Origin of the sequence: Corynebacterium sp. HMSC065H09, assembly GCF_001812845.1 — a bacterium.
Classification (GTDB): domain Bacteria; phylum Actinomycetota; class Actinomycetes; order Mycobacteriales; family Mycobacteriaceae; genus Corynebacterium; species Corynebacterium jeikeium_D.
Genome location: NZ_KV810573.1, coordinates 57,672 through 172,235 on the forward strand (window position 1 = coordinate 57,672; position 114,564 = coordinate 172,235).

Genomic DNA, 114,564 nt, shown 5'->3' on the forward strand with positions numbered 1-114,564 from the left:
CAGAGTGGGGTCAGTCCATACCTGATTCGCAACGCCGCTAATCGCGGTGATCTCTCGGTGGAGTACATTGCAAGTTTGCCGCACGGTTGGGAAGACGGGCAGGTTGCACTAAATGGCGGCCGCTGTAACGGCTGGATCGAGGCCAAGGGTAAGGGCACGATGGCCTGTTATGACCGCCAGGACATCGCGTTCCAATTCGCTCTCGCAGAGACGTTCACTATCTGCGATGGTTACTTTTCCTCGATGCCTACGTCGACAAGCCCGAACCGCAACTACCTGTTTTCAGGTGATACCCGAAGGGAACCGTGGGGGACTGGAGCGGTTGGCAATGCGGCGTACGAGCCGACGCACCCGGGGTACAGGTGGCGCACGTATGCCGAGGATCTCTCGGCGGCTGGGGTGCCATGGCGCGTTTACCAGGAGTGGGATAACTACACGGACAACAACCTGGATTTCTTCGCCGCGTTTCGAAATATTGGCCGCAAGGTCATTCGTGAGGCCGGGCTGCCTGGGCTCGACATGACGGGTTTCCACGAGAAGCTGCTGGAACTGGGCGATGGGATGCCGCCAACTGCAGAGCAGCAGGAGATGGTCGACCGCCTGAATGCCGCTGTGGAGAAGCTGCCTGAGGCGGAACGGGATCTCTATGATCGCGCGCTGGACCGCCGCCAGCCGGGCACGCTAACCGACGCTTTCCGACGGGATGTTGAATCCGGGCAGCTGCCAAAGGTGTCCTGGATTGTGCCTTCGTCTGCGGAAAGCGAGCACCCGGGAGCGTCCTCGCCGATTCAGTCGGCGAATATCACTTACCGCCTGTTGGATGCGTTGGCCTCCAACCCGGAGGTGTGGGCCAAGACCGTCTTCCTGATTAACTTTGACGAGTTTGATGGTTACTTCGACCATGTGGTGCCGCCGTTGCCGCCGAAGAATGAGCCGGGGGAGTGGTACCTGGGCAAGCCGAAGGGGCTCGGTTTCCGCGTCCCGATGACTGTCATTTCACCGTGGTCGGTGGGTGGTTTGGTGTCCTCAGAGGTCTTCGATCACACTTCGGTGATCCGTTTCCTGGAGCAAGTCACCGGCGTGAGCTGCGGAAATATCACTGATTGGCGTCGTCGGGTATGTGGTGATTTGGTATCCACACTGGACTTCTCGGCGTCTACGGGAATGCAGCTTCCAGAGCAGCCGGGACCAGCGCCGGAGTTTGTGAAGCGCTGGGAGGCGGAGCCGGCCGGTGACTATCCTGTGCAGGAGTCCGAGCAGGCGACCGCGCTGCCGACACCGTACCGGCTGCACGCCTACCTCAAAGACGGCAATCTTGTACTGGTCAATGACGGTTCCCGTGAGGCTGTTTTTGCTGTTTACAGTGGCAATAGGGTGGAGCATCACACGGTGCTCGGTACGTTAGAGCTGCGAATTGGACTCCTGGAGCGCGAACTTACCGTGTGCGGCCCGGACCGCTTCCTGCGTGTATTCAGCAAGACGGCGAAGGCGTTGCCGGAAGTCACTTTGGAGCACGCGGCGGGACGTGTTCTGGTTGGCGGGCAAGACCGGACGGCTGATTATGTCCGTGATGGCTGGTACGAGGTCGAGCTGACTGAAGGTGAGGCCACGGCGTATTACACGGGCCGGCTGGAGTCCGGCAATCGCATTCCGACGAGCCCGTTTACCCGAAAGGGTGACTAGGCCCTGTCCCCGGCTAAGTGCCACCTTTGACTAGCTCCCACGTCTCTGCGAATGACAGCTCTTCGCCGTTGGTGGTGAGGAGTATGTGTGCAAGTAGTGCGCCCAGTGCGGTGTTGCCAAAACTTAGTGGTTTCACGTGAAACGTTGCGTAAGCGACCGCCTGCGCTGCCGCAGAAATCGCGGGAAAGCTACGGTGACCAGCAATGACTCCTGAGCTGGCGGCGACAATAGCGCTGATTGTCCACGGCCTCGCAAGTGTAGCGTCGGCCAATTCCGGCACTGTGGCCACCAGTTCATCGGTAGCCGCCAGGATAGCGGCCTCGCTGAGAGGCTGAATCTGGGGCGCGCTCATTCTTGTACTCCGCGGGGCCTTGGGGAGCTCAACTTTCGCAGCAGCGCCATGTCGGTATCAATTACGCTTGCCGTAATTTCCCGGGCCTGACCTTGTTGAAGGGCTCTCGTGGCGGCGGATTCGATGGCGCGAATGACGGCCTCGTGTTTAGACACGCCCTCCATGTGCGCCAGCAGAGCCAAGGCGGTGTCCTGTTCTTTCGTGAGCCTCAAGGTCATCGCCATCGCATTTGCTCCCTGCTATCTAACTGCGCTTCTTAACTGCGCTAGTTTGTTTCTCGCTATCAGGCCTAAAACCCAGATTTGATACCACAATGGTATCGAAAAGTTGCACACGGCGTCGTAAAGCGGGCTCTAAAGCCCTGTAGAATGGATGCGAACCTCTTTTAAGTAAAGGAAGCAGTCATTGAGCGACGATAACAACAACGACGGCTCATCTTTCGGAAGTGGAGTATTGGGCCACCAGGTTCGCCCGATCGACATCAATGAAGAGATGCAGTCGAGCTATATCGACTACGCCATGAGCGTGATTGTTGGCCGTGCGCTGCCGGAGATCCGTGATGGTCTCAAGCCGGTGCACCGCCGCATTCTCTACGCCATGTTCGACAACGGCTACCGCCCGGAGCGCGGCTATGTGAAGTCCGCAAAGCCGGTTTCGGACACGATGGGTAACTACCACCCGCACGGCGACATCGCTATTTACGGCACCATGGTGCGCATGGCGCAGCCGTGGTCCATGCGCTATCCGCTTGTCGACGGTCAGGGTAACTTCGGCTCCCGCGGTGACGACGGCCCCGCAGCTATGCGTTACACCGAGGCCCGTCTGACGCCGTTGGCCATGGAAATGGTGCGCGACATTCGCGAAAACACCGTCGATTTCCAGCCGAACTACGACGGTCGTACGACAGAGCCGGTTATTCTGCCGTCGCGTGTCCCGCAGCTGTTGATGAACGGCTCTGGCGGTATTGCCGTCGGTATGGCCACCAATATCCCACCGCACAACCTGCGTGAGGTCGCGGATGCCATCAACTGGTGCCTGGACAACCCGGAAGCGGATGAAAAGACCACGCTGGATGCGGTCATGGAGCGCATCAAGGGCCCGGATTTCCCAACTGCCGCCCAAATTGTCGGCGACAAGGGCATCAAGGAGGCCTACACCACCGGCCGTGGTTCGATTCGCATGCGCGGTGTGACCTCGATTGAGCAGGAGGGCACCCGTCAGTCGATTGTCATCACTGAGCTGCCGTACCAGGTCAACCCGGACCGCATGATTGCCAACATCGCGGATCAGGTCAAGGATGGTCGTCTGCAGGGCATTGCCTCGATTGATGATGAATCCGACCTGAAGTGGGGCATGCGTATCGTCGTCAAGCTCAAGCGCGACGCCGTACCGCGTGTGGTGCTGAACAACCTGTACAAGCACTCCCAGCTGCAGACCAGATTCGGTGCGAACATGCTCGCCATCGTCGACGGTGTGCCGCGTACGCTGCGCATTGACCAGATGGTGACGCTGTATGTCGCCCACCAGATTGAGGTCATCGTTCGACGGACCCAGTTCCGCCTGGACGAGAAGGAAAAGCGCGCCCATATCCTGCGTGGCCTGGTCAAGGCCCTGGATATGTTGGACGAGGTCATCGCCCTGATTCGCCGGTCTGCCACGGTTGATACCGCGCGCACGGGCCTGATGGGTCTGCTCGAAATCGACGAGATTCAGGCTGACGCCATTTTGGCGATGCAGCTGCGTCGTCTGGCTGCTCTGGAGCGCCAGAAGATCATTGACGAGTTGGCTGAGATCGAGCTCGAGATCGCCGACCTGAAGGACATCCTGGCCAAGCCGGAGCGTCAGCGCGCCATCGTTAAGGAAGAGCTGGGCGAGGTAGTGGAGAAGTACGGCGATGACCGTCGTACCCAGATTGTGGCCGCTGAGGGCGACGTCACCGAAGAGGACCTCATCGCCCGCGAAAACGTGGTTGTGACCATTACTTCCACGGGCTACGCCAAGCGCACCAAGGTCGATGCCTACAAGGCCCAGCGCCGTGGTGGCAAGGGCGTGCGCGGTGCGGACCTGAAGCAGGACGACATTGTCCGCCACTTCTTCGTCTGCTCCACGCACGACTGGATTCTGTTCTTCACCAACAAGGGTCGCGTCTACCGTCTCAAGGCTTACGAACTGCCGGAGGCCACTCGTGCCGCCCGCGGCCAGCATGTCGCCAATCTGCTGGAGTTCCAGCCGGAGGAGCGCATCGCCGAGGTGCTGCAGATTCAGAGCTACCAGGACAGCCCGTACCTGGTGCTGGCCACCAGCGAGGGCAAGGTCAAGAAGTCTCGCCTGGAGGACTACGAGTCCGCTCGTTCCGCTGGCCTGATTGCCATCAACCTGCGCGAAGGCGACTCCCTCATCGGTGCCCGTCTGTGCTCTGCTGACGATGACCTGCTGCTCGTCTCCGAGCGCGGCCAGGCTATCCGCTTCACCGCCTCCGACGACGCGCTGCGCCCGATGGGCCGCGCCACTGCCGGTGTCCAGGGCATGCGCTTCAAGGGCGACGACAAGCTGCTCAGCATGGTCGTGGTCGAGGAAGAGCACAACCTGCTGGTCGCAACGACCGGCGGCTTCGGCAAGAAGACCAAGCTCAGCGAGTACACCCCGCAGAACCGCGGCGGTATGGGCGTGCTGACGCTCAAGTACGACCCGAAGCGTGGTCCGCTGATGGGCGCCCTGGTGGTCGACAACGACGACGAAATCTTCGCTGTCACCTCCGCCGGCGACATCATCCGCACCAACGTCAACGAGATTCGCGCCACCTCGCGTGCCACCAAGGGCGTGCGCCTGGTCAACCTCGCTGACGGTGTGGAACTGCTGGCTATCGACCGCAACGTCGAAGATGAGGGCGAGGAGACCGCTTCTAAGGTCTCTGAGGCCGGAACGCTGGACGTAGTCCCGAAGCGCACCGGCGCCACCAAGAGCACCGGTGCTGCCGAGTCCGGTGACTCGGAGGCGGAGAAGGAGTAAGCGCATGGCCGAAACTAACTTGGTAGTCGACAAGGTGAGCCCCTGGTCCGCCATGCGCATTACGGCGGCCACTGGTTTCATTTGCTTCCTCGTCTGGCTTGCCGCGGTTGGCCTGCTCTACCTCTTGCTCTCCGGGATGGGATTGCTCGCTCCGATTAGTGAAATGGTCGGCGGGGAGGATTCCATCAGCGCGGGTCTCGTCCTTGGCCTGGCGGCCGCTGTAGGAGCGCTGTGGTGGGTGCTGTCGATTGGGCTCATGGCTCTCGGCGCGGTCATCTACAACGCTTGCGGCGGTCTCGTCGGAGGTCTCAAAATTTCGCTTGCCGACGACGACTAGGCTGCCTAGCCTCCCGCTGGCCCCGGTGTCACCCCCGTTCGGTGGCTCCGGGGTCGCGTTGGTTCAGAGGTGTTTTCAGTGATCTGGTTATGGAGTAGCCGTAATGACTACTTAATGACTACTTTTTAACTCAATATTTAGGCCTCTGACCAGGCGATTTGTGAAGTGTCATGGTTACGGGTTAAGTTATATCTCGTTCCACGGGGCCTATAGCTCAGGCGGTTAGAGCACTTCGCTGATAACGAAGGGGTCGGAGGTTCAAGTCCTCCTAGGCCCACTGCCGAACAAGGTATAATTGCTCGGTGTACGGGGCTTTAGCTCAATTGGTAGAGCACCTGCTTTGCAAGCAGGAGGTCAGGGGTTCGATTCCCCTAAGCTCCACAAGGAACAAAATCCCCCGGTCGTAAGGCCGGGGGATTTTTGCGTTTTGGGGATGTAGAAGGGGAGGGGGCAAGAACGCCGAGTTACTGACTGCGTTTATGACAAAAATGGCGTGAAAAATGGCTTGAAACTGTCATAAACTTGCACAGTTTCACATTTGCAGCCCGTCTTTCTGAAGTTGTCAGGTTTGCTGCTTAACCAAAAACGCCCGACCGCCTGCGCATCAACTGCACAGAACAATCGGGCGTGAAAAGGCTTTTGGCTATCTAGCTGTACTGACCGGGGACGTTAGTTGACTTGCGTGGCATCGCCCGGGCTCTGTATCCTCGGCCGCATGTACTCAGGCATCGCCTCGATGAAGCTGCGTTCCGTCCGCTGACGGCGGCGGGACCCCTTATGACCTCTCGTCTGCCGTCCTGGCCATCTGCCGGGCGGCCGCTTCGTGGTGCCCGGCTCCATGACGAGCTGAAAGTACGCAATGCCAACCACAGAACCTTTACGATCATGTGCCTGGATCGGGACATCCCAAGGGCCCGCTGCACACATCCGCGCTGAATCACTCCACCTGACACTCGGCGACAGGCCGCTGCTGAGTGGGACTGACGTCACCGTCTCCACCGGGTCGCGACTGGCGATCGTCGGCGACAACGGCCGGGGCAAGACCACCTTGCTCCATATACTGGCGGGGATCTTGAAACCCGACTCGGGAGTGGTGACCCGGGTGGGTTCCCTCGTCCTGGTCAAGCAGGACATGGCCACCGAGGGCGATCGCACGGTCGGTGACCTCATTGCCGAGGCGACCGCCCCATCCAGGGCCGCTCTGCAGGCCCTCGACGTGGCTACCGCGGCGCTGGCCGCGGGCGATGACGCGGCCGACGCTTATTCCGCCGCACTCGAGGCGGCCACGCGGCTGGACGCCTGGGATGCAGACCGCCGTGTTGACATCGCCCTGGCGGGCCTGAACGCCTGTAGCGACCGCGATCGGGTCCTGTCGACCTTGTCGGTCGGCCAGCGGTACCGGGTACGGCTGGCGGTCGCCCTCGGATCGACCCCTGACCTGTTGCTGCTGGACGAGCCCACCAACCACCTGGACGCTGCAGGGCTGTCCTTCCTGACTGAGCGCCTGCGGGACCACCCCGGTGGCCTGGCCTTAGTCAGCCACGACCGCGCCCTGCTGCGCGACGTGGCGACCAGCTTCCTGGACCTCGACCCGACCCGCGATGGCCTTCCGCGCACCTACGCGGGCGGTTACGAGGGCTGGATCGAAGGGCGGCAACGAGAACGGGCCGCCTGGGAGCAAGACCATGCCGCCCAGGTCGCCCGGCATCAGGAACTGACCCGCGCCGCCGCCGACGCACGCTCCCGCCTGTCCCAGGGTGGATGGAGACCTGAAAAGGGCACAGGCAAGCACCAACGTGCCACACGCGCTGCTGGAGTGGTCCAAGCCTTCAACCGACGTATCGAAGACCTGAAAAGTCATGAAATCGGCGTCCCGGCGCCGCCACTGCGTCTTGCGTGGCCCGCCTCGGCAACCCGTGCCGGACAGAGCATCATGAACGCCACCCAGGTTACTGTGAAGGGCCGATTGGACGCTCCGGTTTCGGTCGACGTGAACGGCGGTGACCGGTTGGTGGTCACCGGACCGAACGGCGCGGGAAAATCCACCCTGTTGGCACTTCTCGCAGGGCGGCTGGCCCCCACCACGGGACATGTGCGAGTTAATCCGAGAGCGCGCATCGCTCTGCTGTCCCAAGAGGTCCCCGACTGGGACCGCTCCAGCCCCGCACACGAGGTCTATGAGGCCTACCTGGCGAAGCTAGGCCGTCGAGCTCAGGCGCCGTCCCTCGGCTCGCTCGGGCTGCTCGAAGCCTCCGCAACCGGCACGCCGGTGGGGCGCTTGTCGCAAGGACAGCAACGCCGTCTCCACCTGGCCATGTGTCTGGCCCAGGATCCAGACCTGCTGCTCCTGGACGAGCCCACCAACCATCTGTCATCGAGCCTCGTCGACGACATCACCACCGAGCTGCTGCAGACCTCCTGCGCGGTGATCGTTGCCACGCATGACCGTCAGATGCTCCACGACCTGGCCGACTGGCCCCACCTGAACCTTGACCTGAAGGACATGCCATGAACCCGCTTCACCCCTTGACCATCCCCACGTACCGTCAGCTGTTCGCAGCGATGGTGCTGACCATCTTCGCCCAGGGTGCCTGGGCCCTCTACCTTGCCATGCAGACCCTCGACCTGGGCGCCACGCCAGCCGCCCTGTCGGGTGTCGTAGTCTGGAGCGGCATTGGCCTGCTTGCAGGATCCCTCCCAGCTGGCGTAATCGCAGACCGGTTCCCCAATAAGTCCGTCATCGTGAGCGTGCTCACCCTGAACCTCACCATCGCGACCGCGACGTCCACGGCAGCAATCCTCGACATTGTCACCTTCTGGATGCTCGCGGTCTCCGCGTTCATCATTGGCACTTCAACCGCATTCTTCTTCCCCGCCTACACGGCGCTGGTGCCAGTCCTGGTGGACGGCGACGACTTAATGGCCGTCAACGGCCTCGAAGGCGCCGCCCGCCCGTTGGTCGGACAGGCAATTGCGCCCGCCGCCGTCGGAGCGGTCATCGGTGCCAGCATGCCCGCCGCGGGCGGGTACCTCATCGCCGGCGCGCTCGGACTCGCCCTGATCGCCGCCCTGCGGCTTCCTGCCCCTTGCTCAGCCGAGACCGACGCCGAAGCTCCGGCCACCTCTGCGCTGCGGGACCTGCTCGACGGGTTCGGCTACGTCGCCCGCACGCGCTGGGTTCGCTCCAGCGTGCTGTTGGCGGCCGCCATGGGCCTGGCCGTGACCGGTCCGCTGGAAGTTCTCCTGCCCGCGGTCATACGCTCGACCCATGACAACGGTCCGGCTGTGTACGGAGTCGTCCTCGGAGTTCTGGGCGTCGGCGGCCTGGTGGGTTCCCTCGTCGCCGGCTCATGGCCCACCCCCTCACACTTCCTGCCCGTAATGGTCGGCGCATGGGTACTCGGCTGCCTTCCACTGGCCATCCCCGCACTCACCAACAATCCGTGGATCATCAGCGCCGGACTGGCGGTCTACGGTGCGTCGATCGGAGTCGGGATGGTCATCTGGGGCACGGTCCTGCAGGAACACGTACCGCTGGAGATGCTCGGCCGAGTCGCCAGCCTCGACTTCTTCATCTCCATCGCCTTCATGCCACTGTCCATCGCACTCACCGGACTCCTCAGCCGACACATCGCCGCTGCCAGCTTGTTCATCGCCGCCGGACTCGTGCCGCTCGCCACGACGATCCTCCTTGCAGTCCTGGGGCAACTCCGAACGCCGCGGACGACGCCCGTCGCAGCAGGTGAGGAGTGATGCACGCCAACGCCACCCTGACACCTCGCCACCGGCTCAAGGTGGCCCAGCTCGTCGTCGACGACGGTTGGCCCATCAGCGAAGTCGCCGCCCGCTTCCAGGTCTCCTGGCCGACCGTGAAGAGGTGGGTCGACCGCTATCGCGCCGGCGAGTCGATGCAGGATCGCTCGTCCCGGCCGAAGACCTCACCGAACAAGACGGACAAGGCGACGACGAAGCGGTGCGTCAGCCTGCGGATACGGCTGCGTGAGGGCCCCGTGCAGCTCGCCGCCCGACTCGGCATCGCGCCCTCGACCGTCCACCGCATCTTGGCCGGTGCCCGACTGAACCGGCTCTCCTACATGGACCGCGAGACTGGCGAACCGATCCGCCGGTACGAACACCCCCACCCCGGCTCCCTGGTCCACGTGGACGTGAAGAAGCTCGGGAACATCCCCGACGGCGGCGGCTGGCGCTACGTCGGCCGCCGCCAGGGCGACCACAACCGAACGGCGACACCGGGTAAGCCGAAGAGCAAGTGGCACAACCCCAGGCTCGGGTACGCGTTCGTGCACACCGTCATTGACGACCACTCCCGCGTCGCGTACACCGAGGTCCACGACGACGAGACCGCCGTCACCGCGGTCGGGGTCCTGCATCGGGCTGTGGCGTGGTTTGCCGATCGCGGCGTCGCCGTGGAGCGGGTGCTGTCCGACAACGGTGGCGCCTATCGCTCGCACCTGTGGCGGGACACCTGCGAGGCCCTCTCGATCACCCCGAAGCGGACGCGTCCGTACCGGCCGCAGACCAACGGCAAGGTAGAGCGCTTCCACCGGACCATGGCCGACGGGTGGGCCTACGCCCGCTGCTACACCAGCGAGCAAGAACGACGCGACGCCCTGCCGGATTGGCTGCACCAGTACAACCAGCACCGCCCGCACACGGCCTGCGACAACCAGCCGCCGTTCTCACGATTGATCAACGTCCCCGAGCAGTACATCTAGCCGCCTATTTACTTCTTGCGAGCCTGACCCGGCTTCGGAGCCGGCTTGGACGGCTTGGAAGAGATCTTCTTAGCGTCGTCAGCGTTCTTCTTCTCGGTCTTGACCTCGTCGACCTTGATTTGAGCCTGCTTGGAAGCCTCTGCGGCCTTCTCCTCAGTGGTCTCCTTGGCCTCAGCAGCCTTGTCCTTGGCCTCGTCGGCCTTGTCGGCTGCCTTGCCCTTTACCTCTTCAGCCTTTTCCTTAGCCTCGGAAGCCTTCTCTTCAACGGTCTCCTTGACCTCTGCGGCCTTCTCTTCGACCTTGTGCTTAACTTCCTGGGCCTTCTGCTGGTACGGAGCTGGGTCAACCGGGAGCTTGTCGTCCTTGCGCAGCTTCCAAACAATGACACCGACGATTGCTGCAACAACAGCGAAGACCAGGGAAGCGGTTGCGATGCGACCGTTCTTGGCGCGCTGCTCTTCCTTACCGGTTACCTTGTCGATAGCCTTCTGGGTACGCACCTCGAGGTCCTTGCGAGCCTTCTTGGCCTTCTTTTCAGCCTTCTTAGCCTCGCAGCGAGCCTTGCAACGGGTCTTCTTGCCCTTGCGCTTAGCGTCCTTCTCGGCCTGCTTCGCAGCCTTCTTAGCCTGCTTCTTGGTCTCCTTGGACTTCGTCTCAACCTTGCCGGTCAGTTCTTCGGCCTGCTCAGCGAGCTGATCGCGGGCGTCGGAAACCTTTTCCTTAACGTCTTCCGCCCAATTGGTTGCTGCGTCCTTTGCTGCCTCGTTCTGTGCAGCTGCCACCTTCTTAGCCTCCTGCATCGTGTCGTAGAGCTCTGCAGCCTTCTTGTCCCGGTAATCCGAGTAGCTGTCGTAAGCGGACTTCAGTCCCTTGACAGCCAGCGAGATTGCGTTGGGGTTCATGACTCTCCTTTATTAGTGCGTCGCCAACAGGCATCGCCTTTAATTCTCAATCAATGATTAATACTGCTGCGGCGCCAGTGCCTCTGAGACCAAGATGCTTCTAAGTCCAAGAGCTAGGGCCCAGATAGGCCTAGCGCCGAAATATTTGCAGCAGGCTCACATTCCAGCTTAGGCACTATTTGGCCTCCATGGGGGTCAACGAAGAACTCTTTTCCTTATCTTGAGAAACGTTTTCGCTGGTTTCTGCCACGGAGAAACTCACCAGTAGGAGCAATTGGCCACCAAGGTCGGTATCCTAAGGAATGTGACTATTAAGACTGCTACTGCAACTGTGCACACCAACCATGGCGATATCGTGATTGACCTGTTCGGCAACCACGCGCCGAATACCGTCGACAACTTCATCGGCCTGGCAGAAGGCACCAAGGAGTACAAGGGGCAGAACGCCTCTGGCACCGAGTCCGGCCCGTTCTACGATGAGGCCATCTTCCACCGCATCATCGCTGGATTCATGATTCAGGGTGGTGACCCGCTGGGCACCGGCACCGGCGGCCCGGGCTACATGTTCGACGATGAGATCCACCCGGAGCTCCAGTTCGATCGTCCGTACCTGCTCGCTATGGCAAACGCCGGCAAGCGCGGCGGTCGTGGCACCAACGGTTCCCAGTTCTTCATCACCGTTGTTCCGACCCCGCACCTCAATGGCGCTCACACCATCTTCGGTGAGGTCGCTGATGACGCCTCGAAGAAGGTTGTCGACGAGATCGCTCGTGTGGCTACGGATCACTGGGATCGCCCGCTGGAGCCGGTCGTGATTACCTCCATCGACATCGAGAAGTAATCCGCTAGCTTCTACGCTCTTTAACCCGTCCGGTTGTTCCGGGCGGGTTTTTTCATGCCCATTTTCGCTTTACGACGGCCCGTAACTTCAATGTTGTGTTTAGGGGTAGTGGGGGTAGTAGCACATCGTGTTAATTCTCCACATGTCCACAGCCCTGTGGACAAAATACTCCACTGTTCACCTAGGTGAACACGGGCCAAGAAGCACGTTACGGGTCCCAATTTTCACAAATTACAACAATTCACAGTTGTCCACAGACTTGTGCACATGTGTGGATAATTCCATTCTTGTAATTTACGAACCAGCGTTCGAAAGTGGTCGAACTCCGCAGAATATTGGAGTTACGCATAACTTGACTTGCAACTATGTTACTTGTTCACAGAGTTATCCACAGGCTGTGGATACTGTGGACACAGGGGATAGAACCAAAGTTGTCATGCTTTACGGTTTCTGTCACGTAACCCGTGAGAAATTTGGGACGAAATCTCTCCACAGTTATCCACAAATTACATGATTGTTACACAGGTTTCTGTGGATAACTTTTTTGCGTGATCAGTAGGAGGGAAATCCTCATTCGCCGAAAAACGTGTGGGAAACGGGGGTATTGACGGGGGTGAATTGACCTGGGTTTTTAGGCATGAAAAAGGCGCATCCAATAATGGATGCGCCTGAGGAGTGCGGTGTATTAGAGCTGACTAACGCCAACCCATAGTCATCAGCAGACCAACAATGAAAAGACCAAAGCCGATGACGTAGTTCCATGCGTTCAAAGTCACCATGAACGGAATATGCGGACCCGCGATGTAGTTGACCAGCAGCCAGCCCAAACCAATCAGCATGAACCCGAACATCAGCACCTTGTACCACACCGGTGTCTGAGTGCTATTGATTTTGACCGGGGTACGGCTGACAGAGGAGCCACCGGATTGTGGTGAATTAGTGCTTTCAATCTTTGCCTTAGGCATAGCGCTTTAAACTCCTTAGGTTGTGGTCAGCAGGTTGCGATCAGCGCGGTATCTACACTCCCGCGGTATATGCATAATTGTAAACTTTGCATCCGAACTTACCAGTGAAGTTCGCAGGCAGTAGAATCCCCAGTTATGCAGATTCTCGTCGTCGATAACTATGACAGCTTCGTATTCAATCTGGTCCAGTACATAGGCCAGCTCGGCGAAACGGTTACTGTCTGGCGCAATGATGATGCGCGTCTCCGCGATGTTGACGACGTCGTAAAGCAATTTGATGCAATCCTACTGTCGCCCGGTCCCGGTGAGCCGTCCAATGCGGGATGGACAGAGGACATTATTCGCGCGGTGAGCAGGCAGGACGAGCCGACACCGGTGCTGGGTGTGTGCTTGGGTCACCAGGCGATTGGTGAGGTTTTTGGTGCGCAGGTTGTGCGTGCCGACGAGCTGTTGCACGGCAAGACCTCCCCGGTCACCCATGACGGCACGGGTGTTCTGGCCGATGTGCCCAGTCCTTTTATTGCCACGCGCTACCACTCGTTGACGGTGGATCCGAAGACGTTGCCGGAGGAACTCATTGCCACGGCATTCACGGATTCGGGCATGCTGATGGCGATGCGCCACCGCGACCTGCCGATTCACGGCGTGCAGTACCACCCGGAGTCGGTACTCACCCAGTACGGGCACCGCATGCTGGTCAATTGGCTGCGGCTGGCCGGCGGTGAGTACACCGAGGAACTCCTGGCGGAGTTGGAAGAGCAGCAGGCCGTGTACCAGCGCGCCTTCTCAGACGTGCTGGCACACTAGCCGCTAGTTAGGCAGCAGATCCGGCAGCCTTATGGGAGGTTCAGGAGCAGGCCGTTCCTCTGAAGAGCTCTCCGGGGCGACCCCCAGCCGGTAGACACGCAGGGTGACCTCGCCGTCCTTGTTGAGCTTGGAGCCGGCTGACGGGTCGGCCTTCTCCACGTGGTCGACCTTGGACAGATCCAACGTGGTGACTTCCTCGGTGCGGATAGTTCCCTCGAAGCCGGCATCGGTGAGTGCCTTCTCCGCATCGCGGAGAGTCTGGCTCTCAACTCGTGGCATCTTAATTTGGTTGCCGCGCGAAACGTGCAGCTCGACAGTCGTTCCGACGGTGAGCTCCGTGCCCTTCTGGGGAACCTCAACAACGGTTCCCTGTTCCTCAGTGGAGTCAACCTCCACCACCTCGACAACGAAACCAGCGGACTCGAGGGTCGTGCGGGCGGAATCCAACCTCTGACCAGTGACATCCGGAACAGTCTTGGTCTCGATACCGGAGGAGACAGTCAAAGTTACACGGGTTCCCTTCGACACCTGAGAACCGGCAGCTGGAGACTGCTCGATGACATTGCCGCGCGGAACGTCCTCACTCGGTTCCTCTTGCAGCTTCGGATTGACGACAAGCCCCGCCTCCTCGAGTAGGCGGCGAGCTTCCTCGGCCTGTTTGTCGCGTACATCCGGCACATTGGTCAACTCTGGGCCCGAAGATACGCGCAGCTTGATACGAGATCCCTGCGGCAACCCCGATCCGACGCCCGGTTCGGTGGCAATCACCGTGTCTCGGGGCACATCTGGGTTCGGCTCGTCGACGCGGTTGACCACGAAACCAGCCTGCTCGAGAACCTGCGTCGCCTCATTGACATTTAGGCCCTCGACCTGCGGAATGGCAACGGTCTCGACCTCGGTGGACGAGTTGAAAAGCTGGTAGGCGCCGTAGCCGACACCGCCAAGAGCGACCAGCGCAGCAGCCGCCAGTGCGACAGTCTTTCCTGCGCCACCCTTCTTTTTCTCAGGCTCGTCAGTGTTAGCAATCTGAGCAGGGGCTTCCGGTTGGGCAGCTGCTCTCTCCGGTTCCGGAGCAGGGACAGGGGCCGGGGCCGGAGTTGCCTGCTGTGCAGGGGTCACCCGGGTCTCAGCATCCGATGGAGCTGCCGGAAGGAATTCGGTGGTCTTCGCATCGTCGTCATGCGCGCCGTGGTGCGCCAGCGCCAACGGATCCTCGCCGCGTGCAAGACGACGCAAATCCTGGGCGAAGTCCTCTGCAGAGTCGTAGCGCTCCATCGGATCCTTGGCCATCGCGGTCAGAAGCACCGCGTCGAGGGCCTGAGCCGTGTTTGGGTCGGTGTTGAGCTTCCCCGAAGGCCGCGGCGGCTGGTCCTGAACGTGCTGGTAAGCGACAGAAAGAGGGGTTTCGCCGGTGAACGGCGGGGCGCCCGTGACGGCCTCGAAAAGTACGCAGCCGACAGCGTAGATATCGGAACGGGCGTCGGCGGTCTTACCGCGCGCCTGCTCCGGCGAGAGGTATTGCGCGGTACCCAGCACCGCCGCAGTCTGCGTCATCGTGGTGGAATCACCGAGCGCGCGAGCGATGCCGAAGTCCATCACCTTCACCTTGCCGGTGTTGGTCAGCATGATGTTCGCCGGCTTGATGTCACGGTGAATAATGCCCGCATGGTGGGATGCCGTCAGCGCATCACACACCGATGCCATGATCGATGCGGCTTTCTTCGGGTCGAGCCGCCCCTCACGACGAACAAGATCACGCAGGGTCTCGCCCTGAATCAGCTCCATGACAATGAAAGGCACGCGCCCCATCGGGCTATCCGTCTCGCCGGTGTCGTACACCGACACGATCGACGGGTGATTCAGCAGCGCTGAGTTTTTCGCTTCACGACGGAACCTTGCGAGGAAGTTCTCATCCCTGGCAAGGTCGGCCCTCATCATCTTGACCGCGACAGAGCGACCGAGAACAGTATCTTCAGCGCGGTAGACATCGGACATGCCGCCAACGCCAATGAGCTCGCCGAGCCGATAACGGCCGGAGAGGAGATCGTCATTGCCAGACATTGTTCGTCAGTCCCTTCGGAAGGATTTCCACCAAAACATCTTGTACCTGAATATTACTGTGCATCTGGAGTCCCCAAGGTATTACCGGAGTCATTTCCCAAGGGCAATTGAATACCGGGTAGACCACCGCCACTGGAGTCGTCGCCACTGTCGTTGCCCGAATCCTGAGTCGGTTCGGACGTATCCGGAGCGGTCTCGCTGGTGTCCTGCTCAGTGGAGCTGTCAGAGGCACCGTCATTGTTGCCGCCGTAGTTTTCACCAGAGTTGCCGCCGTCGTTATTTCCCCAGTTACCGGAATTGTCTCCCGACCAACCGTAACCAGAACCGTCGTTGGGGTCGGTGTTTTCCTCTGTGGTTTGCTGCTGTGACTGGTTCGGAATGTACTGCTCCAAGTTCGGAATGGTTGGCAGTGAACCGGTAGTCGACAGCGAATAGACGACTGCGATAGCACCGGCCAGCAACACTAGCAGCACCAACAGCGCAATGCTGCCGCAGCCACAACCGCAGCCGCTGCGCTTCTTTGCCGGCTTACGCTGTCGGGCGGGTCGCTGCGGTGGCCGCTGCGGTTGCTGCTGTGGCTGCGACACCGGCATGGGCGGTCGCGTCATGGCACCGAGTTCGGTGGTCGCCGGGTTGGCAGCGTTGGATTGACGGTGCACCGTTGGGGTCACACCACGCGGCTGCGGTGGGCGGTGCCCCGCGCGCACTCGCAAAACAGCCTGTGCCAGCTCACGGCCATCGGCATAGCGACGCTGCGGATCCTTGCGCAGCATAATGCCGATAAGTTCGCGGATATGCGGATTGACCGTCGGCGCCAACGCAGGCGGAGCCTCGTTGATGTGTGCCACGGCAACCGCGACGGTGGAGTCGCCCTGGAAGGGCCGGGCGCCGGCCACCATTTCGTAGGCGACACAGCCAAGCGAGTAGATGTCAGTCGCCGGACTCACCTGTTTGCCCTGCGCCTGCTCCGGTGAGACATACTGCGCGGTACCGACGACCATGCCGGTACGCGTCAGAGGCACCGCTTCAGCGGCTTTGGCAATGCCAAAGTCGGTAATCTTCACGGTGCCCTCCGGCGTCACCAGGAGGTTGCCCGGCTTAATGTCGCGGTGGACAAGGTTCGCAGCGTGAATTGCCGACAGGCCGTGTGCAGTCTGCTCCAGCACGTCGAGCATCAGGTGCTCTGGCAGGGTGCGACGTCGCTGCAGCACCTGCGACAGAGATTCGCCACGGATGTACTCCATGACGATGTAATACGCGCCGTGGCTGCCGATGTCGCCTTCCTCGTAGGTGACAATCTTCACCACGTTTGGGCTGTTGACGCTGCGCGCAGCGGCGGCTTCGTTCTGGAAACGCTGCCGGAACTCGTAGTTGTCCGAGTACTCCTGGTTCAGAAGTTTGATTGCAACCAGTTCGCCGCTGGTGGCGTCGTCGGCAAGCCAGACGGTGGACATGCCGCCACGGCCGAGCAGACGGCGAACGTGATATCGGTCGCCAACGATGTCTTGAACTTGGTGGGCATCCATGCTTATCGACCCGCCTGTTCGACCGCGTCAATGAGTGCACGGCCAATCGGGGCAGCAACGGAGGCGCCGGTAGCGCCCTGGCCCTGGCCGCCACCGTTTTCCACGACGACAGCCACGGCGACATCGGAGTCCGGCGCGAAGGCGATGTACCAGACGTGCGGCGCGTACTCGCCGCGGACAGCACCGTGTTCCGCGGTACCGGTCTTGGAGGCAATACGCGAACCGTTACCGCCCGAGTGCGACTCGGAGCCGCGCATCAGCTCAGTTACGGTCTCCGCGACCTCCGGCGAAATCGCCTCGCCGGCTTCAATCGGCTTAAAGGACTTGATTTCGGAGAGGTCGGCACCGCGCACCGATTTGATGATCTGGGGTTCCATGCGCACGCCGCCGTTGGCAATCGTGGCGGCGATGATGGCGTTGTCCAGCGGCGTGAAAGACACGTCGCGCTGACCAATGGAGGTCTGACCCAGCGAGGACTGATCCGGAATATCACCGACAGCGGAGGGCTGAATCGGCAGGCCCGCGTCATCGTGGGTCTCACCGATGCCGAATCGCTTAGCGACGTCCTTGAGCGCATCGGCCCCGTACTGCATACCGAGCTCAGCGAATGCCGTATTACAGGACTGCGCGAAAGCCTGGCGGAGAGTTGTAGTAGCCCCACCACAGGTCGAGCCACCGTAGTTCTCCAACGTAGTGGTGGTATCCGGCAGCGTAATCTGCGGTGCGCCAGTGACCGAGGTGTCCGGGGAAGCGCCTTGCTCCAGTGCCGTGACCGTGGTCAACACCTTGAAAGTGGAACCCGGCGGCAGCGGACGCTGAGTGGCGTGGTTGAGCAGCGGTGCGCCCTCATTGTTGTTGAGGGACTGCCAGGTACTCTCGTCGCCGGCGGTGATGTCATTCGGGTTGAACGACGGTGTGGAGGCCATCGCGAGAATTTCACCCGTCGATGGGCGAATGGCGACGGCGGAGCCGACGTAGCCGCGTTCAGCGAGTTGTTGGTACGCAGTCCGCTGAGCGTTCGGCAACAGCGTCAGCTCCGTGGAGGCCCCAGAGGGTTCCTTGCCCGTGACCATGTCGAGGGCGCGGGAGGTAAACAGCGAAGGGTCGCTGCCGTTCAAGATCTCGTTCTGAGAGCGTTCGATACCGGCGGAGCCGTAGATGTCCGACAGGTATCCGACCACCGCGGCATATGCCTCCGGGTCGGTGTCGTAGCTGCGGTCATAGAAGCCGCTCTCGCCCTTGACCGAGTGGGCCAGAATGTCGCCGTCAGTGGTGATTTGGCCGCGAGGTTTGGACTTTTCCTCCAGGAACTGACGGCTATTCAGCGGATTGTGGGCGTACTTATCCTGCTGGAAGCCCTGGATGTAGGTCAGGTTCGCCAGTAGAAGAACGAAGAGTCCGAGAACGACAACAAAGATTTGGCGAATGGTCTTATTCATCTACTGGTTCACCTCCTGAGATGCGTTGACATTGTCGTTGAGGCCCGAAGGGTTGCTTGGAATACCCCAGGGGCGGTTGGCCTCGTCAGAGACGCGCAACACGATGGCCAACATGATGTAGCTGGCCAACAGTGAGGAACCACCGGCTGACATGAACGGAGTAGTCAGACCGGTCAGCGGCATCAGCTTGGAAACACCGGCTGCAACCACGAACAGCTGAATGGCCATCGAGAATGCGACACCGGCCGCCAGCAGCTTGCCAAAGGAATCACGTACCGCCAAGCTCGCCGAAATACCGCGGGAAATCAGAATCGCGAACAGCAGGATGATGGCACTCAGGCCGGTAAAACCGAGCTCCTCACCAAAGGCCGAGAGGATGAAGTCAGAGTGTGCCACCGGAATGTTCTGTGGGTAGCCCTGGCCCAGACCGGTGCCACCGATGCCACCCCAGCTCATGCCGAACAGACCCTGGGAGAGCTGGTAGCCGCCCTCGTCGTAGGAGCCCAACGGATCCAGGAAATGCGTGACTCGCGCCTGAATCTTGTCCGAAACCATGTAGACACCGACAACGCCGACGGTCACCAGCACCATGCCGATGATCAGCCAGGAACCGCGACCGGTGGCAGCGTAGAGCATTGCCAGCACAGTGCCGAAGAGCACCAGCGCCGGGCCAAAGTCATTCTGCAGAGCCATGATGACGGTAGCGATGCCCCAGATCAGCAGAATCGGACCCAGGTCGCGAACACGCGGGAAATCAATGCCCAGGAAACGCTTGCCCGCCACATTGAACAGCGAGCGCTTATTCACCAGCAGCTGAGCAAAGAAGATCAGCAGCATGACCTTGGCAAACTCACCCGGCTGCATGGAGAACGGGCCGATGGAAATCCAGATGCGGGCATCAGCATTAATCGACGACGGCCACACCAGCGGTAGCGCCAACAGAATCAAGCCGCCGAGACCCAGCAGATACGAGTACTGCGACAGCGAGTGGTGGTTGCGCAGCAGGACAATCACGCCGATAAACAGTGCGACACTGAGTACGGTCCACATGATCTGATTGCGCACCAACGAGGTGTCATTGGCCAGGTCGAGGCGGTGAATCATCACCAGCCCCAAGGCATTGAGCGTTGCTGCAACCGGCAGCATCACCTGATCGGCGTTGGGCGCCACAAAGGTCAGTGCGATATGCGCCACTGCAAAGATCACAAAGAATCCGCCAATGATGTAAAAGACATCGGCGGTCAGAGAGTTGCCCTGAGCCAGTTCCAGCGAAATAAGTGCCAAAAGCAACAATCCTGCCGACAGCAGCAGCAGGAGCATTTCCTTCATCCGAAGCTGTCGCTTCGTGGTAGTTTCACTCATTTTCGCACCTGCCTACAGTTGACTCCTGGCTTCGAACCCAGCTTTTCATCCTTCTTGTCGGCGGAAGTTGCGTCCTTGTCGTCGTCGGACACGGACAGACATACCGGCAGTGCCGACTCCGCCAAACGGCCAATCTGGTCGCTGACACCGTCGTAGGAATCAGCCGGCAGACCTTCCAGCGAATTGCGTGCCGCCGGCGAGAGATCTTCCGGCGTCATGATGTGGCAGTCGACCTTCTCCTTCGGCGTCCCGGCCGGAGGCAACTGAACTTTGTTGTCATCGGTCAAACAGATGAACTGATGCGGCTCTTGCAGATCGAAGCCCAGCAAACTACCGGGCACGCCATGCATCAACTGCACCTGCCCGTCGACCACCGCGAGATGGTACATCGACTCCTTCTTCTGCCAGCCCCAAATACCAAGGCCGACCAAACCGGCCACCAGCACCAGCACCACAGAAACAACTAGCCACTTGCCCTTGGAAGCCTTCTTCTCCGGCGCCGAAGTCACTGCAATTTCCTGCGACTTCCGCGGGCGGAGTGCCGCCGCGCGACCCGCTGCAGTATTGGGGCGGGGGAGTTCCTCCTCCGCACTCTGCAGGGCACCGGCCAGGGCGGGCTCGTAAGGCGTGCGTGCCGACGAATCGACAACATCGGCAACCACCACGGTGATGTTATCCGGACCACCGGACTTCAACGCGTAGTCAATGAGCTTGGTAGCGGCCTCGTCCGGAGTCCCCTCCGAGAGCACATCCTTGATGGTGTCCGCAGACACCGGATCGGACAGGCCATCCGAGCACAGCAGGTAGCGATCGCCCTCGTGGACATCACGATAAGACAAAGTAGGCTCCACCGGGCGACCGGTGAGAGCCTTCAAAATCAGTGAGCGCTGAGGGTGAATTGCCGCCTCTTCTTCGGTGAGATTGCCCTCGTCCACCAGCGACTGCACATAAGTGTCATCCCGGGTAATGCGGATGAGCTCCCCGTCGCGCAGCAGATAGCCACGCGAGTCACCGACATGGCACATGCCCAGGCGGGTGCCGTCGAAAAGCAGAGCAGTCAGCGTAGTGCCCATGCCTTGCGTAGAGGGGTTCTGCTCAATTTCATCCGCAATGGAGTTATTGCCCTCTATGCAGGCGCTGCGCAGGGACTCGAGCAAATCGGGGCCGGGCTGATCATTGTCCAACCGAGAGACAGCCGCGATCATCAGCTGGGATGCGATTTCCCCGGCGGCGTGGCCACCCATGCCGTCGGCAAGCGCGAGCAGACGCGAACCCGCATAGGCGGAGTCCTCGTTGTTCTGTCGGATGAGGCCGCGGTCAGAGCGGGCCGTGTAATTCAGAGCAAGACTCATGGTTGCAACCTCAAAGTTGTACGGCCAATACGAAATTCCATACCCGAAGCCAGTCGTTCCGGCTGTTCCACGCGCTGACCATTGAGGAATGTGCCATTGCGGGAGTCCAGGTCTTCCAGGTACCAGATGCCGTCGCGGTTGATGACGCGAGCGTGCTGGCCCGAGGCGAAGTCATCGTTGAGGACGAAGGCATTCGACTCTGAACGGCCAATAGTGATGTCGCGTTGGTTGTTTAGGTTCATGCGCGAACCCGCCAGCGGCCCGGAGGTGACAAGGAGCTGATGTGGAGTCTGCGAGCGCTGGAAACGCTTGGCCGGAGCACTGCTGGCCTGCCGAAGTGGGCGCAGCGGAGCCGAGCCTGTTGTTTCTGTACGCAGGGTGCGAAGCGTCATCCAAATGAAAAACCACAGGACGACCAGCACGCCGATGCGCGAAAGCAGAAAAACGATAGCTTCCACGTCCGAGGAACCTCCTTATGTAGAGCTGGTGGGTCCGCAAACCGAACACACGGACGTAATTATTCCAGGAATGTGTCGGCAAACCTAGGGCAGTGGCATGTGAACCTGGTGAACCTCACTACTTAGCGGATCTGAATCAGCGAATCTGAACTTCGAGAACAGAATGTCCCAACGAGATTTCGTCGCCGTCGGCCAGCAGCCAGTTCTCAATGGGTTCGCCATTGACAATGGTGCCGTTGGTCGAATGCAAATCGACGAGCACAGCGTCCTGGCCGTCCCACGTGATCTCGGCATGCTGGCGGGAAACACCAGTATCCGGGAGACGGAAGTCGGAAGCGGTGCCGCGGCCGATGATGTTCGAACCATGGCGCACCTCAAATACGCGCGAGGAGCCGTCCTGCAACAGCAGGGTGACGGTCTTTTCCTGGGACTGGTCTTCGCCCACGGTCGCGCTGCTCAGCTCAGTTGCAGCCTCTGGGTCGACCGCGGGGATGGGGCGGGAAGCGGTGGGGAACTGCTCAGCTTCAGGCTGCGGGTGGTAGGCGGCAGAGGTCTCTGCAGCTTGGGGTTCATCATCGCTTTGCGACGGGGCTGCGTCAGTGTTGGCATCATCGGCACTGTCCTCGAATGGGGCGAACTCCGAGGTGCCCACGGTGTCCTCGGTGAAAGTGCTGGCCGTCTTCAACTGGCCGGTGTGGAGAGACTCCACTGCCTGCAGGTGGACGCTAATGGAACCGGTGAAGCCCCAGCCGTTGTTGCGGCAGTAGCGTGTCATGCGGTCAGCCAACTGATTCGGCAGGTTGGGCTCGGACGCAGAAAGGTTCTTGTAGTCGGCAGCGCTGATGCCAATGCGGAAATCATTGGGTGCCAAGTACTGACCGTTGGCGTCCTGCATCAGGAAGTCTTCAATTTCCTGCTTCAGGCATTCTTCTAACTCATTCGGGACAACCTTGCCGCCGAACACGCGCGCAAAGCTGTTATCGAGCCCGCGCTGAAGCGAGCTATCGAGCTTGCGGATGCGTCCTAGGAAATCCATCTGACTAAAGAAATTCGCCTTCTCCCGCCAAACCGCGGCGGGTTACGTGAAAAAAATGTGCACAAAAATTATCGATACTTAAGCAACAGTATAGAGCCCTACACCTTCAGTTAAGGGCTAGGAACTACTGAGGTTTATCAAATAGTGACGACGGTTGTGGGGGAAGTTGCTATTGCTAAGTGCTGAAAAGTGGTGGAAAACGCGCGCTGGCCTGGGGATTTGGTGGTGTATTAGCGCGGGGTGTTATAGTTCTATTCGTTCCCACGGGCGAGTGGCGGAATGGCAGACGCGCTGGCTTCAGGTGCCAGTGTCCTTTACGGACGTGGGGGTTCAAGTCCCCCTTCGCCCACAGCGAAGATCCTCGGAAGTGTAAAAGCTTCCGAGGATTTTTTGTTTCTAGGGTTGGGGTTTGGGGTGGGGCTTGGGTTGAAGCAGAGGCAGATGCTGAGCTGAGGTTGTTGGCTTGTCCTTTAACTCTCCTTTAACCCTGTCCGGCACTTATGGTCAGGTTTCGGGGACTTGTCGATGGATTCTCCTGACTTATCGATGGTTTTTCGGCACTTATGCGCACGCTGTGGGCCAGGCTCTCTCACTTGTCGATGCGCTATTCACTTGTGGACACGCTGTAGCGCATCGATAGGTGAATAGCGTGGCCATAAGTCGTCGGATGCGTGGGCCAGCGAGCATTGCAGCCAGCTCGCGAGAAGAAATGTAGAAATCTCAAAACTCATTTTGTATTGAAAGTAGAAGAAAACTTGAATAGTTTTGAGATGAGCATGAGGGCGGTCGGCCCCCATCTGCGACATTGGTATAGCGGTGTTCAGTCATGAATTTGGCTCACGGCCATATTTTAACGATTGTTTGGTACCTGTTTATATCGTGAAAAATCAACTCAAGAATGTGTAAGAAATATTAAGAGAGAGCTTGCATGGTGAGGAATCTTCTTCCGAGGAAAGCCTGCCAATTCATAGTCGGAAGGCAAACATGAAAATTGTATTTAGAGCAATGCTGGGTGCCGCAATTATTTTTGAAGGAGTTCTTTTCCTTCTTATGAATGTGGTATCTGGTTTGCCGGGTTGGGTATTCCTGTTACCACTTGCCGTGGTGGTTGCGGCTTTTCTCTTACTGTTTGGAGGTATGTGGCAAGACTATCTCAGAAATGGCAGGTCATGGGCTTCTTCGCTGTCCGAGACGTCAAAGAAATTTGGCGTACCTCGAAAAATACTAGCGTTACTCGTTTCGGAAGTTGGTTCGCTGCTAGCTGCTTTCACCTTTTTTAAGCCTCAGAGAAATGTCGACAGTGAAGTCAGATCCTTCACAGCATATAGAAACCTTCGAACTGTTGTTTTTATGATACTGGCGCTGAGCGTTGCAGAAATAAGCATAGTGCATTTTGCTATTTCTAATGCGTTTTGGCGATATTTATTGCTGGTAATTAGTGTTTATGCCGTAGTTCTTTTATCTGGATTTTACGTAACTGTTCGGGATCATCCACATCTAATGACACCGCAAGGACTCGTACTGCGAAATGGGCGAAGGCTTATTTGTGAAATTCCGTGGTCACACTTACGTCATGCGAGCTCCGTAACGGCAGGTGAAGGAGGGGACGTAGCAATTGACGAGCACGGCAATCTCAGGGTGCCTGTTTTGAGTGAAGTGAACGTCAGGTTAGAAGTCGATTCGCAGGTCGTGGCAGAAGATCTTTACAAGGGACCAATGATGGTTTCCTCGATTGAGATTTACTGCGACGACAAAGACACATTCCTGCGCGATCTCGCTGAGAAAAGGAATGCTCATTAAGTGCTTGGTAGCTTCCAGGGCTGGTAATCGACCCCGACCTATCGCCAAAACTTGGTCATCCCGCGCTTGTCCTCGATGTTGAACTCAATCATCTTGGCCAGCAGGTCCAGCGGCATGGACTCGGCTTTGCCATCTTTTGGCCAGGGGAAACGGACCATCATTTTGCCATAGGAGAGGCCGCGGTCATCGAACTCGTCGGAGAACTTCACAATGCCGTCGCGCTCTGGGGCGATGGACATGTGTTTCTTGGCGTAGGAAAAACCGATGATAAAAGTGCCATCGAGCGTGAACATCGGCTGATTCCAGGCAATGCGAACGCCGAGTTCCGGGTACTTTTCATGAACCCATTCCAACACCTCGAGAGCGACAGCGCGCTGCGTGTCATCATCTACCCGCGAGAGGTGATTGGCGAAGAACTCGGCGATGGTTTCATCGGTCATATGCTGAACAGCCATAGCCTGGATTTTACTGTGCCATCAACTAACACCCGAGCCATCAACTAACATAACTCCGAGTGGCTACAGATTTGAATACTCAGTTTGATCCCAAAAAGGCGTGGCCAGCGCTATGGACCGTGTTACTCGGCTTCTTCATGATCCTGGTCGACGCCACCATTGTCACCGTTGGTATCAACACCATCCAGCATGAACTGGGCGGTGAGCTCAACCAGGTCATGTGGGTGACCAGTGGTTATCTGCTGGCCTATGCCGTGCCGTTGCTCATTACTGGCAGGCTCGGTGACCTCTGGGGAGTCAAGCACACCTATGTAGCGGGCCTGGTTATCTTCGTGTTGGCGTCGCTGGCGTGTGGGTTGGCGCCGTCGTTAAGCATGCTGATCATTGCCCGCGTGGTGCAGGGACTGGGGGCCGCGCTGCTGACGCCGCAGACGATGGCGCTGATTACGCAGATGTTTCCGCCGGCGCATCGCGGTGCGGCGATGGGCCTGTGGGGTGCGGCGGCCGGAATTGCCTCGCTGACGGGGCCGCTGGCCGGTGGCGTGTTGATTGAGCTGCTGAGTTGGCGCTGGATTTTCCTCATTAATGTGCCGATTGGGCTGATCGGGCTCGTTTTTGCGTTCCGCTATCTGCCGACCTTTGAGACGCACCGCAACAAGATTGATTATCTCGGTGTTGTACTCAGCGCGATTGGTATGTTCCTGCTGGTCTTCGGCATTCAGGAGGGGGAGAGTGCCGGCTGGTCCGGTTGGATCTGGGCACTGATTGCCGGTGGCGTGGTGGTTCTTGGACTATTCACCGCGTGGGAGGCCAAGACGACGGCCGAACCGCTGATGCCGCTGTCCCTTTTTAAGGATCGCAACTTCACCATCTCCTCGCTGGCGATTGCTGTGACGGGGGCGCTGGTGGTCGCGGTTGGTTTCCCAATCATCCTCTTCGCCCAGAATGCTCGCGACCTATCGACCATCCAGGCCTCACTACTGCTCGTGCCGCAGGCGGTCATTTCCGGTGTCATGGCACCGTGGACTGGGCGAATGCTGGACCGGCTGAAGTTCCGCGAGTTCGCGCTGATCGGTTTTGGGTCCTCGCTGGTGGGCATGCTCGGGTTCCACTACCTCATCCACGAGGACCTCTCCGTGCTGTGGCTGCTACTGCCGGGCGCCGCATTCGGTGTGGCAAACGCGTTTATTTGGGGCACGCTGTCGACGGCTGCTACTCGCAACATCGACCCGTCCCTCGCCGGTGCCGCCTCCGGTGTGTACAACACCATCCGCCAGATTGGCAGTGTGCTGGGCAGCGCGCTGATTGCTACCGTCATGGCCGCAGCTCTCAGCAGCAACCGTGGCGACTTCACCACCGCCATGAGTGACGCGATGTGGTTGCCGGTGGCACTGTCGGCCCTGGGTGTCGTGGCGGCGCTGGGGCTTAAGAATCCGAAGTAAAACGCTCCACCATGTAGTCCGCGATGCCGACGGGATCGGCTAGGAAATCCCTGGTTGCCCGTACCGCGAGGGTGTCTTCGAAGTGGGTGGTGTCGGCGTCGTCAAGCGAAATGATTGTTGCTTCCGGTGCGGCGAGCAGGATGGGGGAATGCGTCGCCATGATGATCTGTGCGCCGGCTTCCGCGAGCGCGCCGAGGCGGCCGAGGAGCTCCAGTTGGCGTAGGACCGACAGTCCGGCCTCGGGTTCGTCGAGGAAGATCAGTGATTCGGCGCTGAAGCGGCGTTCGGCCAGCGTCATGATGGATTGGCCGTGGCTCATCTGGGTGAGGTCTGCCATTTCTCTGCCACCTGGTAGCTGCCCAAGCGACTCGTAATAGCGCGCGAGGTTCAGGTGCGCGTCGCCGCGAAAGAAAAACGTATCCGGGGGATTGCGCCTGGTCAGCGCCAGTGGGACCGGGGAGGTGCGCTCTTGCGTCTTGTATCGCGAGCCGCCGTCTGTATCGACCCCCATCGCCGATGCCAACGCCTCCAGCACCGTCGACTTTCCCTTGCCGTTTTCGCCGGTCAGGATGGTAATCGGCGTGGTGAAGGTCATGGGGAAGGGCAGCGCGAGCTTTACGACGTACGCCGGGAGCTCGGCATCATCGTGAATACGGGCATGACGGAGATAGATCATGGTTGCGGCAGCTGGTCAATCTGTTTGAGCAGTTCATAGCCGTCGGCGCCCTCGATGAACGGGACCTCCTTGTTCTCCAACTTTTCAATTGGCACCGCCGTGCCGTGAGAGAGCACGTGCTCGCTGGGAGTGAGGTTGCGGATTGCGATTGCCGCGACCTTGTCCGGATGCTCCGCCGCGGCCGTGCCGTAGATGAGCGGGTCGTACTGGCCATCATCGCCGACGAGAATCCAGTTGATCTCGGGGAAGTCAATAAACAGGTCCCGCAGCCGCACCTTCTTGTGTTCCTTGCCGGAGCGGAACAGGCCGGTGGGCGTTGGCCCCCAATCGGTGAGAAGCAGTGGGCCCTTCGGCAAGTTGTTGCGGTGCAGGAACTTTTTTAGTGTGCTGAAGGTGTTCCACGCTCCGGTGGAAAGGTAGATGACGGGGACGTCCGTGTCCTCGTCCGTTTTGCTCGCGTAACGACGGCGAAGTTGCGCATAGAACTCGCCGAAGCCAGCGACGGCCTTGCGCTCATCTGTCTCCTTGACCCAGGAGTTGTAGGCGGCGATGAGGGCGCGCGGCAGCATAGTGACCAAAACGGTGTCATCAATATCGGAGACGATGCCGTATTTGGTCTCCGGGGAGAGGATGAGGACCTCTGCAGGAGTGTCGTTGATGGTAATTTCGTGCCAGCCGGGTTCGAGGCCGTGATTCCTGATTAGTACCTCGATATAGCCGTTGCTATCCGTGGTGGTTTCCACCGTGCGATTGCCAGCAGTGATGGTGACAGGAAAGTCCGCGAGTTCGACGGTAAAGAACTGCCAAAAACCGCGTTTTTTGTTTCGTTCTTCGTCTCGTTTTTTGGCCGGATCCTTCAGGAGGACACGGCCGAATACGCGCACGCGCTCTGCATTTCCGTACCCGGTGAAACCGATAATTTCCGGTTCCCAACCAGCGTTTTTGGAACGCTTGGCGGCCAGCGCGTTGATCCTTCTCTCGGTCTTGCGGACGACATCTGCCACGGACATGCTTTCCAGGATACGGGTTGACAGGACGGGGGAGGGGGCGCGTAGGTTGGTCGCCCAAGAGAAAAGTCAACCCTTTAGGAGTGTTCTCTTTTTATGCGTTTTTCCGGTAAGTTCATCGCATCCGCCGCTGTGGCAGCAGGCATGATTGCTGCCCCGACCGCGGCCGCTAACGCTGCATCAGTCAGCGCCTGGGATCAGGTTGCGGCTTGTGAGTCCGGCGGAAATTGGCAGACCAATACCGGTAACGGCTACTACGGCGGACTGCAGTTCTCGCAGCAGACCTGGAGTGGCCACGGCGGTGACCAGTACGCACCGACGGCTGACCAGGCCACTAAGGAGCAGCAGATTGAGATTGGCGAGCGCGTGCTTGCCTCCCAGGGTGCTGGCGCATGGCCGAACTGCGGTGGTCCGCTGGGTTAATCCTCCCCATCATCAAAGACCAGATCTGGCACAGCCGCGAATGACAGCCACCACTTCATGTAGTGGTCATGGCGTGCTTTCGTCTTCTGAGTAGCGCGTTTGTCAAATGTCTGTCGCCCGAACCCGGCTAATGGTCCGGCCGGGACGGTCGCCGCGGTAACGCCGTCGGCAGAGGACCACACCTCTGAGCCGTCCTCATAAGCGGTGATATCCCAGAGCTTGTGGGTTTTCAGGTTGTGGTGCTTCCTGCATAGGCAGTGCAGATTCTGTGTGTCGGTGGGGCCACCGGCTTCGGGGTCTTCCTGGTTGTACGGCGCGATATGGTCAATATCGCACTTGTACGCTGGGACTTCGCAGCCGGGGAAGCGACATGTTCCATCGCGACCGTGGACGCGGGCGACCTGCGCTGGAGTTGGACGGTAACCATTGGTGGCGCTGTCTGCTGAGAGGCGGACATTCGTCACCTTTTGCATCCACTCCTCCGTGACCAGCGCGCCTAGCCAGCCGGCACCGTCCAGCCAGGCGTCATCACTGTGGGGCTCGCGGAAAACATTGAGCACAACTTCCGCATTGGTGCGCTGGTGGATGAGTTCCACAAATGCATCCGCCTGCGTCATTTCCTCATTCGCGCGGAAGACCGTTTCAATTGCGCACATGGCAAAATAGGCGCGGTCCGGCCGCAGGGTGAGAATGATTTGGGAGTAGCTGTCGGGACGTTCCACCAGAGTCACCGATTCCGTATCGGTGATGGTGGGAATTGTGCCGTCGGCACGAGCGCGGTCATCCAAATCCGCAGCAATATCACCAATTTTGGTGGTGAGCGTGCGAGGACCAATCATTGCTTGACGACGCTTCCGTGGCGTAACCAATGCCAGAATCTTCTTCTCTGCATCGGGTATTTGATCAGGCTCGATGCCGACTACGCCATGTGCAATGATGCCGAGTTGCCGCATGGATAATGCGCAGCTTTCCCGGGCATATTCCGCCAACTGTGGCATTTTCTCCAGCAACAGGCCAATGTCACAGATACGTAGTGCCTCACTGCGAGTGATTCCCAACCGAACGCTGATGCGAGCGGCATGGTTTTCAACGTCATCATCACCTGCAGGGCAGCAGGCTTTAATTAACTCAAGTTGGGCGCGGTTGGTAGCCCGCGCGAGTGCTGAGAGCTCATCTTCAGGATTTTCGTGAGCCCAATATGGTTCGGGTACTTGTTCGGACTTCATTGGATCCCCCTGGTGCTCCAATGGTTGTCGGTTTTCTTTCGAACTTACTTGCTATCTTACAGGCGCTTTTCTGGCTTGTAAAGAGAAATGAAAGAGAATTTTGAGGAGTTTTCGAAGATGGTTAGCCGACTATAAAGGCACCGTTTAGCTGGGCATTTGCAGGGCGTACGCTAGGTCCTGGTCCAAAAACATAAATAAAACACCCGTTCGAAAACGAAAGCTTGGTAATCTCGCTTTCATAAAAGCAGAGCGCAGATAAACAGCGCAGAAACAGCGCAGACAGCGGGGAGTAAAACCATGATCATCCGGCACGCAACGCGGGACGATGCCGCGGCAATCGCGGAGATCTACAACGAAGCCGTAATCAACACCGTCGCCATCTGGAATGATGACACTGTCAGTGCGGAGGATCGCATCGCATGGATGGAGGCGCACTGTTAAGCGCGACCATCGATGCTGCTCGTGAGGCGAGAAAGCACGTCTTGGTTGCGGCGATAGAAGGCAGCAACGAGGGGTCGATTGCGCTGCACAAAAAGTATGGCTTCCAGCGCGTTGGACTATTGCCGCAGGTGGGGGCGAAGAACGGGCGCTGGTTGGACATGCTGTTGATGCAGGTCATGCTGACAGACGGGCAGCCACCCGCTCGGCCGCGCGCTTAGCAAAGGGGCCAACACCCATGATCGTGGCGGCACCGGGGCCAACCCAGTCGCCGTAGCCGACGAACTCGATGAGGTCAGAGTCGATGCTGCGGAAAGGGTCGAGCGCTGGGCGGAAACCGGTGCACCAGATGAGGTGGTCCGCGTGGACGTCGTCAAGCGAAGAAAACATGGGTGTCCAGGTGAGTGCGCCGGAGTCGCGGGCTTTGCGGACGGGCGGTAGGGCAACGATGTCGCCAATGCTGTCGGTGGCGCCCTGGCGGTAGCGTTTGAACAGGACGCGGCCGTCGACGTCGTCGGGCATCCAGCGTGGTTCGTGGCGGGGGAACCAGGTGGTGTCGATGCCGGAAAGCACCAGTTCAGAGGCTATTTGGGCGCCGGAGTTCGCCGCGCCGACAACGGCAACGCGGGAGCCTTCGAATGGCTCGGGACCTGGGTAGTTGGCCGAATGCCACTGTTTCGCGGAGGTCGTGCCGGGGTAATACGGGACGAAGGGCCGGTTGCCGGTGGCGGCGATGAGCTGTCGGGATTCGAAGTCGCCGGCATCGCTGGTGAGCTGGAAGGTGCCGTCATGGGAGACGTGCGTGACGGTGACCGGGCGCTGGACGCGCAGTTCGTAGCGCTTTTCGTAGGAGCTGAGGTAGTCAATCACGTGGGAAGCGGGCGGGAAACCGTCATAATCGGGCATCTGGATGCCCGGAAGGTTGGAAAAGTCCGGGGTGGAAAAGAGCGTCAGTGAGGGCCAGACATTGCGCCAGGAGCCGCCGGGAGCGGGCTGATTGTCCAGAATGAGCGGATCAATGCCGCGTTTGTGCAAGTAATAGGCGGTAGCGAGGGCAGCTTGGCCGCCACCGACGATGATGACATCCTCAAGCATGCTCCCAGCTTAACGACGAGTGCCGCACCTCGAGCTGTACTACCGTGGAGCACCATGAGCTCGCTGTTTGATCTTTCGGACAAGCCTATCGACGAACTACCCGGTTACCAGCGCACATTCGCGCCGGGCCGACTCACGGTAGGGCTGAGTCTGCCCATCGAGCAGGACGCCGAAGCCGAGCCCAGGGACGCGCTGAGCAACCAGATTCGGCTGATTCAGAAAGTCGAACGCGCAGGCATCGCGGCGGTCTGGGCACGCGACATCCCGCTGCGCGTGGAAACATTTGGCGACGTCGGCCAGGTCTACGACCCCTGGATGTACCTCAGCTACATCGCCGCACACACCACCGATATCGCGCTCGGCACCGGTGCAGTCGTCGTGCCCTTCCAGCATCCGCTGGTGATGGCCAAGCGCGCTGCCACACTGGACAGGCTTTCCGACGGCCGTTTCCTCTTTGGCGTTGCCACCGGTGACCGACCCGAGGAGTTCCCCGCCTTTAACCAGGACAAAGGCAAGCGCGGTGAGCGCTTCCGCGAGCATATCGAGGTCTATGAAAAGGCCCTCAGTACTAGCTACCGGCCCATCCGCTGGTCCGAGGGCAAGATGGGCGGATCCGATGTGGTGCCCAAGCCACTGGCACGCCGAGTTCCGCTGTTGGCCACTGGCTCCTGTCAGCAGAGCCTGGAGTGGAAGGCCGCGCATACCGACGGGTGGTTCATGTACCACAAGGGCCTGGAGATGCAGAAGAAAAACATCGCCAACTGGCAGGAGGCTGTGGCTCAGGAGTGCGGTGAGGACGTGTTCAAACCATTCCTGGAATCACTGTGGATTGACCTGCATGAAGATCCCGACGCCCCCGCGCAGGGCGGCCACTTCGGGTACCGCCTTGGTCGCAACAAGCTCATTGAACTGCTGCAATCCCAGCGACAGCTCGGCATCAATCACGTCAGCATCAACTTCCGCACCTCGAAGCGGGATGCGGAAGAACAGATTGATGAGCTGATCGAGTATGTGCTGCCGGCGCTCGATGAGCTCCCTACACAGACTCCGTAGCGCCCTGCCACTGATTAATCCCGCGGTCGACAGCCCACTTGTCGATTTCCGCGAGTTCTTCATCGCTAAACGGTGCAGCGTCCAGGGCGCCGAGGCTGTTCTTCAGCTGCTTCACCGAGGATGCACCGATCAGGGCTGAGGTCACTTCGTCACGGCGGAGCACCCACGAGATGGCCATCTGTGCCAGGGACTGGCCTCGTCGTGAAGCAATGGCGTTGAGCTCGCGGATGGCGGTGAGCGTGTCGTCGTTGAGGAACCCCGAGTTCATCTTGTGCGCCCCGAGACGCGAGGACTCCGGCACGCCATCCAAGTAGCGGTCGGTGAGAAGCCCCTGCGCAAGCGCGGAAAAGGCGATGACGCCCATGCCTTCGTCGGCGCAGGTTGCCAGCAGCTCGTCCTCGATCCAGCGGTTGAACATGGAGTAGCTCGGCTGGTGAATGGTCAGCGGTGTGCCCAGCTCACGGGCAATTTTCTGCGCGCGGCGAGTGAGCTCGGGGGAGTAGGAGCTAACGCCGACGTAGAGCGCGCGACCCGACCGGACGAGGAAATCGAGGGCGGCGACGGTTTCCTCGATAGGCGTATCCGGGTCGGGGCGGTGGTGGTAGAAAATGTCCACATAATCCAGGCCCATGCGCTTCAGCGAGGCATCGCAGCTGGCCACGAGGTACTTCCGCGAGCCGCCGAAGCCGTAGGGACCATCCTGCATGTACCAACCGGCTTTGGAGGAAATGATCATTTCATCGCGGTAGGGAGCGAAATCCTTGGCCATGATGCGACCGAAATTCGCCTCCGCAGAGCCCTGCGGTGGGCCGTAATTGTTGGCGAGGTCGAAGTGCGTGACGCCGTGGTCGAACGCGGTGCGCAGGATTTCACGCTGCGTCTCGAGCGGTCGGTCATCACCAAAGTTATGCCAAAGTCCCAGCGTAATGGCTGGAAGCTTCAGCCCCGTGCTGCCGGAGCGGTTGTACGGCATTGTCTCATAGCGGTTGTCATCGGCGTGGTACACGTCTGGATAAGCCATGTCTACGAGGGTACGCGTGCTTAACGACGGGTAGTTGCGCACAAGGTGGCCGACAACGAGGTGCGTGGCCGAATGGCTACCCCTGGAAGTAATAAAAGTGAGCTTGCTGGGGAACAACTGGGGCAGTTCGTCCGACTAATGAGGCATGACTTCAATAGCCACAGGCGATGCCGCTGGAACGCCAGCCGCAAACCCCGTCGCACAGACTCAGAAAAATGGTGGGCCACGAGCATTACTGCACCGAATCCATGTCGTTGCAGGCATCCTCGTTGCGCCACTACTCGTTATTGCAGCTATCACAGGCGTGGCGTATGCCCTCGCCCCGAGCATAGAAAAGGTGGTTTACCACGAAGAGCTAACCGCAACATCAAGCCTTCCCGCACAACCGCTGGAAAAGCAGGTTGAGGTCGCGCAGCGCGTGCACCCTGACCTGCCGGTGACCGCGGTGCAGGTCCCGGAAAAGCCGGGGCAGACAACGCGAGTCATGTTCAATGATGAGCAGCTGAAGTCGGAGTCCTACCGACATGCGGTGTTCGTCGACCCAGGCGACCTGAGCATCAAGGGTGACCTGGTGCAATACGGTTCCTCGGCGGCGCTGCCACTGCGGGCGTGGATCTCTGAAGGGCACCGCAGACTCTGGATTGATAGCAACTTCGGTCGCCTCTACTCCGAGACGGCAGCATCCTGGATGGGCGCACTGGCTATTGGTGGCCTCTGGCTCTGGTGGGATCGTTCGCGTCGCAAGCGGACACAGGGAACAAGTAAGAGGGCGCATCATATGCGTCGTCACGCGAATGTTGGCGTGGCGGTCAGTGTTGGACTTTTGTTCCTGACCGTCACCGGCCTGACGTGGTCGTGGGTGGCTGGAACGGGCATCGCAAAGCTGCGCGAGACGATGGACTGGTACGCACCGAAACCAGCCATGACTGCGACTGCACCAGCGAATTATGACTGGTCAGAGGCAGATAGTGTTATGAACCTCGCACGTGCCGAGGGCCTGTCCGGGAAAGTCGAACTGACACCACCGGAGGCTGGCACGGTGTGGATGGCCAAGGAAGCCCGCGAGGAATGGCGGATGGGCATTGAGACCGTCACCGTTGACGGTTCGACCGGAGCGATGGTCGATCGGATTCATTTTGCGGACTGGCCGCTGCCGGCGAAGCTGACCGAATGGCTGATTAACGCGCACATGGGCATCCTGTTCGGGTGGGTGAATCAGCTGGTCCTGGCACTGATTGGTGTCGCTCTGTTGGCGATGATTGTGCGCGGGTACGCCATGTGGTTTGGGCGCGGTCGAGGTGGCCGACCTGGCAGGCTCCCGGCGCCGACGCGTTGGCGGGACATTCGCCCGGGTGTTGCAGCAGCTGTTGTGGCGCTGTTGATTGCCTACTCGGTGGTTGCACCACTGTTTGGTGTGACGCTTGTTGGCTTCGTGATTGTTGATTGGGTCTGGCGGAAGCTGCGGAGAGGTTAGTGTAGGTTCTGTCGCCTTCGGGTTCCCTGTACCTAACGGCGTAGTCACACCCATGAAAAACACTCAGGAGGGTAAACGCATGACAAGGTATTGGGATCACAGCGGCAGTATCTACAAAGATGACGGTCAGGAAGACTGGTGCGTTTACAATCCGTCTTTGCGTGATTGGGAGCGCACCCCGCGCGCTAAGGAAGCCTACGACAAGGCAGGACAAGACTCGTTCGACCCCATCACCGAGCAGCAGGCACTCGCTGAGATTGCAGAGCAGCAGGAACAGCATGACGAAAGGGCGAAGAACAAAGTCAAGGAACTGCGCGCAAGAATGAAAGCTGTCGGCGCGCAGGCCAGGCAGACCACCGAACAGCCGTATCCAACCTTTTCTCAGCAATCCGCCGCATACCGTGAGGGCGCGCAGGCCTACAACGAGGGCAAATCTTGGCGCGATAACCCGCATGCCCCCGAGTCAGGTCTAGCCGCCCCGTGGCGCATGGGTTTCAATACCCGCAAGCAGCAGGTAGCGGAGATTAGGGCACAGCGAGCCGCCGCTGCGAGACAGGAAAACTAGGCCCTGGCCGCAAAAACGCTTAACCAAAGCTCTAAATTCCGTGCAAATTCCCGGTTCCAGCCCCGCGCAATCTGTTACACTTAGCAAAACGAAACTCAGGAGCTTGGTGTGCAGTACTTTTTCACGGTCCATGGCCGCAGAGATATCAACGCGTATGACTCTGATGAGGAAATGCACGCTGCCTTTGAACGGATTGGGCGCTTCAATCAGAAGCTTCAGGACGAAGGCCACTGGGTTATGTCCGGCGGGCTGGTACCGCCGGAGGATGCCATGACGGTGCTGCCGGATGGTTCACACAGCGATCTGCCGTACTACAACGCGATGACGTTCCCGTCAGCTTTTTGGATCGTCCAAGTCGCAGACGAGCAAGAGGCCATCAACCTAGCCCACGAAGCCGCGGAGGCGTGTGCGCAGGCCGTTGAAATGCGCGCCGTCGCCGATTAACTCACCGCAGCCCGTGCACCCGGCGCATGATGGTCAACATCGCTTGCGTCGGGATTCGGCGCATGAAGGGCACCGCAACGCTTGCCGACGACCCCCGCGCCACTAGAGCCAAAGGTCGCTCGGCAGCCACTTCGCGCATAACCACCTCAGCAATCTCAGAAGCGGGAATGCCACCTTTCTCATTGGCATTCAACTTCGTCAGCATGCGGTGGACATCAGCAGCGTAAACGGAGCCCTCATCGCCATACGTCGTCCGACGTGTAGAAATCCCCGTGTTGATGGCACCCGGCTCGACAACCGTCACCCCAATACCGAACTGCGCGACTTCACCGCGCAACGAAAGCCCGAAGCCGCGGATAGCGGCCTTCGTCGCCACGTAAGAAGAACGGTAGGACAGCGGCAACCCGCCGAGCATCGAGCCAACCAGCACAATTCGGCCACGACCGGCCTCGCGCATGCCGGGCAGCAGCTGCTGTAACAGCTCCACCTGTCCCAGAACATTGACTTGGAAGAGACGCTCAATCGCCTCGCGGGGTAGCTCCTCGAAAGCGCCCGACTGGCTCTCACCGGCGTTGGCGGCGACGACGTCGTAAGGCCCGTGGGCGACCACAGCAGCGATGTCGTCGGCGCTGGACATGTCGAGCGCCACCATCTGCACGCCCTCGGGGTGCGGCGCCTCGGCGCCCCTGCGGGACGTACCAACGACCTCGAAACCGGCCTCGGCCAGTGCCTCCGCGCATGCCCAGCCGATGCCGGAGGAAGCGCCGGTCACTAACGCACGGCCGCCACCTACACTCGGCAGTTTCGGTCCGCGGGTGAGATTCGCAAAAGCACCGGTCAGGCCGCCAATCATCGAGCCTGCACCGCCTCAATGGTCATGCCGCCCGCGCGGAGACGGCGGGACAGGGCGTCGCCAAGCGCGACAGTAGGAGTGAGCACGCCGGTAGCGTCCGGCAGATCGTCGTGGACGAGTGCGAGGGCGGCGCTGGAAATCATAATCGCGGTGCCTGCGTACCCCGGGTCTTCCTCGAGAGACACCTTGGAACGCCAGTGAATGCCGGAAGTATCGACAGTGTAGGCCTCGATGGTGAAGCGACCCTCGGCCTGTTCTTCAGCGCTCGGGCCCTCACCCGGCTTCGGCAGCTTCTTATCAATGAGCTTGGCCGTCGGCCCGAACGCCATCGCCGCCAGCGCCAACCTGCAGACAGCCGCAAAAATATTTGCGCGCACGAAAGCCCTCGGACCACGGCCGACATTGAGTAGCTCGCGGTAGCGGAAGGAATCACCGTAATCCGCCAGCATCGCCGAGCGCTGAACAATGCGGGTGTTGAACGGCGACATGAAGAAGGGCGCTCGCCAGTGGCGGCGGAAGCGCGCCGGGCGCAGGTCGACGCCGAACTTACCCTGGTCGGGACCCGGCTCAGCCAGGGCGTACTGATCGGCGATGATGCGACGCAGCTTGGGGTCCTTCTTGGCCTGTGCAAGCTGGACGCGGACCGAATCGATAGTGCCGCCGGAGACCCCGCCCTTGACGTGCTTGAACAACAGGGTTGTCTCACCGAGCTTGGTGTGGGCCGCCTCGTGGAGCTCGCGGACAGCGACGTCGGAAGGAATCGAGTCGAAGCCGCAGGAGTGGACAATCTTCGCTCCGGTCTGCTGCGCCACCTCGTGGTTATTCGCAATGGAGTCGTGGACGAACAGCACCTCGCCACAAAGGTCGACGTAGTGAGTACCGGCCTTGGCGCACTCGGCCACCAGGGTGCGACCGTACTTCGCATACGGCCCCACAACGGTCAGCACCACCTTTGTACTGGCCGCAAGCTCAGCCACCGCCGGCTGGTCGGCAGCATCCGCAACAATGACCGGCCAGTCCGATACGCCTGCGTTCTCCGCGACGTCGGCAAGCTTCTGGGCGTTCCTGCCTGCGAGCGCCACCTTCGTCTGACCGGCGTGTTTAGCCAGATAGTCCACAATCAAGCGGCCCACGAAACCCGTGGCACCGTAGACGACGATGTCGTACTCGCGGTCGTGGTTGCGACTCTGTGGCTGTGCGGAAGAAGTAGTCATGCCTACGAAACTAATAAAACGAAAGCGATACCGCGGGCGAATTAAAAAGGTTTTCTGAATCCGTGTATTCAGCGAGGGGTTTGGAGGGAGGGCTAACGTAGGACAAGTGACTAGCGCTAACGAAAACCCCGAACAGATCGAAGGACTGCGGCCAGAAGATCCCGGATTCCGTCGCGCGCTTATTGCTGTGCTTTTCGCTGGCCTGGCATCGTTCCAAGCGCTCTACGCAACGCAGGCGCTACTGCCCACGCTTTCCGACGAGCTATCGGTCGACCCCGCCACCGCCGCGCTGACGGTATCCGCCACCACCGGTGGCTTGGCCTGTGCGATTATCCCGGTGTCCATTTTGTCGGAACGCTTTGGGCGCAGGCGCGTCATCGTCATCAGCGCATTTGTGGCAACGCTACTGGGGCTCGTGGTGTCAATCGCGCCGGGCATCGGTTCGATGATTGCGCTGCGCCTGTTGCAGGGCATTGTCATTGCCGGTGTGCCCGCAGTGGCTATGGCGTATGTCAGTGAGGAAGTCCACGCCGACCACGTCAGTCGCGTGATGGGGCTGTATATCTCGGGCACGACGGTCGGTGGCCTGCTCGGCCGTATCATTCCGTCCATTGTGCTGGAGTTCGCCTCCTGGCGGGTGGCGATTGCGGTCTCGGCGACGGTGGCGTTCATCTTCGCCATTCTGACCTGGTACTTCCTGCCGCAACAGCGCAGGTTTAAGCCGAAGAAACTGTCGTTTGCAGGGGAGGGGCAGGCCATTGCGCGACATTTGCGCGACCCGCGCATCCTGGCGCTGTGCGCCCTGGCGTTCCTGTTTATGGGAGCTTTTGTCTCCCTGTACAACTACCTGGGCTTCCGACTGGGCGATAAGTTCGGGCTCTCCCCGGCACTGGCAGGGTTCGTATTTATTCTCTACCTGTCGGGCACGTGGTCGTCGGCACGCGCGGGTGTGTGGGCGAAGACGGTGAGCCGCCGTCGCCTCATCGCCATTGCGACTCTGGCGGCGTGCATGGGCCTGGGGCTGGCGCTGCTGCCGTGGTTGTCCGCGCTGATCGTGGGCGTGCTCGTGTTCACGGCATCGTTCTTCGTGGCGCACTCGCTGTCCTCGTCTGGCGTGGGCCTGGTGGCACAGCGCGACCGCGCCGAGGCGTCATCGATGTATCTGTTCAGCTACTACGCGGGCTCGTCCATTGTCGGTTGGGTATCCGGCATGGTGTTCAGTCGCTTCGAGTGGGCAGGGCTGATTCCGTGGCTGGTGGCGCTGTCCTTCATCGCTGGTGCGTGTGCTGTGGCGGGGTTGAAGCCGCGGCGGTAAGGGTAACGCGGTAGGGGGAAAATCGCCAGCAAGGTACATTTAGACACCAAGAAACGAACCCTTAATGTAAAAAACGGTGATTTTTTACATTAAGGGTTCGTTTTTAGGGCACTATATGTAGAAAGCATCATGTAAAAAGCATTGGAAACAGAAGGGGAGACTCGCCGTGAAGCACTATCCGCTTAAGAGGATCTTCCACATGTCTGCACACGATGCGGAACAGGCAGTGGAGAGCGAGTACCAGTCACGCAAAGACTCCCCGTCGACGATTCAGTGGCACTTTCCGCTGGGGCAGTGGCCACTCTTTTGCTGCATTACAAGCGATCTCGCAGCCAAGGTTGAAAAGATTCTGTCTCTAGAGCTGCAGATTTCACAGTTGTGGAATCGTCTGCCGGGTGCAGCGCGGACTCACTATCTCTTCAGTCTGCTCCTGGCCGAGGTGGTAGCCACCAATGAGATTGAGGGAATCCACTCCACACGGCGAGAAGTCGCCGAAGCGTTGGACAACACTTCGGGAACCCAGCACAAGCGCTTTCATGAGTTCAGTCAGCTCTATTTCCGGCTGGCAAACGATGAGCGGATTGAGTTTCCGACAACGCTCACAGGGATCCGGCAGCAGTACGATCAACTTCTCGGCGATGAAATTGGCGCCGAGGACGAGTTAGACGGTGAACTCTTTAGAGCATCAACGGTCACAATTACCGATGGGCAGCGACAGATTCATCGCGGTGTTGAAAGTGAAGCTGCCATTCACCAACTTCTCAATGAGTTCCTGGAAACGGTGAATTCCTCAGAGGACAATCGGCTTATTCGAATCCTGGCAAGCCATTTCATGTTCGAGTTCGTTCACCCGTTTTATGACGGCAATGGTCGGATGGGGCGTTTTCTGCTGTCAGTGGCTTTGCGGGAGACACTCTCACCTGCCACAGCGCTGACTATTTCTCGCCAACTCGCTGAGGATAAAGCGAAGTATTACAAGGCTTTTACCACTACGGAAGACCCAATGAACCGGGGCGAAGTCACGTTCTTCGTCGAGGTGATGGCTGATGTCATTCTGAATGCTCAGCAGTATTTGCTGGAAGAGCTGCAGATGAAGTCCCACCAGTGCGAGAAGCTTGAACAGCGGGTAGCTGAGCTAACCAACTCGCCCGAGCAGGCACTATCCGTGTCGCTGACAGACAACGAGATCGGGACGCTGTTTGTCCTGGCACAGGCTCGGTTGTTCGGACCTGATTATGGGATCAAGCTCGAACACGTCGCCGACACCATCGGCAAGGAGAAGCGGACAGCGCGAAAGTATCTCGCCGAGTTAGAGGCTCAAGGACTGGCAACGCCGACGAGCCGCCGTCCGCTGCGATTCCAGCTGGCGCCGGCTGGCGTAGATCTTCTAGGCCTTGAACCCACCGACCACTAATCTGCTTCCGGAACCTACTTCTGGCCCACAATCAGCTCAGTGCCTTCGGCTGAAAGCGATGCCTGACCAGCGGGCTTACGCGAGGGGCCAGAAACAACCTCACCAGTAGCAATATCAAAGTGGGAGTTGTGGTTCGGGCAAATCATCACACCATTGCTGACCTCAGTGATACGACCATTCTGGTGCGGGCAGGAGCTGGAGAAAGCGGCGAACTTGCCTTCCTCCGGCTGCGTGACGACGTAATTGCCGATCACCACACCGCCGCCAACCGGAATGTCGGCAGCGTCAACCTTCTCCACCGCAGACTTTGGTGCACAAGCGGCTACGAGTGCGCCAGCTGCAGTGGCGGCAGTTCCCAGGAGGAAACGACGACGGGAGCACGGGGAGACATCAGAACTCATGGCATTGAGATTACCTCTATTTCGCGACCTTTATTTCTGATAGGAGCGCTCACCGAAGATGGCGCGTCCCACACGCACGGTGGTCGCCCCCTCGGCGATGGCTTCGCGGTAGTCGCCGGACATACCCATTGACAGTTCGTTGAGGCTGACACCGTCCCGCAAATCCCCGAGCAGACTGTCCCGCAGCTCCCGCAGCTCCGCGAAGGTCTCGCGCACATTCGGATCATTCTGGGCCGCGATGGTCATAAACCCGCGCAGACGCAGGTTCGGGTATTCGCCATCGGGGCCAAACATGCGGACAAACTCCGCCGCGTGGCTCGGCGCCAGACCCGACTTCTGCGGCTCGCGGGAGGCATTGACCTGAATCAAGACATCGAGCGTGCGCTCGGAATCGGCCAAGCGACGCTGCAGTGCTCCGGCCACCTTCGGGCGGTCCAGAGCCTGAAACTCATCAGCACAACTGACCAAGTGGCCGGCCTTATTCGTCTGCAGTGGACCAATGATGGCCATATGTGGTGCCTTGTCGCCGAAGGCCTCCCGGAATGCCTCCGCCTTGGCCACCGCTTCCTGGACGCGGTTTTCCGCCAGGCCAGCGCAGCCGGCTGCTGCGAGCTCCGGCCAGGATTCCACCAGGGCGTCGACAGGCACAGTCTTGCTGACGGGCAGCAGGCGGACCTCGGAGGGCTGGCGCCCAGCTCGTCGGCAAGCGTCGTCGATCTCGGAGCGAACCTTGCGATAGTTTTCCACGAACATACCTCCCACTCTAAGGCCTGAGTAGGAAGAACTGTGCGGTAGTGTCGAATCATGCTCATGGACAGACTCTCGACGCTTTCCGTCATGCAGAGACGGATCTTGGCAATTGTATTTGGGCTGGTGTCGCTGGTCGTTGTCATCGACTTCATCTATCTTGCGGCAACTGCCTACATGATGGACCTCGAGGTCTTCCAAGACGCCGGCTGGGCACTACGACGAGACCAGGATCTCTACTCACCAGAGTTTCCCACCAGATCGGGTTTCCGCTTCATCTACCCACCGTTTGCGGCGCTGCTGTTTTACCCGCTGACCTGGGCGGGGCCGGTGACCCTGCAGATCATCTGGACGTTCGCCACGCTGGCGGCGGTGTGGGCGATGCTGTGGATGGTCTTCACTCGTCTCGGCTCTGAGCGTCCGAAGCTGATGGCTACCTGCGTGCTCGGTGTTGTGATGCTGCTCGACCCGCTGCGCGCCAACGTGCTCTTCGGGCAGATCAACGTCTTCCTCGCGCTGCTGGTGGTCTCCGATGTGCTGGGCTTTTTGCCCAAGAAACTGCGTGGACTGGGCGTGGGTATCGCGGCGGGAATTAAGATCACCCCCGCGGCATATGCGCTGGTGTTCCTCATGCGCCGTGACTTTGCGGCCGTGGCCAAGAGCTTCTGCTGGTTCCTGGTGACCGTCGCTATTGGTTTCGCCGTGCGCTTTAAGGAGTCCATCTACTTCTGGACCGATGAGTTCTTCGCCGGCAACCGCGGTGGCGCCCCGACCTATGAGGCCAACCAGGCGTTCAGTGGTCTGCTCGCCCGCGCCGGGGTGGAGGGTACCGCGCTCGATATTGGCATCTACGGTTTCTTCCTCATCGGTGCCATCGCTGCTGCTTTCGTGGCGTGGATCTACCACCGCAACGGCTATGATGTCGCAGCCCTTGGTTTCGTTGCGCTGGCGGTCAGCTTCGCCGGGCCATACGCGGTCAGCCACCACTGGTCGATCGTCATGGTCTTCGTGCCGCTGGTGCTCTTCGTCCGCGAGATTGGGCACATTATTGTCGGTGTCCTGTTCATGATCGCCCACTGGTGGGCACCGTACAAGGTGTTCGTGGGCAATGACTTCGGCCACGCTGCCAATGTGGGGCAGTGGTTCTACGGCAACATGCAGGGAATCATGGGGGGCGTGCTCTTCTTCACCTGCCTGGGCTACGCAATCTACCTCTGGCGCAAGCCCAGTCGCGTGCGGGCACAGGCAGCTGCTTAACGACGGGCTTGCTTAACGACGACGCTTCGTCCTCGCAGTAGCCTGCTCCTCCCACGGGTTCTCCGGCCACGGGTGCTTGGGGGTAACGGCCCCGCATCTCGGAGCGAACCTGTGCGTAGGCGCCATTCCAGAAACTTTCCAAGTCCTGAGTGACCGCGAGTGGTCGCTGAGCCGGTGACAGCAAATGCATTGTCACCGGCTTTTCCAATACCTGCGGGGTCTCCGCCAGGCCGAAGCACTCCTGCAACTTCACGGCGAGCACAATCTTTGCCTCAGGGTTCGTGGGGTCCTCCGGGTACTCCAGGCGAATCTTCGAACCGGAGGGGACCTCTAGGCGTTCGGGCACCAGCCGGTCGAAGTCCGAAGCCTCCGGCCAGGGCAGCAGGCGGCGGAGGTGCTCGGCATCTAGCTTGGGTGGGGTCGGGCGGTCCAGCTCGCCAGCAAAGAGGAGCTCGGCCTGGGCCGCGAGCCCTGCGGGGGAGACATCCGGCCATGGGGCACCGCGATGAGTGTGGAGAAAGGCCATGCGGCGGCGGAGTTGTTCGGTGTCGCGGTCGAGGCTGGGGGAGGCGTCGGCAAGCGCTTTGGCAAGCCAGGCGGAGTTGGCGGCAATGCACTGCTCGGGCGTCGGGGAGACCTGGCGGGAGGACAGCTCGATGGCGCCGAGCAGGTCGCGCTCGCGGGCGCGAACGCGGCCCTGTTCGACGCGCGCCGTGGTTTCCGTGTGGGCGAGGTGGCCGGCGGCGAGCATGGCGATTTCCAGTTCGATCGCCTCGCCGGTGCGGATGAGCGCACGACCGTGGGAGAGCCGCGAGATGTCGGCGGCCGCGATCCATTCGTGGCCGCGCAGGTCAGAACCACGGGTGAGTTCCGCAGCGGTGCCGCCGGTAAAGAGGTATTCGTCGGAGTTCGCACTGCGGCGTCGCCCGATGAAATCCGGCCAGGCCAGGGCCGTGACCAGCGCGGGGATGTCCGAGGGCAGCAGGTTGGCGGGGGCCTCAGTATCCAGCTCAATGCGGCGCACCTGCTTGGCCAAGCCGCGGGCGTCGGTGAGTTTCTCCACCGCGCGTGCGACCGCGTCGGCGTGCTGCGGCATCATGGCCGTGGCGGTCAGCAGCGCGCGTCCCATGCGCGGATGCACCGGCAGGGTAGCCAGGGTGCGGCCGAGTTCCGTGATGTCACCGGCCTCATCAACAGCGCCCAGGCCAGCGAGAATGCGGTTTGCAGCCTCGGCGTGGTGGGGTGGTGGGGCGTCGAGAAGCTTCAGTCCCTGCATCCCCGGCGTGCCCCACGCGGCGGCGTCGAGGAGCGCTTGGGTCAGGTCGGCGACCTCGATTTCCGGCGCGGGCCAGGCGGGAAAGGACGCGAATTCCGACTGGGAGACGCAGCGCACCACGATGCCCGGGCCCTCACGTCCCGCTCGGCCAGCGCGCTGGTTCGCGGAGGACTGCGCACACGAGCTGGTGACCAGGCCGGAGAAGCCACGCGCAATGTCGAGTCGCGGTCCGCGCGCGAGGCAGGCGTCGACAACGGCGCGCACGCCCGGCACAGTCACGGATGATTCCGCAATCGCGGTGGACACAATTACGCGTCTACCATCCGCTTGCCGACGGAACACGCGGTCCTGCTCCTCGGAGCTCTGCTGGCCGTGCAGCGTCAGCACCGCCACCTCCGAGGAATCCGCGATATAACCCGCGCAGCGTTCCACCTCGCGGATGCCGGGGAGGAAAACCAGCACATCACCGGCGGCTTCTTCCGTGAGTGTGCTGGCCTGGGCGGCAACGTGCTGCAGGAAGTCGTCGGTCACACCGCGTGCATCCAGCCGTTGCGGAAAGGGCGCGTAGCGGATGTCCAGCGGGAAGATCTCCGCCTCCGCCGCCACAATGGGGGCCGGGGTGGAGCCGCCGAGCAAGGCCGCGAACTTCGGCGCGTCCACCGTTGCCGACATAGCGGCAATGCGCAGGTCATCGCGGATATCCCGCAAGTCGCGCACCATCGCCAACACCAGGTCGGTGTCCAAGCCGCGCTCGTGCAGCTCATCGATGAGCACCGCGCTGGCATCCACGTCGCCGTCGCGCAGCAGTCGGCGCAGCAGCACACCGGGAGTGACAAACTCAACGCGGGTGGTGCGGGAAACTTTTGCGTCGCCACGCACCGAGTAGCCAACTTCCTCACCGAGCTTCGTGCCCGACAACTGCGCCAACCGCCGCGCCGCCGAGCGCACCGCCACGCGCCGGGGAGCCGTGACCACAATGCGGCCACCCAGGGTGTTGGCCACCGCCGGTGGAACCAACGTGGTTTTGCCGGTGCCCGGTGGGGCCTGGACTACTACGTCGTGGTCGCGCACGGCGTCGGCAAGCGAGGCGAGCTGCGACGCGAACGGCAGGCCTGCAGAAATGTTCTGCAAATTGAACTGGAAATCGGTGCTCATAGAACTGGTAGTAACTCCGGAAAGGCGGGTAAAGTGCCCGCATATGCAGGACTTATCTCGTTTTGGTTGGCTTTCAGTGGGGGCGGCGGTCGTCACCATCGCGCTGAAGTTTTGGGGCTACACTCTAACCGGATCGGTGGGCCTGCTTTCCGACGCGACGGAGTCGATTGTCAATCTGGTTGCGGCAGTTGTCGCAATTATCGTGCTCAAGGTTATCGCGCGGCCCGCAGACCGCGACCATGAGTTCGGCCATTCCAAGGCAGAGTACTTCTCGGCCGGGCTGGAAGGTGCCATGATCTTCGTGGCGGCGGCGGCCATTATTTATGTCTCCATCGAGCGGTTGGTGAACCCGCAGCCGATTGAGCAGATTGGCCAGGGCCTCGTCGTGACCGTAATTGCCTCGGTGATCAATGGTGCGGTGGCGCTGATTCTGCTTAAGGCCGGGCGCCAACACAACTCCCTGGCGCTGACCGCCGACGGCAAGCATCTGATGACCGACGTGTGGACCTCCGCCGGAGTGCTCGTAGGTGTGGCGCTGGTGTGGGTTACCGGCCTGTGGTGGCTTGACCCGATCATCGCGCTGGCCGTGGCCGTAAACATCCTGGTCACCGGCTACAAGCTGCTGCGCGATTCCGGTAACGGCCTGATGGACAAGGCCATGGAGGGCGACGACCGCGTGGCGGTGGATGAGATTTTGGCCTCGCACCGTGACCGGAGTCGTGGCATTGACGTCCACGAAATCCGCACTCGCGAGTCGGGGCATCAGCAATTCATTGAGTTCCATGTGCTGGTGCCGGGCGCGTGGAGCGTCGAGCGCGGCCACGATGTGCTCACCGCGATGGAGGATGAGCTGCGGGAGCGCTTCCCAGGTGTGCATATTTCCTCGCATCTGGAGCCAATTGAGGACGAACGCGCCTATGGGGATGTGCAGTTGTAACGCGCGTGAGGCAAATTCCACGAAAGCGCTGAAAGTGATGAGCCTTACACTTTAAGATTGTGTATACAAAATCATGCACTGTTTAAGTCCACTCGAAGGAACTGCATAAATGACCTCCGAAGCCTCAACCACTTCCACTGGGGATAGCCGTTTTTCCGCGAAGAGCCCGAAGTTGCCGGAGCCGTGCCCTCGGCAGGACATCATTATTCCGGCTAATGACCGCGTCCTGCTGCGCGGAACCATGTTCCGCCCGAAGGAGAACCCAGAGAACATTCCCAACGGCATCATCACCGTTCACTCCGGTACCGGTGTGCCGCAGGGTTTCTACCACCGTTTCGCTGAGACCGTGGCAGAAAAGGGCTACGGCGTTATCACCTATGATTACCGCGGAATTGGCCAGTCCGCTCTGAAGACTGACCAGAACAACGAAGACATCCGGATGTCGGACTGGATCACCAAGGATATTCCGGGTGTGATCGAGTGGGCCAAGGAGACCTACCCGGACGTACCGCACTTCGCTGTCGGCCACGCGGTTGGCGGTCACGGCATCGTCTACGCCGGCTCCGAGGGCACCTATGACGCAGCGGCGTTGGTCAACTGCCGCGGTATGCGTATTTCCAAGGTGCCGTCCGTGGCGGGCAAGGTCCGCGCATTCTTCATCTTCAATATTCTCGGCCCGATTAGCGGTTTCATTACCGGCCACATTCCGGCGTCGGCGTGGCGTCTGGCTGTTGAGCCGCCGAATGGTGTCATGCGTCAGTGGGCTCGCTGGGCTCGCAAGGAAGGCTACTTCTTCGACGATTCCGAGTTCGACTTCGCTAACCGCTTCTCCAAGGCTCCGCAGCCGTTCCTGTCCATCCGCGTTCCGGATGATTACTGGACTGAGGAGTCCTCGGCAGACCTGATCACCAATGTGATGAGCTCTGCGGAAAAGATTGAAAAGCGCCAGGCTCAGCCGGCTGGTGGTAAGGGCGTGGGCTACGGTGGGTACTTCCGCTCCGGTCACGAGAAGGAGTGGGACGAGCTGCTGGCCTGGTTCCAGGCCAACAAGGGCTAAGTAGGAGGTTTTATGGCGATTTCCCAGGTAGAAACGCCTTTCGGCGTGCTTGGAATCGCCACCTCCGCTCGCGGGGTCGTCGAAGTCAATCTCTTAGGCCCCGTGCTTGACGACGACCCCAGCGCCGCCGACCCCGAAGCGCAAGCGGTGGCGGAACAGGCAGCGCAGCAGTTCCGCGAGTACTTTGCCGGGCAGCGCCGCGAGTTTGCGCTGCCGCTGGACTGCGACATATTCACCCAGGATTCTTTCCGCGCTCGTGCGCTGACCGCACTGCGCGACGTGCCGTATGGCCAGGTTGTGACCTACGGTGAGCTCGCTGAAATGGCCGGATCGCCTCGTGCCGCCAGAGCTGCCGGATCGGCCTGTGCCACCAATCCGCTGGGCATTCTGATTCCCTGTCACCGCGTGGTGCCCGCCAGTGGGGGAGCGGGGTCTTTCGGATCCTATGCCGGCGGCCGCGAAATGAAGCGCTGGCTGCTCGAACTCGAAGGTTGGCAAACAGTTATTCTTTAATGCATGACTTCGCATTCTCCGCGCGACCAGTTCGCCACCGAATTTGAGAACATCATCCGCAACCGCCGTGCCACGCGCGTCTATGCTGACGAACCGCTTGACGACGCTGACGTGCGCCGCCTCCTGGAGCTATCTCTGGAAGCTCCCAGCGCCTTTAACATTCAGTCTCGGGCTATCGTGCGCATCGAGGACCCTGAGGTGCGCCAGCAGGTAGTGGAAGCTGCCGGTGGTCAGAAGCAGGTTGCCAATGCGCCGCTGCTGCTCGCCTTCATTGGTGAGCCGACCGGCTGGAAGCGCGGTATTCCACGCCTGGTTGAGGCCAACAAGGCGACTGGCCTGTGGGACGAAGTTGCCGCTGCCGAGCGGGAAGCCTCGATGACCTCCTTCCATAAGGCCCGCGAGGAAAAGGGTCTCTCCCGCGAGTTCGCAATCCGCGACGCCATGATTGCCGCTTCTTTCGCTATGGTCACTGCCAGCGCCTTTGGTTGGGCTAGCTCCCCGATGACGGGCTTTAGTGAGCAGAAGGTCAAGGAAGCTATCGGTGCCGGTGACACCGATGTGGCAGTAGCGCTGTTGCTGGCCATCGGTGTCCCGGGTGAGTTCCCGGCTCACCCGGGCCGTTTCGAGTTCGAGCAGCGCGCCTACACCGACCGCTACGAGGCGTAGCAGCCCTAGCCCTACAGCGCGAGCGCTACCTCAACGGCCTGGCGGATGGCACGCTTTGCGTCCAGCTCAGCGGCCACGTCCGCGCCGCCGATGATGGTGACATTGGAGTTATCGCCGGTGACGCTCTCGCGATCCTTTCCGCCCAGGCAGTCCAGATTGGATACCTGACCAGTACAGACAATCACGTTGTCAACCGCGATGACCTGTGGCTTTTCATCGATGGTGATGTGCAGGCCCTCGTCATCGATACGGTTGTAGGTGACGCCGGTGTACTGCTTGACACCGGCCTTCTTGATTTCCGCACGGTGAACCCAACCAGTGGTCTTGCCCAGGCCCTTACCGATGCGGGAGGTCTTGCGCTGCAGCAGGTGCACCTCGCGCTCAACCTCAAACTCCTCAGCTGCGCCAGAGACCGTGCCCGGCTTGGTCAGACCCGCGCGGAACTCCGCAGGGTCACCGACGCCCCAGGCGTCCTTCCAGGCTTCGATGGTCTGGTTCGGCTTGCGAGTGAGGTACTCACACACGTCCACACCGATACCACCAGCACCGATGACGGCCACCTTGTTGCCGGCCTGCTTCGCACCCGAGAGCAGTTCGTCGTAACGAATGACCTTCTCGTGGTCGATACCGTCAATGCCCGGGATACGCGGGGTAACACCCGTGGCCACAATCACGTGGTCGAACTTGGCCTTGAGCTCGTCGACGTCGGCACGCGTGTTCAGGTGAACCGGAACTTCGAGTACCTCCAGACGGCGGGAGAAGTACTTCAGCGTCTCGCCGTAGTCCTCCTTGCCCGGAATCTTTGCGGCGAGGTTGAACTGGCCACCAATCTGGTCGGCGGCCTCGAAAATCTCCGGGTGGTGGCCGCGCTGAGCTGCGGCTTCCGCGAAAGCGAGTCCAGCCACACCAGCGCCGATGACGGCGACGCGCTTGGCCTTGTCCTTCGATACCGGCACGGATACCAACTCGGTTTCGTAAGCAGCCTTCGGGTTGACCAAACAGGTGGAGCGCTTGGCCGCGAAGGTGTGGTCCAAGCAGGCCTGGTTACAGGCGATACAGGTGTTGATCTGGTCAGCTCGACCATCGCCCGCCTTGATGGCGAAGTCCGGGTCAGCCAGCAGTGGGCGGGCCATGGAAATCAAGTCCGCATTGCCGTCAGCGAGGATCTTCTCCGCAACCTCGGGGCGGTTGATTCGGTTGGAGGCTGCCACCGGGACGTCGACAAGCGAACGGAGACGACCCGTCAGGTCCGTGAATGCGGCGCGCGGCACGGACGTAACGATGGTGGGGACGCGTGCTTCGTGCCAGCCGATACCGGTGTTGAAGACATCGACGCCAGCCTCGACCAGACGCTGCGCGAGTTCAGTGGTCTCGGACCAGGTCTGGCCGTCTTCCACCAGGTCAAGAAGCGAAATGCGGTACTGCAGTAAGAAGTCCTCGCCCACTTCGGCGCGAATGCGACGGACAATTTCGATGGGCAGGCGCATGCGAGCCTCGGCGCTGCCACCCCAGTTGTCCGAGCGGTGGTTGGTGCGCTCGGCCAGGAACTGGTTGAGCAGGTAACCCTCGGAGCCCATAACCTCGATGCCGTCGTAACCGGCGCGCTTTGCGAGCTTCGCGGCGCGGACGTAGGCGCCAATGGTGCGCGAGACATCAAAGCCGGTGAGGCGGTGAGCCTTAAACGGGCTAATCGGCGACTGACCGGTATTGGCGGAGCGGGCCAGCGGGCTGTAGCTGTAACGACCGGCGTGCAGCACCTGCAGCACGATGTGGCTGCCGTGGGAGTGCACGAGGTCAGTAACGCGGCGGTGATTGTCCGCCATGCGCTTCGACGCCATCATCGAACCGGCCGGAGTCAGCCAACCTTCGATGTTGGGAGCATAACCGCCGGTGACGATGAGCCCCACGCCACCTTCGGCGCGCCGCCCCAGGTAGGCAGCCAGCTTGGGGATATCACGGGTGCGATCTTCCAGGCCGGAGTGCATTGAGCCCATGATGATGCGATTGCGCAGAGTTAGAGGACCGACGTCGAGAGGGGAGAGAAGATGTGGGAAGTGAGGCTGGTCAGACATGCAACCAGTATCGCGGTTTTAGCAGCTGCGTATGAGGTGAATCGGGAAAATTCCTGCACAGTTTTATATACGTTTCACGTGGAACATCAGGTGTAAAGCACGCGCAGTCTTCGGCGCAGGAGGGTGTCGTATGACTACAGTCGGGAATATCAGTAGACGCATGTAGCAAGGAGTTAAGCCCCCATGACCTCTGAAACTTCAACTAATGGCAAGAAAGTAGCTGTAGTTACCGGTGCTTCTTCCGGTATTGGTGCAGCCACTGCCAAGCAGTTCGCAGCTGAAGGTTTCCGCGTCGTGCTGGGAGCCCGCCGCGAGGACAAGCTTGAGGCTGTCGCGGAGGAGATTCGTGCTGCCGGTGGTGAAGCGACGGTCTACAAGGTTGACGTCACCTCTGACGCCGATGTGGCGGCGCTGGCTAAGGCCGAACCGCGCGTCGACGTGCTGGTTAACAACGCCGGTGGCGCCTGGGGCATGGAATCGGTTGAAGGCGCTGTCGAGGAAAAGTGGCGCTGGATGTACGAGGTCAACGTGCTGGGCACCCTGCGCGTCACCCGCGCGCTGCTGCCCGCATTGAAGTCCACCAGCGGCATTGTGCTCACCGTCGGCTCGATTGCCGGCCGTCAGGTCTACACCGGCGGCGCCGGTTACAACGCAGCCAAGCACGCTGAGCGCGCGCTGGTGGAAGTCCTGCGTCAAGAGGTTGCTGCCGATGGCGTGCGCGTCACCGAAATCGATCCGGGGCGCGTCCACACCGATTTCTCACTCGTGCGTTTCGACGGCGACGAGACCAAGGCCGCAGCGGTCTACGATGGCGTTGAGTCGCTGACCGCCGATGATGTTGCCGACATCATCGTGTTCGCGGACACCCGTCCGAAGCGCGTCAACATTGACTTCCTGCAGGTGACCCCCATCGACCAGGTGGGCGGCGCGAAGCCGAAGAAGTAAACCGACTACATAGAGGAGCCGTACATGAGCATCGATATTGCCGCTGACACCAAGATTGCCCTGGTCACGGGTGCAAGCCGTGGCATCGGCCTGGCGGTTGCCAAGGATCTCTCCCGTGATCACCACGTCATTGTGGGCGCTACCAGTGCTGAGTCTGCTGAGAAGGTGGCGTCGCAGTTGCCGTCGGCAAGCGTATTCGTTGCTGACCTGGGTGATGTCGACGCCGTAAACGCGGAAGTGGAAAAGCTGTTGGAGGCGCTCGGTGGGCGCGGGCTGGATGTGCTCGTGCACTCGGCGGGTGTGTACGTCGATGGGGACGTGGCGGAGGTTTCGCGTGCGGACTGGTCGCGGATTATGGACATCAACGTCGTCGCCGTCGCCGACCTGACCCGCCAGCTGCTGCCGGCGCTGCGCAAGGCGGAGGGCACGCTGGTGACCATCAACTCGGGCTCGGGATTCCGCGCTTCAGCTGGTACTTCGCCGTATGCAGCATCGAAGTTCGCGCTGCGGGCGTTCACCGATGCGCTGCGCGAGGAAGAGCGTGGCGCGGTACGAGTCAGCTCCGTGCACCCCGGACGCGTCGATACCGATATGCAGGTTCAGCTGCAGTCGAATTGGCACCGCGATGATGCGGATTGGCGTTACGACGGCACGAAGTTCATGCGGCCTGAATCGATCGCAGCCGCAGTACGTCTGGCCGTTGATACCGGAGCGGACGCCAACGTGGATGAAATCCAGGTGCGCCCGCGCGGATAGCCGCGCAAAAGGTAGCGAAGATACACAAAAAGTGTGCCCACGCGGCGGATAGCCGGTGGGCACACTTTCGTGTACACGCTTCTTACTGAGCGTCCAGGTTCAGGCGCTCGTGCATTGCCTTGACCTCGCGCGGAACAACCTTGCCGATGGCGTTGCGCGGCAGGGAGTCGACGAAGAAGACGCGGTCTGGAGTGGAGTGCTCGGCCAGAGTTTCGCGGACGTACTCGCGCAGCATGTCCTCGGTGAGGTTCTTGCCGGCCTCATTGTCCTCGCGGACAACGTAGAGGAACAGGTCAGCGAAAATCTCGTCGTTTTCGTTGCTGCCGTGGCAGAAGACGTCGGCGATACCCGGCACCGGGCCGAGAATTTCTTCGACCTCGCGTGGGAAGACGTTCTCGCCGCCCTTGATCACCATGTCGTCGGAGCGACCACAGATGTACAGGTAGCCGTCCTGGTCGATACGGCCGAGGTCACCGATCTGGAACAGGCCATCGACGGTGGTGAACTTGTCCTTCTTGTTCAGGTAACCGATGAAGGAGAGCTCCTGAGCGGTGTGGATCATGCCAACCTCACCCGGCTCGACTTCCTTGCCGTCGTCACCCAGGATGCGAACCTTGGCGCCAATTGCCGGGCGACCTGCGGAGTCCGGGCGGGCTGCGAGGTCCGCGCCGGATGCGATGGAGCACAGGCCGGCCTCGGTGGAGCCGTAGAAGTTACAGATAACCGGACCGAAGCGGTGAGTCAGCGCGGAGACGAGCCAGCCCGGGATGGCGTTACCAGAGGAGACAATGAAGCGGAACGGGCCAATCTTGCGGTTCGGCTCCTCATCCAGAACATCCTTGATCTGGCGCAGGAAGAAGGCCGCGGAAATCATGCCGTTACAGCCGTACTGTTCACACTGGTCAACAGCCTTCTTCGGGTCGAAGACACGCATGGTGACAATGGTGGAGCCGGTAGCCATGCCAATCAGCACATTTGCCCAGCCCCAGGCGTGGAACATGGATGCGGACTGGTGAATGACCATGTTGCGGCGCCACGGAATACGATCGGCGATTGCACCCACAGTTGCCGGTGTCTTCGGCTCATTGCGCAGGACACCCTTCGGGATGCCGGTGGTGCCGGAGGACATGATGATGATGCGTCCCTGCTCCGGCTTCGGATCTAGCTTGGCGTTCGATGTACGACCTTCTTCAATGAGGTCTTCCATGAACACGAAGTTCTTGCCCGCGTTCTTGCGGGTCTCCGGCTTGGTCACGGAGGTAATAACGACGGTGACATCGTCGAGGTCTTCTGGCAGGTTGCCCAGGAACTCGTCATCGACGAACAGGAACTTGGCCTTATTCTGGTCAACGACACCGCGAATCTGAGTCGGGCCGGAGCCGATGTTCATCAGCATAATTTCGGAGCCGATGAATCCCTTGATGGCCATCGGCAGGATGATGCCGCGGCCGTTGCGTGCGATAACGCCGAAGCTGGACTTCTGGGTCATGCCACGGTCCATCAAGGCGCGAGCCAGGGCGTGGGCGTTGTCAAGCAGCTGAGAATAGGTGAGTTCACCGTCATCGTCGACAAGGGCGAGGCGATCCGGGTAGCGCAGCGCACTCATGGAAATCAGGCTGGCGACGGAGAACTTCAGGCGACGCAGGTAATCGAGAATCTTCGGCGCCGTCTTCGGAGTCATGTACAGGGCACCAGTACGCAGGAGTGGTGGAATCGACTGGGCAAAAGCCTTGATTTGGAGCCCAAGTGGTACTTCCGGAGCCTTCATTTCAGCTGCCATGGGTGAGAATCCTCCAAGATGATGGACAAGCGATTAATAGCGCCAAGCGACTCTTTAGTCACACTGACACCATCAGTCACGGTAGTGCGATTTTGTAACAACCAGACTTTAACAAACCTGTGCCGCGTCAAAAAGTAGTTTCCACGAAGAAAAGTAAAAAATACGCAGTCGGCGTGCGCAATGCTTTACGACGGATACCTTTTCGCGTACGGGCTCGAGGATACAGTGTTATCAAACAGTTATAAACCGACAGGAAGCAGTGAATATAACGAAAGGATAACACTGCGGTAACGAATTCAATTCTGATATTGACGTATATAACTCTATGAACCCAGGGGTTTTCGGTTGGTTTGTTTGACGGGGCGGGCAGTAGCTGAATGGCGGTCGCCCCCAGAAATTAGGGGGCTAGGAATCTTCTGAAAAATAGAAATGTTCGAGACTAGGAGGGGCGGAGGTTGCGAGTGCGTAGCTGAATAGGTGGCATATTCGCTGGCTTGAGCCTCGGTGTGCGGCATCGGTGAGCGTCGGAGGAAGTTGCCCTAATTCAGGGTTAGGGCGGCAAGTGTGGGCTCATCCTCTGGTGTGCAGGTAGAGAGCCAACGGTCGATGGCATCGTACTCCGCCTGTGTGAGCCACAGGTGGTATTTCTGTTTTACTGCCACCTGGCGAGCGACATACTGGCAGCGAAATGGCTTATTGGCGGGTACCCAGGATGCGGCATCGCTATCCCGCTTCTGTTGATTGGCGGGGCCATCGACGGCCAAGAGGTTGAGGGGGTCATTGGCAAAGTCCTGCCGAACCTCGGGCGGGAGTTGCTGTGCCCCCTTTTGCCAGGCGTCGCTTAAGGCTACGACATGGTCGATTTGAACGGCAGAAGAGGTATCGCGGCCACGCTGGAACTCAATCATCGTGCCGGTATAGGGATCCAGTAATTGCCCTGAAAGCACGACGCAATCGTGGCTATTTGGTTTGTACTCCTTATTAATAAGGTCACGATTCAAAACATCGTTTCGCGTGTCGCATCCGTTGTGCCCAAACTCGGCAGAGACGTCATCGCTCCAACGTTGCCCGAACTCATCGCGCGCATAGCCGGTTTTCGGTGCGCGCCCTTTTATCTCCAGCTGGTTGAGGGCGCTACGGATGCCGTCGATAGGCGATGTGCCGGGCGCTGGGGTGCCGGGGGAGTCTGGGGTGTGGGGCGCTTCAGGAATCTCGGGCGCGGGTTCCGCTGGCTCGGGCGTAAAAGCGGGTGCCGGGGCCGGGCTATGCGACTGGCTCTCTGGAGTGGGGTCTATGGGATCCGTGCAGCCGCTGAGGATTGTCGCTGCGCCGATAAGGAGGGCGAGGCCCTGTAATGGCGAGCGGAAACGACGGTTGGCGAGCATGGAGCTAACCATAGCGGTAGGAGGGGATTGGGTATGGAGGGGGTTTGCTAAAGAATCGAACAACTGTGCGTGGATAGTGGGGGTGGTAGCTCGATTAGGGGGTTATGAGATTAAAACGGGTAGTAAAAGCCTGGTTTTATTCGGGCTGGCAGGCTGGTCCAGCTCCTTCGGGGGTGGGCAAATACAGTTAATTCCCTAAATACGTATTGCAATACGCCTAGATGAAAGTGCATTGTTAAAACAGTTGGAAATATAGATAACCCGTGTCCCCCAATTGGCACATTGCACCTATAAGGGGAAAACAGCCATGACAGCTAAGACAGCCATGACTCTGACCGAAACAGCGACCACATTGCCTCGTGGTCCTCAGAGGGAAGGTCTCTACCACCCGTCGAACGAACACGATGCGTGTGGCGTGGCCTTTGTTGCCGACATTTACGGTCGCCAGACCCATGACATTGTGGAAAAGGGCATTCAGGCACTGGTCAATCTCGACCACCGCGGTGCCGCCGGTGCAGAGAAGACCACCGGCGACGGTGCCGGCATTCTCATTCAGGTTCCGGATGCCTACTACCGCGCTGAGCTGAGCAAGGAAGGCGTTATTTTGCCGCCGGCGGGAACCTACGCCACTGGTATCGCCTTCCTGCCGCAGGCGCGGATGGCTACTCTCGATGCCATTCGGGCTATTGAAGACATCTGCGCTGAAGAGGGCATCGAGATCCTGGCATGGCGCGATGTACCAATCGACGCTGAAGGGCTCGGCCAGATGGCCCGTCAGGCTATGCCAGTGCTCCGTCAGCTCTTCGTTACCGCGAAGAACTACGAGGGGCGCCAGCTCAGCGATATTGATCTCGACCGCAAGATGTTCTTCCTGCGTAAGCGCTGCGAGCGTGAGCTGGGCGAACGGGGCGCCGGCGAGGGCTCTGGCGGCGACACCGTGTACTTCCCGTCGCTGTCCAGCCGCACAATTGTCTACAAGGGTATGCTCACTACCCCGCAGCTGAAGGATTTCTACCTTGACCTGCAGCAGAAGGAAGTTACTTCCGCGCTGGCCATCGTGCACTCGCGCTTTTCCACGAACACTTTCCCGTCCTGGCCGCTGGCACACCCGTACCGCTACGTCGCTCACAATGGTGAGATCAACACCGTGCGCGGCAACGAAAACTGGATGCGCGCCCGCGAGTCGCTGATTCGCTCTGGCAAGCTGGGCAATATCGACCGCGCGCTGCCGGTGTGCGACCCCAACGGTTCTGACACTGCGCGTTTCGACGAGGCCCTGGAGCTCCTGCATCTCGGTGGTCGCAGTCTCCCGCATGCGGTCATGATGATGGTTCCGCAGGCCTGGGAGCACGATGACAACCTCAGCCCGCAGGTTCGCGCGTTCTACGAGTACCACGCCTGCCTGATGGAGCCGTGGGACGGCCCCGCCGCTATCTGCTTTACCGACGGCCAGGTCATCGGTGCCACCTTGGATCGCAATGGCCTGCGGCCGGGACGCATTTGGGTGACTGACGAGGGCCTGGTGGTGATGGCCTCCGAAGCTGGTGTCTTGGATATCCCGCCGGAGCAGATTGTGCAGCGCACGCGCGTACAGCCGGGGCGTATGTTCCTGGTGGACATGAAGGCCGGTCGCATTATTGAGGACAAGGAGATTAAGTCCACGCTGGCCGCCACTGGGCCCTACGAGGAATGGATCAAAGAAGGCCTGGTCGACATCGCCGATTTGCCACGAGAGCGCTACCAGTACATGCCGCATGCCCGCGCGGTGTTACGACAGCGCGTCTTCGGCATCACCGAAGAAGACGTTGACCTAATCATCCGCCCGATGGCACTCACCGGCGCGGAGGGCCTGGGTTCGATGGGCTCGGACACGCCGATTGCGGCGCTGTCCAACCGACCTCGCATGCTGTTCGACTTCTTCTCGCAGCGGTTTGCACAGGTGACCAACCCGCCGCTGGACTCGCTGCGCGAAAAGTCCATCACCAGCATGAATACGTTGCTGGGGGCAGAGACCAACATCTTGGAGCCCACTGCCGATGCCGCCCGTCGTATCCGGCTAGAGCATCCAATCCTGGACAACCACGACTTTGTCACCCTGTGTCAGGCGGGCAAGAACGAGGAGTACTCCGAGTTCCGCGCCGAGGTCATCTCCGGCCTGTACCCGGTCGCCCGCGGTGGCCGTGGCCTGCGCAACGCTATTCGTCGTGTCCGCCGTGAGGTCTCCGAGGCCATTGACCGCGGTGCTCGACTGATTGTGCTGTCTGACCGTGAGTCCAACGAGCGCTTTGCGCCCATCCCGTCGCTGCTGCTGACCTCCGCGGTCCACCACCACCTGGTGGAGGAGCGCACTCGCACGCGCGCCAGCCTCATCATTGAGGCTGGCGACGCCCGCGAGGTGCACCACATGGCCATGCTGCTGGGCTTTGGTGCCGATGCCATTAATCCGTACATGGCTTTCGAAACCATCGATGAGCTGCGCATGAAGGATCAGCTTGGTGATCTGACGCTGGATCAGGCCTGCTCGAACTACTGCAAGGCCGCCTCTAAGGGCGTGCTGAAGGTCATGTCCAAGATGGGTATCGCCTCACTGCAGTCCTACCGTGGCGCTCAGCTGGCCGACACCGTCGGTCTGTCGCAGGAGTTCCTGGACGAGTACTTCACCGGAGCTGTTTCTCCGCTGGAAGGTATCGGTCTCGATGAGGTCGCAGAAGATGTTGCGGCTCGTCACCGCAGCGCATTCCTGCCGCGTCCGGAAGAGCAGGCCCACCGCGAGCTGGATCTCGGCGGCGAGTACAAGTGGCGTCGCGAAGGCGAGTACCACCTGTTCAACCCGGAGACCATCTACACACTGCAGCATGCCACCCGCACTGGTCAGTACGCGGTCTTCCGCGACTACACCAACAAGGTCGATGAGCAGACCAAGCAGCTGGCAACTCTGCGCGGCATGCTCGAGTTCGCCTCGGACCGCGAGCCAATCGACATTGATGAGGTCGAACCGGTCTCCAGCATCGTCAAGCGTTTCTCCACCGGCGCGATGAGCTACGGCTCCATCTCTGCGGAGGCACATGAGACGCTGGCCATCGCTATGAATCGCCTGGGTGCGATGTCCAACTCCGGCGAGGGCGGCGAAGATCCAGACCGCTTCGAAATGGAGGCCAACGGCGACTGGAAGCGCTCTGCCATCAAGCAGGTCGCATCGGGCCGCTTCGGTGTGACCAGCCACTACCTGTCCAACTGCACCGACATCCAGATCAAGATGGCCCAGGGCGCAAAGCCCGGGGAAGGTGGCCAGCTGCCACCGAACAAGGTCTACCCGTGGATCGCGGAAGTCCGCATCACCACCCCGGGCGTGGGTCTGATCTCGCCGCCACCGCACCACGACATCTACTCAATCGAGGATTTGGCGCAGCTCATTTACGACCTCAAGAACGCCAATCCGCGCGCCCGCATTCACGTCAAGCTCGTCTCCGAGCAGGGCGTGGGTACCGTCGCCGCTGGCGTGTCGAAGGCGCATGCCGACGTCGTGCTGATCTCCGGCCACGATGGCGGCACTGGTGCCTCGCCACTGACCAGTCTCAAGCATGCTGGCGGTCCGTGGGAGCTGGGGCTCGCTGAAACCCAGCAGACCCTGATGCTCAACGGGCTGCGCGACCGCATCCGCGTGCAGTGCGATGGCCAGCTCAAGACCGGTCGTGATGTCGTGGTCGCGATGTTGCTGGGCGCTGAGGAGTTTGGTTTTGCCACCGCTCCGCTGGTGGTTGAGGGCTGCATCATGATGCGCGTCTGCCACCTGGACACCTGCCCAGTCGGTATTGCCACCCAGAATCCGAAGTTGCGGAGCAAGTTCACCGGCCGTGCCGAGCACGTGGTCAACTTCTTCACCTTCATCGCCCAGCAGGTCCGTGAATACCTCGCTGAGCTGGGATTCCGTACCATCGATGAAGCGGTCGGACATGCCGAGTGCCTGCGTCTGCGCAAGGATCTGGGCAACCTTCCGCGCGTCGCAAAGCTTGACCTGGAGCGAATCCTGCACGTTGCCGAGAGCCCCTTCTTTGCGGACCAGGATTCCTACTGCACGAAGGCGCAGGACCACGGGCTCGAGGGTGCGTTGGACGAGCGCCTCATCGATGAAGCGCAGCCAGCGCTGCGTACGGCGCGCGCGAATGGGCTGGCGCCGACACCGGTATCGCTGCACCACGCCATCAGCAATGTGAACCGTTCCGTGGGCACGCGCCTGGGGTACGAAGTCACCAAGGTCGCAGGTAAGCAGGGGCTTGCCGACGACTCCATCGTCGTCAACCTGCTCGGTTCCGCCGGTAACTCGCTGGGCGCGTTCCTGCCGGCCGGTGTGACCATCAAGCTGGAGGGCGATGCCAACGACTTCGTCGGCAAGGGCCTGTGCGGCGGCAAGATTGTGGTCCGACCTTCACGTTCGGCCCCGCCGACCGCGGATGTGGCTACCGACACCATTGCCGGCAACGTCATTGGTTTCGGCGCCACCAGCGGTGAAATCTTCGTTCGCGGCACTGTCGGTGAGCGCTTCTGCGTGCGTAACTCCGGTGCTACGGCCGTGGTCGAGGGCATCGGTAATCACGGTTGTGAGTACATGACCGGTGGCCGCGTCGTAGTGGCGGGCCCGGTCGGTCACAACTTCGGCGCCGGTATGAGTGGCGGTATCGCTTACCTGCTGGATAACGAGGCGACGCGGGCGAACATCAACACCGAGTTGGTCGATATTGTGCCGCTCGATGATGAGGACATCAGCTGGTTGGAGGCCACGCTGTCGAAGCACCGCAAGCTCACGGGTTCTAAGACTCGGTTCCCGGCTGCACAGTTCATCAAAATCATGCCGCGTGATTACGCCCGAATTCTCGACGTAGTCGCGAAGGCAAAGGACAACGACGCTGACATCAACGAGGCAATCATGGAGGCAGTAACCAATGGCTGATCCGAAGGGTTTCATGAAATTCCAGCGCGAAGAGCCTGCTCATCGCCCGGTTCCGCTGCGTCTGATGGACTGGAAAGAGGTCTATGAGGAGGCTAGCAACGAGCAGGTGCAACAGCAGGCGACCCGCTGTATGGACTGTGGCGTGCCGTTTTGTCACTCGGCCTGCCCGCTGGGCAACATCATTCCGGAGTGGAATGACCTGGTTCGTCAGAACCGCTGGCACGAGGCTTTCGAGCGCTTGCACGCCACCAACAACTTCCCCGAGTGGACCGGTCGCCTGTGCCCGGCTCCGTGCGAGGGCGGTTGTGTGCTCGGCATCAACGACGATGCCGTGACCATTAAGAACATCGAGCTGGCCATCGTTGAACGCGGCTTCGATGAGGGCTGGGTTCAGCCAATTGTGCCGACTTTCGACACCGGCCAGCACATCGCTGTCATCGGCTCCGGGCCAGCGGGCCTTGCTGCAGCACAGCAGCTGACTCGCGCCGGGCATGATGTCACGGTCTTCGAGCGCGACGACAAGATTGGTGGTCTGATGCGCTACGGCGTGCCGGACTACAAGATGGAGCAGCGTTTCCTCGACCGTCGTCTCGAGCAGATGGAGATCGAGGGTACCGAGTTCCGCACCAACGTCTCACCGACAGCCGCTGACCTGGCAGAATTTGACGCAGTGGTTCTAGCTACTGGCGCGTCGCTGGCCCGCGACCTGCCCGTCGATGGCCGTGATCTGGAGGGTATTCACCAGGCTATGGAGTACCTGCCGGGAGCAAACCGCGTTGCCGCAGGCGAGCTCGACATCCCGCCGATTGATGCCAAAGGTAAGAAGGTTGTCGTCATCGGTGGTGGCGACACCGGCATTGACTGCTTCGGTACCGCGCTGCGCCAGGGAGCGGCGTCCGTCACGCAGTTCGATATTCGCCCCCGTGCACCGAAGTCCCGTGCGGCGTCGACTCCGTGGCCGATGTACCCGCTGGTCTGGCGCGTGGCGACTGCTCACGAAGAAGGTGAGTACACCATCACCGGTTCCGAACCGCCAGAGGTTACCGAGGCGCTCGGCCTTAACGCTCGCGTCACCGGCGAGACCCTGGGCAAGCGCGTCTTCAACGTCAACACCGTCTCCTTCCACGGCGAGGACGGTCACGTGACCGGCCTGTCCGCCAACGAGGTCGAGGTCATCGATGGCAAGCGTGTGCCTATGGAGGATACGGATTTCGAACTCGATGCCGACCTAGTTCTCATCGCGCTGGGCTTCTCCGGTCCGGAGCGCGGTGGTCTGTCGCATGAGCTGGGGATTCAGTTCAACGATCGCGGTGTGATGATGCGTGACGACGACTACCTCGCCGTGCGCAGCGACATCGAGCAGAACTTCGACGGTCCGGTGTTCGTGGCCGGTGACAATGGCCGCGGGGCCAGTTTGATTGTGTGGGCTATCGCCGAAGGTCGCGCCTGCGCCGAGGCCGTGGACCAGTACTTGATGGGCGAGTCCAATCTGCCGCGCGCTGTCGAGCCGGAGGATGCTCCAATTAAGTTGTAAACCCTGGTTTAGTTCACCACTATGTTGCCGCGTGCCCCCATTTCGGCATGCACCATCTGGTGGTCGACAAAGCGGTACGTGCCAGGCTCCGGGAATTCGGCCTCAACATAACCACCCTGCGCGGCACCGAGGTCAAGGGCTTGGGCACCGCCCACGCCGTCGTCAAGCAAAAGCGCGCCCTCCTTGTACACGCGATGGAACTGCGTGCCGACGATATGGAAGCTCGTGCCCTTGTTGGGGCCGGCGGCAAGTACCCAGAAACGTACCGTCTCACCTGCGCGAATGCGAATTGGGTGGGTGAGATACTGGTCGGGGTAGCCGTTGAACTTGTAGATATCGGGGTCCTCGGCCATGGTCTTGTCGGCGTCGGGGCCGTCCTCGCCCCAGTAGCTTTCCGACTGCACCAGAAGAACCTCGTGGTCAACATCAGTGAGATTCGGTGGGTCGATGATGACGGCACCGTGCATACCGGCAGCGATGTGCATGGACATGGGCATGGTTGCGCAGTGGTACATCCAGATGCCCGCGCGGTCAGCACGGAAGCGGTACTCAAGCTTCTCACCAGGGGCGATGTCGCGCATTGGCTCGTCCGGCGAAACAATGCCGGCGTGAAAGTCGATGGAGTGACTCATGGTGCCGTCATTAATGAGCGTGACGACGAACTCGTCGCCCACCTTGCCGCGCAAAGTTGGCCCCAGCGGTTTGCCGTTGAATACCCAATGCTGCTGCTCGACGCCAGGGGCAGCGTAGCCGGTGAACTCGCTGGCTCGCAGCGTGACGTGGTGAACCGTGGCGTCCTCGGCGGGCGTCAACATTGGATTGATGGTGGGGGAATCCGGGCCGGGTAGCTCGCCGACATTCCCGAGTGCGCCTGGCGTTGCGAGGTCGGAGTGGCTGCTGTTCCCAGTGTGGTGTGAATGATTCGAACCACCTGCATTGACCGTGAGCGTCATGCCCATCTGGCGGTGGCCAGCAATGGTGCACCAACCGTCAATGTCGCCAGGGACGACCGGCACTTCGATGGTGGCGGAGTCGCCGGGGGAGACTCGGCCGGTGTCCTCGCCGGTGGCCAAGCGCAGATCGTGGACTTGGGAATCCGCGTTGACCATGGTGATGACCAGGCGGTCGCCGGGGTTCGCCTCAATGACGTTCGGGGTATAGGTCATATCGTTGGCAGTAACCGTGACCTCGACGGTTTCTCCGGTGGGCGCAACATCACCGGTGGTTTCCATGCTGCTCGTACCACCACCGCTACCGCTCAGCGCAACGCCGACGGATACTACCAGGCCTAATACAGCCAGAGCAGCGGTAGTTTGAGCACCGAGACGACGCGCGGTTGCTTGCAGCTCGACCGGCTTCGGCGATGCTTCCTTGTTAGCTCGTGCCTTCTGGCGTTCCTTCAGCGCACCAATCTGTGCCTTTGCGGCCCGGCCGACAAGTGGCAGATAAGACACCAAGGCAAGGGAGACCATTGCGGAGACCGCCACTTTGGTCCAGGAAGGCAGCGGCATTAGCCACAGTGCCAGACCAATATTGATGGTCGACCAGCGGAATGCGCCCGCGCGGTCAAGTTCCTTCATACCGGCAGAGACTGGACCAGCACCTCCGCCGATGGTTGCGGGCAGGAGTTGGCTCATCATGCCGATAAGCAACTGAGCGCCGAAACCGATTACCAGCGGCAGCGTGAGGGTTGAGATTACGAAGCCGTCGTCAAGCGCCTTGACTGTGGCGACTGCGAGTGTGCCGATTAGCCATACGATGGCGGCCGCGACAGACAGCGCCGGGTAGCTGAGACGGTCGCGCGGGTCTTTAGCGACAGTCATGACGTTGTGTGCCCACGGGATGGCGGCTATGACCCAGCCGATAGTGATAATGCCAAGGCCGACCGAGGCGATCCAGTTGAAGCTGGTCAGTGCACCGATCGCGGTAACTGCGATACCTATGAGCTGTACTGCTAGTGCCAGCTTCGGGCGGGAATGCGGCGACATCTGGGTTCGCCACAGCGCTGGGAACATGGTGATGAGCGTGCCGCAGGCCGCGAGCCCGAGGAAGCCAATGAGGTTGACGGCTTCGTGTGCCAATAGGAGGTCGTCGTGAAGCGCTTTGCCCTTCGGAGATGCGAGGATGGCGCCGAGTGCAGCGCCGATGGGCAGTAGGCATGCCGACGCGACGTAGTGCGCAACGGAGATGGCGAATGGCCGATCGCGCTTCGCTACCAGGTCGCGTCCGAGGGAAATCGCATGCCATGCGACGGCGACGCCGATGACCGCCGCGCCGACGGTGGTCACTGGCCACCAGTCACCGAGCTTGCCGACGACCGTTGCGACAATACCTACGTTGAGCAGGTAAATATTTGCCAACTGAATCTTCCGATTGCCAACGGGCACGTCGATTTTCAGTAGCTTTTCGGTGAAGTGGCGGCCCCAGATGAGGATGGAGTTGGTGACGGCGCCGAGGGTAAAGAGATGCACCAACAGCCAACGGCCATCGGTGACGAAAGGGTGAATGAGTGCTGCCACAATGATGGAGGCGAACCACCAGCGCACTGGCATACCGGCCTTGCGATGCCAGGACATGCGGCGCTTCTTGCCAGGCTTAGTAGGCGGTTTGGTTGTGGGGGATTGGGGTTCTGGTGTGGCGTGCGACGACATATATCAATAATACGCATACTGGGTGCGCATTTAATATGGGCGCATGTAAGAGTGCTTTTATTTGGTCGGGTCTTCGCCGTTTTTGTGGGCCTGCCAGAACTGTGTGGTCTTCTGTGTCTGACCCATCCGGTTTTGAATCAGCATCAGGGCAGCAAGGAAGGGCTTCCGGGTGATGAAAGCGCGTGCCCGACGCATTGATGATGTGCTCACGGGGAAGTGTAACCCTTTTGTCAAAAACGATTGTTTGAGTATTCACGCAAATACTTCCTTGAATAAATATCTCAATAAAGAGGTGATTGTGCATTAATTGCAATCGTCAGGAAGTGGTTACGTTAGAAGCTAGTTTGTACAGCTAGTTAGATGAATGTAAACAGATTGAAGCTTCAGTAAACAGTTGGTGAAACGTTGTTTTACCAGGGAGAATGATGAGTGGTAAAGGTGGCTTTTTGGCTACCCGAACGATGGGGTAGCCCTTTGTAGTAGGGGGCTGTAAATGTAGTTCATATCGCATAGTATGCCAAGCCTGTGGAACGCATTGTGCGTAAGAAAATTTAACCAGCAGTAAAAGGCATAAGAATGTTTATCCGAGACTGGAAGCAGCTCGCCTGGTGCATATTTGACGTACTCGCCTGGCTGATTGCGCTGTCCGCCGCTAACGGAATCGTCCGCGGTGAATTGGTATCTTTCTCTGAAATATCAGGCACTAATTTTTTGGTTGTCGCTGTCACCGTGGCCGTCATCGTCCTGCTCGGCCTGCTGCTCGGGGAGTACACCAACCCGCAACGCGTATGGCCCGGCAGTCGAACTGAAGATATTGTTCTGCTGAGCATCAGCATGGGCGGCGCTACCGCAGCCACTGGGTTGGCTCAAATCCTGAAGACCTTCCCGGAAATTGCGTGGTACGTTCCGTTCGCCGGTGGCTGTGTCGCAACTTTGGCAAGTATCTATACCCGCACTCTCGCTCGCTGGATTACCAACAACTTTGGCTCCCGTCAGACGGATGATCGCTTGATTGTTCTCGGTGCAGGCCGTCGCGCCAAGTTCTTTATTAACAGTCTTACGGATTCCGGTATCTCCCGTGAGAACCGCTTCCACCTGGTTGGAATCGTCGATCCCAAAGAAAGCAGCGAGAGCCATATTTCTCGTATCCATGGTCTCCGCGTGATTCGTGGAATTGATCAGCTGGGTGAGCTCGCATCGCGCACTTCGGCGCAGTCGGTCATCATTGCTGCTGATGAGCCACTGTCCACTGAGTGCATCAACGTCCTCAACCACATTTGTGAGGAATCGTCCCTGCGCCTGCTCATTCTGCCGCCGGTGGAAGAGTACTCGCGCCACCGTGGTGCTGTCGCTACCTCGCAGGTGCGCGAAATTAACATCGCCGACCTCATTGGCCGTCAGCCTCTGCACCTGGATGAATCCAAGGTCGCTTCCATAATCCGCGGTAAGAAGGTGCTGGTCACCGGCGCTGGAGGTTCTATCGGTTCCGAAATCTGCCGACAGGTTCACCGCTTTGAGCCGGCAGAACTGATCATGCTGGATCGCGATGAGGGCGGCTTGCATGCCACGCAGCTGTCGCTGACGGGTTCGGCGCTTCTCGACGGCTCCGATACCGTCCTGGCTGATATCCGTGACGCGGAAATGCTGACGCAGATCTTCACCGAGCGCAAGCCCGATGTTGTCTACCATGCTGCAGCTCTCAAGCACCTGCCGCTGCTGGAGAGCTATCCCGCAGAAGCAGTGCAAACCAATGTCATCGGAACTCAGAACGTCCTGGATGCAGCGGCTGCGGCCAACGTTTCAACCGTTATTAATATTTCCACGGACAAGGCTGCGAACCCGGCCTCGATTCTGGGTGAATCCAAGCGCGCTGCGGAACGTCTGACTGCGCACATGGGGAAAACTCACGAAGGTGTCTGGGCATCTGTCCGCTTCGGTAACGTGTTTGGCTCGCGCGGCTCGGTCATTACGACTTTCCAGCGTCAGATTGAAGAGGGCGGCCCGGTGACGGTGACGCATCCTGACGTTCAGCGCTACTTCATGACCATTCCGGAGGCATCGCAGCTGGTGCTGCAGGCTACCGTTATTGCAGAATCCGGTGAGACTCTGGTGCTGGAGATGGGTAAGCCGGTCAAGATTGCTGAGCTGGCGGAGAACCTGATCAGGCTCCATGACGCAGACGTAGAGATTGTCTACACGGGTCTTCGTGACGGTGAGAAGATCTCCGAGGATTTGGTTGATGACCGCGAGGTTCCCAAGATCGGTGATCGTCATCCGCTAATCACTGAGGTACGTGTTGAGCCGGAACGGCTGAATTCGCGGATTCTCCCGTGCACACATAATCACGATGCTGCACGTCGTTGGCTTGCAGAGCACGGTGGGGCGCAAAGCAGTATTGAGGCGCATCCCACCGGTGCACAATCACTTGCAACCGTTAGTGCGAAAGCAAAAAAGTTAGGATGACTCCCCACCGTGACAACTACCAGCTCCTCTAACTCCGGGCAGCTGGCGCAAAGAGTTCGAACAGTTGCGACGATTTCGGCAGCTTCAGCGCTCGCCGCAGTCGTCGCCTTTGTGGTCAGTATTCTTTCCGCGCGAGTGCTGGGGCCCGCCGGTCGAGGCGAGGTCGCTACCGTTTTGCAGTTCGCCTATATTGTGGCGCCATTCGTCGGCTTTGGGGCCGATCGGCTTTTGCTGCGCCGCGATGATTACGACCACGGTCTCATTCCGAGTGGTTACGCCATGACCGTGGTCGCTCTGATTGCCTGCGCCATCGCAGGAGTCGTCTACGGACCGTGGACGGCAATGGCCGGCGTCGTCGCCTTGGTTACCGTGTCATTTTCCATGGTTCGTGCGATGGCTATCAGCCGCCATCGAGTGTCCTTCTTCGTCGCAGTATTCGTCGGCTTCCAGGGCTCAGTACTGCTGATTAGCGCTGCACTATATGTCGCCGGAGTCGAAGACTGGCGCTGGTGGGCTGCGGCCTATATCTTCCCGGCACTGCCACTGGCAATCTGGTCGCTAGCGAAGTCACGCAAACACACCGATTCTCGTGTTGGCGGAGTGGTAGAGACGGCTCGAACAAATGCCCCATTCATCGCATCGGGGCTGGGGCCGCTGACGACGACACGCTTGGGGCGCGTTTTACTGCCGGCGCTGGCCTCGCCGGCGTCGTTAGGTCTTTTCGTAGTCGTGGCGACGGCGACGGAACCGCTGTATTGGATCGCGCAGTCAGTCGCCGATCAGCGCACCAGCGACCAGAGGGGGCGCGAACTCACCCCGTCTCGTGTGCTCCGACACCTTGGCATAGTCACTGCAGCGTACGGCGCGCTTGGTGCGCTCGGTGGTATGGCACTCTACTTCCTCATCGTGCCGGTATTCGGCCATGAGTTTGAGCCTGCTCGGGAGTTGGTGCTGCCACTGACTATCGCGGCCGTGGTGCTCGGCTGCTACCGACACCTGTGCGGTGAAATTCTCGGCAGCGACAATCCCCGTCGAATTGGCCGAGTGGAGCTCATTTCCGCCGTTATCGCTGTCATTTGTTACCCGATTGGCATTCTTCTCGGAGACGCCCTCGGTCTCGCGTGGACCAGCGCAGTTGTCTACTTTGCAGCAGCCGTTGTTGCCGCAGTGGCGTTGATGCAGCCGAGCAGAGGCCCGAAAAATCCATCAACCACCAACGAAGAACTTCCCGTCGACGTAATCGAGGAAAGCTAAACAATGCGAATCACTTATATCCACCAGCACTTTGTTCTCCCCGGTGAGCCGGGTGGTTCCCGACCCTACGAGTTTGCCCGCCGAATGGCCGCTGCAGGCCACGAGGTGACAATGATCTGTGGTCGCGATGAGGCCATGGATAAAACGGTCGATGGCATCCACGTGCGTCGTTTAGCGATTCCGTACCGCAATGAAATGTCGAAGCGCGAGCGCATCGTCAGTTTCTTCAACTTCCTGGTGCGCGCCTCCGCGGTTGCTGCCCGTGTGCCTGCCGACGTGATTTACGCGTCCTCGACTCCGCTGACTGTGGCGGTTCCGGGAATTGTGGCGAAGTTTACCCAGCGTGCGCCGTTGGTGGCGGAGATCCGTGACCTGTGGCCAGAGGTGCCAATCAAGTTGGGCTACCTCAATAATCCGGTGGCGATTTTCCTGGCCAAGCAACTGGAGAAGGCATTTTATGCGGCATCGAGCGAGGTCGTGGCGCTGTCGCCGTCGATGGCCGATGGCGTCAAAGAGGTAGCTCCGAAGAAGTGCGTGACTGTCATTCCGAATGCGTCGGACTTTGAGCGTTTTGATGTCCCGGTCGAGCAGCGTGCAGCTTTCCGTAAGGAGCAGGGCTGGGGCGATGACGTGGTGGCGGTCTACGCTGGTGGTTTTGGCATGTCCTACCAGCTGGAGTGGCTTGTGGATTTGGCGGCGCAGCTGCGTCGTGATGGCGTGGAGAATGTGCGCTTTGTCCTGCTGGGGCAGGGAAGCGACTCGGATGCGTTGTACCAGCGCGCTGAGAACGCTGGCCTCGATGCCGATGCGATGTTCCTCGGCCGTCAGCCGAAGGAAGATGTCGCCAAGTACGTGTCTGCCGCCGATATCGCGCTATCGCCGCTGCGTGATGACCCCTGCCTGGAGGGCAATTCCCTGAACAAGGTCTTCGATGCCATGGCCGCATCGCGTCCGGTGGTGTTCAACCACGGTGGCTGGCTGGAGGAAGCCGCAACCGAGCACGATGCCGGCTGGCGTCTCTCGCGCGATATTCCGACTGCGGCCAAGCGATTCGCTGAGATCATCTCCGACCGCGATGAGATGCGCGCAGCGGGACAGCGAAACCGCGAACTGGGTGAGAAGCGTTTTGCTCGTGACAGCCTGTACTCCCAGCTCATCGAGGTACTCAACCGCGTCCGAAAGGTGCAGAAGTAATGACTAACGCTGACGCTAACAAGCCCAATGAGCGGATCTTTCTTTCGCTCGCGACAGTCACCGAAGCAGAAGAACAGGCTGTCGTTCGCGCACTCCACTCTGGTTGGGTGGCTCCGTTGGGACCCGAGGTAGACGCGTTTGAAGCGGAGATTGCCAAGCGCTGCGGTGTTGAGCACGCGCTCGCGCTGTCTTCCGGCACCGCTGGCCTGCACTTGGCGCTGCTCGCGCTGGGGATCGGTGAAGGTGACTACATTCCGGTTTCCACCATGACCTTCGCGGCCACGACCAACGCCATCGCTTACGTTGGCGCTACGCCGGTGTTTGTCGATGCGGCAGAGGACGGAAACATCGACCCTGAGCTGCTGCTCCGCACCGTCGATGAGCTGCTCACCGAGGGCAAGAGCGTTCCCGCCGTGATGATTGTGGACCTCTTTGGCCGCTGCGCCGATTACCCGGCCTTCGCGCCACGCCTGGAAGAACTCGGCATCGCGCTCATCGAGGACGCCGCCGAGGCGCTCGGTGCCAGTGTCGATGGTCAGCCGGCCGGCAGTTTCGGCCGTGCCGCCGCGCTGTCTTTCAACGGCAACAAAATCATGACCACCTCCGGCGGTGGCATGCTGCTGTCCGATGATGCCGATCTCATCGCTCGCGCGCGCTACCTGTCCACCCAGGCGCGTCAGCCCGTCGCTTGGTACGAACACACCGAAATCGGCTACAACTACCGACTTTCCAATCTCCTTGCCGCACTGGGGCGGGCGCAGCACTCGCGTCTGGACGGCATGATTGCTCGCCGCCGCCAGATTCGCGATGCGTACATCGATCTGCTCGCCTCGCTTGACGACGATGCCCCTGGTAAAGGTACCCGCTTGCTCTCTGACTCCGACGAGCGTTTCACCGAGAACTGCTGGCTGACCTCAATTGTGCTGCCGCAGGAGGCCGTCGATAAGGGCGTGCTGACCCCGGACAGCGTGATTGCAGCACTTGGTGAGGCCAGCATTGAGGCTCGTCACCTGTGGAAGCCGATGCACCTGCAGCCGGTATACGAGGACGCACGAGCCAGCATCAACGGCACCGCTGAGAATCTTTTCTCCCGTGGCATTACTCTTCCTAGTGGTCCGGCGCTGGATGATGATGACGTCGCGCGGGTGATAGGTGTTTTGAAGGAAGTGCTGGGATGACTTCTACAGAGGTAGCAGGAGAAACTGTAAAACAGCGAAAACCAATACTGCAGTCGCTGTTTATTGTGGTGGCCGCGGGAATGTTTGCTGGTGTCCTCTACGTTGGCGACACGACGATGAAGGACGTCTCTTCGGCGCTTCCTAATCTCTCTCTTGCATTGCCGATTTTGGTAATCGTTGCAATCCTTACAGCCATCGGCACCCCAGAAGCGCAGCGCCAGAGTTGGCTGAATGCGATGAAAGGCGCTGGCAATGTAAAGCAGTGGCCGATGGCCGTGTGGGCATTAGTGGCTTTCTATGCCTGGTTGTTCTGGATGATGCTGTCCGGACTGTGGGCCCCCGAAGCTGCCGAAGTTGCTCCTGTCGTTACTGCGTTGATAACGCTTGGGCTCATCGCCACGATGTCAGCAATACTGTTCTATTTGCATCCTCAGGCACTGGTATGGCTGTGGTTAGCAGTAGCCATTTGCTCGCTTATTTTTCTCTACGGTGGCATTACTGGTCCGAAATATGTCGGGCGCATGACGGCGTTCGGCGGTGGACCGAATGTCTTTGCCCGTTTCATGCTGTACGGCATCGCGGCAGCTGTGTTTTTCATGCTGTGGCGTAAGTTCATGTGGGCAGTTCTCTTGTTTGCTGCACCATTTGCTTACGGTCTCGTTGCGTCGGGAAGCCGCGGTGTACTGGTTGCTACCACCATGGTAGTCCTCTTTACCGCAATAGCTGTGTTTTTTCACTGGGGTTGGAAGTGGGCGACTGTTTTTTACGTCGCAGTCGCCGCAGCGGTCGCGTATGGATACTCGCGGTTCATCGCAGGTACCGAGATTGAAGAATACTTTAAGACGCGCTTTATCCAGTTGACCTTCGAAAAAGAACATGATTCCGGACGCGGTTATCTCCATGATGAAGCTTTCCGAATCATGGGTGAACACCGCATCTTTGGTGGAGGCCTGCATAGCTTCGTTGTGCTGTCGACACCGAGGTCTTCACGTCCACTGGAGCATCCGCACAATATCTTCTACACAGTCGGGTCTGAAGCGGGTGTCATAGGTATCGGCCTGTTTGTGATTGTGCTGGTTGTGCTGGCAATCGCCTGTCGCCACCTATTCAAGTTTCTTCAAGCTGGTCTGACCGCAGCTGTGGCGTTAGCGGTTCTTGTGGCACAGGTTTTTTCCGGCTACTACTACGATTCCCGTTCGCTATGGCTATTTGGCTTTGCAGCAGCATTTACAATGCTGAGCCTACGGCGCAAGGACGCAGCATCGGCAGAACCAGAGCTGGATGAGCAGCCGCAACCAGAACCCGCAGCCGAGCCCGAACCAGTCATGGTCACCGATACCGCGGGGCCGGTTGTGCCGGAGCCGGAGCCAGCGGTGGCCGTCGTCAAGCAAAGTGCGCCTGACAACAAGAATGACAACAGGAAGCTGCGCGTTGCGGCAGCGTCGTTTGCCGCGGCCGGTGTAGTGGGTGCGGTTGGTTGGCTGGTCAGGAACCGTTCTAATGCGGAAGTCGATGCGCGTGCCGAAAATATTCTGCGCGAAATGTTCAACGAAAAGTAGGAGATGACCAATGGATTCACCGAGCATCCGCGCGCAACGCGTAATTAAGCGTGGCGTCGACATCGCGGCATCTGCAGCAGGTCTGATTGTGCTGTCGCCAGTTATGGGCGCTACGGCGCTGGCAGTGCGACTTTCCATGGGGAAGCCAGTCCTATTCCGCCAGGAACGCCCGGGCCAGGATGGTGAGCCGTTTAATATCCTCAAGTTTCGGACGATGCACCACGTCAATCCGGCAAAGGGGCTTGTCGACGATGCGTCCCGCCTCACCGAGGTGGGAAAATTCCTGCGTTCGACAAGCTTGGACGAGCTCCCGGAGCTCTTTAACGTCCTGCGTGGAGACATGAGCCTCGTTGGCCCACGTCCGCTGCGCATGAAGTACCTAGAGCGCTATTCGCCGCGCCAAGCACGCCGCCATGAGGTGCCACCGGGGATTACGGGGCTTGCCCAGGTCTCGGGCCGCAATGGCATCACCTGGGAAGAACGTTTCGAGTACGACGTGCAGTACGTGGATAATTGGTCGCTACTGCTCGATGCAAAGATTCTGCTTGACACGATCTTGGTGGTGCTCAAGCGTGAAGGGATCTCGGAAGAGGGGCAAGTGACTATGACCGAGTTCACCGGTTCGTCGGAGAAGGACGTCTCGGCTAGCGCAGGTTCTTAATCACACTTGCAGGAACACCGGCGACAACGGTGTAGTCATCGACATCGCTAGTAACTGCGGCTCCGGATCCGATGTACGCTCCCTCGCCAACGGTGAGGCCGGGGTTGATTACGGAGTTGGCGCCTAGGGTGCAGGCTTCGCCAAGCGTGACAAAGCCCGACACGGCATTGAGCGGGAAGATTGTGCAGTAGTCCCGCAGCACCGCATCGTGGCCAATCGTGACATTCATATTGATTTGGGCGTGCTTGCCTACCTCAATATTGCAGGTCAGGCGCGCTCCGGGGCAGATGACGGTGCCCTCGCCGAGCGTGACCAGCGCGCCGATGCTGGTGTCTGGGTGGACCAGAGTCGCAGGCACGAGCCCTTCGGTATCTGCGCGTTGCGCAATCGAACGTCGAGCTGCGCCGCTGCCGATTGCGACTGTGTAGTAGACCCCCTCGGGCAAGTCCGCGAGGATTTCGGTTTTGCCCAAGAGTTGCACGCCCATTTTGTGGAAAAAGGTCATATCTGGGGTGCCATCATCAATAATGCCTAGGATTTCCCACTGCGGTGGTAGGCCGTTGGCTGCTGCGTAGTCGTTGATGTCCTTGATGAAGCTGACCACGTTTCGGCCAAAACCACCAGCGCCGACGATGACAATCTTTTCGGTCGTCGTGTTGTTAATCCACTGCTTTGGCATGAGTGTCATTATCCCACTGATAGCCGTATTTAGCCGGAGTGCGTGACTGCGAATTCACCTACCACCAGTAGGTGGGATACCGAAGGCCGCGCAGTCGATTTGCGAGGATGCCAAGCACCACGATCATGATTGACGAAGCGAAAATGAAGCCTATGAAGCGGAAGTCGTTGGCAAGCCCATGGCCGTGTGGCATCAGCACGGTGACCATAGCGGTAGCGGTGGCAGGGGAGTGAGCCGCGCGAGCAAGAAGCATGAGCGCGAAGGCAACGCCGGCGGCAACCGCTGCAGCAATGATGGTCGAACCCAACATGTGCAGAGTTGCGATGCCAGTCGTGCAGCCGATGAGGTGTCCGACCACGACATTTCGTGGCTGAGCCAGGGGTAAGTTCGGTGCGCCGACGATAAGTGCCATGGCAGCGCCAATAGGAGGCAAAAATAGCAGGTCAGAGACAGAAGTTGAGATGAGTGCCAGGGTCATCAGCGGCAGGCTCACGGCTACCGAGGCGGCGATAACATGGCGCAGCGGCGGGCGGGGTGGCGCTTCGCTGGCGATTCGGGGCCACTTCGGAGACCGTGAATTAGACATGAGAACGATGTTAGGGTGTGCAGCCTCATCTGCGTCGCGGTTCGAGGTTTTTATTGAAATAGAAGTTTAAATGGGGTGGCGCCCAGGTCTCCCAAGCCTCCAAACCCGAACCAGACCCGAACCAACCCCCGACCATTTTCACCGGATATGACACACTTAAGGGCATGGAGCCTATCGATGTCGCAATCCGGGATGAGTCCATCCGTCTCGGGCAATTCCTGAAGTTGGCAAACCTGGTGGAAACGGGCGGTCTGGCCAAGGAACTCATTGCCGAGGGCCAGGTCAGCGTGAACGGTGAGGTCGACACTCGCCGTGGCAAGGTGCTGCGTCCAGGGGACGTCGTCTCTGTTGCCGGTATGTCGGCACGCGTGGCCACCGCCGATGAAGTCGATGATGACTACTTTGATGAGGCCACCGCCGACGATGACTTTGATCCTGAAAAGTGGAGGAACTTGTAACTCATGCCCGCATTTCCCGCCGAATTTGGCATGCCCCTGCGCGTAGATTTGCTCTCCGCCGCACCGCGTAAGACCGAGCGCTTCTACCGCGGCGTTCTTGGGTGGGCTTATCGCAATACCGCGCCAATCCATGAGGATGCCCGCGAGGCATCCGCTGGTCGCCGCGTTGCCATGCTGTCCGGAATGCCGGTGTCGGTGCTGCTTGAGGCCGATAAGGACGCTGAGGATGCCTTCGTCAACCAGTGGCGCGTGAATTTCCATGTCGACTCCGCCGCTGGTGCCGTCGAGAAGGCGCGTGAGCTCGGCGCCGAGGTCTTCCAGGAACCGACCCCGCTTGTCGACGGATCCACGATGGCCGTCGTTTCCGACCCCGCCGGTGGCCTCATTGGACTTTTGGAACAGCCGGGTGAGCAGGCCTTCATTGCAGCGGGCGAGCCCGGCACCCCGGTGTGGTTCGAGCTGGTCGCAGGCCCAGAGGAGACCTTTGAGCAGGTCGCGGACTTCTACCACAACTTCTTTGGCTGGGAAATCGCAGTGCGCAACAAGAACGAGCACGGCACTTTCGCAGTTGCGATGGAAGACGGGGCGCCGTTCGCTGGCTTGGTAGCCAGCTCGGTTGCTGCACAGACCGATGCGGCAGATAAGAGCTTCGTTGGCTGGCTGGCCTACCTTGGCGTGGAGAACATCGACACCGCTGTCGCCAAGGCTGAGGAACTGGGCGGTTCCGTGCTCGTTGCCCCGCAGGCCACCGAGTTCGGCCCGCTGGCAACTGTGCAGGATCCGTGTGGTGCGGCAGTTGTACTCTGCGAGGTGCCGCTGCCACCGGAGGAGGACATCCGCGAGTCCGACCCGCTGGAAGGCATTGACCTCAGCCAGTTCCAGTAGGAGCTAGAGCTCTTCTTCGTCGTCCTCAGGGTCCTGTTTTCCGGTGTAGTTAACGTGTAAAGGATCGTCTTCGTTTTTGGGTGGTTTGCTTACGCACTCGCGAATGCCATCAATGTGTTCGCTAAGGCTATCGGTAATCGGGGCCCACATCGGGTCGAGAATGAAATCTATCCCAGATCTGCGGGCATGTTTGGCTGCAGGGACGAAATCACTGTCGCCCGAAATCATGATGATTTGATTTACATGTCGTTGTTCAGCAAGAGAAGCGATGTCGAGACCGATTCGCATGTCCACTCCTTTCTGAGAAATATCAAGGGTGAAATCATTTTCGGTCAGCTGTGAAACATCGATAGTGCCACGGCAAAGCTTCTTGAGCGGAGCCTCTTTTAGGGTGTACCCACCTTGAGTTTCAAGAGGCTCTCCTCTTCTAATCGCAACCTTTCGTTTTTTAGCCAATGCAGCGAAGAAGTCATTGGTCCAGGTAAAAAGTTCACTTTTACCAAGGTTGACTTGCTGCTGGAGCAATGGGTGATAAACAACCCGCTGTGACGGTGGGCAGTCGTAGTAAAAGATTCGGTACAGTCCAGCGCGCGATTCACGTATATGGCGATGGCAGTACTTGACCAGTTCATCAGCGCGATCCTCTGCGGTCTTATGACCAAACAGTGTTGCCGCACGTTTGCGGTAAAAGCCACCATCAACAAGCACTGCTGTAGTGATCTCGCGTAAAGGCACAGCTCGCGCAGCACTATATCTGTTTCTACTCATATTTCTTGGCCCTCCCCCTATGAGTAATCCCAGTCATCGGCGCTCTCCTTATCGGCGGAGGGTCAACGGCTGGGATTGATAGCAACCACTTTAATTGCGCTTCGTAATCGAGTCAATGCCTACAACCCCAGCTCCGCCCGCACTGCAGTCACAAACTCGCTGGTAGTCGCGGTGCCGCCGAGGTCTGGCGTCGGCGCGGTGCACTTGGCGGCGAAGACGGCCTCGCGCAGCTTGGCTGCGGGCGCAAGTTCCGAGGTCGGATGCCCAAGGTGCTCCGCGCACATTGCCGCAGAGAGCAAAAACGCAGCCGGGTTGGCGATGCCGCGCCCGGCAATGTCCGGTGCCGAACCGTGCACCGGCTCGAAAACCGCAAAGTCGTCGCCAACATTCGCCGATGCCGCCAGCCCCAGCCCGCCAATCAAACCGGCACCGATGTCACTGAGAATGTCGCCGATGAGGTTTTCCGCGATGATGACATCAAAGCGCGCCGGGTCGGTCACCAGCTGCATTGCCACGGCATCCGCATTGGCAAAATCGAATGCGACCTGCGAATACTCCTCCGCCACTTCTTCAACTGCCCCGCGAATCACACGCGCAGAGTCCCGCAGGATATTCGGCTTGTCCGCCACCGTCACCGTCGGCGTGGCCTCCGAATCGGGGTTTGCCGCCTGGCGCGCGAGAGCCAACTTGGCCGCCTGTCGCGCAAGGCGGTGCCACGCAAAGGACGTCGTCACGCGCAAAGAAATCGCAACGTCGCCACGCTTATCGACGGCGCGAGCCACCGTCGAGTCCTCCGCCACCTCTGCCCACAGGTGGTGGTGCGGGGAGTCGGTCGGGGTGTCGTAAGGCGGGAGGAGATAGTCGTGACTGTAGAGACCCTCGGTGTTTTCGCGGACAATGGTGAAGTCGACAGCCGCGCCGGGCAGGGTGACCGGGCGGATGTTGGCGAAGAGGTCGAGGCGCTGGCGCAGCTGGAGAACAGGGGAGCGGTAGGTCAGGCCGGTATCGCGCAGATGCGGTGCTAGTTCTTCCTCAGCCTCGCGAGCGGGCTTGGAGGTAATCGCCGCGAGCAGAGCGGCGTCGCTGCGTCCGAGTGTTTCCCAAGTTTCCTGCGGGACGGGATTGCCGTGCGCGCACCACTGGGACCAGCCAATTTGTGCCTCTGTCAGCTCCCAGTGCGGGAAGACATCGGCGATGAGTCCTCGGCAGGCATCGGTGATTTCGGGGCCGATGCCGTCGCCGGGCAGGAGTGTGATGCGGCGCGGTGCCGCTTCTAAAGCAGTCGCAGGCTGGTCGGTTTCCATGGCTCTTAGCCTAGGACTGCGACGCCTGCGCGTGTGCGGTTTGGCTACTTTGCGAAAGTAACCGGGATCTCGGTGATGTCCTCGAAGCCCTCGCTGTGGTCACCGAAGAGCTTCAGCACGCAGTCCTGCTGGGTGCAGTCCACGGCCTCGCCGGTGGGGACGACGCTGAGCTCGAAGTGTGCGGTGTTGTCGTCGGCGATGGTGGTGGTGCCGCCGGACTTCTTGGTAATCCACTGCTGCGACTGGGTGCCGGCACTGCGGTCACCGGTGCAGTCCGGGACGGGGTTGCCTGGAGCCTTCTCGGCGGCGCAGAGTGCGGCGTAGTAGCCGTAGTCGGGGTCGAGACCAGACAGGTCGACGGAGATGACATCGCCCTCGGAGAGGTCGTTGACCGGCTCGGCCTCCATGGTTACTTCGCCGGCGCTGGCGTCGGTGTCGGTTTCTTGATCTGCAGCCGAGCTGGTGGTTTCCGAGGCGTTGGCAGCATCCTGCGCGGCATCGGACGCGTCATCTGCGCCACAGGCGGCGAGAAGTGGAAGTGCGGCGACGGCCGGAATAGCCAGGAAAGCCGCGCGACGCTGGAGTGTACGAGTAGTCATAGGAGGTAACGTCCTTCCGAAAAACTGTAGAAATTACTATCTTTATTTAAGGGTAGGCTAACCTAGAACTAAAAGATAGCCTAAGATTCTTTGGGTGAGTAGAGCAAAGTCCTTTCTAAGCTCTTTGTTACTAGTGTTAGTCGTTATTTAGTCATTCTTTTTGTCGTCTATCTCCGTGCAGCGTCAGCTCACAGAGGGGGAATATGTTCACCGTGCCTGCCTGTCGCGTTCGCAGTCTTGCCGGAACACTGCTGAGTGTTGTCCTAGTCGCAGGACTAGTCGCCTGTGGTTCCGATGATGCCGCGAGGGAGGGGGCATCGTCGTCAAGCGCTGGCGTGACGACGGTTCCGCGCGCCGACAACATTTCCGCTCACGGTGCCGCGCATGCGAACCTGCCTTCGGAAAACCCCGAAGTGCTGCTGAAAGACCCGAAACCGGCGGCGGACAAGGACTACCAGCGTATTCTCACGCTTGACCGGGCGGGAGCACTCAGTCGTGCGGTCTACACGCTTGGCCTCGGAGACCGTCTGGTGGGGCGCGACTCCACCTCCGATTTCCCGGCGGTAAAGGATTTGCCGAACCTCACCATCGGCGGGCATGCAGTCAATGCTGAGTCGGTGATGAAGCTAAAGCCGGAGCTCATCATTACCGATGGCACGATTGGCCCTAGCCGTGTCTTCGACACGTTTGAAAAAGCGGGGATCACCGTCGTCCATGTGTCGGACGAGCGCACTCCCGAGACGATCAACACGCTTATCGACGAAGTCGCGGGCGCAGTCGGCCTGGCTGACCAAGTTGGCCCGGTGAAGGAGCACCTGGACAAGGAGCTGGCGGCTGCGACCGAGTACGCGCAGGCCAAGGCCGATGGCCGCAAGATGATGATTCTGTATGTGCGCGGAACCGGTGTGGCCATGATTGCGGGACCGGATTCTGGTGGGCGTTCTCTGATCACTCGTCTCGGCGGTGTTGATGCCGGTGAGGGCGTGGGTATTGAGGGTGCGTTCACGCCGATTACTCCGGAGTCCCTGATTGCTGCGGCTCCAGACACCATCCTGGTTATGTCTGGTGGCCTGGAGTCCGTCGGCGGGATTGAAGGCTTGAAGGAAATCCCGGGTATCGCACAGACCCCGGCGGGCCAGAATGAGTCCGTTGTGGACGTGCCCGATTCGCAGCTGCTGTCCTTTGACTCGCAGTCGCCGCGTGCGATTCGCGCCATTGCGGATGCTCTCTACGGTGCTGACAAGACTGCGGGGAAGTGACTGGCTGAGCAATGCAGACAACCGCGAACAAAACTAGTCCGTTCAGACAGGTGGCCGTTTTCATTGGACTCGCCCTAGCGCTGGTGCTGGCAATAGGTTGGTCGGCCTCCGTGGGGCAGTTCGGCGCCACCATCGGCGAATCACTGAGCTCAATGGTGAGGCTAGTGTTCAATGGCGGTCTCGGTGACACGCCAGAGCCCATCGATACTGTGCTGTGGCAAGTGCGATTGCCGCGCATCGCGCTGGCCTGCCTCGTTGGTGCGGGACTAGCCCTCGCGGGTGTGGCGCTGCAAGCGGTGTTCGGCAACCCGCTTGCCGAACCCGGCCTCATCGGCGTTTCCTCCGGCGCCGCCGTCGGTGCTGCCACCGCCACAGTTTTGGGCACCGCCGCCGGGCTTTTCGGAGTGCTCGGCGGAGTGTTGAGTGTCTTCGCCAGCAGCTGGGCCATTGCGGTCTCAGCTTTTATCGGTGGTGCGGTGGCCACGGCTATTGTGGCCGCCAATGCGCACGGTGGCCGCGATATCGCCCGAATCATTCTGGTCGGTGTGGCTGTGAACTCTATCTGCGGTGGTCTGGTGTCGCTCCTGACATTCGTAGCCTCCACGGCTGCCCGCGACCGCATTGTGTTCTGGCAGATGGGCTCGTTTGCCAGTGCCACCTGGACGCAGGTTGTCATTATTACGTTGGTGACAGTTCCGGCCGTGATTGCCATGTGGGTCAGCTACCGCAAGCTGGACATTCTGAGTCTTGGTGAAGCGCAAGCCCGCCACCTGGGTATTAACGTCGTCACGCTGCGTCGCGCCATCATTTTTGGCACGTCCCTGGTCGTGGCGGCTGGAGTGGCATTTTCCGGCATCATCGTCTTCATCGGCCTGGTCGTGCCGCACGCTGCACGACTGCTGCTGGGACCAGCGCATCGCACGCTGATTCCCGCATGCATCCTCGGCGGCGCGCTGGCCACAACGCTGGCCGACCTCGCGGCCCGCACCATGATCACCGGTGCGGACCTGCCGCTGGGAATGCTCACCTCGATTGTCGGTGGCCCACTGTTCTTCTGGCTGCTCCTGCGTTCGAAGAGGGCGGTGCACTAATGGAAATTCACTCTGGCCTGGGTATTTCTGCCGAAAATGTCAGCATCACCCTGGGTGGTCACCGCATCCTCAACGATATTTCCGTGGTCGCCGAGCCCGGAAAAGTCACCGCGCTGGTCGGCCCGAATGGTGCTGGAAAGTCGACACTGCTCGCAGCGCTTTCTGGCGACCATGAGCTCAGCGGCGGCAACGTCCGGATTGGCGAGCACTCCATTGCCGAGCTCTCCATCGCCGACCTGGCCCGCTACCGCGCCGTCCTGGTACAGAGCCAAGAACTGTCCGTGCCATTCACCAGCCGTGAAGTCATCGACTTCGGACGCAACCCCTGGGGCTGCCCGAACGAGGAGCTGCTCGCGGAAGTGATCACTGAATGCGACGTCGCGCACCTCCTTGACCGGGAAGTCCCGACCCTCTCCGGCGGCGAGCGCGCCCGCGTCCACAGCGCCCGCGTGTTCTACCAGGACACTCCCGTCGTGCTTCTCGACGAACCGACCGCGGCCCTGGACCTCCACCACGCCGAAAAAATCATGGGAATGATGCGCGCCCGCGCGGCGGCGGGCAAAGCCGTGGTCGTGGTCCTGCACGATTTGTCCGCCGCAGCGGCGTATGCCGATCACGTTGTGGTGGTGGCGCAGGGGCGCGTCGTAAAGCAAGGCCCGCCTGCGGAAACCCTGGATGCACAGACCGTCAGCGAAGTCTACGGCATCGGTGTGGAAGTGCTTCAGGACTCCGCGGGCAACCCCGTGCTGGTGCCTCAGCGTGCGGGCCACAATCTCTCACCCCAGTCTCCGAACCTCACAGAGAAAGAAGAAAATCATGGTTGAAAACACGATTAAAGAAGGTGACAAGCAGGCTGCTCAGCCCCTGGCAGAGCGACTCAAAGTGGAGACTGCGGGTGTCCACAGTGAAGCGGAAAACTCCGACTTCATGTCGAGACTGCTGGCGGGTGAACTGGACGCGCAGGCGGCCATCGATTTAACTGGTCAGCTCTACTTTGTTTACGAAGCGTTGGAGCAGGCAGTGCGGTCCACTGCGGAGTCGCCGCAGGTCAGCGCGGTCTACGATGCGCAGCTGGAGCGCCTGGAGGCTCTGGAGGCCGACCTTGAGCATTTGGTGGGGCCTGGATGGCGGGAAAAGATCTCGCCTGTGGAGGCGACAAAGAACTACGTGGCCGAGCTTCGTGAAATCGAAAGCAACGGCAACGCCAACGCCGCATTGGCGCACCATTACGTTCGCTACTTGGGTGATCTTTCTGGTGGTCAGGTAATTGCGTCCATGCTGGCCAAGCACTACGGCATCGGTGCGGAGGGAACCCGATTCTATGACTTCTCCGCTATCGGAAAAATTAAGCCCTACCGCGACGGCTACCGACGGAGTCTGTCTGAGCTGGGCATTTCGGATGCCGATAAAGATGCCGTGGTCGACGAGGCGAAGAAGGCATTTCGTCTCAACCGAGCGATCTTCCATGACCTAGCTGGTGGTCTGGACGACGCAGTGGCGTAGGTTGCGGCGGAGGGCGCGGACTGGAGTGTTGCGACTGTGGCTGTGGGGGTGTGCATTAGCCGATGTACACCACTGCGTTACGGCCGCCCGTGCACTTGATGTTGCCGCCAGCAGGACGGCACCACATGTTGTAGGTCAGGCCAGTCGTTGGGCTGTAGGCCGTGATGGTGCCGGATTCCGCACCAGTGGAATTGCGGTAGCGGACGTAGGCGCTGTGTACATTTCGAACGAACGGATCGCTCGTTGAGGACGTGCCCTTCCATGCGCTGGAGAGGTTGCCGCCAGCCAGGCCCGATGAGCGAGACGAGCCCGAATTACCGGATGAGCCACTCGAATCTTGAACAACCACGGTCTCAGTCTGTGTGACCGGTGGGTTGGGCTGGCTCGAAGCATCGGCAGCGGCCTGTGTAGTGGCAGCCGTCTGTGTGTCGGCCGCAGTTACCGAGTCATCTTTACTCAGGGTGACATAAAGTACCGCGCCAACCAGGCCCAGCAGGACCACGACCAGCACTGAAATGAGCGCAATCATTGCGCCGGAAGTACCTGATCTTTGCTGCGGATACGCCGGGGCTGTGTAAGCGAAAGTTGGTGCCGGCTGCGCAGCGAATTGGGGCTGCGGCTGTGGTTGGGGTTGAGGTGCCTGGTTCGGGTACACGGGGCCGAAAGAACCGGTGGAAGGATTCGAATTGTAGTTGGGGTCTGAGCTGGGGAACTCGTTATGCGACATGCTGGACGTACCAATCACGAGGAGGAAGTGTTCCCCCTGTGATGAGCCCAACCCGCGTAGCGAATGGTGTTCCATCCCCTGGGGACACGGTTAACGGCTTTTATTGTATTACTGGGAAAACTGTAAAGCATGTTAGGAGACGCATGTTGTCCGCAAAATGCGGCAAGGACGGGTTTAGCTAGACCCGAAATGAGGTGGTGAGCTTCAAATGAGGTTGTGACCATCGAGAAACTGCCTAAGTTTATGTCAGTTTCGGCACTAATTTCTGCTTGTTTTTGTCATAAACCTAGTCAGTAACTTGTGAGCCGGCCCAAGACTCCGGGCTGCATATGTGAAACTGGGGCGCGCGTGAAACCCCACGGCCATTTTTCGGCCGTTTCGTTCATGCGCACCCCAGTTTGTTGCGAGGTGTAGCTGGTAGCTGCCTATTGGTTAGCTGCTTAGTGGCTACATCCCCAGGATTTCCTTGAGTTCGGCCTTAATCTGGTCGAGCCGCTCGGCCGCGGCCACGTGCGGAATCGCGGCCGAAGCGACCGGCAGCACGACTTCCAGGTAGCACTTCAGCTTCGGTTCCGTGCCGGAAGGCCGGGCAATGACGCGGTCGTTGGCCTCGGTGAGGATGAGAATGCCGTCAGTAGGCGGGATGTGATAGCTCTCGCCCTTGGCGTCGACCATGTCTAGGCCATCATTCATGTCCGTGACCTGCGTGACCTTCGCTCCGGCCAGCTGTGCAGGCGGGTTGGCGCGCAGAGTGTCCATGCCCTTGGTAATCAGCGACCGGTCCTCGACACGGAAGGTCAACGGGGCGGTCTTGTAGAGACCGTGGGCACGGGCAACATCATCCAGCAGGTCCTGGATGCCAAGACCCTGGCCCTTCAGTCGCGCCACCGCGTCGGCGACACGCACCGCCGCAGATACGCCGTCTTTGTCTCGCACGACTGCCGGGTCAGTGCAGTAGCCAATGGCCTCCTCGTAGCCGAAGACGAGCCCGTCCACACCAGCAATCCACTTAAAGCCGGTCAGTGTAGCGCGATAATTCAGTCCGTGACCTGCGGCAATCTTGCCCAGCAGGCGCGAGGACACAATCGAGTTAGCCATTGTGGCCGGAAACTCTGCGCCCTCATCATTGGTCACGGTCGCAATCCCACGGGCCTCGGCATCCGCAGCGATGACTTCACCCAGAAACGCACCGATGTCATCGCCGGAGAGCTGTCGCCAGCCGCCATCGACGCCGCTGTCCGGAATAGCTACCGAGCAGCGGTCCGCATCCGGATCAGCCGCGATGATGACATCCGCGTCTTCAGCACGTGCCAGCTCAAACGCAAGATCCAGCGCCCCGGCTTCCTCCGGGTTCGGGAACGATACCGTCGGGAACTCCGGATCCGGCGCGAACTGCTTCTCAACCACGCTGACATTCGAGAAACCTGCCGCGTTCAGTGTGCGCACGATGGTCTCGCCACCGACACCATGCATCGGGGTGAGAACAATCTTCGCTGCCTGCTTCTCTTCGCTTGACGACGTCGTTGCGAGCGCAGCCGCCCGTTTCACATAGGCGTCCAGTAGTTCAGGACCAACCTGCTCGACGGCATCGAAGTCACGCGGAACCTCATCAGCTGGTGGAGCAGCGGCAATGGCGTCCGCAATTTGCTTGTCATGGGGCGCGATAATCTGGACGCCTCGGCGGGAATCAGACTCCACCGCGCGGCCACCGAGGTAAACCTTGTAACCGTTGTCCTTCGGCGGATTGTGGCTGGCTGTGACCATAATGCCGGCATCGGCATTGAGGTGGCGTACGGCAAAGGCGGTCACCGGTGTGGGCAGCTGCTGCGGCAGGGCCAGGGCCTTGCCACCGGCTGCGGCGACAACCGCGGCGGCATCGCGGTGAAAATCAGCGGAGCCGTGGCGGGCATCGCAACCAATGACCACGGTGAAGTCATCGCCGACAATGTTCTTCAGATGCGCAACCAGGCCAGCGGTGGCACGGATGACCGTGGCACGGTTCATGCGAGACTGACCAGCGGCAACGACACCGCGAAGACCTGCAGTGCCGAATTCGAGTGGCCCGGCGAAACGGCTTTCCAGCTCGGCAATCGCATCGGGGTTGGCGGCCTTGGCTTCGTCGTAAAGCGAGGAGAGCTCAGCGGCGGTGGCCGAGTCCGGATCGTGGGCGATCCAATCGGTGATGGTGGCTTGTAGCTGTTCGGAGAGCATCGGGGTTAGCCTACTTCAGACCGTCGAGGACAGCGGCGGAGGAAGAAAGGCCCAGGCGAGAGGCGCCAGCGGCGATCATTTCCTCAGCGGCAGCGGCATCGCGGATACCGCCAGAGGCTTTGACTCCAAGGCGGTCGCCCACGGTTTCGCGCATGAGTTTCACGGCGTGAGCGGAAGCGCCACCAGCTGGGTGGAAACCTGTGGAGGTCTTGACGAAGTCTGCGCCTGCGGACTCGGAGGCCTTGCAAGCTGCGATGATTTCCTCATCGGTCAGGGCGGCCGACTCGATGATGACCTTCAGAACCTTGCCCGGAATGGCATCGCGAACAGTCTTGATTTCGGCCTCAAGGTCGTCGAAGCGGTGCTCCTTGGCGAAGGCGATGTTGATGACCATGTCAATCTCTTCGGCACCATCGACCACGGCGCGGGCGGCCTCGGTGGCTTTGACCTCGGCCTTCACCGCACCGGAGGGGAAGCCTACGACAGTGGCGATGTGCAGGCCCTCAGGCACCTCGACTGGGAGCTGCGAGGGGGAGATGCAGATGGAGTAGGTGCCGAGCTTGGCGGCCTCGGCGATAAGAGCCTTGACCTGGTCAGAGGTGGCTTCTGGCTTGAGCAGGGTGTGGTCAATCATCTTGGCAACATCAGCGCGGGAAGTCATGGGAGAAATCAAGTCCTTTCGGAAATTTGGGAGAGAGCGTCAAAGTAGGGAGATGGCGGGCTCGGGGCGGGGAAGTGGCGCCGGCGCGAGCCCGTCAGAAATTTTCTAGGACACGCGATCGAGGATAATCTCGCGCTCGGCTGTCGGCGCGGTGTCGCCGATTTCAATGCCCGGCTCGATGGACTCGAGAGCGCGCTCGAACTTATCCGGAGTTTCAGTGTGCAGCGTGAGCAGCTTCTGACCCTTGACCACCTTGTCTCCCGGCTTGGCGAAAATCTCAATACCGGCAGTGGCCTGCACCGGATCATCCTTACGAGCACGTCCTGCGCCCAAGCGCCAGGAACCAACGCCGAGAGCCAGTGCATCCAGCTTGGTCAGGTAACCGTCAGCCTGCGCAACCACATCGTGCGTGTGAGGTGCCACCGGCAACGCGGCATCCGGATCGCCGCCCTGAGCGCGGATCATCTTCTTCCACGAATCCATTGCGCGGCCGTCCTTCAGAGCCTGCTCCACGTCAGCATCGTGTACGCCGGCCAGCTCCAGCATGTTTCGGGCCAGCTCACAGGTCAGCTCCACGACGTCCGTGGGGCCACCGCCAGCGAGAACCTCCACCGATTCGCGGACCTCGAGGGCGTTGCCGATGGTCAGGCCCAGCGGAGTGGACATGTCCGTTAACAGTGCGCGGGTATTCACGCCCGCGTCGTTGCCCAGGTCAACCATGGTGCGGGCCAGTTCGCGGGCCTGATTCAGATCCTTCATGAAAGCGCCTGAACCGACCTTGACATCCAGCACCAAGCTGGAGGTGCCCTCCGCAATCTTCTTGGACATGATCGACGAGGCAATCAGCGGAATGCAGTCCACCGTCGAGGTGATGTCACGCAGCGCGTAAATCTTCTTATCCGCAGGTGCCAGACCCGCACCGGCTGCTGCGACGACCGCGCCGGAATCCTCCAGGATCTGCATCAAGCGGTCATTCGGAACATCAGCCTGCCAGCCAGGAATGGATTCCAGCTTGTCCAGGGTGCCGCCGGTGTGGCCGAGGCCGCGGCCGGACAGCTGCGGGACGGCCACGCCGTAGGAGGACACCAGTGGGCCCAGCGGCAGCGTGATCTTGTCACCGACACCACCGGTGGAGTGCTTGTCCGTGGTGGGCTTGCTCAGCGATGCGAAGCTCATGGTCTCGCCCGAGTCAATCATCGCCTGAGTCCAATCCACAATTTCGCGACGGTTCATGCCGCGGATAAAGATGGCCATGTTCAGCGCCGCCATCTGTTCATCGCCCACGACGCCGCGAGTGTAGGCGTCAATGACCCAGGAAATCTCTTCCGGACTGAGTTCACCGCCATCACGCTTTACCTTGATGACGTCAACTACATCGAACTTTTCAGCCATTGTTCGCTCCTTTTATAGGCGATTGTGCTTAGCGATATTGGTCTTGTGAACTCTGCTGATTCCGATTATCATCAGCACTAGAACAAATGTCAATAGTTAACTTTCCATTTGTACCCACATAAGTATGTTTGCATAAACACCTCGCACAGGCTCGGGGAGGGAGAGCACAATGTCCCACATCTCAGACGAAGAACTACTGGCTAAGGCCTACGCAGCCACGGAAAACTCGTACGTCCCCTATTCAGGTTTTCCGGTCGGTGCCGCACTTCTGCTTGACGACGGCACGGTGGTCACAGGCTGCAACGTGGAAAATGCGTCCTATGGGTTGACCAACTGCGCAGAGCGCACAGCCGTGTTCCGCATGGTCGCGGAGCACGGCGGCAACCATAAGATTGCGGCCTGTGCCATTGTCGGGCGAAAGGCGGCACCGTGCCACCCCTGTGGTGCCTGTCGGCAGGTCCTGCACGAATTTGGGTGCAAGCGTGTCATTGTGGAATCCGAGCGCCCGGAAAATGGTGGTTTAGGCGCTCCGGCCAGCATCGACTTCGAAAAAATTCTCCCTTACGCCTTTGGTCCCGAGGACCTGTAGGCATCATCACCACAGCCTCTTTTATCAAGAAAGAAGACCTTAGTCATGGATAGACTGCAAGGCTTACTGGGCATCATCCTCGTCATCGGATTTGCCATTGCTATCTCAAAGAACAGGAAAGCCATTAACTGGCGCACGCTCGGCGTTGGCCTGCTGCTGCAAGCGGTGTTCGCGCTGGTAGTGCTGAAGTGGGAACCCGGCTTCCAGGCGTTGAAGAGCGTCGCCGGTGCCATTGAGAAGATGATCGACTTTACAAATGAGGGCACCTCATTTGTCTTCGGTAATCTTTTCGACGGCACGGGGAAAAACTTCGTCTTCGTGCTCAACGTGCTGCCAGTGATCATCTTCCTGGGCGCAGTCCTCGGTGCCCTCTACTACCTGCGGGTAGTGCAGTACTTCGTTGAGTATGTCGGGTCCGCACTGAAGTTCATTATGGGAACCTCGAAGGTAGAGTCCGTCTTCGCTTCCACGGTGATTTTCCTCGGGCAGTCGGAGGCTCCGCTCGTCGTTAAGCCGTATATTCCGAAACTGACCAAGTCGGAGCTGTTCGCATGTATGTCGGGCGGTTTTGCTTCGGTGGCCGGATCGACGTTGATTGGTTACTCCCTGCTCGGTGCGCCATTGGAGTACCTGCTGGCGGCATCGGTAATGAACGCGCCGGGCTCGCTGCTGATTGCGAAGACTTTCTGGCCGGAGACGGAGGAATCCGATCTGGATGCGTCGGTGAAGGATGTCCGCGACACTGAGTCGAAGAACGTCATTGACGCGCTAGGATCGGGTGCGTTGGCCGGCGGTCGTATCGCTGTGGTTGTGGCATGTCTGTTGATTGCGTTCATCGCTGTGATTGCGATGCTGTCGGCCATGATTGGCGGCATCGGCGGCTGGTTCGGTCAGGAAAACTGGTCACTGGAGGGGCTGTTCGGCCTAATCTTCGCGCCGATTGCCTGGTTGATTGGTGTGCCGTGGGAGAACGCAGGGCTGGTCGGTAGCTTCATTGGTGAGAAGACGATTCTGAACGAGTTCGTCGGCTACACCTCGTTCTCGGAGCACGTCGACTCGCTGGATCCGAAGTCCATCATGTTGGCGACCTTCGCCCTGGCTGGCTTCGCCAACCTGTCTTCCATTGCAATTCAGATCGGTTCCTTCGGTGCGCTATCGCCGGAGCGTCGCGGTGAGATTGCCAAGAACGGTCCGCTGGCGCTGATTGCGGGTCTGTGCACCAACCTGCTCAACGCTGCAATTGTGGGTGTGATTGCGCTATAGCTCTTCCTCAGTTCGGAATTCGGCCGCCTGCTTTTCTAGATTCTGATGGATTTTCTGCTCGCCCTCGGCGGCCGCGGTAGCTCGGGGTGGAAGCTGGATGTATCGCTCTGCGGGCAGGCCGGCGCGCAGTTGGCGCATCCTCTCAACCTCGGCATCCAGCTTGAAGCCGAAGACCACGACGACATTAATGCCCCAAAGTGCAGTCATGAGAGCAATGACGGCACCCATGGCGCCGTAGGGGTTTGAAGCCGCAAAGTTGAACAGGTAAAGCTGCAATGCCTTGCCAATACCCAGCGAGCTGATAATTGCCAGTGCCGAACCGGTACTGAGCCAGCGGAATTTGCGCATGCGCACATTCGGTGTGAAGTAGTACAGCGAGCCAATCAGAATCATCGACATGACGATAATGACCGGCCAGCGCAGCCAACTCCAGACGGAGATGCAGAAGTCAATGACCTGTCGCGTGGTCGATTCAATACCCAACGGGCGGGCAACCGGTTCGACGATGGTGATAACTAGCTGGTCATTGACAACAATCGCAATGAGCAGTACCACCGTGCCAATGAGCAGCAATAGCGTAATGGCGACCATGAGCAGGTGGTAGCGAATAAGCGTGCGGCCTTCGGATACGCCATAGATGGAGTTACCCGTGCGCGAAAATGCGCGCGTGTAGGCCGACGACGAAATCAGCGCAAAGACAATACCGATAGTCAGTGCGACGAGACCGCCCGTGGCGGAGCCGATAATCGTTGAGATGACATTGCGAATCGGTTCGGCATACTCAGCTGGAATGTAGCTGCGGATGAAATCCTCGGTCAGTCGGTTGAGGTCATCGGTGTAACCGGACAACATCAGCGTGGCAATTGAGTAAATCGCAAGCAGTGCGGGTGCGAAGGTTAGCACCGTGTAGTAAGTCAACTTCGCGGCGGCGTCGAAACCGAGCTCCAAGAAAAACTCGATACCCGCACGCTTGAGAGCGTAGAGCGCTCCTTTCCACCCCACGGGTGGCAACTTCTTCGCGGACTGAGCAAAAGATGCGTCCGCCGACTCGTAGGCCTGGAGTGTGTGCTTGATCTGCTGTGCTGGTGACACCTAAAGAATCGTCCTCTCCGACCGGACAGCGGCTGCAACATATATGCGGACATCTGCGCTCGCTTAAGTCTATCGGTCGAAGAGGGCAGAGACGCTTCTCGGGCCCGGGTGTCAGTTCTTTGTACTGATGCGTCCCGAGACAGCTAATCCGTGGCAGAGGGAGGGGTGGAGCTAGTGGGTGAGTCTGGCGAGCCCGGTGAGTCCGATGAGTCGAGCGAAAGTAGGCGCTCGGCGGTGGCATCGTCAATGACCAAGTGAGTGGCCAACTTTGTTCGAAGGGCCACATCGATAGCCTCGGCCTTGTGTGCGCCACCGGCCACAAGTACCCGAGTGGGGATCCGGCGCAGGTCAGAGAGGCTGATACCTACCGTGCGGGCATCGACCTCTGGCAGCGCAATGCCACCGTCCGGGCGGTAGAAGCGTGAGCAGGCATCGCCCACTGCGCGCTCCACGAGTAAGTCCTTTTCGGTTGCCGACAGCTGCCCCAAGTTCAAGGCCAGTGAATCATGGTCGACTGCGCCGACAGTGAAAACGGCAATGTCCACCGTCCGGCCAAGCGCCAATACGCTGGCGATGAACCGATCCTGTTCCACGATGCGCTTGGTCTCGACCGAATCGAAAATCACCGGCAGCGGCAATGTGCGGGCATAGGCATGGAAAGCGTGGCAGAACCCGCCAATAGTGCGGATGTCATTCGTCGACTTATCGGAATGACTCATTCCGCCCTTGAGCTGCACAATTTCCACGCCCGAGACATCCTTGGACTTCAGTTGCGTGGATACGGAGTACATGGTCTTACCCCACGAAACACCGAGAAGGGTACCGTCGACCACCAGCTCGTCGAGAAGCTCGGCGCCCACACGCCCCAACTCGCGGAGCAAGACCGCGTTGCCAGCGCGTGCCGGTTGCGCCAGGCGCACATCGTTGAGCTGGTAGCGATCCCGCATCTGCGTCGCGGTCTCTGAGGCTTCCTCGCGCGGGTCGTGGATTTCAATGCGCACGTAACCGCGCTCACGGCCAAGGTTGAGCAGTTTAGAGACCGTTGGGCGGGAAACCCCGAGTTCGGTTGCAACCTGAGACTGTGTGAGCCCCTCGCCGTAATAGAGCTTGACGGCGGTGAGTGCTTGGATGTCGCGGGTGTCCACAGCGGCCTCCTCCAGCAAGAGCACTTAGTAAGCGCACTTGTAACAGGAACCTCGCTTGATTGGGACCCTGCCCGACTTGGTCATCGGGAAAGCGTGCGCCTCACCTGTGATTTTAGTTCTACGTTTGCAAAAACAAAAAGTCAGCTTTTGCATTTGTAGTAAACGGTGAGGCGTTTGCTGTCCCCGGAGGCTGCGGAAGGCATCGGAGAGCCCGGAAAGCATCGGAGGATAAGGCAGCGCAGGTTGGGTTCCCGCAGAATTACCAGATATTCACGCGCTCATTCGGCTCACGCCACATGCCGTCCCCCGCTGAAGTGCCGAAGGCCTCATGGAACTCATCGATGTTGCTGGCAATGACGTTGCAGCGGAACTCCGCCGGCGAGTGCGGGTCAATGGCAAGCAGCTGACGTGCAAACTCCGGACGAATCTTGGAACGCCAGACCAGTGCCCACTGCTTGAACAGGTCACGGTAGGTCTCGGGGGTGTCCTCCAACCCGAGTTCCTTTCCGCGGGCAGCGAGGAAACGGCGGAAAGCGACGACAGCAATACCAAGCCCGCCCAAGTCACCGATGTTCTCTCCCAGGGTGAAGCGACCGTTGACACCGGGCAGGTCAGCGCCCTCCTCGGCCTGCTCGCGCAGAGCCTGCGGAACCAGGCCCTCGTACTGGTCCACCAGTGCGGAGGTCAGCTTCTCAAAAGCTGCGCGATCCTCATCGGTCCACCACTGGTGAAGGTTGCCGTGACCGTCATACTGCGAGCCCTGGTCATCAAAACCATGACCAATCTCGTGACCAATAACCGCACCGATGCCACCGAAGTTCTCCGCCGGGGAAGCGTCCGGTGAGAAGAACGGCGACTGCAAAATCGCAGCCGGGAACGTGATGTCATTGACCACCGGATTGTAGAAGGCATTGACCGTCTGCGGAGTGCCATGCCACTCATCACGATTGGCCGGGGTTCCCAGCTTTGCCACCTCATAATCATGCGCAAAAGCGCTGGCAGCGCGAGCATTGTCCATCAGTGAATCCCCGAGCTCCATCGCCGAGTAATCACGCCAACGCTCCGGGTAGCCAATCTTGGCCTTAAACAGCGACAGCTTCTCCAGCGCCCGCTCCTGTGTCGCCTTCGTCATCCACGGCAGCTTCGAAATTCGCTCCCGGTACGCCGCCAGCAGGTAGTCCACCAGTTCCAGGACCTGCTCCTTGTACTCCGGAGGGAAGTGCTTTTCCGCATACAGCTTGCCGACGTCATGTCCAACCGCCCCGTCCGCAAAGGCAACACCACGCTTCCAGCGTGCACGCTGCTCGGTCGAACCCTGCAGGGTGCGGCCGTAGAAGTTAAAGCTCTCCGCAGAGAAGTCATCCGACAGGTAGGCGGCGCGCTGGTGGAGGACGCGCCACAGTGCCCACAGGCGCAGATCTGCCAGGTCAGTGTCCTGCCACAACTTGCTCAAGTGCTCGAAGTACGACGGCATCATCACCACGATGGTGTCGATGGCAGTCTGGTTCGTCTCATTGACACCGGTGGCCGCGAGCCACTCCGCGACCGGGAAGCCGGTGGGGAGGTCAGAAATGGCCGTCTTGTTATAGGTCTTCAGTGCATCGCGGGTATCGACCACATTCCAGTGACCAGCGGCAATACGCTTTTCAAAAGCCACGATGCGCGCCGCCGCAGCGGCCGGGTCCACCAACTCGAATGCAGCAAGCGCGGTGGAGAGGTTCCCCGCGCCGTCGTCATGCGAGGAGAGAAGCTTCAACATAGCGGCAACATGCTGCTCATAGGCAGCGAGGGTGTCGGCGTGACCAGGCTCGCGGTAGTAAGCCTCATCCGGGAGGCCGAGGCCCGACTGCAACAGATAGAGAGCATCCAGGTCCGAGCCGGAATCCTTCTCTACCCAGTACCCGAGCGCACCACCGACACCGAGGCGGTCGAGGCGGCCGAGCGCCAACGCCAGCTCATGCGCGTTCTCGGCGGAGGCAATCATTTCTAGATCCTGCGCGAGAGGAGCTGCGCCGGCGTTATTAATAGCGGCTTCGTCCATAAAAGAGTTGTACAAGCGAGCGACGCGGGAATTCGGATCCGCATCGGCGGCAGTGGTGATGAGCTCGCGGACGTTTTCCTCCGCCTCATCCCGCAGCTTGTAAAAGGCGCCATCGATGGGGCGGTCAGCCGGGATGACGTGATTGCTAATCCACCCACCGTTGGTGGCCAAGTAGAGGTCGTCCTGCGGGCGAGGAGTTGTTGAGAATTGGGACGTTGCGGACTGGGTCTCAGTATTAGTGCTATTTGTCATGCCGCCAGTCTAGGGGCAAGGGCGGATTGAAGCTGTGACTGGAGGGGTGGAATAAGTTTAGGCTTACGAATGGGGCTGAAGTGGTTTAGGGGGTAAGGTGCAAACCATGAAATTTCTTCCACTTTCCGCGAACGCGGTGTTGAAGCGACGCCCGGGACGCGCCACTTTGGCAAGTATCGTGGCCGTTGCGCCGCTGACCTTGGGTGTTATTGCACCGGCAGACGCACAAACACAGGACGCATCTGCACACTCCAACCAGTCCGCTGCTGATTCCAAGGGGTCGCTCGACTTTTTGACTGTTCAGGAGTCGCAGGGCTCTGATGCCAACGGTTCGTCAACTGGTTCGGCTACCAGCGCATCGTCAAACTCGGCTCGCACCGGCTTCAACATGGGGCCGACCGGCGTGGACGTTTCCAAGTGGCAGCGCCCAGGTGGCGTCGCGCTGAAATGGGACGAGGTCGCAGCCAGCGGCCAGAAGTTCGCTTTCATCAAGGCCACCGACGGTGTCGAAGGTGACCAGAAGTACTTCCTCGAGGACTCCATTGCTGCAGCGAAGGCCGGTCTGTATGTGGGCAGCTACCACAAGGCACATCCGGATCGCTCCGCAATTGCGCAGGCTGACCAGTACGTAGAAGCACTGCAGCAGCGCGATGAGCAAATCTCCACAGACAAGACACTGCCGCCGGTGCTGGACATCGAGCTGGATAATGGCCTCAACCCGACCCAGCTGCAGAAGTGGACCAAGGACTTCCTCGAGCGCGTAGAGGAAAAGACCGGCGAAACCCCGATGATTTACACCTACCGTTGGTTCTGGCAGAACCCGATGGGTAACTCGACCGACTTCACCGACTACCCGCTGTGGCTCGCCGCCTACGAAGACAGCGCTCCGACCTCACTGCCGGGTGGTTGGGAGAGTATGGCCTTCTGGCAGCGTTCCTCCACCGGCCGCGTCGATGGCATCCCGACCAACGTGGACGAGGACGTCTTCAACGGCACCGAAGCTGAGCTGCAGCAGCTGGCTGCTGCTCACTAGCAGGATGTTGTGGGGTCTGGGGTCGGGCTAAAACTTCGTCCGCCCCGCACGCCACGCAATCAACGCAGGCAGGAGCTTGTCGACGTCGTCGACGACAATAAGCGCATCGAGAAGCTCCGGCCGCACAAAACCCGCATCCACAACGTTGCGGAGCAGAGCCAACAGTGGCTCCCAAAAGCCCGAAGGACCCAGCAACGCCACTGGCTTGGCATGAATCCCCAGGTGCTGCTGGGTCCACACTTCGAAGAACTCCTCCAGCGTGCCCGCGCCGCCGGGGAGCGCAACAAAAGCATCGCCAAGCTCATACATGCGCGACTTGCGGTCGGCCATAGTCGCAACAGTTTCCAGGTGAGTCAGCCGCGGATGGGCAATTTCCTTCTTGACCAGGACCTCGGGGATGACACCGGTGACACTGCCGCCGTCGTCAAGCGACGCGTTAGCAACCGTGCCCATAAGACCAATCGCCGCGCCCCCGTAGGCGAGCTCCACCCGATTTTCCGCGAGTGTCTGGCCGAGGCGTTCGGCGGTGACGCGCCAGGCGGGATCGTTGCCGAAGCCGGAGCCGCAGAAGACAGTCAGTGACGACAGTGCGCGCTGTGGCTGCTCACGGCCAGCGGCAAGCTGGGGCAGCTCTTCGCGGAGCTTCGGCAGAGTGGTTTCGACCAGCATAGGGGCGATTTTCCCGGTCGGTAGCCAGGGGTCGAGCCAGCGGACCTCTTCAATTTCGGCGTGGGGCTGAACGTTCGCCAGCTCATCGGTGAACTCGCCGACATAGCGCACATGGTGGCCGACGACCTCGAAGCCCGCCTCGTTGGCGGCGGCCGCACGGGCGATATTCCACGGACGCAGCTGCGATAGCTCGATGTCCACGCCGAGCTCCTCGGAGACTTCGCGCGCGGCGGTGACCTCCGGGTGATCGACGGACTCACCCGGCTCGAACTTGCCGCCGGGCAGCATGAACGTATCCGTGCCCCGCTTACGAACGCACAAAACCCGCCCCACCGGGTCAGTCACAACCATTGCGGCGACAACGATGGAACGGGTTTGTGCAGTCACTCGGTCTCCTTAGGTGAAGGAGGCACCGAGGCTCTTTCGCCTAGGGATCCTTCACAATCATCTTCCCGGGCGAGTATAGACCCGAGCGAGTGATATCTTCATACTCAATTTCGGCGACATCCGGCTTGACCTTGTCCTTATTCGGACGCGGCGAGAGCTTCTCGACGGAACCCCAGTCGCGGCGCCAGTCGTTCTTGAGGTAAGTCGGTACGGACGTAGCCTCATTCACAGCGTCGGAGAATCCGAGCGGACCACCGCCATCGACCGACTGCCAGACATCTGCACCGACGACCTTCAGGCCACGGTCCGGAGTGATGCGGTATTCCGGAAGCTCTGCGACACCTGCGTAGTGGTCGAACGGACGCTGGCACGGGAACTGGAAGGCAACCGGCCAGTCCGGGATAGTCGCAGTTTCCGGCGAAATGACATCAGTCATCGACTGCAGCTCGGCCAGGCGCGGCGGGGTCAGTGCCAGCCACTGATCCTCGGAGACGTCATTGTCCTCCGCGACCAGTCGCACAGCGGTCGCTCCCTCTGGGATCTCCTCGGTCAGGAAGCGCAGGTTACGCCAGGTCGGAGCAGGGCCGATATCAATCGGCTCCGACTCGGAGAGGACCTCGAAGCCATCCTCGTCGCCGCCCTTGCGACCGTACTCTGCCACCAGCTTGCGACCCTGCTGAGCCACACCGTTGATGTCGTGGTGGAAGATACGGCCGGCCGCCGATACGACGAGTAGCGGGTGGTCCTCGTCAATCTCAGGCAGCTGGAACCAGGAAGTTTCCAGGCTTGCAGGACGCTGAATGTCCTCGGAGTAGGAGCCAAGCACCGGCACCTTATCCGGATCCAAGCCAAATGGCAGCTCGACCTGCGAGCCGTTGACACCCTTGTCGGCGCGCTTGCCGCCGTCGGTGCCCGACGCGGAGCCGCCCTCAACTGTGGCGTCCGGATCAGTAGACTGATCATCAGTGTCGGCAGTACTTGCCTGGCTCTGGCTGGTGTCCACAGCTTCGGCCTTCATGTTTGACGGGACGCCGTTCGGGTCGAAGCCACGGTTCTTCTCGCCACCGCGCAACGATTCCGCTAGCGGCTTGCCATCGACGGTATTCAGGAAGCCATCGTTCGGATCGGTTTCCATCAGCACATCGCTCGCCATATTACATGTCTGACCAGCCAAGGAGCGGATATTGCCCGCGGCGACCGAGTATGCCGGGTACTGCGATACTGCGCCCTTGCCCAGTGAAGCCACCATGAACATCGTCACCAGCAGCGTCGTCACTGCAATCGGGGACGATGCAACTGCATTGACGCGGCGCGCGCGTGCCGACTTTTCCTGCGACTTCGGCTTGGTACGGAACTCCTGGACGAAGTTCATTACGGCACCAGCCAGCAGCAGTAGCAAGGCCAGAGCCAATACTGCTGAACCCAGCTGGTGGCCGCGCAACTGAATGGTCTTGTCGAACCACGGCACGCCGTAGGACGACACATACCACCAGCCGTTAATGCCCATCAGCGAGAAAGCGAGGATGAAGGTGATACCACCGGCAAAGAACAGCTGGTTGCGCGGGTTACCTGCTACCCAATGGCTAATGGCCATAGCGGCAAGTGCTGCCAGGGAAGCCGCGATGCCCGCGTACACGCCGAAGTGGTGCGTCCACTTTGTCGGCGTGAAGGTCAGGAAGAACATGGTGCCGATGAACATGAACACCAGGCGTGCCGACGGGCCGGCCAGAGCCCCCGGAACGGTGCGGTGACGAAGCAGCGCGGCAATCGTGATGGTCAAGCACGCCAGTGCAATCAGAACTGGGAAACGACGCGGGAAGGCGCCGTCGACCGACTGCAGCACCAGCCAGTAGTAGCGGACGTACTCGTTGTACCAAGGCTCCGACGGGCCGATGATGCTGCGGACGCGAATGGACTCGCGGACCGTGGCCAAAGTCTGGTCGCCGAAGACACCGACCAAGATTGCGGTGCCCGCAGCCAGGAACGGCGCAATCTGCATCAGTGGGGCCTGCCAACCACCACCGAGAGCCTTATGGCGCTCAACGACAATGCGCACCAGCATCGGGATGCCTGCGAGCAGGGCAGCAACTGCCATTAGGCCCGTTGGGCCCGAGCCCAGTGCCAGCGTGGCGATAACCACTGCGACTGCAGCTGGCAGCAGGCGTCGAGTCAGAATTGCGCGCTCAATGAATACCCAGGTCAGCAGGGATCCCAGAGCAATGACCGGCTCCGGGCGCAGTCCGTTGTTGTACGGCAGCCAGAAGGCCAACAGCACACCAGCAGCAGACCAGTAGGCCACCCGGCGCTGGGCAATCTTGTCGCCGAGGCGCGGGATAACCATTCGGGAAATAATGAACCACACCAGCAGTGCGGACAGCAGCGCCGGTAGTCGCATCCACAGAGATGAGGTGGACACCTTCACCATCAGCGACAGCAGGTCGTAGTAAGGGCTGCCGAACGGTGACTCAGGAGCGCCGAACCAACGGTAGTAGTTCGCCATGTAGCCCGACTCGTCGGAGACGCGCGCCATGGTGAAGATGTAACCGTCATCGGAGGTGTTGCCACCGATGAAGTGCCAAACAACCAAAATCGTGCCGACCAGGATGTCCAGCGGAGTCGGCTTCAACGCACCGCGCTTGAACAGCGGAGTGAAAGGGGAACCGTCGATACGGTCAATGCGAGCCAACGCGACCAGGGAAGCCAGCGTCAGAAGCAGACCCAAGTACATGACGATGTACTTCACCACTGTCGGGTGTGAGGTGTAGCGGGAGTCGATGTTCATGTGGACATCGAGTCCATCGGCTACGGCCTTGGCCGCGTCACCGTCAGCGGGCAGGTCAGTGTAGATACCGGTGACCTGCGGACGGTAATCGCCGTGTGTGGTGGCGGTGAGCTTCTCACCATCTGAGTTCTTGGCGCCGTCGATGTTGACGGTGGTCTCATGCTCGTTTGAGCGGATCTCCAGGATCTTGCCCTTGTTGCTGGCAAGCTCCTTCTTATCCAGGCTCATCACCACGCTGTCGCGCAGAATGACGTCGAGGCCGTCCTTGCCCGAACGCACCATCAGGCCCCGTTTGGTCGGCTTATCCGCGGTCGGGGGGATAGTCGACAACAGGGTCGTCCGTTTGTCGGAAAGTTCATCCGTCAGGGACAGAGGCAGATCGACGCTCAGATCCAACGGTGCCTGCGCCATAAGCGGTGCATCCACTGAGTTCAGTGTGTCGCGCTGAGGCCAAGACACGGAGGACTGAGTATTCACGACCGGGAGGAACGGTGTGATGACAAAGCAAATGAAACCGACGATTCCAGCGATAATCGCTGTCCAACGAGTCAGTGTCGTAGGAGAGGGGCCGTCCATAGGCGGTCTCTCCACGCGGTCGATGGTCACTTCGGGTGAGCCGTCGACACTTTCTTTGATTTCTTTAGTTTCGGCAGTCACAAGGAAAGATACTACGGTAATTGGCGTTTTTCTTTGAGTTTGCAACGCGAAAGTTACATCACAGTTTCCACATTAGTAACAGGAATCACGTTTACAGCAGGGGATAGCCGCCCAATACCTACTTGCGAACCGCCACTACGAACGGGCCGACCTGGTTTAGCTCCCAGTGCTTCTCAAATGCAGAGCGGGCAAAATTCAGGCTCCGGAAGACCACATTCGGATTGTTCGGATAGATATCATCCGCGATGTCCAACGTCAGTGGAGCGGCATCCTCGCCATCAGGTGTCTCAACCTCGCCCCGCAGCACAATGGCATCCGGTCCGCGCCACGGCGTTTCATCCATGGCCTGTACGAGCTCATCGGGATCGCGAATCTCCGACCATTCCTCCAATGCCTGATTACGGCGGTCAAACTCACCCAGAGGGTTAGCGTAGTGGCTGGTCAGTGCCTGGAATCCATACCAGGGATAGAGTGCTTGGAAATTCTTCTCATCCGTCAGCACCACTGTCTGGGCCGGATCGAGCCCGGCCTCCTTCAGCGTTTGGTCCACCGCTGAGTACCACGCCCCGGCATTCGGTGGGAAGCGGTCCGCGCGCTCGCCGTTACCGTCGGTGTCGGTATGCGCCAAGTCGATGGCGCCATGCAACTTATTCGGAATCGACTGCGCGTAGCCAATGCCCGCCAGCAGCAAGACTGCCGCCATTACCGCGGAAACGCGCTTGGCAATGTGAGCTGGTGCCGCCTGCGGCCAATACTTCTCGATGCCGTTGAGACGGGCGTCGGCAAGCGCGACCACACCAGCCGCAATCAACATGAACGTAATCGGTGCGGTGAGGCGGAACCCCAGCAGCGTGCGTCCGAGCAGCGTCGCCACCATCGAGGCAACTACCCAGCCATAGAGCACCAGCGTGCCCAGGCCGAGCGCGCGGGCATCCGGCTCCGTGGCGCTGACCAGCATGCGCACGACGCCGATGAAACACAGCACACCGATTACGCTGGCGGCGAGCATCGGCAAAGGCAGCTGCGCGCCCTCCGGGGGCAGGTAGTGCGTCGCTGTCGCGCCCGAGCGCGGTGCCCCCGTCGCAACCGCCAGCATGTACGGACCCCACACCGTCGCCGCAATCAGCATCGACCCCACGCCCATAATGATCAGGCGCACTACGGGCATCCAAGAGCTTGACGACGTCCACGCGACCACGGCCAACACGACCACAATAAGCGCGCCTACGGCAGTGTAAAGAGTGTAGAAAGTCGCAGAAATACCCAGGAAGACGAGCACGCCAAACATGGCGGACCAGGCGCCGGTGAGACCGCGCCAGGCCATCACGGTCATCGCCGGAAGACCCATAGCAACGACTGCGGCGTAGGGCTCATCGGCGACAGTCGCCAGGGCGACCGCCGTGGTTGTCAGCGCAATGCCAGTGGCCACGGGCAGGGAGCCACTCAGGCGTTGCCACACCGGAATCAAAACACAGCCAGCAGCGGCGAGTGTCATCAACGCCCAGGGCTGGAAGACCTCCCAGCCGGCAATGCCCAGGATATTGGCCAGGCGTCCGCCCAGGAAGAACCAACCAGCGGGGTAGAAAGACGGGATGTCGATGTACGACATGTCATGCAGGCCAGGCTCCGCGGCCATCCTGGTGAGGTATTCAGTGCGGAACTCCTGGTCGACAGACAGACCGTCTAACCACAGCTTGGTCGAGCCCAGCGGCAGGCCGACGGCAGAGACCACCAGAATGGCCGGTGACATGTAAGCCATCAGGTACGTCAACCACGTTAGCCACCGGGGGCGATTGTCTTTGCCCTTGGTGGCGAAGAAATACAGCAGGACGGTGGTGAGCGTCAGCGTGATGACAATCAGCGCTGTTGCGACCGCCCTGGTCAGCTGCGAGCCGCCAAAGGCCGGCAGTGACAGGCGGTGGAACACAAACCAGGACGCCAGAGCGATAACCGAACCGCCCACAAGCGCTGCGACCAGGTAGAGGAGGGCAGCCTTGAGGGAGAGCTGGTCATCGTTGAAGATTTCGTAGCGATCTTCGTCAACCAGCTCACTATAGGATCGTGCGCCCGTTGAGTTGGCGCTAGTGATGTCGGCACCCGTGGTGTCAGCGCTCGAGGTTTCGGCCTGCTTGTCTACCATGCCCTCAAGTTTTGCACAGGAACCGGACTCCGACGAACGGCGGAGCCAAAGGTGGGTACGTCAGCCCGTCAAGCCCCGTCAAGCTCCGCCGAGTTCCATCGAGTCCTTCGAAACCCGCTCTTAAATCGGCAGCTTCTTGAAGATCGGGCGCGGAATGTGCTTCAGCACCATCATCACCAGCTGGAATGCCGGCGGAGCCCAGACCAGGGTTTTACCGGCCTCGACGGACTTCACCGCGAGCTTGGCAACATCTTCCTTATTCACGGTCAGCGGAGCCTCGTCCACGTCGGCGGACATACGGGTACGGACCTGACCAGGGCGGATCACCAGGGTCTTCACGCCGTACTCCTCCAGGGCCTCACCCAGGTTCAGGTAGAAGCCATCCAGGCCGGCCTTGGTGGAACCGTAGACAAAGTTGGAGCGACGCACGCGCTCGCCAGCAACGGAGGACATGGCAATGAACTGGCCGTGACCCTGCGCCTTGAACTTCTGACCGACGAGAACACCCATCGACATCGCACCGGTGTAGTTGATGTTCGCAGCCAGGACGGCCTTGCGCTGGTTCTGCCAGAGCTCCTCGGCGTCGCCAAGCATGCCGAACGCGACGATGCAGATGTCCACGTCGCCGTCGGCAAATGCCTTATCGACGACCTCTGGGTGGGAGTCGAAGTCCGTTGCGTCGAAGTCGAGGGTGACCACCTCGGAAGCGCCGGCGGCCTTCATCTTTTCAGCGGAGGCCTCGCGCAGCGGATCGTTCGGCAGGGAAGCCAGGATGACCTTGGCCGGGCCCTTCTTCAGGAACTCGGCGGTAATGGCCAGACCGATTTCACTAGTGCCGCCGAGCAGCAGGATGGACTGGGCAGCGCCTACAGCATTAATCATTGGGGCTTAAATCCTCTCGGTTGTCTTAGTGCAGTTCCAGTCGACGCGACATGTCAGAGGCGAAGACACCGTGTGGGTCAATCTCATTGCGGGTGTCCAGCCAGCTCTGCATCTCGGGGTACATCTGGTGGAAGTTAGCGGCGGAAGTGCGCGACTCCTTGGCCAGGTAGAGGCGGCCGCCGAACTCCATGACGCGCTTATCCAAATCATCGAGGAAGGCGCCGAGACCCGGTTTGATCGGGAAGTCCACGCAGACGTTCCAACCCGGCATCGGGTAGGACAGCGGAGCGCGGTTACCCTCGCCGAACAGCTTGAATACGTTCAGTGCCGAGTAGTGGCCGGAGCGCTGGATATCGCGGACAATCTCCTTGAACGGCTCGACGGCCTCGCGCGGAACAACGAACTGGTACTGCAGGAAGCCCTTGGAACCATATCCGCGGTTCCACTCGCCGATGAGATCCAGCGGCTGGTAGAACTGCGTGAGGTTTTGCACCTGGTTGCGGTAGGTACCGGACTTCAGCCACCACAGCTCACCAATGCTGATCATGGTCAGCTTGTTCATGGTGAAGGACGGGAAGATATCCGGCACAGTCACCAGCTGCGGAGCGTTGAACTTCAGCGGATCTTTGGCCAGCTTCGGGGCGTATTCCTCCAGCTGAGCCAAGGTTGCCAGCGAACCGCGGGAAATTGCGGCGCGTCCCAGCTTCGGCTCCGGTGAGATGGCGTCGAACCACGCGGAAGAGTAGGTGAAGTTCTCCTCGGAGCCATCGGAGTGGAACTCGATGGTCTCGTCCAGAGTGTGGGTCATGTCGCCGTCGGCGATGAAGTAGGCCGTCTCGGTCTTGGTCATCTTGATCCGAGCGCGGACAATAATGCCGGTCAGGCCCATGCCGCCGACGGTTGCCCAGAACAGTTTGCCGTCCGGGTCGTCTGCAGAGCCCTCCGGCTCAAGGTGCAGGATACGGCCGTCAGCGACCAGCAGCTCCATCGACAGCACGTGGTTGCCGAAGGAACCTGCGGAGTGGTGGTTCTTACCGTGAATATCCGGACCAATGGCACCACCGATAGTGACCTGGCGAGTTCCCGGCAGCACCGGCACCCACAGGCCGTAGGGCAGTGCGGCCTTCATCAGCTGGTCCAGCGTGACACCGCCGTCGACATCAACAATCGCCGACTCCTGGTCAATGGAGTGGATCTTGTTGAGCTTCTGCATGTCGATGACCAGACCGCCCGAGTTCTGGGCGGGGTCGCCGTAAGAGCGGCCCATACCGCGGGCAATTACACCGCGGCGCAGGTGGGCAGGCTTGTCGGAGTTCTGGTCTGCGACAGCCTTGACGGCGTTAACGATTTCATCCAAGTCCGGCGTCGACAGCACCTGGGACTTAGCGGGGGCGGTACGACCCCAACCGGTCAGGGTCCTGGCTTCTGTGTGTACGGCTCCGTAGGCACCGTTCGAAGCATCGGTGCTGGACTTGCCGTTAGTGTTAGTGGACATCAAGGCTAGGCTACCCCTTTGCACCGGCTCCGTCGCCCGTGACGCTCCGAGGTGTTGGTCACGCTTGAGGTCGCGCACGGGCCGTCGGAAAGCAAGCGAAATATACGGAGAGACTATAGATCCATAATTTTTCGGATCTCTTCCGGCAGCATTTCCTGCGAGGTGATCTGCGGGCCGTCGTACGCCTCGAGTGCGCGGTAGACCTGTGCGCGTTCCTTGCTGTCGAGGATGGGCAGTTCCTCGGCGAACAGCATGACCATCTGGTTCGACAGCGGGGTGTTGGTGTACTCGGCGGCCATGTTGATGGTTTCACGCGGCTTCTTCTTGAAAAAGTCGAACATGCGATAAAGGCTACCCCGCGTGGGATCCGTCACTCGCGATACCATCAACCTCATGACTTCCACGCCTGCTGCTGCTCCGCAGACCCTTGCCGTATGTAGTTCCACATCGCCCGTTGTCATTTGGCATGTGGAGCTCTCGCCGTCCTTTGCAGGCGAGAGGTTGTCGGGTGCATGGCTGGTGGATCCGCTTGACGACGGAGCCCTGGAGACCGCCACCAATCTGCTCACCGGTTGCTTTGTTGCGTCTGTGACCGCGGGCGATGGTGACGGTGACGCTGCGGCAGAGAGTGCAGAGAGCGCTGAGGGGGCGGACCTGCTATCGCATGCGATTGAACAGGCAGGGGCCACGGTGATTGACCTGACGGCATCCGTGGCCGGCATTCGTGACCACATCGGACAGCTGCGTGCTGCCGCGAAGGAAGAGAAGGCCAAGCCCGGCAAGGGAAATCTGACGGAGCCGCGGTTCCCCAAGGTCAACGACGTAGAGGTTATTGATTTTCCGCATGTAGGCGAAGAAGTCGCAGGGCCGGTGCTGGGGCTTGCCCGCGGGGTAGAAGAGCTGGTGGCGCAGTGGACCGCGGTGGAGTCGCAGCGCCTGCGTCGCAAGTACTTGGTAGAGCCGTGGGGTGCGGAGCCGCGCCAGATTCCGCTGGTAAAAACGCGCGCATTGTAGCGAGTTTTTGCCATCCAGGCCACATTGTTTTTCCTGCGTACGCTGTGAGGTATGGCAGCACAGACCGATAACGTAGTCGCCTTCCCAGGCGTTCGCGTGGCCACGGAACCGGCCACGCTCATTATCGGTGCCTCTTTAGAGGAAGAACCGTGCAGTGCCCACCGCGTCTTCGGGGTCAATGACCAGATGGATTTGCGAAGCCTGTCCCGCGTGTTAGCGGTCATCTTTGGGTGGGGCGAGGAAAGCGTGCCGACGAAGTTCCATTTGCCCGGCTCTGCGGTGGAGTCTGCGGCGCAGCTGGTGACTGGCGGCAGACCCGCAGCGGTCGGAGTCGTCGATGTTCCCCTGTCCACCACAGTTGCCGAGGTGCTGCAAAGTCCCGGCGATACCCTTATCTGGCAGTGGGGCCTGTGGGAACATACCTTGCAGGTCAGAGAAGCTTTTGCCCGCGATGAGGCCACCCCGGATGCCCTGTGCATCGGTGGCTCGGGTTCAATCCGCGCACTGGGGGATGTGGACGCGGAGGAGCCGGTAGATATTGCCGCAATCAATAGGGAATTGACCGGACGGGACTCTATTCAAAATACGCTGGCCACCGCTCGTGCCGATATCGTGGACATCATCGAGAGGTCGGGGGTGTTTGAATTCGTGCCCCTGTTACAGGCTCTGGACCTGCAGAGGTCGGAAGCAACCGCGCTGGAATTGACCGGGCAGGCGGGGGAGAGCGTCGTCAAGCGATTGCGTGCATTGCCTATAGAGGACGCCGAGAAAGACCCAGCCGGGCACGATGCGGCATTGGTGGAGCTGCTGTGCTTGGCGGCGCTGACCTCGGATGAGCTGCGGCATGATGTGGCGGCGCATGTCATGGAGCGCCTCGGCTGGGAGAGCGACGAGGGCATCCCACTATCCGGCGAGGACGTTGAGGAATTGGCGGCGGCTAGCTGGGCGGAGATGAGCGCGTTGGGGCTAGCTGGGGCGGATGCGCTCTCGCCGGTGGAGCGGCTGGATCTGCTGCGTGAGGCGCTGCGGCGTTAGTTCTTTTCTCCTCTTTATTGCCTGTTTATGTTCGCGCTGGCTGTTTGTTAGCTGGCCGGTGGCCTAGAATTCCTAGGCGTGTCAGCGAATGAAACAGCAAATGAAAACCCGAACCGCGACAACGGCAAGCTCGGAAACGGCTCCCACGAAAACGGATTTGTCGTAGAGGACTCGGCCGCAGTGCCAATGGCGACGGAGGCCAAGGACGAGCACGGACTGAAAGTGCAGATGATGCGCTTTATTATCTCCGGCGTCATCGCGGCGGTGGTGGACTTCGGCCTGACGTTCATCATGCTCAACGCCTTCGGGGCGACCAACTTCTGGGGCAAGACGGTCGGCTGGGTTTTCGGCACGATTACGGCGTACATCATTAACAGCCGCTGGACCTTCAAGTCGAAGTCCTCGGCGAAGAAGGTGCTGGCAGTTGCGGTGCTGTACTTGATTACTTACGCCACACAGGTCGGCATCTTTAATGTGTTGCAGCCCTGGCTTGTCGAGGCCTGGGATTGGAACGCGCAGTGGGCACAGTTCGGCGCATTCGTCGTCGCACAGGGCGTTGCGACGGTAATTAACTTCATCATTCAGCGTGTATTCATCTTCCGTGTGAAATAGCGCGATACGCTGGGGGACGTGACTTCGACTGCTTCTAATAAGGAATCCACTCAGCTGACCGCCGAAACCGATGTTGACATGCTGACTATTCAGCGCGTGCTGTTTGCTCCGCCCGCAGACTGGGTGGAGCCGGATTTGTACTACCGAGTCGAAGGCGTTGGCGCCTACGACAGCTCGGTGCAGGCCACCCGTAACTCGATCACGCTCGGTCGCCACACCGTGGTGCGCACTGACACCTACTTCGGTCGCTTCCGAGCTTCTTACTGGCAGCGCTGGACCTCAATTAAGCAGGTCGAAATCCGTGCGCGCGTGGTCGGTTCCGCGCGTGTGCTGGCCTACACCGAAGATATTGGGGGCCACCTCCGCTTGGAGGACTCCTGGGCAGCGGGCGGCTCGGATGCCGACGGCAACTGGACCGGTGAGCACTCGCCGATGTCAGGTTCTGCCAATGAAGAGGTGCGCCTGACCGTCCCGCTGGACCGCTTCGCCGATGGCGGTGCCATTCACTTGCGCTTCGACACCGAGGACGCAGGCGCAAAGATTTCCGATGTCCGCTATGTTGTGCCCAAGTCGGCTATCAAGCGCGATATTCCGACTGACCTGGTCATTTGTTCCTACAACCGGCCGGTTGACTGTGCTCGAACCGTCGCCACGCTGGCAGAGGACCTGCCAGCCCTTGAGCGCGTTCGCACCATCCGCGTCGTTGACCAGGGCGAACAGCACCCGGCCGACGAAGCCGACTTCATCCAGGCCAAGGAGATCCTCGGCGAGCGTCTGAACGTTGTCCACCAGCCGAACCTCGGCGGCGCCGGCGGTTTCTCCCGCGGCATGCGCGACGCCACCGCTGCGGGCGACTGCATGGTTCTGCTTACCGACGACGACATCCGCCCCGAGCCCGAAACCACCTTGCGCCTATCCGCCCTGGCCGTATGCGCGGAAAAGCCGATGCTGCTCGGCGCGCAGATGCTCTTCCTGTTCAACCCGACCAGCCTCTTCCGCACCGGCGAGACCTACAACTGGAAGGCGCTGACCGTCGAGGAGAACGACCCCAAGTTCGGTTACGCCGACGTGGACGTGCGCAAGTACCACCAGCTGCGTCGCCTGGGCGTTGACTACAACGCCTGGTGGACCTGCCTGGTGCCGTCCGAGGTCATTAAGAAGATTGGCCTGGCGCTGCCGCTGTTCTTCCAGTACGACGACATCGACTACGGATTCCGCGCCGCCAAGGCCGGCTACCCGACCGACACCATTCCGGGCGCCGCCGTCTGGCACGCCGATTTCTACTGGAAGGACATCGAAAACGCCGCCCAGTACTTCGGCCTGCGCAACTCGCTTATCGCCGCCACCATGCACGGCGATGTCACCGCAAAGGACATGGTCAACGTCGCTTCACGACGAATCCTCTCGAACCTGGTCTCCATGCGCTACGGCCTGGCCTGGACGCAGATGGAAGCTGTTCGTGACCTGCTACGTGGCCCGGAGGTGCTGAAGAACGCATCGCAGGGCGACTTCGCTCGCATTTCTGCTGGTCGAAAGAACTTCCCGGAGACCGAGCTGCTGCCGATGCACGAGATGCCGGGTGGTCTGACCCCAGTTCGTCCGCCGTCACACGAGATCTCCAGCGAAAACAAGACGATGGCAAAGCGGCTTGCGTACACCCAGATGGGTAAGAAGCGCCCGGGGCCGGTGGCTGTGGCCTTCGAGGACTCCTTCTGGTGGCACATTTCCACCTTCGACGACGTCTGGGTCACCGATGCCTCCCAGAACGGTGTGCGTCACCTGGTCCGCGACCTGGATAAGGAAAAGTCCATGCGCGCCGAGACCATCAGCCTCATGCGCGAACTGTCCTCCAAGTGGGACGACCTTGCGAAGCAGTGGCGTGCCGCCGTGCCATCTTTGACCAGCGAAGACAACTGGGAAAAGTTCTTCCAAGGCGAGTAGTTCTTCAATCATGACCACGCACACACCCACGCCTTCGACTAGCTCAGGTGACAAAACCCGCAAACAGCTCATCACCATCTTGGTGCTGCTGGTGTTGATTATCCTGTTGCTGGCTCTGTTCCTTTTCCTCCAGGTTTCTGGGGATCGAGGTGGCGATTCGGCGGCTGCTGAGGGCAGTGTGTCGTCGTCAAGCGAAAATGGCGATGCGCAGGTGCAGGCGCAGGCGGAGAAGGCCGTCGTTGTGTACAAGCAGGTGCTGGCGAACCCGGCGCCACTGCAGACTTTTGTCGGAGAAGTTAGTCCTGGTGGGGCGATGAAATATGCGCTCGTGCATCTTGATGATGGGTGCGTGCCCGAGCTGGTGCTGAACTATGGCACAAGTGCGATGAGCGCCGAAATTGATGCGATTGGTGTCTACGGCGTTGACGAAAATGGTCAGGAAATTCAGTTTCAGAATTCCTACCATGACGGCGTGACTTCTGTGGGCGGTGTACGTCGCGCTCTTCAGCGAGCTACTGGTCAGCCGGGTATGTTCTCGTTTTCTGCAGAGAGGATGGGGCGCGATCAGGAAGATTTGCTGGTGACGCGCCAGGGCAATGAGCTGGTGGAAACGCCTGCGAATCCGGGTGCCGGGGAGTTCGAACAGTTTAACTGGATTCCGGTTGACAACCTGGATGTCGTCGAGGCCATTGCTGCTGGTAATGACTGCGCGCCGGGCTCGGGCTCGAATGGTACTGGCGCTGATGGTGGTAACGGTGGCAACGGTGACCCGAATCCGACGGCGGGGCAGCAGGCTTCGGGGTCGGGTTCGAACTCGGACTCGGGCTCGGGTTCGCAGTCTGGGGCTTCGGGTTCTAGTCCGCAGGGGTCGAGCAATGGAACCAGCGGCCAGCAGACCGTAACCGGTACCGTGAAGGTTTTCCAGAACCGAGCCGAGGTTCTCGCTTATCAGCAGCGTGAGGATCCCAACCCCCATACTGCCGACAATCGACAATTTGCGATTCTGGTTCTCGACCAGCCAACTGAAGTGACAGCAACGCTTGCAGGAAGTAATGAAACTGAGACACGCACTATTGACCATGTTGTGATTAACCCAAATCGCCACAGCGATGGGGAAAGGGCAACGATTAGCTTCTCAGCTGACGAGAAGTACTGGCCGTCAGACACCGGCATTCCGTTCGGTCTCGCAGTTGAGGACGGCGCCAAGTATTAAGTAAGCGACAGCTGGGTGTCCGCAGCTAGTTATCCACAGCCGCCAAATTGTCCACAGATAAGTGCAATTCGGCGGCTTTTCCGCTGCCAATTTTCACGGAGTCGGTCATAAATGAAGGCACTAATTCCATGCGTGAATTCCTGTAGCCGACCTCGGGGAGCGTGCCTAAACCAATGCCTACCTGGAATTACGATTCCGATGGCCTCATCCATGCGGCTGCGCAGAAGCAAATCAAGCATCCTTGTGAATACGTCAGTGCCACGTCAGAGCTGGATAATCTGCACGGCCACGTCGAAAGCACAAATATTCGAGATAAATCCCTGCTCAGACTGGCGCACGGCACCTACATCGAGTGCTCTCGCTGGAATGCGCTGTCAGCATTCGAACGTTTTCAACTGCAGATAAAGGCACTGGTCAAGCCAGGTTCCGGGACAATCATTACGGGCGAAGCAGCCGCTGCGTTGCATGGCATCCCGTTGCTTGTTCGAAATGCCACAATCGCGCTTGCCAATTCCGGCCTGCGCCGACCTGGCGGCGGATTGCGCCATGTCGGTGGCAAAATCCTCGAACAAGACATCGTTCGCATTGGTGGGCGCTGCGTTACCGATGTGCCGAAAACCGTCATCGATATTTGCCGCACCGCCGAGTCCGAAAACGGGCCAATCATCGTTGACACCGCACTACGACAGTGGTGTGACCTCGAAGAATTGCGTACAGTCTTCACAAATTACCCACGTTCGCCGGGGACCCGTCGCGCCCGCGAGCTACTTCGAACTGCCAGCGAACACAGCGAAACCATCGGTGAGTCGATCACAAAGAAATGCATAATCGACTCAGGAATTGCCACGCTTTACGACGAAAAATGCGTGCTCATGCAGCAAGTCGAGTTCTATGACAGTGAAGGATTCATTGGGCGCGTCGATTTTTATGTGCCTCATCTGAATTTGATCATTGAGTTCGATGGGCTGACTAAGTATTCCGGTGGCGGGGTAGCAGCTACGGAGACTGTGCTTCTGAAAGAGCAAGCTCGCGAGAAGCGTCTGCGAAACCTCCACTTAGATGTACTCCGCTTCCAATGGTCACAGGTCATTAATGGGGACTGCGTGGAGGTCTTGCGACAGTTCGCTATTCGGCAGAGGCAGCGCATTCAGGCAGGTGGATTGGTATTTTCGTCCGAAGTTGGGCGTTTTCGTCAAGCCACTGTCCCGTATAAAGATCGGCAGCTCCGTGAGTCCAGAATCCAGGAGCGTAAGCAGCGTTTGCAGCTTCTGGAAAATGCACCGGCCTCGCGCGACTCAGGCTAAGTTCAGCTGCTGACCTATTGCAATTGTGCTGACTTATGGCCAACTTTCCGCCACTTGTCGATGAGTTTTCAGGACTTATGGCCACGCTGTTGGCCTGGCCCGCGCACTTATCGTAGGACTATTCACTTATGCGCAGGCTGTAGCGCATCGATGAGTGAATACCTCATCGATATGTCAGTGGAGGAGAAGGGAACCAGGGGTTAGGTAACACTTTTGCGCACTGAGCACTCGAAATGCGGACTACACGACCCGGGCGAGATCAAATATGCAGGCCAGCGCCACAGCCTCAGCCCCACCAGCCCCACCAGCCGCAACGCCAGCCCGAACTACTTCGACTTTGGATCGAAGCGCTCGAAGTTCTCCGCGCGCCCCTGCTTCAGTAGCTTGAACCAGCGGTAGAAGCCGCGGACATCGCGGCGCTGGACCAGGAAGAACCAGCCGAAGCGCAGGAACTCCTGTGGCATGAGCTTGCGCATGCCGGGCTGGCTCATCAGGTAGCCGCGGTTGCGGTAGGTGAAGTAGCGCTTGAAGTCATTGGTCGGGTACTGCGTGTGCATTTTGCCGCCGAGAATGGGCACAAATTCACCCGAACCGGAGGGGTGCAGGTAGGCCGTCGTCAAGCATGTGCCGAACCGGAGGCCGGAGCGGACCAGGCGGCGGTGGAATTCGACCTCGTCGCCGCGGATGAATAGGCGGTAGTCGGGAACGCCGAGCTGTTCCAGCGAGCGGGCGCTAAACAGCGCGCCGTTGAACAGGGATGCGATGCCGGGCAGGAGATCGTGGTTGCCGTCGATGGTCTCGAGGTCGCTAGGCAGTTCGAGCCCGGTAGCAGCCTTCTGATCTGCGAAATTGGTGAACCACTTCGTGCCCTCGGAGTCGCGTACTTCCGGGAGTTTGGGGTTGATGCCGCTTTCGAAAAGCTCCTCGCGATGACGGCGCCACACCAGCCCGCGGCGCAGGGGGAATGCCAGCTTGTTCGGGGCCTTAATGTCGCAGACCACCGGCGAGACAGCGTCGAGCTGGTGACGTCGCGCGCAGCTGTGCAGCGCCTTCAGCACGTAGGAGTCCTCCGGGCGCCCGTCATCATCGGCGCACCAAATCCACTCCGCGCCCAGCGACAGCGCAGTCAGCATACCCAGTGCGAAACCACCAGCGCCGCCCAGGTTCGTCTTGGAGCCGACGTAGTGAATCTCCGGCGCCGATCCGCTTTCCGACGACTGCTGCGCCGCCACCTGCTCGGCGAGTTCCTTGACCTTCGGGTCGTTGCCGTTGTCGACGATGATGAGCCACTTCGGCATGTGGGTCTGGCTGGCAACGATGGGAAGCGATTGACGCAGGTCCTCGATGCGGTTGTGAGTCACCACGATTGCGGCCGTTGCTGCTTCATCGTGCTTTGGGTGGTCAGCCGAGTTTTCGCTCACTTCGTTCTCCATCGGGGGAAGTACCGTTTATTACTGTTTTTATTGCTGTCTATCTTGCCATGTTGCTCCGGGTGGGCAATTCCAAGCATCCGTGCCGCCCGCCAGCCGCCCGCCAGCCGTCCGCTCGGCCACGATGGGGAACTGCGCCCGGACTCCCGGCGAAGCTGCTACCGTCGCTGCGCGAGCACGCGGCGCACCTGGTCGGCGGCCTCTTTACCTTCGTAGGCTTCGACCACTTCGTCGACAAGCCCTGCCTGTCGAACCGTACCGTGATCAATCCACAGTGCCGTGTCACACAGCTGCGCCAGGAATTCATTCGAGTGCGACGCAAACACCAGCAGACCGGAGCGGTCGACCAATTCGGTCAACTTCGTCCGGGCCTTCGCCATGAATGCGGCGTCGACGGCTCCGATGCCTTCGTCGAGAAGCAGGATCTCCGGCTCAATGGACGTGACCACACCGAGCGCCAAACGCACGCGCATACCGGTGGAGTAAGTGCGCAATGGCATGTGCAGGTAATCGCCGAGTTCGGTGAATTCTGCGATTTCGTCGAGCTTGGATTTCATCTGCTTGCGCGTCTGCCCCAGGAACAGGCCACGGATGATGATGTTTTCCAGGCCGGAGATCTCCGGGTCCATGCCGACACCGAGGTCGAACACCGGAGCCACACGCCCGCGCACATCGGCGGCACCGCGCGTGGGCTCATAGATTCCCGACAGTAGTCGCAGCAGCGTGGACTTACCCGCTCCGTTGTGGCCAACCAAGCCGACGCGGTCGCCCTCGCGCAGATGGATGTTGATGTCCTTCAGCGCTTCAATGACCACGACGTTGGAGTCATTGCGGCCAATCGCACCACCCGCGGCGCCGAGGAACGCCTTCTTCATCGACCGCGATTTGGCGTCGAAAATGGGGAAGTCAACGCACGCGTTGTAAGTATCAATGCTGACCATGCTTATCCCTTGCTAGTTCTATTCGCTTTACGACGGCCTTTGCGGCCTAAACCCAGTAGCTCACGCGGGAGCGCCACAGGCGCATGGCCCCGAGTGCCAGCAGCAGGCCAACTGCGGTGCAGGCGAGGACGATCCACCAGTGGTAGGTATCCACCGGCTGGCCGGTCAGTGGGGCGCGGATGATTTCCAGGTAGTGGAACAGGGGATTGATCTCTGCGATGCGTGCGCGTTCGGCGACGGCACCGCCCTGTTCCTCCAGTGTCTTGGTGGTCCACACAATCGGAGTCATGTAAAACACCAGCTGAATTAGGGAATCCAGCAGTGGTGCCACGTCGCGGTAGCGCGTAGCGATGATGCCGAAGAACATCGTCACCCACACACCGTTGACCACCAGCAGCGCCATCGCGGGGATGACCAGGAAGAAGTTCCAGCCCAAATCCGGACGGAAGACCAGCACGAGAATCAGCCAAATCACCATGTTGTGGGCCAGGAAAAGCAACTGACGCCACACCAGCCTGTAGACGTGAACACTCAGCGCACTGGGCAACTGTTTGATGAGGCCTTCGTTTTCAATGAAGACGGTTGCGCCCTCGCGCACGCAGCCGGAGATGAAGCCCCAGATAATCAGACCAACGGTCACGTGCGGCAGGAAGAATGCCAGGTCCTGCTGGAACAGCAGCGAGTACAGCAGGCCGAGAGCCAGGGCCATCGCGCCGGTGGCAATGGTGATCCACAGCGGGCCAAGCGTGGAGCGACGGTACCGCTGCTTGATGTCCTGCCAGCCCAGTTGCAGCCACAGTTCGCGCTGGCCAAAGCCGGTAGCCAGATCCCGCCAGGCAGCGCCCATGGTACGGGAACGCGACTTGAAAGCCGGTGCCTCACCCGTTGCGTCAACCATTCGCGCAATGTCGCGGCGGAGGGTTTCCTCCGTGCGGAGAGCGGAGCCATTGCGCACAGTATCGGCAGACTGGTCGGCTGCGTCTGCGGATTGGCAATCATTTTCTGCGTTAGTCACGTCTCCAAACTACTAGCAAGGGCGGATTAGATTGAATACCGACAGCGCCGGGCGAGCCATTATTCCACGTCGTGACGGCGAACAACGGTCGCGTGGGATGGTCGTCATTGGTGGTTACGTGGTGCTTCTGAGGCTGGTTCCACAACTGGTTATGTGACTGGTTATGTGAGTCTGGAAAACTTACATACAATCGCCGCTGTAACTGCTTTATGGCCTGCGGCTGGTGCATATGATTCACGCATTGGGAGTGCTTGCGCATGGCTACAGGCAGGAAAAGTTCAGCCAATTTTAAGCAACTACTAAAAAGGGATAAAGATTATCCTATAGGGGGTTGCTTCG

At 60.0% G+C, this 114,564-nt stretch carries 97 protein-coding genes and 3 tRNA genes (1 of these 100 cut by a window edge); 52 read left to right on the plus strand and 48 right to left on the minus strand.

Features of this window, described 5'->3' with window-relative positions; genetic code table 11:
* Positions 1-1,683, plus strand: partial view of an alkaline phosphatase family protein gene (locus HMPREF2878_RS00595; RefSeq protein WP_070604838.1) — the 3' portion only. It extends 270 nt beyond the left edge of the window; 1,683 of the gene's 1,953 nt are visible here — the last part of the coding sequence; its start codon lies off the left edge, out of view; it ends in the stop codon at positions 1,681-1,683.
* A gap of 13 nt (positions 1,684-1,696) precedes the next feature.
* On the opposite strand, the gene HMPREF2878_RS00600 is transcribed toward HMPREF2878_RS00595, so the two are convergent.
* Both HMPREF2878_RS00600 and HMPREF2878_RS00605 read right to left on the minus strand, forming a co-directional pair.
* A complete protein-coding gene (locus tag HMPREF2878_RS00600; protein ID WP_070595880.1) occupies positions 1,697-2,035 on the minus strand; it encodes a hypothetical protein in 339 nt (112 codons plus the stop codon).
* A complete protein-coding gene (locus tag HMPREF2878_RS00605) occupies positions 2,032-2,259 on the minus strand; it encodes a hypothetical protein (protein ID WP_049170125.1) in 228 nt (75 codons plus the stop codon). Before HMPREF2878_RS00605 ends, HMPREF2878_RS00600 begins: the two co-directional genes overlap by 4 nt.
* A gap of 268 nt (positions 2,260-2,527) precedes the next feature.
* Here HMPREF2878_RS00605 and gyrA point away from each other — a divergent pair, with 268 nt between their 5' ends.
* The 7 genes from gyrA to HMPREF2878_RS00640 all read left to right on the plus strand — a co-directional run bounded on the left by gyrA (position 2,528) and on the right by HMPREF2878_RS00640 (position 10,117).
* Positions 2,528-5,044, plus strand: a complete 2,517-nt coding sequence (gene gyrA, locus HMPREF2878_RS00610; RefSeq protein ID WP_246819622.1) for a DNA gyrase subunit A — start codon at positions 2,528-2,530, stop codon at positions 5,042-5,044.
* Positions 5,045-5,048: 4 nt separating this feature from the next.
* Positions 5,049-5,381, plus strand: coding sequence for a DUF3566 domain-containing protein (locus HMPREF2878_RS00615; protein ID WP_016421749.1), 333 nt, complete (start codon positions 5,049-5,051; stop codon positions 5,379-5,381).
* Positions 5,382-5,584: 203 nt separating this feature from the next.
* Positions 5,585-5,658 (plus strand) — tRNA-Ile (locus HMPREF2878_RS00620).
* Positions 5,659-5,689: 31 nt separating this feature from the next.
* Positions 5,690-5,762: transfer RNA gene (locus tag HMPREF2878_RS00625), tRNA-Ala, on the plus strand.
* A 478-nt stretch (positions 5,763-6,240) separates the two neighbouring features.
* Complete coding sequence (locus HMPREF2878_RS00630; protein ID WP_049193109.1) at positions 6,241-7,893, plus strand: ABC-F family ATP-binding cassette domain-containing protein; 1,653 nt, start codon at positions 6,241-6,243, stop codon at positions 7,891-7,893.
* Positions 7,890-9,134: an MFS transporter gene (locus HMPREF2878_RS00635; RefSeq protein ID WP_049193110.1), complete on the plus strand. Its 1,245-nt coding sequence runs from the start codon at positions 7,890-7,892 to the stop codon at positions 9,132-9,134. Before HMPREF2878_RS00630 ends, HMPREF2878_RS00635 begins: the two co-directional genes overlap by 4 nt.
* A complete protein-coding gene (locus HMPREF2878_RS00640; protein ID WP_049193111.1) occupies positions 9,131-10,117 on the plus strand; it encodes an IS481 family transposase in 987 nt (328 codons plus the stop codon). Before HMPREF2878_RS00635 ends, HMPREF2878_RS00640 begins: the two co-directional genes overlap by 4 nt.
* 8 nt (positions 10,118-10,125) lie before the next feature.
* Here HMPREF2878_RS00640 and HMPREF2878_RS00645 read toward each other — a convergent pair whose 3' ends face one another.
* Positions 10,126-11,019 (minus strand): hypothetical protein, encoded by an 894-nt coding sequence (locus HMPREF2878_RS00645; RefSeq protein ID WP_049193113.1) that lies wholly within the window; start codon positions 11,017-11,019, stop codon positions 10,126-10,128.
* Positions 11,020-11,323: 304 nt separating this feature from the next.
* On the opposite strand from HMPREF2878_RS00645, the gene HMPREF2878_RS00650 reads away from it, so the two are divergent.
* On the plus strand, positions 11,324-11,860 hold the full coding sequence (locus tag HMPREF2878_RS00650) for a peptidylprolyl isomerase (RefSeq protein WP_369707163.1): 537 nt from the start codon (positions 11,324-11,326) through the stop codon (positions 11,858-11,860).
* Positions 11,861-12,555: 695 nt separating this feature from the next.
* Here the strand turns inward: HMPREF2878_RS00650 and crgA are convergent.
* Positions 12,556-12,825 (minus strand): cell division protein CrgA, encoded by a 270-nt coding sequence (gene crgA, locus HMPREF2878_RS00655; RefSeq protein ID WP_005511903.1) that lies wholly within the window; start codon positions 12,823-12,825, stop codon positions 12,556-12,558.
* 135 nt (positions 12,826-12,960) lie between these two features.
* On the opposite strand from crgA, the gene HMPREF2878_RS00660 reads away from it, so the two are divergent.
* A complete protein-coding gene (locus tag HMPREF2878_RS00660) occupies positions 12,961-13,632 on the plus strand; it encodes an aminodeoxychorismate/anthranilate synthase component II (RefSeq protein ID WP_048731900.1) in 672 nt (223 codons plus the stop codon).
* A gap of 3 nt (positions 13,633-13,635) precedes the next feature.
* Here HMPREF2878_RS00660 and pknB read toward each other — a convergent pair whose 3' ends face one another.
* The 7 genes from pknB to HMPREF2878_RS00695 form a co-directional block, all read right to left on the minus strand.
* Complete coding sequence (pknB, locus tag HMPREF2878_RS00665) at positions 13,636-15,693, minus strand: Stk1 family PASTA domain-containing Ser/Thr kinase (RefSeq protein WP_070607187.1); 2,058 nt, start codon at positions 15,691-15,693, stop codon at positions 13,636-13,638.
* Between the two features lie 53 nt (positions 15,694-15,746).
* Positions 15,747-17,219 carry a serine/threonine-protein kinase gene (locus HMPREF2878_RS00670; protein ID WP_070652675.1) on the minus strand — a complete coding sequence of 491 codons (1,473 nt, stop codon included), beginning with the start codon at positions 17,217-17,219 and terminating at the stop codon, positions 15,747-15,749.
* A 2-nt stretch (positions 17,220-17,221) separates the two neighbouring features.
* Positions 17,222-18,658, minus strand: coding sequence for a penicillin-binding transpeptidase domain-containing protein (locus tag HMPREF2878_RS00675; protein WP_070602177.1), 1,437 nt, complete (start codon positions 18,656-18,658; stop codon positions 17,222-17,224).
* Positions 18,659-20,020, minus strand: coding sequence for an FtsW/RodA/SpoVE family cell cycle protein (locus HMPREF2878_RS00680; RefSeq protein WP_070652676.1), 1,362 nt, complete (start codon positions 20,018-20,020; stop codon positions 18,659-18,661).
* The gene (locus tag HMPREF2878_RS00685; RefSeq protein ID WP_038627130.1) at positions 20,017-21,372 is read right to left on the minus strand and encodes a PP2C family protein-serine/threonine phosphatase; all 1,356 of its coding nucleotides are present in this window, start codon (positions 21,370-21,372) and stop codon (positions 20,017-20,019) included. The genes HMPREF2878_RS00680 and HMPREF2878_RS00685 overlap by 4 nt, the downstream gene beginning before the upstream one ends.
* On the minus strand, positions 21,369-21,830 hold the full coding sequence (locus HMPREF2878_RS00690) for an FHA domain-containing protein FhaB/FipA (RefSeq protein ID WP_016421758.1): 462 nt from the start codon (positions 21,828-21,830) through the stop codon (positions 21,369-21,371). The genes HMPREF2878_RS00685 and HMPREF2878_RS00690 overlap by 4 nt, the downstream gene beginning before the upstream one ends.
* Before the next feature lie 136 nt (positions 21,831-21,966).
* Positions 21,967-22,866 (minus strand): DUF3662 and FHA domain-containing protein, encoded by a 900-nt coding sequence (locus HMPREF2878_RS00695; protein ID WP_070439233.1) that lies wholly within the window; start codon positions 22,864-22,866, stop codon positions 21,967-21,969.
* Positions 22,867-23,131: 265 nt separating this feature from the next.
* Here HMPREF2878_RS00695 and HMPREF2878_RS00700 point away from each other — a divergent pair.
* Both HMPREF2878_RS00700 and HMPREF2878_RS00705 read left to right on the plus strand, forming a co-directional pair.
* Positions 23,132-23,215, plus strand: a tRNA-Leu gene (locus HMPREF2878_RS00700).
* Positions 23,216-23,850: 635 nt separating this feature from the next.
* Positions 23,851-24,666: a hypothetical protein gene (locus HMPREF2878_RS00705; RefSeq protein WP_070652677.1), complete on the plus strand. Its 816-nt coding sequence runs from the start codon at positions 23,851-23,853 to the stop codon at positions 24,664-24,666.
* Positions 24,667-24,704: 38 nt separating this feature from the next.
* Here HMPREF2878_RS00705 and HMPREF2878_RS00710 read toward each other — a convergent pair whose 3' ends face one another.
* Positions 24,705-25,121 (minus strand): iron chaperone, encoded by a 417-nt coding sequence (locus HMPREF2878_RS00710; RefSeq protein WP_070652678.1) that lies wholly within the window; start codon positions 25,119-25,121, stop codon positions 24,705-24,707.
* Positions 25,122-25,180: 59 nt separating this feature from the next.
* On the opposite strand from HMPREF2878_RS00710, the gene HMPREF2878_RS00715 reads away from it, so the two are divergent.
* On the plus strand, positions 25,181-26,563 hold the full coding sequence (locus HMPREF2878_RS00715; protein WP_049193409.1) for a DHA2 family efflux MFS transporter permease subunit: 1,383 nt from the start codon (positions 25,181-25,183) through the stop codon (positions 26,561-26,563).
* Here the strand turns inward: HMPREF2878_RS00715 and HMPREF2878_RS00720 are convergent.
* Positions 26,547-27,239: an AAA family ATPase gene (locus HMPREF2878_RS00720; protein WP_049172583.1), complete on the minus strand. Its 693-nt coding sequence runs from the start codon at positions 27,237-27,239 to the stop codon at positions 26,547-26,549. The two genes, HMPREF2878_RS00715 and HMPREF2878_RS00720, sit on opposite strands and share 17 nt — an antisense overlap.
* Positions 27,236-28,249, minus strand: coding sequence for an App1 family protein (locus tag HMPREF2878_RS00725; protein WP_070652679.1), 1,014 nt, complete (start codon positions 28,247-28,249; stop codon positions 27,236-27,238). Before HMPREF2878_RS00725 ends, HMPREF2878_RS00720 begins: the two co-directional genes overlap by 4 nt.
* Before the next feature lie 93 nt (positions 28,250-28,342).
* On the opposite strand from HMPREF2878_RS00725, the gene HMPREF2878_RS00730 reads away from it, so the two are divergent.
* Complete coding sequence (locus HMPREF2878_RS00730; RefSeq protein WP_005511827.1) at positions 28,343-28,669, plus strand: transglycosylase family protein; 327 nt, start codon at positions 28,343-28,345, stop codon at positions 28,667-28,669.
* Here HMPREF2878_RS00730 and HMPREF2878_RS00735 read toward each other — a convergent pair.
* Complete coding sequence (locus HMPREF2878_RS00735) at positions 28,666-29,895, minus strand: HNH endonuclease signature motif containing protein (protein ID WP_070652680.1); 1,230 nt, start codon at positions 29,893-29,895, stop codon at positions 28,666-28,668. The genes HMPREF2878_RS00730 and HMPREF2878_RS00735 overlap by 4 nt on opposite strands.
* Before the next feature lie 297 nt (positions 29,896-30,192).
* Between HMPREF2878_RS00735 and HMPREF2878_RS11600 the strand changes: the two genes are divergently transcribed.
* Together HMPREF2878_RS11600 and HMPREF2878_RS00740 are read left to right on the plus strand one after the other, a co-directional pair.
* Positions 30,193-30,336, plus strand: a complete 144-nt coding sequence (locus HMPREF2878_RS11600; protein WP_306295161.1) for a GNAT family N-acetyltransferase — start codon at positions 30,193-30,195, stop codon at positions 30,334-30,336.
* Positions 30,315-30,554 (plus strand): GNAT family N-acetyltransferase, encoded by a 240-nt coding sequence (locus HMPREF2878_RS00740; protein ID WP_306295160.1) that lies wholly within the window; start codon positions 30,315-30,317, stop codon positions 30,552-30,554. The genes HMPREF2878_RS11600 and HMPREF2878_RS00740 overlap by 22 nt, the downstream gene beginning before the upstream one ends.
* On the opposite strand, the gene HMPREF2878_RS00745 is transcribed toward HMPREF2878_RS00740, so the two are convergent.
* On the minus strand, positions 30,511-31,428 hold the full coding sequence (locus HMPREF2878_RS00745) for an FAD-dependent oxidoreductase (protein ID WP_070652681.1): 918 nt from the start codon (positions 31,426-31,428) through the stop codon (positions 30,511-30,513). The genes HMPREF2878_RS00740 and HMPREF2878_RS00745 overlap by 44 nt on opposite strands.
* A 54-nt stretch (positions 31,429-31,482) precedes the next feature.
* On the opposite strand from HMPREF2878_RS00745, the gene HMPREF2878_RS00750 reads away from it, so the two are divergent.
* Positions 31,483-32,481 (plus strand): LLM class oxidoreductase, encoded by a 999-nt coding sequence (locus HMPREF2878_RS00750; protein WP_049172573.1) that lies wholly within the window; start codon positions 31,483-31,485, stop codon positions 32,479-32,481.
* Here the strand turns inward: HMPREF2878_RS00750 and HMPREF2878_RS00755 are convergent.
* Positions 32,465-33,502, minus strand: coding sequence for an aldo/keto reductase (locus tag HMPREF2878_RS00755; protein WP_070604516.1), 1,038 nt, complete (start codon positions 33,500-33,502; stop codon positions 32,465-32,467). The genes HMPREF2878_RS00750 and HMPREF2878_RS00755 overlap by 17 nt on opposite strands.
* Positions 33,503-33,647: 145 nt before the next feature.
* Between HMPREF2878_RS00755 and HMPREF2878_RS00760 the strand changes: the two genes are divergently transcribed.
* The 3 genes from HMPREF2878_RS00760 to HMPREF2878_RS00770 all read left to right on the plus strand — a co-directional run bounded on the left by HMPREF2878_RS00760 (position 33,648) and on the right by HMPREF2878_RS00770 (position 35,985).
* Positions 33,648-34,976: a PepSY-associated TM helix domain-containing protein gene (locus tag HMPREF2878_RS00760; RefSeq protein WP_070429084.1), complete on the plus strand. Its 1,329-nt coding sequence runs from the start codon at positions 33,648-33,650 to the stop codon at positions 34,974-34,976.
* A gap of 79 nt (positions 34,977-35,055) precedes the next feature.
* Positions 35,056-35,541 carry a hypothetical protein gene (locus HMPREF2878_RS00765; RefSeq protein ID WP_070549589.1) on the plus strand — a complete coding sequence of 162 codons (486 nt, stop codon included), beginning with the start codon at positions 35,056-35,058 and terminating at the stop codon, positions 35,539-35,541.
* Between the two features lie 108 nt (positions 35,542-35,649).
* Positions 35,650-35,985: a YciI family protein gene (locus HMPREF2878_RS00770; protein WP_049189837.1), complete on the plus strand. Its 336-nt coding sequence runs from the start codon at positions 35,650-35,652 to the stop codon at positions 35,983-35,985.
* 1 nt (position 35,986) lies between these two features.
* Here the strand turns inward: HMPREF2878_RS00770 and HMPREF2878_RS00775 are convergent, their stop codons facing one another.
* Together HMPREF2878_RS00775 and HMPREF2878_RS00780 are read right to left on the minus strand one after the other, a co-directional pair.
* Positions 35,987-36,838 carry an SDR family NAD(P)-dependent oxidoreductase gene (locus HMPREF2878_RS00775; RefSeq protein WP_070652682.1) on the minus strand — a complete coding sequence of 284 codons (852 nt, stop codon included), beginning with the start codon at positions 36,836-36,838 and terminating at the stop codon, positions 35,987-35,989.
* Positions 36,835-38,052, minus strand: a complete 1,218-nt coding sequence (locus HMPREF2878_RS00780; protein ID WP_049193394.1) for a saccharopine dehydrogenase family protein — start codon at positions 38,050-38,052, stop codon at positions 36,835-36,837. The genes HMPREF2878_RS00775 and HMPREF2878_RS00780 overlap by 4 nt, the downstream gene beginning before the upstream one ends.
* Before the next feature lie 106 nt (positions 38,053-38,158).
* On the opposite strand from HMPREF2878_RS00780, the gene HMPREF2878_RS00785 reads away from it, so the two are divergent.
* Positions 38,159-39,367: an MFS transporter gene (locus HMPREF2878_RS00785; protein WP_049172559.1), complete on the plus strand. Its 1,209-nt coding sequence runs from the start codon at positions 38,159-38,161 to the stop codon at positions 39,365-39,367.
* Positions 39,368-39,566: 199 nt separating this feature from the next.
* The gene (locus HMPREF2878_RS00790) at positions 39,567-40,781 is read left to right on the plus strand and encodes a Fic family protein (RefSeq protein ID WP_070652683.1); all 1,215 of its coding nucleotides are present in this window, start codon (positions 39,567-39,569) and stop codon (positions 40,779-40,781) included.
* 14 nt (positions 40,782-40,795) lie between these two features.
* Here HMPREF2878_RS00790 and HMPREF2878_RS00795 read toward each other — a convergent pair whose 3' ends face one another.
* Together HMPREF2878_RS00795 and HMPREF2878_RS00800 are read right to left on the minus strand one after the other, a co-directional pair.
* Complete coding sequence (locus HMPREF2878_RS00795; RefSeq protein WP_049172555.1) at positions 40,796-41,182, minus strand: Rieske (2Fe-2S) protein; 387 nt, start codon at positions 41,180-41,182, stop codon at positions 40,796-40,798.
* 30 nt (positions 41,183-41,212) lie between these two features.
* Positions 41,213-41,935, minus strand: coding sequence for a YggS family pyridoxal phosphate-dependent enzyme (locus HMPREF2878_RS00800; protein ID WP_049189826.1), 723 nt, complete (start codon positions 41,933-41,935; stop codon positions 41,213-41,215).
* Positions 41,936-41,986: 51 nt separating this feature from the next.
* On the opposite strand from HMPREF2878_RS00800, the gene HMPREF2878_RS00805 reads away from it, so the two are divergent.
* Positions 41,987-43,186, plus strand: coding sequence for a glycosyltransferase 87 family protein (locus HMPREF2878_RS00805; RefSeq protein ID WP_070602202.1), 1,200 nt, complete (start codon positions 41,987-41,989; stop codon positions 43,184-43,186).
* Here the strand turns inward: HMPREF2878_RS00805 and HMPREF2878_RS00810 are convergent.
* A complete protein-coding gene (locus HMPREF2878_RS00810) occupies positions 43,116-45,617 on the minus strand; it encodes an ATP-dependent RNA helicase (RefSeq protein WP_246821874.1) in 2,502 nt (833 codons plus the stop codon). The two genes, HMPREF2878_RS00805 and HMPREF2878_RS00810, sit on opposite strands and share 71 nt — an antisense overlap.
* A gap of 43 nt (positions 45,618-45,660) precedes the next feature.
* On the opposite strand from HMPREF2878_RS00810, the gene HMPREF2878_RS00815 reads away from it, so the two are divergent.
* From HMPREF2878_RS00815 to HMPREF2878_RS00830, 4 genes are all read left to right on the plus strand, one after another.
* Positions 45,661-46,554 carry a cation diffusion facilitator family transporter gene (locus tag HMPREF2878_RS00815; RefSeq protein ID WP_049193384.1) on the plus strand — a complete coding sequence of 298 codons (894 nt, stop codon included), beginning with the start codon at positions 45,661-45,663 and terminating at the stop codon, positions 46,552-46,554.
* Positions 46,555-46,663: 109 nt separating this feature from the next.
* On the plus strand, positions 46,664-47,611 hold the full coding sequence (locus tag HMPREF2878_RS00820) for an alpha/beta hydrolase family protein (RefSeq protein WP_049189819.1): 948 nt from the start codon (positions 46,664-46,666) through the stop codon (positions 47,609-47,611).
* Between the two features lie 12 nt (positions 47,612-47,623).
* On the plus strand, positions 47,624-48,124 hold the full coding sequence (locus HMPREF2878_RS00825) for a methylated-DNA--[protein]-cysteine S-methyltransferase (protein ID WP_049172545.1): 501 nt from the start codon (positions 47,624-47,626) through the stop codon (positions 48,122-48,124).
* A 3-nt stretch (positions 48,125-48,127) separates the two neighbouring features.
* Positions 48,128-48,790, plus strand: coding sequence for a nitroreductase family protein (locus tag HMPREF2878_RS00830; protein ID WP_049193382.1), 663 nt, complete (start codon positions 48,128-48,130; stop codon positions 48,788-48,790).
* 11 nt (positions 48,791-48,801) lie between these two features.
* On the opposite strand, the gene HMPREF2878_RS00835 is transcribed toward HMPREF2878_RS00830, so the two are convergent.
* Positions 48,802-50,862 carry an oxidoreductase gene (locus HMPREF2878_RS00835; RefSeq protein WP_049193381.1) on the minus strand — a complete coding sequence of 687 codons (2,061 nt, stop codon included), beginning with the start codon at positions 50,860-50,862 and terminating at the stop codon, positions 48,802-48,804.
* Positions 50,863-51,045: 183 nt separating this feature from the next.
* Between HMPREF2878_RS00835 and HMPREF2878_RS00840 the strand changes: the two genes are divergently transcribed.
* A complete protein-coding gene (locus HMPREF2878_RS00840) occupies positions 51,046-51,807 on the plus strand; it encodes an SDR family oxidoreductase (RefSeq protein WP_070652684.1) in 762 nt (253 codons plus the stop codon).
* A gap of 24 nt (positions 51,808-51,831) precedes the next feature.
* Positions 51,832-52,563, plus strand: a complete 732-nt coding sequence (locus tag HMPREF2878_RS00845; protein WP_049193379.1) for an SDR family oxidoreductase — start codon at positions 51,832-51,834, stop codon at positions 52,561-52,563.
* Positions 52,564-52,645: 82 nt separating this feature from the next.
* Here HMPREF2878_RS00845 and HMPREF2878_RS00850 read toward each other — a convergent pair whose 3' ends face one another.
* Entirely contained in the window at positions 52,646-54,343 is a 1,698-nt protein-coding gene (locus tag HMPREF2878_RS00850) for an AMP-binding protein (protein ID WP_049193377.1), read from the minus strand.
* Between the two features lie 539 nt (positions 54,344-54,882).
* On the minus strand, positions 54,883-55,728 hold the full coding sequence (locus HMPREF2878_RS00855; protein WP_049193423.1) for an HNH endonuclease family protein: 846 nt from the start codon (positions 55,726-55,728) through the stop codon (positions 54,883-54,885).
* A 325-nt stretch (positions 55,729-56,053) separates the two neighbouring features.
* On the opposite strand from HMPREF2878_RS00855, the gene gltB reads away from it, so the two are divergent.
* Both gltB and HMPREF2878_RS00865 read left to right on the plus strand, forming a co-directional pair.
* Positions 56,054-60,676: a glutamate synthase large subunit gene (gltB, locus tag HMPREF2878_RS00860; protein ID WP_049193422.1), complete on the plus strand. Its 4,623-nt coding sequence runs from the start codon at positions 56,054-56,056 to the stop codon at positions 60,674-60,676.
* On the plus strand, positions 60,669-62,210 hold the full coding sequence (locus HMPREF2878_RS00865) for a glutamate synthase subunit beta (protein ID WP_049193376.1): 1,542 nt from the start codon (positions 60,669-60,671) through the stop codon (positions 62,208-62,210). The genes gltB and HMPREF2878_RS00865 overlap by 8 nt, the downstream gene beginning before the upstream one ends.
* An 8-nt stretch (positions 62,211-62,218) precedes the next feature.
* On the opposite strand, the gene HMPREF2878_RS00870 is transcribed toward HMPREF2878_RS00865, so the two are convergent.
* Positions 62,219-64,786 carry a multicopper oxidase domain-containing protein gene (locus HMPREF2878_RS00870; protein ID WP_070652685.1) on the minus strand — a complete coding sequence of 856 codons (2,568 nt, stop codon included), beginning with the start codon at positions 64,784-64,786 and terminating at the stop codon, positions 62,219-62,221.
* Between the two features lie 132 nt (positions 64,787-64,918).
* On the minus strand, positions 64,919-65,071 hold the full coding sequence (locus HMPREF2878_RS11240; RefSeq protein ID WP_161798520.1) for a hypothetical protein: 153 nt from the start codon (positions 65,069-65,071) through the stop codon (positions 64,919-64,921).
* Between the two features lie 366 nt (positions 65,072-65,437).
* On the opposite strand from HMPREF2878_RS11240, the gene HMPREF2878_RS00875 reads away from it, so the two are divergent.
* The 6 genes from HMPREF2878_RS00875 to HMPREF2878_RS00900 are packed head-to-tail and all read left to right on the plus strand — an operon-like array spanning position 65,438 to position 73,170.
* Positions 65,438-67,324: a polysaccharide biosynthesis protein gene (locus tag HMPREF2878_RS00875; RefSeq protein ID WP_070652686.1), complete on the plus strand. Its 1,887-nt coding sequence runs from the start codon at positions 65,438-65,440 to the stop codon at positions 67,322-67,324.
* A 9-nt stretch (positions 67,325-67,333) separates the two neighbouring features.
* Complete coding sequence (locus tag HMPREF2878_RS00880; RefSeq protein ID WP_049172530.1) at positions 67,334-68,578, plus strand: lipopolysaccharide biosynthesis protein; 1,245 nt, start codon at positions 67,334-67,336, stop codon at positions 68,576-68,578.
* A 3-nt stretch (positions 68,579-68,581) separates the two neighbouring features.
* Complete coding sequence (locus tag HMPREF2878_RS00885; protein ID WP_049172528.1) at positions 68,582-69,772, plus strand: glycosyltransferase family 4 protein; 1,191 nt, start codon at positions 68,582-68,584, stop codon at positions 69,770-69,772.
* A complete protein-coding gene (locus HMPREF2878_RS00890) occupies positions 69,772-70,950 on the plus strand; it encodes a DegT/DnrJ/EryC1/StrS family aminotransferase (protein ID WP_049172526.1) in 1,179 nt (392 codons plus the stop codon). The genes HMPREF2878_RS00885 and HMPREF2878_RS00890 overlap by 1 nt, the downstream gene beginning before the upstream one ends.
* The gene (locus HMPREF2878_RS00895; RefSeq protein WP_070652687.1) at positions 70,947-72,509 is read left to right on the plus strand and encodes an O-antigen ligase family protein; all 1,563 of its coding nucleotides are present in this window, start codon (positions 70,947-70,949) and stop codon (positions 72,507-72,509) included. Before HMPREF2878_RS00890 ends, HMPREF2878_RS00895 begins: the two co-directional genes overlap by 4 nt.
* A gap of 10 nt (positions 72,510-72,519) precedes the next feature.
* A complete protein-coding gene (locus tag HMPREF2878_RS00900; RefSeq protein WP_049172523.1) occupies positions 72,520-73,170 on the plus strand; it encodes a sugar transferase in 651 nt (216 codons plus the stop codon).
* Here the strand turns inward: HMPREF2878_RS00900 and HMPREF2878_RS00905 are convergent.
* Complete coding sequence (locus HMPREF2878_RS00905) at positions 73,154-73,858, minus strand: NeuD/PglB/VioB family sugar acetyltransferase (protein ID WP_246821876.1); 705 nt, start codon at positions 73,856-73,858, stop codon at positions 73,154-73,156. The genes HMPREF2878_RS00900 and HMPREF2878_RS00905 overlap by 17 nt on opposite strands.
* A 49-nt stretch (positions 73,859-73,907) precedes the next feature.
* Positions 73,908-74,435 (minus strand): HPP family protein, encoded by a 528-nt coding sequence (locus tag HMPREF2878_RS00910; protein WP_049193366.1) that lies wholly within the window; start codon positions 74,433-74,435, stop codon positions 73,908-73,910.
* A 164-nt stretch (positions 74,436-74,599) separates the two neighbouring features.
* On the opposite strand from HMPREF2878_RS00910, the gene HMPREF2878_RS00915 reads away from it, so the two are divergent.
* The gene (locus HMPREF2878_RS00915) at positions 74,600-74,893 is read left to right on the plus strand and encodes an RNA-binding S4 domain-containing protein (RefSeq protein WP_005510922.1); all 294 of its coding nucleotides are present in this window, start codon (positions 74,600-74,602) and stop codon (positions 74,891-74,893) included.
* A 3-nt stretch (positions 74,894-74,896) separates the two neighbouring features.
* Positions 74,897-75,778, plus strand: coding sequence for a VOC family protein (locus tag HMPREF2878_RS00920; protein WP_005510913.1), 882 nt, complete (start codon positions 74,897-74,899; stop codon positions 75,776-75,778).
* A 3-nt stretch (positions 75,779-75,781) separates the two neighbouring features.
* Here HMPREF2878_RS00920 and HMPREF2878_RS00925 read toward each other — a convergent pair whose 3' ends face one another.
* From HMPREF2878_RS00925 to HMPREF2878_RS00935, 3 genes are all read right to left on the minus strand, one after another.
* A complete protein-coding gene (locus tag HMPREF2878_RS00925) occupies positions 75,782-76,546 on the minus strand; it encodes an NYN domain-containing protein (RefSeq protein ID WP_070652688.1) in 765 nt (254 codons plus the stop codon).
* Positions 76,547-76,665: 119 nt separating this feature from the next.
* A complete protein-coding gene (locus HMPREF2878_RS00930; protein ID WP_070652689.1) occupies positions 76,666-77,850 on the minus strand; it encodes an isocitrate/isopropylmalate dehydrogenase family protein in 1,185 nt (394 codons plus the stop codon).
* A gap of 44 nt (positions 77,851-77,894) precedes the next feature.
* Positions 77,895-78,449, minus strand: a complete 555-nt coding sequence (locus HMPREF2878_RS00935; protein WP_016421806.1) for a neocarzinostatin apoprotein domain-containing protein — start codon at positions 78,447-78,449, stop codon at positions 77,895-77,897.
* Positions 78,450-78,652: 203 nt separating this feature from the next.
* Here HMPREF2878_RS00935 and HMPREF2878_RS00940 point away from each other — a divergent pair, with 203 nt between their 5' ends.
* The 4 genes from HMPREF2878_RS00940 to HMPREF2878_RS00955 are packed head-to-tail and all read left to right on the plus strand — an operon-like array spanning position 78,653 to position 82,302.
* Positions 78,653-79,708, plus strand: coding sequence for a heme/hemin ABC transporter substrate-binding protein (locus HMPREF2878_RS00940; protein ID WP_070652690.1), 1,056 nt, complete (start codon positions 78,653-78,655; stop codon positions 79,706-79,708).
* An 11-nt stretch (positions 79,709-79,719) separates the two neighbouring features.
* The gene (locus tag HMPREF2878_RS00945) at positions 79,720-80,799 is read left to right on the plus strand and encodes a FecCD family ABC transporter permease (protein ID WP_070652691.1); all 1,080 of its coding nucleotides are present in this window, start codon (positions 79,720-79,722) and stop codon (positions 80,797-80,799) included.
* Positions 80,799-81,623 (plus strand): heme ABC transporter ATP-binding protein, encoded by an 825-nt coding sequence (locus HMPREF2878_RS00950; protein WP_083310794.1) that lies wholly within the window; start codon positions 80,799-80,801, stop codon positions 81,621-81,623. Before HMPREF2878_RS00945 ends, HMPREF2878_RS00950 begins: the two co-directional genes overlap by 1 nt.
* Positions 81,616-82,302 carry a biliverdin-producing heme oxygenase gene (locus HMPREF2878_RS00955; protein WP_070652692.1) on the plus strand — a complete coding sequence of 229 codons (687 nt, stop codon included), beginning with the start codon at positions 81,616-81,618 and terminating at the stop codon, positions 82,300-82,302. The genes HMPREF2878_RS00950 and HMPREF2878_RS00955 overlap by 8 nt, the downstream gene beginning before the upstream one ends.
* 55 nt (positions 82,303-82,357) lie before the next feature.
* On the opposite strand, the gene HMPREF2878_RS11405 is transcribed toward HMPREF2878_RS00955, so the two are convergent.
* The 4 genes from HMPREF2878_RS11405 to HMPREF2878_RS00975 form a co-directional block, all read right to left on the minus strand.
* The gene (locus HMPREF2878_RS11405) at positions 82,358-82,831 is read right to left on the minus strand and encodes a hypothetical protein (RefSeq protein ID WP_242458691.1); all 474 of its coding nucleotides are present in this window, start codon (positions 82,829-82,831) and stop codon (positions 82,358-82,360) included.
* 645 nt (positions 82,832-83,476) lie between these two features.
* Positions 83,477-85,240: a phospho-sugar mutase gene (locus HMPREF2878_RS00965; protein ID WP_070439292.1), complete on the minus strand. Its 1,764-nt coding sequence runs from the start codon at positions 85,238-85,240 to the stop codon at positions 83,477-83,479.
* 10 nt (positions 85,241-85,250) lie between these two features.
* Entirely contained in the window at positions 85,251-85,901 is a 651-nt protein-coding gene (gene deoC / locus HMPREF2878_RS00970; protein WP_016421813.1) for a deoxyribose-phosphate aldolase, read from the minus strand.
* A gap of 105 nt (positions 85,902-86,006) precedes the next feature.
* The gene (locus tag HMPREF2878_RS00975; protein WP_070549373.1) at positions 86,007-87,293 is read right to left on the minus strand and encodes a thymidine phosphorylase; all 1,287 of its coding nucleotides are present in this window, start codon (positions 87,291-87,293) and stop codon (positions 86,007-86,009) included.
* 169 nt (positions 87,294-87,462) lie between these two features.
* On the opposite strand from HMPREF2878_RS00975, the gene HMPREF2878_RS00980 reads away from it, so the two are divergent.
* Positions 87,463-87,882 carry a cytidine deaminase gene (locus tag HMPREF2878_RS00980; RefSeq protein WP_049189792.1) on the plus strand — a complete coding sequence of 140 codons (420 nt, stop codon included), beginning with the start codon at positions 87,463-87,465 and terminating at the stop codon, positions 87,880-87,882.
* 45 nt (positions 87,883-87,927) lie between these two features.
* On the plus strand, positions 87,928-89,145 hold the full coding sequence (locus tag HMPREF2878_RS00985; protein WP_048732023.1) for a NupC/NupG family nucleoside CNT transporter: 1,218 nt from the start codon (positions 87,928-87,930) through the stop codon (positions 89,143-89,145).
* On the opposite strand, the gene HMPREF2878_RS00990 is transcribed toward HMPREF2878_RS00985, so the two are convergent.
* From HMPREF2878_RS00990 to HMPREF2878_RS01000, 3 genes are all read right to left on the minus strand, one after another.
* On the minus strand, positions 89,140-90,237 hold the full coding sequence (locus HMPREF2878_RS00990) for a YihY/virulence factor BrkB family protein (protein ID WP_049172490.1): 1,098 nt from the start codon (positions 90,235-90,237) through the stop codon (positions 89,140-89,142). The genes HMPREF2878_RS00985 and HMPREF2878_RS00990 overlap by 6 nt on opposite strands.
* A 143-nt stretch (positions 90,238-90,380) precedes the next feature.
* The gene (locus tag HMPREF2878_RS00995; RefSeq protein ID WP_049172610.1) at positions 90,381-91,382 is read right to left on the minus strand and encodes a sugar-binding transcriptional regulator; all 1,002 of its coding nucleotides are present in this window, start codon (positions 91,380-91,382) and stop codon (positions 90,381-90,383) included.
* A 259-nt stretch (positions 91,383-91,641) separates the two neighbouring features.
* Complete coding sequence (locus HMPREF2878_RS01000; RefSeq protein WP_070429111.1) at positions 91,642-93,675, minus strand: M13 family metallopeptidase; 2,034 nt, start codon at positions 93,673-93,675, stop codon at positions 91,642-91,644.
* Between the two features lie 106 nt (positions 93,676-93,781).
* On the opposite strand from HMPREF2878_RS01000, the gene HMPREF2878_RS01005 reads away from it, so the two are divergent.
* Positions 93,782-94,708 carry a glycoside hydrolase family 25 protein gene (locus tag HMPREF2878_RS01005; protein ID WP_070652694.1) on the plus strand — a complete coding sequence of 309 codons (927 nt, stop codon included), beginning with the start codon at positions 93,782-93,784 and terminating at the stop codon, positions 94,706-94,708.
* A gap of 27 nt (positions 94,709-94,735) precedes the next feature.
* Here HMPREF2878_RS01005 and HMPREF2878_RS01010 read toward each other — a convergent pair whose 3' ends face one another.
* From HMPREF2878_RS01010 to HMPREF2878_RS01035, 6 genes are all read right to left on the minus strand, one after another.
* A complete protein-coding gene (locus tag HMPREF2878_RS01010; protein WP_070652695.1) occupies positions 94,736-95,764 on the minus strand; it encodes a TIGR00730 family Rossman fold protein in 1,029 nt (342 codons plus the stop codon).
* Positions 95,765-95,804: 40 nt separating this feature from the next.
* Positions 95,805-99,203, minus strand: coding sequence for an arabinosyltransferase domain-containing protein (locus HMPREF2878_RS01015; RefSeq protein WP_070652696.1), 3,399 nt, complete (start codon positions 99,201-99,203; stop codon positions 95,805-95,807).
* A 118-nt stretch (positions 99,204-99,321) separates the two neighbouring features.
* The gene (locus HMPREF2878_RS01020; protein ID WP_070652697.1) at positions 99,322-101,343 is read right to left on the minus strand and encodes a galactan 5-O-arabinofuranosyltransferase; all 2,022 of its coding nucleotides are present in this window, start codon (positions 101,341-101,343) and stop codon (positions 99,322-99,324) included.
* A 120-nt stretch (positions 101,344-101,463) separates the two neighbouring features.
* Positions 101,464-102,225 (minus strand): decaprenylphospho-beta-D-erythro-pentofuranosid-2-ulose 2-reductase, encoded by a 762-nt coding sequence (locus HMPREF2878_RS01025; RefSeq protein ID WP_049189783.1) that lies wholly within the window; start codon positions 102,223-102,225, stop codon positions 101,464-101,466.
* Between the two features lie 25 nt (positions 102,226-102,250).
* Positions 102,251-103,720, minus strand: a complete 1,470-nt coding sequence (locus HMPREF2878_RS01030) for a decaprenylphosphoryl-beta-D-ribose oxidase (protein ID WP_016421825.1) — start codon at positions 103,718-103,720, stop codon at positions 102,251-102,253.
* Between the two features lie 113 nt (positions 103,721-103,833).
* A complete protein-coding gene (locus HMPREF2878_RS01035; RefSeq protein ID WP_005510976.1) occupies positions 103,834-104,061 on the minus strand; it encodes a hypothetical protein in 228 nt (75 codons plus the stop codon).
* Positions 104,062-104,080: 19 nt separating this feature from the next.
* Here HMPREF2878_RS01035 and HMPREF2878_RS01040 point away from each other — a divergent pair, with 19 nt between their 5' ends.
* The 6 genes from HMPREF2878_RS01040 (at position 104,081) to HMPREF2878_RS01065 (ending at position 110,839) form a co-directional block, all read left to right on the plus strand.
* The gene (locus tag HMPREF2878_RS01040) at positions 104,081-104,734 is read left to right on the plus strand and encodes a hypothetical protein (protein WP_049189782.1); all 654 of its coding nucleotides are present in this window, start codon (positions 104,081-104,083) and stop codon (positions 104,732-104,734) included.
* 51 nt (positions 104,735-104,785) lie between these two features.
* Entirely contained in the window at positions 104,786-105,769 is a 984-nt protein-coding gene (locus HMPREF2878_RS01045; RefSeq protein ID WP_070652698.1) for a hypothetical protein, read from the plus strand.
* Between the two features lie 78 nt (positions 105,770-105,847).
* Positions 105,848-106,381: a GtrA family protein gene (locus tag HMPREF2878_RS01050; protein ID WP_070547045.1), complete on the plus strand. Its 534-nt coding sequence runs from the start codon at positions 105,848-105,850 to the stop codon at positions 106,379-106,381.
* An 18-nt stretch (positions 106,382-106,399) separates the two neighbouring features.
* On the plus strand, positions 106,400-108,322 hold the full coding sequence (locus HMPREF2878_RS01055) for a glycosyltransferase (protein WP_016421829.1): 1,923 nt from the start codon (positions 106,400-106,402) through the stop codon (positions 108,320-108,322).
* A 10-nt stretch (positions 108,323-108,332) separates the two neighbouring features.
* Positions 108,333-109,535, plus strand: a complete 1,203-nt coding sequence (locus tag HMPREF2878_RS01060; RefSeq protein ID WP_070652699.1) for a hypothetical protein — start codon at positions 108,333-108,335, stop codon at positions 109,533-109,535.
* Between the two features lie 173 nt (positions 109,536-109,708).
* A complete protein-coding gene (locus HMPREF2878_RS01065) occupies positions 109,709-110,839 on the plus strand; it encodes a PDDEXK family nuclease (RefSeq protein ID WP_070652700.1) in 1,131 nt (376 codons plus the stop codon).
* A 326-nt stretch (positions 110,840-111,165) separates the two neighbouring features.
* On the opposite strand, the gene HMPREF2878_RS01070 is transcribed toward HMPREF2878_RS01065, so the two are convergent.
* From HMPREF2878_RS01070 to HMPREF2878_RS01080, 3 genes are all read right to left on the minus strand, one after another.
* A complete protein-coding gene (locus HMPREF2878_RS01070; RefSeq protein WP_070429125.1) occupies positions 111,166-112,272 on the minus strand; it encodes a glycosyltransferase in 1,107 nt (368 codons plus the stop codon).
* Between the two features lie 155 nt (positions 112,273-112,427).
* On the minus strand, positions 112,428-113,210 hold the full coding sequence (locus HMPREF2878_RS01075; protein ID WP_005510871.1) for a galactan export ABC transporter ATP-binding subunit Wzt/RfbE: 783 nt from the start codon (positions 113,208-113,210) through the stop codon (positions 112,428-112,430).
* Between the two features lie 46 nt (positions 113,211-113,256).
* Entirely contained in the window at positions 113,257-114,225 is a 969-nt protein-coding gene (locus tag HMPREF2878_RS01080) for a galactan export ABC transporter permease subunit Wzm/RfbD (RefSeq protein ID WP_083310795.1), read from the minus strand.
* Between the last annotated feature and the right edge of the window lie 339 nt (positions 114,226-114,564).

What these genes read in the sequence shown, in the direction of transcription:
- HMPREF2878_RS00600 (WP_070595880.1), bottom strand. Translation starts at nt 2,035, where the DNA reads ATGAGCGCGCCCCAGATTCAGCCTCTCAGCGAGGCCGCTATCCTGGCG.
- HMPREF2878_RS00605 (WP_049170125.1), bottom strand. Translation starts at nt 2,259, where the DNA reads ATGGCGATGACCTTGAGGCTCACGAAAGAACAGGACACCGCCTTGGCT.
- gyrA (WP_246819622.1), top strand. Translation starts at nt 2,528, where the DNA reads ATGCAGTCGAGCTATATCGACTACGCCATGAGCGTGATTGTTGGCCGT.
- HMPREF2878_RS00615 (WP_016421749.1), top strand. Translation starts at nt 5,049, where the DNA reads ATGGCCGAAACTAACTTGGTAGTCGACAAGGTGAGCCCCTGGTCCGCC.
- HMPREF2878_RS00630 (WP_049193109.1), top strand. Translation starts at nt 6,241, where the DNA reads ATGCCAACCACAGAACCTTTACGATCATGTGCCTGGATCGGGACATCC.
- HMPREF2878_RS00635 (WP_049193110.1), top strand. Translation starts at nt 7,890, where the DNA reads ATGAACCCGCTTCACCCCTTGACCATCCCCACGTACCGTCAGCTGTTC.
- HMPREF2878_RS00645 (WP_049193113.1), bottom strand. Translation starts at nt 11,019, where the DNA reads ATGAACCCCAACGCAATCTCGCTGGCTGTCAAGGGACTGAAGTCCGCT.
- crgA (WP_005511903.1), bottom strand. Translation starts at nt 12,825, where the DNA reads ATGCCTAAGGCAAAGATTGAAAGCACTAATTCACCACAATCCGGTGGC.
- HMPREF2878_RS00660 (WP_048731900.1), top strand. Translation starts at nt 12,961, where the DNA reads ATGCAGATTCTCGTCGTCGATAACTATGACAGCTTCGTATTCAATCTG.
- pknB (WP_070607187.1), bottom strand. Translation starts at nt 15,693, where the DNA reads ATGTCTGGCAATGACGATCTCCTCTCCGGCCGTTATCGGCTCGGCGAG.
- HMPREF2878_RS00670 (WP_070652675.1), bottom strand. Translation starts at nt 17,219, where the DNA reads ATGGATGCCCACCAAGTTCAAGACATCGTTGGCGACCGATATCACGTT.
- HMPREF2878_RS00675 (WP_070602177.1), bottom strand. Translation starts at nt 18,658, where the DNA reads ATGAATAAGACCATTCGCCAAATCTTTGTTGTCGTTCTCGGACTCTTC.
- HMPREF2878_RS00680 (WP_070652676.1), bottom strand. Translation starts at nt 20,020, where the DNA reads ATGAGTGAAACTACCACGAAGCGACAGCTTCGGATGAAGGAAATGCTC.
- HMPREF2878_RS00685 (WP_038627130.1), bottom strand. Translation starts at nt 21,372, where the DNA reads ATGAGTCTTGCTCTGAATTACACGGCCCGCTCTGACCGCGGCCTCATC.
- HMPREF2878_RS00695 (WP_070439233.1), bottom strand. Translation starts at nt 22,866, where the DNA reads ATGGATTTCCTAGGACGCATCCGCAAGCTCGATAGCTCGCTTCAGCGC.
- HMPREF2878_RS00705 (WP_070652677.1), top strand. Translation starts at nt 23,851, where the DNA reads ATGAAAATTGTATTTAGAGCAATGCTGGGTGCCGCAATTATTTTTGAA.
- HMPREF2878_RS00710 (WP_070652678.1), bottom strand. Translation starts at nt 25,121, where the DNA reads ATGGCTGTTCAGCATATGACCGATGAAACCATCGCCGAGTTCTTCGCC.
- HMPREF2878_RS00720 (WP_049172583.1), bottom strand. Translation starts at nt 27,239, where the DNA reads ATGATCTATCTCCGTCATGCCCGTATTCACGATGATGCCGAGCTCCCG.
- HMPREF2878_RS00725 (WP_070652679.1), bottom strand. Translation starts at nt 28,249, where the DNA reads ATGTCCGTGGCAGATGTCGTCCGCAAGACCGAGAGAAGGATCAACGCG.
- HMPREF2878_RS00730 (WP_005511827.1), top strand. Translation starts at nt 28,343, where the DNA reads ATGCGTTTTTCCGGTAAGTTCATCGCATCCGCCGCTGTGGCAGCAGGC.
- HMPREF2878_RS00735 (WP_070652680.1), bottom strand. Translation starts at nt 29,895, where the DNA reads ATGAAGTCCGAACAAGTACCCGAACCATATTGGGCTCACGAAAATCCT.
- HMPREF2878_RS11600 (WP_306295161.1), top strand. Translation starts at nt 30,193, where the DNA reads ATGATCATCCGGCACGCAACGCGGGACGATGCCGCGGCAATCGCGGAG.
- HMPREF2878_RS00740 (WP_306295160.1), top strand. Translation starts at nt 30,315, where the DNA reads ATGGATGGAGGCGCACTGTTAAGCGCGACCATCGATGCTGCTCGTGAG.
- HMPREF2878_RS00745 (WP_070652681.1), bottom strand. Translation starts at nt 31,428, where the DNA reads ATGCTTGAGGATGTCATCATCGTCGGTGGCGGCCAAGCTGCCCTCGCT.
- HMPREF2878_RS00750 (WP_049172573.1), top strand. Translation starts at nt 31,483, where the DNA reads ATGAGCTCGCTGTTTGATCTTTCGGACAAGCCTATCGACGAACTACCC.
- HMPREF2878_RS00755 (WP_070604516.1), bottom strand. Translation starts at nt 33,502, where the DNA reads ATGGCTTATCCAGACGTGTACCACGCCGATGACAACCGCTATGAGACA.
- HMPREF2878_RS00760 (WP_070429084.1), top strand. Translation starts at nt 33,648, where the DNA reads ATGACTTCAATAGCCACAGGCGATGCCGCTGGAACGCCAGCCGCAAAC.
- HMPREF2878_RS00765 (WP_070549589.1), top strand. Translation starts at nt 35,056, where the DNA reads ATGACAAGGTATTGGGATCACAGCGGCAGTATCTACAAAGATGACGGT.
- HMPREF2878_RS00775 (WP_070652682.1), bottom strand. Translation starts at nt 36,838, where the DNA reads ATGATTGGCGGCCTGACCGGTGCTTTTGCGAATCTCACCCGCGGACCG.
- HMPREF2878_RS00780 (WP_049193394.1), bottom strand. Translation starts at nt 38,052, where the DNA reads ATGACTACTTCTTCCGCACAGCCACAGAGTCGCAACCACGACCGCGAG.
- HMPREF2878_RS00790 (WP_070652683.1), top strand. Translation starts at nt 39,567, where the DNA reads ATGTCTGCACACGATGCGGAACAGGCAGTGGAGAGCGAGTACCAGTCA.
- HMPREF2878_RS00795 (WP_049172555.1), bottom strand. Translation starts at nt 41,182, where the DNA reads ATGAGTTCTGATGTCTCCCCGTGCTCCCGTCGTCGTTTCCTCCTGGGA.
- HMPREF2878_RS00800 (WP_049189826.1), bottom strand. Translation starts at nt 41,935, where the DNA reads ATGTTCGTGGAAAACTATCGCAAGGTTCGCTCCGAGATCGACGACGCT.
- HMPREF2878_RS00805 (WP_070602202.1), top strand. Translation starts at nt 41,987, where the DNA reads ATGCTCATGGACAGACTCTCGACGCTTTCCGTCATGCAGAGACGGATC.
- HMPREF2878_RS00810 (WP_246821874.1), bottom strand. Translation starts at nt 45,617, where the DNA reads ATGAGCACCGATTTCCAGTTCAATTTGCAGAACATTTCTGCAGGCCTG.
- HMPREF2878_RS00815 (WP_049193384.1), top strand. Translation starts at nt 45,661, where the DNA reads ATGCAGGACTTATCTCGTTTTGGTTGGCTTTCAGTGGGGGCGGCGGTC.
- HMPREF2878_RS00820 (WP_049189819.1), top strand. Translation starts at nt 46,664, where the DNA reads ATGACCTCCGAAGCCTCAACCACTTCCACTGGGGATAGCCGTTTTTCC.
- HMPREF2878_RS00825 (WP_049172545.1), top strand. Translation starts at nt 47,624, where the DNA reads ATGGCGATTTCCCAGGTAGAAACGCCTTTCGGCGTGCTTGGAATCGCC.
- HMPREF2878_RS00830 (WP_049193382.1), top strand. Translation starts at nt 48,128, where the DNA reads ATGACTTCGCATTCTCCGCGCGACCAGTTCGCCACCGAATTTGAGAAC.
- HMPREF2878_RS00835 (WP_049193381.1), bottom strand. Translation starts at nt 50,862, where the DNA reads ATGTCTGACCAGCCTCACTTCCCACATCTTCTCTCCCCTCTCGACGTC.
- HMPREF2878_RS00840 (WP_070652684.1), top strand. Translation starts at nt 51,046, where the DNA reads ATGACCTCTGAAACTTCAACTAATGGCAAGAAAGTAGCTGTAGTTACC.
- HMPREF2878_RS00845 (WP_049193379.1), top strand. Translation starts at nt 51,832, where the DNA reads ATGAGCATCGATATTGCCGCTGACACCAAGATTGCCCTGGTCACGGGT.
- HMPREF2878_RS00850 (WP_049193377.1), bottom strand. Translation starts at nt 54,343, where the DNA reads ATGGCAGCTGAAATGAAGGCTCCGGAAGTACCACTTGGGCTCCAAATC.
- HMPREF2878_RS00855 (WP_049193423.1), bottom strand. Translation starts at nt 55,728, where the DNA reads ATGCTCGCCAACCGTCGTTTCCGCTCGCCATTACAGGGCCTCGCCCTC.
- gltB (WP_049193422.1), top strand. Translation starts at nt 56,054, where the DNA reads ATGACTCTGACCGAAACAGCGACCACATTGCCTCGTGGTCCTCAGAGG.
- HMPREF2878_RS00865 (WP_049193376.1), top strand. Translation starts at nt 60,669, where the DNA reads ATGGCTGATCCGAAGGGTTTCATGAAATTCCAGCGCGAAGAGCCTGCT.
- HMPREF2878_RS00870 (WP_070652685.1), bottom strand. Translation starts at nt 64,786, where the DNA reads ATGTCCTGGCATCGCAAGGCCGGTATGCCAGTGCGCTGGTGGTTCGCC.
- HMPREF2878_RS00875 (WP_070652686.1), top strand. Translation starts at nt 65,438, where the DNA reads ATGTTTATCCGAGACTGGAAGCAGCTCGCCTGGTGCATATTTGACGTA.
- HMPREF2878_RS00885 (WP_049172528.1), top strand. Translation starts at nt 68,582, where the DNA reads ATGCGAATCACTTATATCCACCAGCACTTTGTTCTCCCCGGTGAGCCG.
- HMPREF2878_RS00890 (WP_049172526.1), top strand. Translation starts at nt 69,772, where the DNA reads ATGACTAACGCTGACGCTAACAAGCCCAATGAGCGGATCTTTCTTTCG.
- HMPREF2878_RS00895 (WP_070652687.1), top strand. Translation starts at nt 70,947, where the DNA reads ATGACTTCTACAGAGGTAGCAGGAGAAACTGTAAAACAGCGAAAACCA.
- HMPREF2878_RS00900 (WP_049172523.1), top strand. Translation starts at nt 72,520, where the DNA reads ATGGATTCACCGAGCATCCGCGCGCAACGCGTAATTAAGCGTGGCGTC.
- HMPREF2878_RS00905 (WP_246821876.1), bottom strand. Translation starts at nt 73,858, where the DNA reads ATGACACTCATGCCAAAGCAGTGGATTAACAACACGACGACCGAAAAG.
- HMPREF2878_RS00910 (WP_049193366.1), bottom strand. Translation starts at nt 74,435, where the DNA reads ATGTCTAATTCACGGTCTCCGAAGTGGCCCCGAATCGCCAGCGAAGCG.
- HMPREF2878_RS00915 (WP_005510922.1), top strand. Translation starts at nt 74,600, where the DNA reads ATGGAGCCTATCGATGTCGCAATCCGGGATGAGTCCATCCGTCTCGGG.
- HMPREF2878_RS00920 (WP_005510913.1), top strand. Translation starts at nt 74,897, where the DNA reads ATGCCCGCATTTCCCGCCGAATTTGGCATGCCCCTGCGCGTAGATTTG.
- HMPREF2878_RS00925 (WP_070652688.1), bottom strand. Translation starts at nt 76,546, where the DNA reads ATGAGTAGAAACAGATATAGTGCTGCGCGAGCTGTGCCTTTACGCGAG.
- HMPREF2878_RS00930 (WP_070652689.1), bottom strand. Translation starts at nt 77,850, where the DNA reads ATGGAAACCGACCAGCCTGCGACTGCTTTAGAAGCGGCACCGCGCCGC.
- HMPREF2878_RS00935 (WP_016421806.1), bottom strand. Translation starts at nt 78,449, where the DNA reads ATGACTACTCGTACACTCCAGCGTCGCGCGGCTTTCCTGGCTATTCCG.
- HMPREF2878_RS00940 (WP_070652690.1), top strand. Translation starts at nt 78,653, where the DNA reads ATGTTCACCGTGCCTGCCTGTCGCGTTCGCAGTCTTGCCGGAACACTG.
- HMPREF2878_RS00945 (WP_070652691.1), top strand. Translation starts at nt 79,720, where the DNA reads ATGCAGACAACCGCGAACAAAACTAGTCCGTTCAGACAGGTGGCCGTT.
- HMPREF2878_RS00950 (WP_083310794.1), top strand. Translation starts at nt 80,799, where the DNA reads ATGGAAATTCACTCTGGCCTGGGTATTTCTGCCGAAAATGTCAGCATC.
- HMPREF2878_RS00955 (WP_070652692.1), top strand. Translation starts at nt 81,616, where the DNA reads ATGGTTGAAAACACGATTAAAGAAGGTGACAAGCAGGCTGCTCAGCCC.
- HMPREF2878_RS11405 (WP_242458691.1), bottom strand. Translation starts at nt 82,831, where the DNA reads ATGATTGCGCTCATTTCAGTGCTGGTCGTGGTCCTGCTGGGCCTGGTT.
- HMPREF2878_RS00965 (WP_070439292.1), bottom strand. Translation starts at nt 85,240, where the DNA reads ATGCTCTCCGAACAGCTACAAGCCACCATCACCGATTGGATCGCCCAC.
- deoC (WP_016421813.1), bottom strand. Translation starts at nt 85,901, where the DNA reads ATGACTTCCCGCGCTGATGTTGCCAAGATGATTGACCACACCCTGCTC.
- HMPREF2878_RS00975 (WP_070549373.1), bottom strand. Translation starts at nt 87,293, where the DNA reads ATGGCTGAAAAGTTCGATGTAGTTGACGTCATCAAGGTAAAGCGTGAT.
- HMPREF2878_RS00980 (WP_049189792.1), top strand. Translation starts at nt 87,463, where the DNA reads ATGTCCCACATCTCAGACGAAGAACTACTGGCTAAGGCCTACGCAGCC.
- HMPREF2878_RS00985 (WP_048732023.1), top strand. Translation starts at nt 87,928, where the DNA reads ATGGATAGACTGCAAGGCTTACTGGGCATCATCCTCGTCATCGGATTT.
- HMPREF2878_RS01000 (WP_070429111.1), bottom strand. Translation starts at nt 93,675, where the DNA reads ATGACAAATAGCACTAATACTGAGACCCAGTCCGCAACGTCCCAATTC.
- HMPREF2878_RS01005 (WP_070652694.1), top strand. Translation starts at nt 93,782, where the DNA reads ATGAAATTTCTTCCACTTTCCGCGAACGCGGTGTTGAAGCGACGCCCG.
- HMPREF2878_RS01020 (WP_070652697.1), bottom strand. Translation starts at nt 101,343, where the DNA reads ATGGTAGACAAGCAGGCCGAAACCTCGAGCGCTGACACCACGGGTGCC.
- HMPREF2878_RS01025 (WP_049189783.1), bottom strand. Translation starts at nt 102,225, where the DNA reads ATGATTAATGCTGTAGGCGCTGCCCAGTCCATCCTGCTGCTCGGCGGC.
- HMPREF2878_RS01030 (WP_016421825.1), bottom strand. Translation starts at nt 103,720, where the DNA reads ATGTCCACTAACACTAACGGCAAGTCCAGCACCGATGCTTCGAACGGT.
- HMPREF2878_RS01035 (WP_005510976.1), bottom strand. Translation starts at nt 104,061, where the DNA reads ATGTTCGACTTTTTCAAGAAGAAGCCGCGTGAAACCATCAACATGGCC.
- HMPREF2878_RS01045 (WP_070652698.1), top strand. Translation starts at nt 104,786, where the DNA reads ATGGCAGCACAGACCGATAACGTAGTCGCCTTCCCAGGCGTTCGCGTG.
- HMPREF2878_RS01060 (WP_070652699.1), top strand. Translation starts at nt 108,333, where the DNA reads ATGACCACGCACACACCCACGCCTTCGACTAGCTCAGGTGACAAAACC.
- HMPREF2878_RS01065 (WP_070652700.1), top strand. Translation starts at nt 109,709, where the DNA reads ATGCCTACCTGGAATTACGATTCCGATGGCCTCATCCATGCGGCTGCG.
- HMPREF2878_RS01070 (WP_070429125.1), bottom strand. Translation starts at nt 112,272, where the DNA reads ATGGAGAACGAAGTGAGCGAAAACTCGGCTGACCACCCAAAGCACGAT.
- HMPREF2878_RS01075 (WP_005510871.1), bottom strand. Translation starts at nt 113,210, where the DNA reads ATGGTCAGCATTGATACTTACAACGCGTGCGTTGACTTCCCCATTTTC.